Origin of the sequence: Kitasatospora hibisci, assembly GCF_043950205.1 — a bacterium.
Classification (GTDB): Bacteria; Actinomycetota; Actinomycetes; order Streptomycetales; family Streptomycetaceae; genus Kitasatospora; species Kitasatospora hibisci.
Genome location: NZ_CP171642.1, coordinates 396399 through 505997 on the forward strand (window position 1 = coordinate 396399; position 109599 = coordinate 505997).

Genomic DNA, 109599 nt, shown 5'->3' on the forward strand with positions numbered 1-109599 from the left:
CAAGCCGTTCACCTGGACCAAGTCCGCCGACGAGATCTTCGAACGCCTCGCCGGCTACCTGAACCGCCTGCCGAACCCCAAACCCTAGATATGCACCTCTTCCGAGACTCAGGACACTAGCCTCGCGCCGGCCCGTCCGGAGTGGTCCACGGCACGGGCCCCGCCCGCTCGACGTGCACCGGGGGACTACAGGAGGACGAGCAGCTTAGTACCCGGGACGAGCTTCCGGTTGACGGACGTGGACTGGACGAAAACGGTGTACGACGGGTTCTCGCCCGGCTTCACCGTGACCTCCGACTCCGGCAGGCCGAGGAGCTGTCGGGCCGCCGGGCCCGAGAACACCCTGCCCGTCATCCGGCCGGTGGCCGGGTCCTTCTCCGCCACCGCGAGCTGCTTCCTGCCCTGGATCTTCTCGCGCTTGGACAGCTCGTAGAAGGCGCAGCCGGTCTTGTACGTGTGCCCGGCGCTGGTGACGAATTCGCGGATCGGCAGCTGCTGGTCGACCGGGACCAGGATGTACTTGCCGGCGTCCAGGGCGTCGAGGTTGGCCTTGACCTCGGCGGTGTTCAGGTCCTGGCCCATGGTGAAGAGGTTCTTGGTGCCGCGCAGGCCCTGTTCGCGGCCCCGCAGGAAGCTCGTGGCGGCCGTCTTGACGGTGCCGATGGCCTCCTCGACGCCCTTGCTGGAGTCCGCGTCCCAGATCGCGATGTTGCCCGCGGGGAAGCCGTACTCCTGGGCGGTGCGCTTGGCCAGGGAGTTCGGGACCAGGATCGCCGAGGTCCAGTGGTCGGGGAGGTCGTCCATGGCGCTGTGGATGCGGTCCATCCACGAGCGCAGGACGGCGCTTCCCTTCTCGCCGCCCATACGGGTGTGCATCTTGCCGACCTCGGAGCAGCCGGAGGCGTTCTCCTCACCGTCAGTGACGACGACCTGGAGGAAGGAGTGCTCCCCGTAGCCCTCCCAGATGTTCTTCAGGTCGTCGACGGACTTCACCGCAGCCTCGATCAGCGCGGTCGCACCGTTGTCGACCTTGTAGAGGCCCTTGAGGGAGGGCAGATGCTTGACGTCCATGTCCCAGACGAGGTTCTGCACTTCGTGGTCGAACGCGTAGAGACTGATGCGGGTCTCGTGACCGAGCCGGTCGGACTCCTCCTGGAGCCCCTTCACGAACTCGTCGACCACACGGACGAGCTGCGACTCGTGCTGGCGCATCGAGCCGGACCTGTCGACCACGAGCGAGACGTGGTTGACCTTGTGGTTGATCCTGTTCGCAGACATGCTTCCCCCCGAATTCCACGCCTGTTCCGGCGCCATTCTGGCGCCCCCTCCAGCGTTGTTCCCACACTATGACGAGGCACTGACAGGCCCTCTGACCTGGGATTGTTCGGAGGCCGACCACTCGCATTCGGAGGGCGGGGCCACTCTCGGCGGCGGCGGGCCGCACACAGCAGGCGCGGGCCGCGGCCGAGGCCGGCCGAAGCCCGGGGGCCGGGCCGTTCGACACAGACAGTGACGACGACATCGCGACGGGCGAGGGCTGTGGTGCAGGCCACCCCCGGACGGGCATGCCCCCGCCCGTTCACGCACGGCCCGGCGCCGGGACGTCACACGGTGTCGACCATGTGTCCGGCCTCACAGCCCAACCCGTGTGGCGCGGACCACTCCCGAGCCAGGTTCGATCTTGAAGAACGGGACATTTGCCTTCAAAGCAGCACAATTCCTTGATCGATACCTCAGGTAACCACCCCCCGACCAGCCCAAACCTCAGAATCCTTGAAACACCCCACCCACCCCCGTAACTTCGAACCCGTTGCACCGAACACCACCCCCCAGGCGGCCCCCGGCCCCAGGACGACCCGGTGCCCGACCACGCGAGCCACACCCCCCGAAACCACCCCCCCCCAGGGCCTGGTTCCACACGCCCGCACACCCCCTTCCGAAAGGAACCCCCCATGGCCATCCGTAACGAGACCACCACCGCCACCACCACCAAGCGCCGCAACCGCGTCCGCATGGCACTCATGGCCGGGGCCCTCACCGCCCTGCCGGTGGCCGGCCTCGTCACGGCCAACACCGCCTCCGCCGCCCCCGCCTCCGTCTGGGACAAGGTCGCCCAGTGCGAAGCCACCGGCAACTGGGCCATCAACACCGGCAACGGCTTCTACGGCGGCCTCCAGTTCACCTCCAGCACCTGGGCCGCCTTCGGCGGCACCGCCTACGCCCCCCAGGCCCACCAGGCCACCAAGGCCCAGCAGATCGCCATCGGCGAGAAGGTCCTCGCCGCCCAGGGCCCCGGCGCCTGGCCCGTCTGCTCCGTCAAGGCCGGCCTCACCAAGTAACCCCCCCGGCCACACGGCCACCCCGACAACGCCGCTGCACCCCACCCGACCACCACACCGGGCCCGGGAGCAGCGGCGTCGCGGCATTCCCGGACCGGAACTTCGACGCCGACGCGCAGAGGTCAGACGGCGCCGAACTCCGCTGCCCGGACCGCCGAGACGAACGACCGCCAGGCCTCGACCGGGAAGACGAGGGCCGGGCCCGAAGGGTCCTTGGAGTCGCGGACGGGCAGGACGCCGGCGAAGCCGGGCGCCACCTCGATGCAGTCTCCACCCTGCTGGCTGTAGCTGGACTTCACCCACGCGGCGCGCGTCAAGTTGATGTCGGACATGGGGTTCCTTCCCGAACTGCGCGGATCCATTCGAGAGTCGCCATCTCGGCCAGCGCTCCCACCTGGAGCCGATCGTAGTGTCTCTTCCAAGCTGCGAGCCTGTCAGAATCACGCTCAAGATGGCTACGCCCCTCGGACTCCGAGTAGCCCAGCAAGGACTGATCGGTCAGCGTGAGCAAGCGCATCGGCAGCGCGAACGGCCTGTGCTCGGCCATGTCGAACGGCGCCACCTGGAGGATCACGTGGCCGGCCTCGAACAGCCCCTCCAGAGCGATCAACTGATCCTTCATCACGTCGCCGCCGCCGATCGGGCGGCGAAGACAACTCTCGTCCAGGACCGCGTGCACCAGCGGCGGACTGACGCGCCCGAGCAGTTGCTGCCGCACGAGCAGGAAGGTCACGCGCTCCTCGGCCTGCGCGCGGGTGATCGTCCCTCGGCGAACGTCGGCCATGGCCAAGGCCATTGCGTACGCCTCGGTCTGGAAGAGACCGGGCACCACACCGGATTCGAAGATGCGTATCTCCGCGGCCCTCGCCTCGTGGCTCGCGTACTCGGGGAAGCCCTCCAGGAGCGCCGAGTGCTTGTTCTGGAGCCACATCAGCAACAGCGTGCCGCCCGTCTCCAGCGCCTCGTCGGCCCGGCGCGCGAACCGCTCGCTCGGTGGCTCCCGCGATGCAAGTTCGGCGTAGGAGACGTAGGAGGGGTCGAAGCCGACCTTCCGGGCCAGTTGAGCCTGCGTCAGTCCCCTTGCCTCACGTGACCTGCGGAGCTGCACGCCGAACGGCGCCCACGGCCCCGACGTCGGATCAAGTTGCTTGCGGTTGACCACGTCTCACCAACTTGTGGATCATCAATCTCAAATACAGATCTCGGGCCGATTCTGCACCGGCGCGGGTCATCATAAACACAAGCCGTGAAAGGCCCGATGCGCAGAGCTACCGATGGAGCCCCCATGCCCAGCCTCCCCACACCCTCCTACCGGCCCAAGGTGGGCGGGCAGCCCTTCGAGGGCGTCTACATGGCCACCCTCAACGGCCTCGCCTACCTGCGGCCCGAGGCGGGCGGGTGCGAGTGGACCACCGACCCCCTCCAGCTCCGGCGTCTCAACGTCCCCCGCTACCGCACGGTCCAGCGCCCCAGCCGGCCCCGCGTGAACGATCCTTCGGCGTGAACCCGACCCGCAGGCTCCTGACCGCGGTCGTCGCCGTCCCGGCCCTCAGCGCCTTCGCCGCCGCGCTGGTCTGCTGGCCGATCCGCGGCGGACCGCTCGCGCCGCGCCTGCTCATCTTCGGGCTCGTCCTCGCCGCCGGCGTCATCGCCGGCCTCCCCGCCGCCCTCGCCCGGCTCACGGTCGCGGCCGACCGCCGGCACCGCACCACCCGCGCCCCGGCGGGCCCGCAGGTCACCCGATCTTCAGATACGGCTGCAACAGAGTGCTCCACGAGGAATTGAGCTGGTCGTACTCCGCCTCGCAGCCCTGGGCGCGGTCCACCGGCAGGACGCCGTCGGGGTTCTCCGGGACCTGCACCACCGACGCGAAGGTCCCGGGATCGGAACCGAACAGCCAGCAGACCTGGTTGTAGAAGCGCTGGGCGTCCAGGGAGTGCTCGTCGGCGTAGGCTTCGGCCGGAAGCTGGCCCGCCAGCTCGGCCCGGGCCAGCCCGGACAGCGCGTTGACGGTGCTGACCGCGTACGCGGTGTGCTCCTCGTCGCCCGCCGTCAGCAGGAGGACCGAGAGTTGGTCGACCGCGTCCTCCTCCTTGCCCGTGACCGGCAGGTCGTACAGGTCGACCAGGGCGTGGCCGAGTTCGTGGAGGATGACGCCGTTGGCCATGCCGACGACGTCCTCGTCGGCCAGCGCCTCGCGCTGCTCGGCCGTCCCCTCGGTCTGCTGCTCCAGGAACAGCGGCCGGATCTGCTCGACGAGCTCGTAGCAGAAGGTCATGGACCGGTCCTGCTCGCTCCAGAAGGCGTTCGGCTCGCCGCAGCTGGCACCCGTCAGCGGGACGTCCTGGGGAAGGGCGATCCGGGCGGACGCGTAGCGCGCGACGTCCTCCAGCACCTGGTTCCCCCCGAGGAAGTCCTGCACCTGCCGGTCCTCGGCCGTGCGACCGTCCTCGTAGGCGGCCACCAGCTCACCGTCGCCCACCGGCTTCGCAGGCGCGCCGCCGGCGGAGGCCGTCACGGGTGCGAGTAACGCCAGGATCGCCGCAGACAGAACAGCACCGCCCGTGCTCCCACACTCCGCAGCCGCGCCACACCCATCACCTGCTCCCGGGCGACTCTCCCCCCACCACTCAGGATGACCCCGCCCCGGCCTCCCCCGCACCCCGGTGCCGGGGAGGCCGGCTGGCGCGGCAGGCTCAGGGGGCCATGGCCAGGCCTGCGGACGCGGCGCCGCGGCTGAGCACGATCGTGCGGATGTGTTCCAGGGCCCGCGCGTAGTCGGCCCGGCCCGGGTCGCGGCGGACGGCCTCCCGCAGGTCGAGGACCCGGTAGGGCGGGCCGAGGTCGGTCACCTGCGGGACGAACTCGGCCTTGCCCACCGTCCAGCGCTGCCCCGGTCCGGCCGGCGGGACGAAGGTGAACCGGGCGATCGAGCTCCAGTTGCCGCGCGGGTCCTCGGCGCCGTCATAGGTGAACATGTGCCCGGCGAGCTGGTCGCCGAGGCCGTACACCGTCCAGGTGTCACCGATCTTCTCGTACGCCTGCGGGATGTGGGCGTGAGTGCCGAGGATCAGGTCGACGTCCGACCGACCCCCGCCCGAGCCGGCGGCCAACTCCCGGGCAAGGGTGAGCTGTTGGTCGTTCGGAGCGTCCTGCCACTCGGTTCCCCAGTGGACGCTGACCACGACGAGGTCCGCACCGCCCTCCCGGGCGGCGCGCGCGTCGGCGAGGATCCGGTCCCGGTCGATCAGGTTGACCGCCCAGGGTTGCCCCTTCGGCAGCGGGATCCCGTTGGTGCCGTAGGTGTAGGCGAGGTGGGCCACGGTGGCGCCGCCCGCCCGGAGCAGGGCGGGCCTCCCGGCCTCGGTCGCGTCACGGGCGGAGCCGGTGTGGACGAGGCCCACGGCGTCCATGGCGTCGAGGGTGCGCCGGATGCCGGCCGGGCCGTCGTCGAGGGTGTGGTTGGAGGCGGTGTCGCAGCCGGTGTACCCGGTCTCCTTGAGGGCACGGGCGACCTGCGGCGGCGATTTGAAGGACGGGTAGCCGGTGAACGGCCCGCCGTCGGCACCGTAGACGGTCTCCATGTGGCAGATGGCCAGGTCGGCGCCGCTGATCAGCGGCTTGACGCCGGCGAGCATCCTGGTGAAGTCGTAGCCGTCGCCGCCGGCGTCCTCCCGGGCCTGCCGGATGATCTCGGTGTGCGGCAGCACGTCGCCGGTGGCGACCAGGGTGAAGGCCCGCGGCCCGGTCGGGGACGCGGTGGTGGCCGCGGGCATCGCACCGCCGCCGTCCGGTCGCGGTGCCCGGGACGCGCCGGGAGCGCCCCGGGAGTCGGGGGCCTCGGGGCCGCCGCACGCGGCGAGGGTGAGGAGCAGCAGCGCGGCAGCCGCCGTGGCGGCCGGTCGACGGGGCAGACGCATGGTCAGCTCATCTCAGAATCGGAAGGTATGACCAACCCCTCGACTATGCGGCGCCGCGAACCTCCCCGCCCGCCCCCACGCCCACACGTCACCCGGTGGCCCGGTCGAAGCGGTGGCCCGGTCGGCCCGGCGGCTCGGCCGGAGCCGCGGCGGGTCGGCGACGAATATTCGGTGCCGTGCCGGCCCGCGCCGGGGCAGGATCGACCCATGACGGACATGCGAACGTTCCGGGACGCGGTGACCGGCTGGGCGGCGGGCAGCCCCGGCGGGCCCGCGCGCGAGTTGGCCGCGCAGCTCGACGTGCGGACTGCGGTGCTGCTGGAGGGTCCGAGCGACGTCGCGGCCGTCGAGGCCCTGGCCGAGCGCCACGGTCGGGACCTGGCCGCCGAAGGGGTGTGTGTCGTCCCTATGGGCGGCGCGATGAGCGTCGGCCGCTATGCCGACCTCCTCGGCCCGCCGGGGCTGGGTCTGCGCCTCACCGGGCTGTGCGACGAGAACGAACTGGGCTTCTACGACCGCGGTCTCGACAGGGCTCGTGTGCCGAACCGGGCCTTCTTCGTGTGTGTGGCCGACCTGGAGGACGAACTCATCCGCGCGCTGGGCGTGACACGGGTCGAGGAGGTCGTCCGGACCGCGGGCGACCTATCGGCCTGGCAGACCTTCGTCCGCCAACCCGCGCAGCAGGGCCGGCCTCCGCAGCGTCAGCTGCGGCGCTTCCTCGGCACGAAGAAGGGCCGCAAGATCCGATACGGCCGTCTCCTCGTCGAAGCCCTCGACTCCGAGCCCGTCCCGGCGCCCCTCCACGACCTGCTCGCGAGCCTGTGACCGAGGGGCTGACCGAGGGGCCCACCGAGGTCGGCCGGACCGGCCGGCGGATCCCGAGGGTGCTCGCGTCCTCAGGATCCGCCCCGGACCCATCCGTGTGACTCCCCGGGATCCAGAAGAGTCGGCGGCGTCCCCTACGCCTCGGCGACGGCCTCCAGTGGGCTCAGGGCGGCCGCTCGGCGGGACGGGACGGCGGCGGCGAGCGCGCCGATCCCGACGGAGACCGCGCAGACCAGGAGCAGCGTCCCCCACGGCAGGGCCAGTGCGTACTGCTCCACCGCGCCGTTGGCCAGCGCGCCCACCGCCCAGGCCCCGAGGAGGCCGCCGGCCAGGCCCAGCGCGGTGCCGAACGCGGCGACGGTCACCGCCTCCAGGCGGATCATCCGCCGGATGCCGGCGCGGTCCATGCCGATGGCGCGCAGGACACCGATCTCCCGCGTCCGCTCGGCGACCGACATGGCCAGGGTGTTCGCCAGGCCGAGCCCGGCGATCACCGCGCCGACGGCGAGCAGCCCGTACATCAGCGTCAGCAGGTCGCCCATGGTGCCCGCCGCCTCGCGGACCACCGCAGGCCGGTCCTGCACCTTCAGCAGCGGGTTGTTGCCGACGGCGGCGCGGAGCCGGTCCTCGGCGCCCCGGGAGGGGACGCCGGCGTCGGTGCGGACCAGGATGCGCTGGACGGAGCCGGACAGGAAGGCGTGCTGCTGGACTTCGCCGCGGGCGCCGAGCACGTCGCGGGCGGTGGGGTTGTCCCGGTAGACGCCCACCACGGTGTACGTGGCGAACTCCTGGCTGCGGCCCATGCGGGCCTTGATCCGGCCTCCCGTGTTCACGCCGTTCTCCCGGGCGAGGGTTGCGGAGACCGCGATCCGGCCAAACCCGAGCTCCTTGGCGGAGCCGCTGAGGAAGTCGAGCTTCATGACGTCGCCCAGGGCGTCGGGGGCGATGCCGGAGAGGTCCCGGACGCGGCCGCCGACGACGACGGTGGAGTCCGTGACGGCGCTCGCCGTCCGTACGCCGGGAGTGTCGGCGACCCGCTGGACGGCGGCGGGGTCGATCCCCGTCGTGGTGGAGCCGGTGCTGACCACGTAGTCGGCGCCGAGGCCGGCCGCCGCCTGGCGGTCGAGCGCCTGCCCGGTGGAGTTGCCGATGACGGCGAGGCCGGTGACGAGTGCGGTGCTGATCAGCAGGGTGGCGGCGGTGGCCGCGGTGCGACGCGGGTCGCGCAGCGCGTTCTCTCGGGCGAGGTGGCCGGTGACCCCGGAACGGCGGGTCGGCCGCCCGCCCAGCCGGATCGCCGGGACGGCGAGCAGCGGCGCCAGCACCACCAGGGCGACGACGAGGGCGCCGCAGCCGAGCATGGCGGTCCGCAGGTTCTCCTCCGAGGCGTCCTTCGCCCGGGTGAGCGGGATCAGCACGCCGGCCGCGAGGGCGAGGAGGGCCAGACCGGCCGCGGCACGGACGCGCGGCCGGCCCGGGGGCGGCTGCTGGGCCGCGCGCAGCGCCTCGACGGGGGCGATCCGCGCCGCCCGGCGGGAGGGCAGCCAGGCGGCGAGGACGGTGACGCCCACGCCGACGAGGAGCGCCGCCAGGACGGGGCGCGGACCGATCTCCAGCGGGCCGTGCGGCAGCGGCGTCCCCCCGGTGCTCAGCGCGTCCGGCAGCACCGCGGCGATGCCGAGGCCGAGCAGGAGGCCGACCGCCGATGCGGCGAGGCCGACCAGGAAGGCCTCGGCGAGGACGGCGCGGACCACCTGCCCGCGGCCGGCGCCGATCGCCCGTAGCAGCGCGATCTCCCGGGTGCGCCGGGTGACGAGCACGGTGAAGGTGTTGATGATGAGGAAGGAGCCGATGAACAGCGCGACCCCGGCGAAGACCATCGGCGTCTTGGCGTAGCCGCGGGTGAGGGTGCCGACGTAGACGGCCTGCTGGGCGGCCTGGGCGGAACCGGTGGTGGCCTCGGCCCGGTCGGCCGGGAGAGCGGCGGCGACGCGGCGGGCGAGCTCGTACTGGTCGGTGCCGGGCGCGGCGGAGAGGTCGATACCGGTGTAGTGGCCGGGCGTGGCGAACAGCTGCTGGGCGGTGGTCTTCTCGAACAGGACGAGGGTGCCGCCGGCGGTCACGCGGGTGTCGCCGGTGGTGGCGATGCCGACGAGCCGCTTGGTCATGGCCGGGCCGTCGGTGGCCAGCGTGACCGGGTCGCCGATGCGGAGGCGCCCGGCGGCGGCGGTGCCTGCGTCCAGCACGATCTCCTCGCCGCCGACCGGGGCGTGGCCCTGCGTCAGGGGGTGACGGCGGTCCTTGCCGTCCGCCCCGGGGACGTAGGCGGCGGCGAGGTTCGCGCCCGTCCTGACGCGCAGCGGGGTGCCGTCCGCCGCGTTCAGGACGGCCCGGCCGTCGGCGGCCGGCCGGACGGCGGCGACGCCGGGCACGGCCGCGAGCCTCCGCACCAGCGCGTCGTCGAGCACGCTGTCCTGCTGGTCCTCGGGGCCGTCGGCCGGGGGCTCCTTCGCGGTCACGGTCACCGCGATGTCGGCGAAGTTCTTCGACGCGGCGGCGCGGTGGGCCGCGGCGGTCGAGTCGGCGAAGACGAGGGTGCCGGAGACGAACGCGACGCCGAGGCCGATCGCGAGGACGGTCATGAGCAGGCGGGCCTTGTGCGCCAGGACGTTGCGCAGGGCTGTTCTCAGCATGGGCTTCCTTCGGGAGCGCTGGGGGGCGGAAAGGGGGCGGGGCGGGTCGGGGCGGGGCGGGGCAGGTCGGGGCGGTCGCGGCTGGCGGGGCCGCGCGGGTCAACTGGTCCGCGCGCGGGGGGCGAAGGCCCTCATGACGTCGAGGACCCGGTCCGCGGTGGGGCGTGACATCTCGTCGACCAGGCGTCCGTCGGAGAGGAAGAGGACGCGGTCGGCGTAGCCGGCGGCGACCGGGTCGTGGGTGACCACGACCACGGTCCGGCCCAGCTCGCGCACCGAGTCGCGCAGGAAGCCGAGGATCTCGGTCCCGGCGCGGGAGTCGAGGTTTCCGGTGGGCTCGTCGCCGAAGACGATCGCGGGCTGCGCGGCCAGCGCGCGGGCGACCGCGACGCGCTGCTGCTGCCCGCCCGACAGCTGGACGGGCCGGTGGTCCAGGCGCTGGGAGAGGCCGGCCATGGCGACCACGCGGTCCAGCCACTGCCGGTCGGGCCGGCGGCCGGCGATGGACAGCGGCAGGGTGATGTTCTCCAGCGCGGTCAGCGTCGGCACCAGGTTGAACGCCTGGAAGATGAAGCCGATCCGGTCACGGCGCAGCTCGGTCAGCCGGCGGTCGCCCAGCGTCCCGAGGTCGGTGGTGCCGATGCGCACGGTGCCGGAGGTCGGCGTGTCGAGGCCGGCGGCGCAGTGCAGCAGGGTGGACTTGCCGCAGCCGGAGGGACCCATGATCGCGGTGAACTCGCCCTCACGGAAGCCGGTGCTGACCCCGTCCAGCGCGACCACCCGGGTGTCGCCGCTGCCGTAGACCTTGGTCAGGTCGGTGGTGGCGGCCGCGATCCCGGGCGTGGTGTGCGGCGCGTACGCGGCAAAAGGGGCGGTGGTCACGGGGACTCCTCTTCGGGTGCGGGAACGTGCACTTCGAAGGGTGTCCGGGGGACGTATCAGGGGCCTGCGCCGCCGGGTATCGGCGGGCGCGCCGGTCTGTATCGGTCGTGTAGGGGTGTGGGACCGGGGCGCTGCCGGGAGGGCGGGGACGCGAGATCAGTCCGGCAGGCGCAGGGTGGCGACGGCGCCGCCGTCCGGGGCGTTCTCCAGGCGCAGTTCGGCGCCGAGCAGCCGGGCCTGGCCGGTGGCGATGGTCAGGCCGAGGCCGTGTCCCGAGCCGCGCTCGGCGGCGCCCGTGTGGAACCGCCTCGGACCGTGCAGCAGCAGGTCCGCCGGGAAGCCGGGGCCGTGGTCGCGCACCACGACGGTGCGGCCCTCGACGGTGACCTGCACCGGGGTCCGGCCGTGCCGATGGGCGTTGACGACGAGATTGCCGACGATCCGCTCCAGCCGGCGCGGGTCGGTCTCCACGGTCCCGGCGCCCCCTCCCGGCGGAGTGTCGGACTCCGGCGGGGTGTCGGACTCAGGCCGGGCGTCGGGCTCCGGCGGAGTGCCGGAGTCCCGTTGCCGGTCGGCCTCCCGTTCCGGGTCGGTCGCCTGCTCGACGTCGACGGCCCGCGGAGCGACGACGACCTCCGTGGCGAGGCCGGTACGCGCCACCGCCTCGGCGACGACGGCACCGAGCGGCACCCGGGCGCGGACGGGCTGCTCGGCGCCGGCGTCCAGGCGGGAGATCTCCAGCAGGTCCTCGACCAGCCCGCGCAGATCCCGCACCCGGGCGCGGAGCAGGTCCTCCGTCTCGCCGGGCGGCAGCAGGTCGACGGCGGCGAGCAGGCCACCGACGGGCGTGCGCAGCTCGTGGGCCACGTCCGCGGTGAAGCGGCGCTCGGTGCGCAGCCGTCGGCCGAGGCTGTCGGCCATGAGGTCGACGGTGGCGGCGATCTCGGCCACCTCGTCCCGGCCCTTGGTGGGTCCCGTCCGGGCGTCGAGATCACCGGCGGAGATCCGGGCCGCGGTCTCGGACACCCGCCGCAGCCGGCGGGCGAGCAGGCCGGCCCCGTACGCCGCCAGGGGCGCGGCCGCCGCCAGCGCGACGAGCGAGGCGACGGTCATCGTGACGTCGAGCCGGCGCAGCCCGTAGCGGTCCGGGCCCGTGTTGACCCGGACGGCCAGCACCGGGCTGCCGGGGCCACCGGTCCGCTGGGCGGCCCAGACGCTCGGCCCCAGGTTCCCCTCGACGCGCCCGTCGTAGGCGGTGTGGCGGTCGCCGTCGGCCGGATGCCGCAGTTCGGCGGGCAGTTCGTCGGGATCGAGCTCGGCACCGTCCGCCAGCGTCCCGGTCCGCCGGTAGACGTCCATCGCCGAGTAGACGGCGTTGAAGGCCCGTGCCGCGGCCCGGTCCCGGATGTCCTGCGCGGTCCACAGGTGCACCAGCACGCCGACGGCGGTCGCGACCAGGCAGGCCGTGGCCGCGGCCAGCGCGGCGATCTTCCAGCGCAGGGAGGTGTGCACCGGCCGGGCCCGGCGGGCCGAGCCGTCCAAGCGGGCCGAGCGGGCCGGACGCGGCCGACGGAACGGACGCACCGGCCTCAGCGCCGCAGCTTGTAGCCGAAGCCGCGGACCGTCTCGATCCGCTCCCGCCCCAGCTTCCGGCGCAGCCGCTGCACGCACAGGTCGACGACCCTGCTGTCGCCGTCCCAGCCGTACTCCCAGACGTCGCGCAGCAGGGTGTGCCGCTCCAGCACGACGCCCGGGTGTGCGGCGAACTCCAGGAGCAGCTTGAGCTCCGTCGGGGTCAGTGCCACCGGGCGGCCTGCGACGGACACCTCCATGCCGGCGGTGTCCACGGTGAGGTCGCCGAAGACCAGGACCGCCGCCGCCGGCCTGCCGACGGGCGTGTGCTCGCCGGCCTGGGCGGGTGGGTAGGTCGCCCGCCGCAGCAGGGAGCGGATGCGCGCCACGAGCACGTAGGAATCCACGGGCTTGACCACGTAGTCGTCCGCCCCGGCCTCCAGGCCGGCCACGACGTCGAGCCCTTCGCCGCGCGCGGACATCATCAGGATGGGCACCAGGCTGGTCTCCCGGACCCTGCGGCAGAGGCCGATCCCGTCCAGGGCGGGCAGCATCACGTCCAGGATCAGCAGGTCGAAGTCCTCGTCCCGGAACCGTTCGAGCCCTGCCAGGCCGTCCGCCGCGGTCCGCACCTCGTAGCCGTAGCGCTCCAGGGCGACGGCGAAGGACCGGCGCATCAGGTCGTCGTCCTCCACCAGCAGCACGCGGACGGGGCGCGGGGAGGCCCCGGCCGGGGCGGGCGAGGACACGGGCGGGCTCACTCCAGTTCGAACGGGTCCGGACGGGCCGGGCAGGTGGCCGGTCCGGACGGGCCGCCGGTCCCGGCTGCGGGGCAGCGGGACGGCCCGAAGGGAACGATACGGCAGGGACCGGACACGCCACGCCCCCGCCGCGGCCGGCCCGGACCGGCTCCGCGTAACCCTCCTCACCGAAGAAACCCCAGGTCGGGCGGGGTGGCACCGCTCAGCACACCCGCGGTGGCCACGGCATGGCGGCGCTCGGGCGACCGGGCACCGATGGGCGACGAAGCGCTTCCTGATACCCGGCTGATACAAACCCGCGGCGTGCCGCCCGCCACCCCGCCCCGCCACCCCGCCCCGCGCACCGCCCGGCTCAGCGGCCGGTGCCGTAGGCCTCGGCGAAGGCCGCGCGGACGGCGCGACGGCCTGCGGCGCGGAAGGAGCCGTCGCGGGAGTCGACCTCGTGGATCCCGGTCCGGCGCAGCACGGCGGCCACCGCCACCGGGCGTCCGGCCGCCCGTTCGGTCAGTTCCTCGCGCATGCCGGCGACGAGTGCGGCGTGGTACCCGGCCAGTTCCTCCGGCGAGGCGTGGCCCCGCACGACGGCATCGCGCGCGACCTCGAAGACGAAGCCGTCCTCCCACGGCTCGAAGTCCACCGTCACGTCCGCGAAGTCACAAGGACAGCCGCCGGTCTGGCGGGCGTACGGGCCGCGGACGCCCCGGATCGGACGCGGCGGAAAGGCCGTCACACCGGTGCCCGCACCGGCCCTCGCATCGGATTCCATTGCGCCGGCGCTACCCGCCCTCCGCGGTGCACCCCCTCGGCCGTAATCGAACTGACGGATGGTAAGGTCGCGGTCACCACAGGATGTTCACCGACTCTCCAAGGATCTCCTTCATGCGCATCAAGCGGGCCGTCGCCGCCGCGGCCACCGTTCTCGCCCTCGGCCCGATCACCGGCTGCGGTGGCGGTGGCGGTGGCGACGATGCGAAGGCAGCAGCCCAGCCCGTGGCGAGCCCCAGCGCCGAGCGCCTGGAGTCGATGACCGGCCCGGTGATCCTCGACCGGGCACACGGCGAGTTCCTCAAGGCCGCCTCCGTGAAGCTCACCGGGACCGTGGCGGACAAGGCACGCACGACGGCGAGCTTCACGGTGTCCGTGAAGGCCTCGGGTGACTGCACGGGCTCCGTCGAACTCGTCGGCGACGGCCGGGCCGAGCTGCTGCGGGCGTCCGGACAGACGCTGGTGAAGCCGAGCTCCAAGGCGCTCGCCGAGTTCTTCGGCCTGCCGACCGCCGAGTTCCGGGCGGACCGGTGGATCCGCCTCGCGAAGAGCGAGGCCCCGGGTGCCGTCGCCTCGGGCATGTGCGACCTCAAGGCCATCCCGGTGTTCGGCGACGGGGACTGGTCCAAGACGGTCACCTCCGAGGGCACCAAGACGGTGAACGGCCGGAAGGTCGTGTCGGTCTTCACCATGACGCCGGAGGACGGAGGCTACTTCGGCTACGTCGCGACGGACGGGCCGGCACGTCCGGCGCGGATCGAGTCGTTCCACAGCGAAGGCCACGACCTCGGCCTCACGGTGGACTTCTCCGACTACGACGCCCCGGTGACCGCGACGCTCCCGCCCGCCGACCAGATCACCGACCCGGCGGCAGCAGGCTGACGGACCCCCGCCCGGGCGGCCGGCTCCCGGTCGCGTGGCGGAGGACGTCCAGGACCTCGCCGGTGATGGCCGCCTCGTTCGCCTCCAGGTCGGGGCCGGTCAGCCGGTCGGGCTGTTCGGGGAGGCCGGTCAGCACCGGGGTGTGGAGGTGGCCGCCCGGCAGGGTCGGGGCGAGTTCGAGGCGCAGCCGGTTGGAGCGGTAGGCCACCTCGTTGGACAGGTACCCGCCGCCGCCCCCGGCCACCGCGCGCGAGCCCGCGCTCGGCCCGTCCTCGCGGTCCACCGGCCGGTCGCTGCCGGCCGGGATCTCGGTGACGGCCGTGTTCAGCCGGACGGGGAACGGCTGCTGGACGGCGGTCATCTCCACGGCGGGCAGGGTGGTGGCGATGAACTCGGCGCCGGGGCCGAGGCCCGGGGCGGTCACCGGGTGCTCGCGGGTGCCGCCGACGAGGGCGCCGACGTTGTCCGGGTAGGGGTCCGCGGATCGGGCCCGGCCCGCCCACGCCTCCAGTGTGAACAGTCCGGGGTAGCCCTGGCTGATCGTGGTGATCTGGTCCGCCGCGCGGGGCCCGGAGGTCAGCCGCGGGCCGAAGGCGCGCTCGACGATGCCGCGGTCGAAGTCGCCGTAGCGCACCGGCAGGACGACCGCCCGGATCTCCGCCCGGGTGCCGTCGGCCAGGCTGATCCGCTTGCCGTTCAGCTGCAGGACGGCGGAGCCGGAGGGGTTGGCCCGGCGCAGTTCGGCGTCCAGGCCGAACGGGTCGAAGCCGCTGACGAACACCCGGCGCACACCCGGGCTTCCGCTGAATCCGTTGTCCCGCAGGCCGCGCGAGGCGTCCTCGAAGCGCTGCCGGAGCCGGTCGGCGTCGGCGGCGAAGTCCGGCTTCCACTCGCCGAGCCGGACGGTCATGGCGAGCCTGGTCCAGTACAGCGGGCGGTCGTCCTGGGCCGGGAGGTCACCGCCGCGGCGCCGTCCCTGGGCCCGGTCGACCGCGGCCCACCAGAGCGCCTCGCCCCAGGCCTCGACGATCCGCTCGGCCTCCGCTGCGCTCCGGGTCGCGCAGAGTGCGGCCGGGAAGCGCCGGACGAAGTCCCCGAGACCGGCCCGTTCGGTGAAGGCGGCCGTCCGGGCGTCCTGGAGTCGGGTCTGCTCCCCGTCGACGCCGGCCGCGACCGGTGTGCCGACGGTGGCGGAGGGGGCCGCGGCGGAGCACGCGGGCTGCGCCTGGGCCGGGAGGGCGGCCGGGAGCAGCACGGCGGCGAGGGCGGCGGCCAGCGTGGCGGGGCGGGCGAAGGTCATGGAATGTGACGGTACATCGACAAGTAGATCGCCGCCAGAAGGCCGACCCGTGGGCCTGGCAGCGGGTCGCCCCGCCGCCAGGCCCGCGCAGAGGCCGGTCAGCCCGCGGACCTGCGGGTCGCCTTCGCCTCTCGGCTGACGGCCCAGGCGTCCGCGACCGGGCCGACGTGCCCGAGCTTGTCGGGGTTGACCACCGAGCGGACGGCTTGCACCCGCCCGTCGAGGACGTCGAGCGCCAGCGCATTGACGACCCCGCCGTCCCGGTCGCGGACGATCGCCCCCGGCTGGCCGTTGACCTCGCAGGGCTCCAGCGCGACGCCGATCCGGGCCAACCGCGGGAACACGGCGGCCAGCAACCGGGCCACGTTGTCGGCCCCGAAGACGGTCCTGGCCAGCTGCGGGGCCTTGCCGCCACCGTCGCCGACCAGCGAGACGTCGGCGGCGAGCAGGTCACGCAGGCCGACGACGTCGCCCTCCCGGAGCGCGTCGAAGAACCGGGACGCGAGTTCGTCGCGCTCCTTCCGGTCGGCCTCGAAGCGGGGCCGACCTTCGTCCATGTGGCGGCGGGCGCGTACCGCGAGCTGGCGGCAGGCCGCCTCCGAGCGGCCGACTGCCGAGGCGACGTCGGGGAAGCCGAAGTCGAAGACCTCGCGGAGCACGAAGACCGCCCGTTCCAGCGGGCTGAGCCGTTCCAGCAGGAGCAGGGCCGCCATCGACACCGAGTCGGCGAGCTCCGCCGACCGTGCCGGGTCCTCGTACGGGTCGGCGAGCAGCGGCTCGGGGAACCACGGTCCGACGTACGCCTCCCGGCGCACGCGGGCCGAACGCAGCACGTCGATCGAGATCCGGGTCACCACCGCCGACAGGAACGCCCTGACCGACACCGGCCGGGTCGGCGAGGCCTCGAAGCGCAGCCAGGTCTCCTGAACGGCGTCCTCGGCCTCACTCACACTGCCCAGGATCCGGTAGGCGATCGAGAACAACAGCGGCCGCAGCTCCTCGAACTCCTCGGCCTTTCCCACGTCACATCCCCCCTTGATGCCCTCCCGCCCGGCCGAGCGCACGGGCGCGGGCGTCCTCAATGATGCTCGTCCGGACCATCGGCGGGTCACAGCACTTCCCCGCACCCGACGGCCCGACGGCGGGCCCGGAGCCCGCAGCAGGACTCCGGGCCGTGGCGCCGAGACCGGCACCGGCACCGCTCAGTGGAACGTCCCGGGCTGGTAGGAACCCGCCGGCTGCCGGGTGATGACGTTCAGCCGGTTGACCATGTTCATGAACGAGATCAGCATCACCAGCGCGGTGAGCTGCTCCCCGTCGTAGTGCTCGGCGGCACGCGCCCACACCGTGTCGCGCACCCCGCCGGCCGCGTCCGCAACCCTGGTCCCCTCCTCCGCCAGCAGCAACGCGGCCCGCTCCGCCTCGGTGAAGACCGTGGCCTCCCGCCACGCCGCGACCAGGTTCAGCCGCACCGGACTCTCGCCGGCCACGGCGGCCTCCTTGGTGTGCATGTCGATGCAGACGGCGCAGCCGTTGATCTGACTGATGCGCAGTGCCACCAACTCCTGTGTGGCAGCGGGCACCGACGAGTCCTTGAGCGCCTTGCCGACCGTCATGAAGTGCTTGAGGGCCTTGCCGGCGGTCGGGTCGGTGAAGAAGTCCAGGCGGGCGTCCATGGTGCGGCTCCCTTGTCGTCGTTGGCGGCTTGCACCCCTTGAGACGGAACAGCCCGGCCCGCTGTGACATCGGCGCATGTGACGTGCGGCACAGCCCCGCGACCACCCGGCGTCTCACCGGCGTCGCCGTCTCCGCCGCCCGTACCTCGGCGACGCCGCGCGGGTCCTGTCCGGGGCCGCCGGGGCCGGACCCGCCCCCGGCGGCCGCCACCGCGACTCACCCCTGTCGCGACGTCGGGCGTTCGTCCCGGGCCGACGACCGGTCACAGCCGTTGCCGGGAGCCCTGATCAGAGCCCGATGCGGGGAGGCAGGAGGCTGCTCGCACCTGTTCCACCCGATCCGTCCGGTCCGTCCGGTCCGTGCGACCAGAAGGGCGGGGTCGATCCGGCCAGGCTCAGGTAGCCGTTCAGGCTCAGGCCGACCGAGAACCTGTAGCCGTCCGCGGTCTTCGTGCAGCCGGCACGCGGGTGCGCCTGCTCGACCTGGACCGGCCGGCCGGCGGCCTGCCACGCCGCCACCAGGAGGTCGAAGTACCGGTCGGAGTTCTCGGGGGTGGCTCCGATCACCCAGTACCGGATGGTGAAGACCGCCGAGGCGCCCTCGGGCCCGTCCTCGTCGAAGTCCGCCGCGAGCCCCATGGTGACGCCGTCGTGCAGAACGGCCTTCGGGAGGTCGGGGTGCCGGAGCGCCAGCACGGTCCCGGACGGCCAGGTCCGCAGCGTCTCGGTGAGGTGCCGCAGCAGTTGCGCACACGCCGCGGCCCGGCTCACGATCGGTGCCATGGCGTTCTCGCTCCCTCGCGTCGCGGGCGGTCCGGCGACCTCCGGTGGCACCTCCGTGCCCACGCCCCCCGAGTCGCCACGTCCCGGCGGCGCGACAGGGATTCCGGCACGCCCCGGTGCGCCACCGTACGACATGACGGCACGACATGACGCCTGCGCCGCCTGCCACATCACGTGACCGGCGGCGCAGTGTGCCCAGGCTGTCGCTTCAGGCCGCTACCTGGACTAATCGCAGTGCACCGGGCTTCAGCCCGGTGGTGAAGCGATTCTGAACCCTGCTCTGACCCGAATCCGCAGGTAGTGGAAGCGGTTGGTAGCTGATACGACGACAGGTGCACTGCCGGTTTGAGAAGATCAAGGTTCCTACGCCGTGACCAGCTCAAACGTGAAAGTGCACCTGTCGAGTGAAGACGATATCGCGCCGCCGTACCACCTCCCGCACCCCCGGCCGTCGCTGGAGCCGGTTGCGGGCGCGGGTGGGTGTGCCGGACGGGTCGCTGACGGAGAACGGCGGCTTGGTGCTGGTGGCCGAGCTGGACCGGGCGTTGGGTGTCACCGCCGCGCTGGACGCGGGGATCGGGCCGGTCAAAGCACGTGATCGGGGACTTTCGGGCGGGGAGTTCGCGCTGGCCATGGCTGTGGTGCAGCTGACCGGCGAGGACCATCTGGTCGGCTTCGACCGGCTGCGGGCCGATCGGGTCGGTGAGGCTCTGCTGCCCGCGCCCGTTCCGCCGTCCACGACGGCCGCCACGCTGGCCACCCGGTTCGACCAGGCCCGGCGCGAGGGCATCGAGGCGGGGTGTGCGCAGGTCACCGCGAGCGCGTTGTCCGCGCTGCCGGTCGGCGAGCGGGCCCGGGTGCTAGCCGGGCGGGTGACGATCGACATGGACGCCAAGGACGTCGAGGTCTACTCGGTGCGCAAGGAGCAGGTCGTACGCTCCTACAAGGGCGAGATCGCCGGGCGGGTACACGCCGCGCACTGGGCCCAGACCGGCACCGTGCTGGCCGCCGACCTGCTCGACGGCCGCTCCGACGGACGCACCCACGCACCGGGCCAGGTCGACCGGGCGGTGGACGCGGTGCGCGCGGCCGGCGCGACGGGCCCGGTCCTGTTCCAGGGCGACTCGGGCTACTACGCGGGCAGGGTCGCCGAGAAGATCGCCGTCCGCGGATGCCTGTTCCGACTCGGCGTCCCGCGCAGCCAGCCACTGTGGCGGGCGGTGGCCCGCGTGCACGAGGACGACTGGACCGACGCTCTGGACTACCCGGGCGCGCAGGTCGCACTGCTGGACTACGTGCCCACCGGATGGCCCGACGGCACCCGGGTGATCGCGCGCCGGGTGCGTTACGACGCCGCCGTACTGTCCGCCGACCCGCGCTCGCGCCGCTCGCGCACCGTCGGCAAGGACCAGCTCGCCCTCGTGTTGGACGGCATCGCCGACACCGCGTATGCCTACTCGTTCATCGCCACCAACGAGAACCTGGACCTGGACGAGGAGATCGCGGTGGCGGAGTGGGAGTTTCGCCGCCGCACCCGGATCGAGGAGTTGTTCCGCGACACTGCCCACGGCGCCGGCCTGAACCATCTGCCGTCCGGCTCCCACGCGGTCAACAGCATGTGGATGTGGGGCGCGCTGCTGGCCTACAACCTCACCGCGTGGCTGCAGATGCTCAGCCCGCTGGACACGGCCCGGCGCCGCATCGCGACCGTGCGTCGCCTGTTGATCCGCCGGGCCGCCCGCTGCACGATCACCGCCCGTCGCCACGAACTCCACTTCACCGCCACGGCAGGTGAGTTGATCGCCAACACGCTCGCCCGGATCCGCGCTCACCGGCACCTCCCAGCCGTCTGACCGGCCCGCCCGACCGGGCCCGAACCACCCGCACCAGCCCTGGAAAGCCGCCCACCCGACGCGCCAGCCGGGACATCGTCCTGCCCGCACGCGCCGGACCCGCGCCGACGGCCAGCACAGAGATCAACTGGCTGGCCGCCGATCACTACCTGCGGATTCGGGTCTGACCCGAATCCGCAGGTAGTGGCCGACGGCCTGTCAGTTAATCTCTTTGGCTGGTCGTCGGCTGGAGTGTGGGGTGTGTGGGTAGGCCAATGGCCCGGCTGGCGCGTCGGGTGGGCGGCTTTCCAAGGCGGTGGCGGGTGGTTCTGGACCGGTCGGGGCGGTCGGTCAGGCGGACTGGAGGCGGCGGTGGGCTCGGATGCGGGCCAGTGTCTGGCCGATCAGGCTGGCCGCTGCGGCGGTGAACCGGAGCCGACGGCGGCGACCGGTGCTGGTCAACCGGGCGGCGCGGGCGATGAGCAGGCGACGGACGGTGGCGATGCGACGGCGTGCGGTGCCGATGGGTGCGAGCATCTGCAGCCAGGCGGAGAGGTTGTAGGCCAGCAGCGCGCCCCACATCCACATGGCGTTGACGGCGTGGGACGCGGAGGGCAGGTGGTTCAGGCCGGCGCCGTGGGCGGTGTCGCGGAACAGTTCCTCGACCTCGGTGCGGCGACGGAACTCCCACTCCGCGAGCGCGATCTCCTCGTCCAGGTCCAGCACCTCGTTGGTCGTGAAGAACGAGTAGGCGAACGCCTGATCGGCGATGCCGTCCAGCACCAGGGCGAGCTGGTCCCTGCCGACGGTCCGCGAGCGACGCGAGCGCGCGTCGGCCGAGAGGTCGGCCGCGTCGTAGCGGACTCGTCGGGCGATCACCCGGGTGCCTTCCGGCCAGCCGGCCGGTGCGTGGTCCAGCAGGGCGGCCTGCGCGTCGGGATAGTCGAGGGCGTCGATCCAGTCGTCCTCGTGCACGCGGGCGACCGCTCGCCACAGCGCCGTGCTGCGTGGGACGCCGAGCCGGAACAACGCGCCACGGGCCACGATCTTCTCGGCGACCCTGCCCGCGAAGTAGCCGGTGTCCCCCTGGAACAGGACCTGTCCTGTGGCGTTGGCCGCGCGGACGGCGTCCACGGCCCGGTCGATCTGGCCGAGGGCGTGGGTGCGGCCGTCGGAGCGGCCGTCCAGCAGGTCCGCGACCAGTACCACGCCGGCCTGGGCCCAGTGCGCGGCGTGCACCCGTGCGGAGATCTCGCCCTTGTAGGAGCGGACCACCTGTTCCTTGCGGGTGGAGAACACCTCGACGTCCTTCGCGTCCAGGTCGATGGTCACCCGCCCGGACAGGATCCGGGCCCGCTCGGTGACCGGCAGCGCTGCCAGCGCCCGCCCGGTCAGCTTCGCGCACGCGGTCTCCACGCCCTCCCGCTGCGGCTGCCCGAACCGGGCCGCGAGCGTGGCGGCTGTGGTAGCAGCCGGGACCGGTGCGGGCAGCAGCCCTTCGCCGACCGCATCCGCGCGCAGACGGTCGAAGCCGACCAGGTGGTCCTCTCCGGTCAGCTGCACCACCGCGCAGGCCAGCGCGAACTCGCCCCCGGACAGGCCCCGGTCGCGCTCCTTGACCGGGCCGATCCCCGCGTCCAGCGCGGCGGTGACCCCCAGCACCCGGTCCAGCTCGGCAACCAGCAGCAGGCCGCCGTTCTCGGTCAGCGACCCGTCCACCCCGCCCACCTGGGCGTTCAGACGGGTCCAGCGACCACCGGGAGTACGGGAGGCGGTACGGCGACGCGATATCGTCTTCACCAGACAGGTGCACTTTCACGTTCGAGTCGATTAGGCGTAGGAACCTCAATCTTCTCAAACCGAAAGCGCACCTGTCGTCGTATCAGCTACCAGCCTCCGCCACTACCTGCGGATTCGGGTCTGACCTGTGCGGTGGGCACCCTCCCGCACGGTGGACGGTGCCCACCGCAGACCGTCAAGCCGGACGGTTCTGCTGCTCGATGTACTGCCGGACTATCGACAGCGGCGCGCCGCCGACTGATCCGGCGAAGTACGAACCGGACCACAGACGCTGTGCCCGCCAGTAGTGCTTGACCAGCTCGGGGTACTCCTGCCGCAGCCGGCGCGAGCTGACGCCTTTGAGCGAGTTGACCAGCTTGGACAGGGCGACCTTCGGCGGGAAGTTCACCAGCAGGTGGACGTGGTTGTTCTCGCCGTTGAACTCGACCAACTCCACCTCGAAGTCGGCGCACACGTCCCGCATGATCTCTTCGAGCCGGGTCAGATGCCGCTCGGCGAACACCTTGTGACGGTACTTCGTCACGAAAACCAAGTGCGCATGCAGGGCGAAAGCGCAGTGCCGACCAGTGCGGATGTTCTGATACTCAGCCATAAACCAAAATGGTACGGTGCTGACCGTGCAGCTCAGGTACAGCTTCCGCGTGTACCCGAACGGGCCTCAGCGTTCCGCGCTGGCCAGGGCGTTCGGGTGTGCACGGGTGGCCTTCAATGATGCCCTCCGGGCACGTGAGACCGCCCGCGCCGCCGGGCTGCCGTTCATCCCGTCCGGCGAGCTGTCCAAGCAGCTCACGGCCGCGAAGAACACCCCCGAACGGGCATGGCTCGGCGAGGTGTCCGCCGTGGTGCTGCAACAGTCCCTCCGGGACCTGGACACCGCCTACCGGAACTTCTTCGACGGCCTCAAGGGCATGCGCCCGAAGATGGGACCGCCCCGGTTCAAGTCCCGCAAGGACACCCGGCAGGCGATCCGCTTCACCGCGAACGCCCGATGGAAGATCACACCGGGCGGCGACCTATCGCTGCCGAAGATCGGCGACGTGCGGGTGAAGTGGTCCCGCGCCTTGCCGTCCGTGCCATCCTCGGTGACGGTGATCAAGGACAGCGCAGGCCGGTACTTCGCCGGCTTCGTTGTCGAGACGGACCCCGAGATCCTTCCCGAGACCGAACCGGTCACCGGTCTCGATCTCGGCCTCGGACACTTCGCCGTCCTCTCGGACGGGCGGAAGATCGACGCCCCGAAGTTCCTCCGGCGCGCAGAGAAGAAGCTCAAACGCGCACAGCAAGCCCTGTCCCGTAAGGCCAAGGGCAGCAAGAACCGCGAGAAGGCCCGTCACAAGGTCGCTCGCAACCACGCACGGGTGGCCGACGCCCGGCGCGAGTTCCACCACCAGGTCTCCACCGGACTGATTCGCGAGAACCAAGCAATCGCGGTGGAAGACCTGGCGGTCAAGGGACTCGCCCGCACACGGCTCGCCAAGTCCGTGCACGACGCCGGATGGTCGGCGTTCGTCACCATGCTGGAGTACAAGGCCGCGAAGTACGGCCGGAACCTGATCAAGATCGGCCGCTTCGAGCCGACCTCCCAGGTTTGCTCCCACTGCGGCGTCAAGGACGGCCCCAAGCCGCTGAACATCCGCGTCTGGCAGTGCCAGGCGTGCGGCGTCTGGCTGGACCGGGACGTCAACGCCGCCGTCAACATAGCCACGGCCGCCGGACTGGCGGTGTCAGCCTGTCCAGCGCGGGTAAGCCGGGGACCCGTCCCCGCACAGCGCGAAGAAGCAGGAACCCACCGAGACGGTCAGACGACCGTGGTAGGAATCCCCGCCCTTTAGGGCGGGGAGCGGAAGTCAAAGGGCCGCCAGGTACGCGAGGACGTCCGCACGGCCGTCGGCAGCCGTGACCAGGGCGATGTGGTTGTCGGGCCGGACGAGGACGAGGGCGTCGCCCGTGAGGCCGTACTCAGCACGGATCGCACCGTCGGGGTCGTCGAGCGGCACCGGGCGGACGTGGTCGGGCAGGGCGGCGAGCGAGGCCCGGGCGCCCGGGCCGAAGCCGAGCAGCGTGAAGTGGTCCCCGGCGAAGTGCTCGAAGAGGCGGACCGGCCCGCCCTCGGGGCCGGGACAGGGAGAGTCGGGCGCCCGGTCCCCGGCCAGGAGCAGGCCGTCGGCGCCCGCGGTCGCGCCGCGGTCGGCACCGGGGCCGTCGCTGGTGTCCGCGGTGTCCGTGGCGACGGTGGCGACGCCCCCGCCGGCGAGCCGGCTCCACCGGTAGCCGAGGGAGAGGCCGGTGGTGTCGCCCACCCGGCCGGCCTCGACGCCGACGCCGGGGGTACCGACACCCGCGGCGACGGCGGCCAAGCCGGCGGAGGTGACGTCCAGCGTCCAGGCCGCGATCGGCAGCCGCTCCTCCTGATAGGTGTCCAGCAGGGCCGGTCCGGCCTGCCCGCGCACCACGTACCCGAGCTTCCAGGCGAGGTTCCACGCGTCCTGGATACCGGTGTTCATACCGAGCCCGCCGGCCGTGGGGTGCACGTGCGCGCAGTCGCCGGCGAGGAAGACGCGACCCTCGCGGTAGCGCTCGGCCATCCGGACGTTGACCCGCCAGGTGGAGAGCCAGGTGGCGTTGGTGAGCCTGAGGTCCTCGCGGCCGGTGTGCAGGACGGCCAGGCGCTGGAAGCTCTCCAGCGACGGGGCCACCACCCCGCCCTCGGCGTCCGTCTCCGGGCTGGCCTGGAGCTGCCAGCGGCGGGTTCCCGGGAGCGGGCAGAGCATGAAGACACCCTGCGGGCCGAACCACTGGTGCCAGGCGTCCGGTTCGAGCCCCTCGACCTCGACGTCGCCGCAGACCATCATCGGCTCCGGGTCGCCGTCCCCGACGAAGGGGATGCCGAGCAGCTTGCGCACCGTGGAGCGGCCGCCGTCACAGGCGACCAGGTAGTCGGCGGCGATCCGCCCGCCGTCCGCGAGGCGCACCTCCACACCCTCGCCGTCCTGCCGGAAGTCCAGCAGCTCGGTGGCGAGTTCGACCTTCACGCCGTACTCGGCGAGCTGCTCGCGCAGCAGCCGCTCCACCCGGGCCTGCGGCAGCCACACGCTTGCCGCGTACGGGACCGCGGCGGTGGGTCGGGCACCGGCGAAGGGCTCGGTCTCGTTGACGAACTCGCCGGCGAAGTACTTGCGGAACGGCAAGTGGGTGCGGCCCACGGCCGCCAGTCGCTCGCCCAGCCCGAGGTCGGCGAGGATCTCCAGGCTGCGCAGGTTGAGGGTCTTGCCGCGAGAGCCGGTGTGGAACTCGGCCGCCCGCTCGATGATCCGGACCGCGACGCCCTGCCGGGCCAGTGCGCACGCCAGGGTCAGCCCGGTCGGCCCCGCACCCACGATCACCACACCCGTCGCGTCCACCCCGGTCGCCCCCGTCGCCTCGTTCGTCATGTCTCCCCGCCCCTTTCGATGTGTTGTCGGCTGCTGTCGACACGCACCATGAAACAGCAACTCAGTAACAAATACAACCGGGTAACAAATGTTTCCGGGTTAGGATCTGGGCATGACTTCCAGCGAGCCGGACCCGGGTCTGCGGACCCTCAAGAAGCAGCGCACCCGGCAGACCATCGCCGACGTCGCCATCGCCCTCTTCCTCGACCGGGGCTTCGACCAGGTCTCGGTGGCCGAGATCGCCTCCGCCGCCGAGGTCTCCAAGCCCACCCTCTTCCGCTACTTCGCCAGCAAGGAGGAGCTGGTCCTGCACCGCTTCGCCGACCACCTCGGCGAAGCCGGGCGGGTGGTGCGCGAACGCGCGGCCGGACTGACCCCGCTGGACGCCCTGGAGCGCCACCACCGGGAGCGGCTGGCGGCCCGGGACCCCAACACCGGACTCAACGACACTCCCGAGGTGGTCGCGTTCCTCCGGCTGGTCTACGAGACCCCCAGTCTCTCCGCCCACCTGCGCGACTACGTCGACGCCGACACCCGCGCCCTCGCGGAGGCGCTCGACCCGGAGGGCCGGATGGCCGCCCGCCTCCTCGCCGCTCAGTACACGTCCGTCCGCCAGCTGCTCGCCCGCTCCACCTGGACCCGCCTGGCCGCCGGCCAGGACGTCGACGCCGTCGCGCGACTGGCCGCCGACGACACCACCGAGGCGTTCGCCCTGCTGCGCGACGGCGCCGCCACCCGCGGGTTCTGACCCGGGACACCCCGGCCCGCGGACCCGACCGGGCGGTTCGCACTGTGCGGCCGCCGCCCGCCGCCCGGAAGTGCCGCATCTCACCGGCGCCCCTCCCTGGTTCGTTCGCGTCCCGATGTGATGAGATGTGCCCGTCAAGAGGTGTTGGCCGCTGACGGGGGTGTGTGTTGAGAAGTGGACGGCTGCTGGGGACCGGACTGGACGGGGACGCGGTGCAGCTCACCGCGGCCGGGCTGGTCCGGCTGACCGCGGAGGAATGGCTGGGCGGAGCGGCCGGGGCCCCGGCGTGGCTCTCGCACGTCCGGGCGGCCGCGTTCGCGGACGCCTGGCTCGCCTTCGGCGAGACCCCGGCGCCGGGCCTGCGGGTACCGGCGGGGGCGGTCGTGCGGTCGGTCGCCTTCCTGGCGGCGGAGCTGGTCCTCCAGGCCCGCGCTCACGACGATCTGGCGACGCTGGAGTGGCTCGGCCGGGAATCGGCCGAGGCCCGCGACCGGGCGCGCCGGGACGACGTGTCACACCCGGCGGAACCCGCCGCCCTCGCCCTCGTCTGGCACGGCGTGCAGGCGGCCACCGACGACGACGGGGACGCCGCCGCGGACCTCCGGGAGTCCCACGACCGGCGCATCACCGAGCGGGCCGAGGCGTACGTGCGCGAGCGGCACCGCCGCCAGGACACCCTCGCCCTCCTGCTGGCGTGCGCCCGGATCGCCGCCACCGCACTCCAGGAGCTGAGCAGCGGCGACCACGCCGGGGCCGCACGCCACCTGGACGAACACGCGACCCGCCACATGCCGCAGACCGCCCCCGCCCCCCTCTGGGTCCCCGGCCGCCCCGACCAGGCCGCCGCCTGAGCGACCCACCCGGCACGGTCGGCGATGCCGTCCGCGGCGCGTCCGTGGCCGGCCCGCGATCGGCTCTGCGGGGGTGTTGTGGGCTCCTGGATCCCTGTCCGGTCGATCTCGTCCGATCAGCGTGCGACGCGGGATGCCCGGCGTCGTGCGCCCGGCGGGATCGGCCGAACAGGGCCTAGGGTGGAGGTGTGCGGCGTCTCGGGTGGGTGGCCTGCCGTGGCTCGGCGCTCCCCCGGCCTCCGGCCGGGAGGTGCCGCCACGCCGCCGCGTCGGCCGTGCCGTTCCCCCGGGGCGGTGCTGCCGCCGGGTCCGAAGGCCCCCACCGGAGCGAGGTGCGATGCGTCGCCTGCCCGGCGGGCCGGAGCAGAAGCGCCGCGCCCGCCCCGACCCGACGGTGGCGCACCGAGCTGTCCGGGTGACGGCGGCCGCGTGCGCCGGCTTCTACTCCTTCCGCTACGGCTTCCACCAGTCCGTGACGGCCACCTACGCGCTGTTCGGGGCCGTCGCGGTCGGTGCGCTGGCCCGGGTCGAGGGCAGTGCGCGGACCCGGGCGCGCACGCTGCTCGTGACCCTGCCGTTCGCCTGGGTGTTGATCTGCCTGGGCACCGTCCTGGCCGTCCACTCGTGGACGGCGGCGCTCGGCATGGCAGGCGTCGGCTTCGCGGTGTCCTTCGGCTCGGTGGGCGGGCCTCGGCTGGTGGGACTGGCCAACGGGCTCCAGCTCTTCTACATCCTCCCCTGCTTCCCGCCCTTTGCCCCGGACACCCTCCCGCAGCGGCTGGCCGGCGTGACCGTGGGGCTGCTCCTGCTCGCCGCGGCCGAGCTGCTGCTCTGGCCGGAGCCGGCACCGCCGGACTACCGCGACCGGCTGGCCCGCGCCGCCCGGTCGCTGGCCCAGTTGGCCGACCTGGCCGCCGCCGAGTGCGCCGACGGCCGCCGCGCCACCGCCCCGACCGGCTCGCACCCGACCGGGCCGCAGGCGGGGCGTGCCCCGCCCGCGGGCGGGCCGGCCCACGACGACGCGGAGGAGGCGAAGGACGCCGCGGCCCGGCTGGACGAACTGCGGCTCTCCCGGATCCCGGTGATGGAGCGGCCCGCCGGGCCGGGTGCCGTCGACCGCGCCCTCACCCACAGCGGCACCGTTCTGCACGCCATCGCCGCCGACCTCCAGCGGGTCCGCCGCTACAGCTTCCCCGGCGGCCCGTCCGTGCAGGCGGCCGGCCTGGTGGCCGCCACCGCGCAGGCCCTCCGCGCGGCCGCCGCCGGGGTACGGCCGGGCGGCCCGCTGCCGTCCGCCGAGTCGATCGAGGCCCGCATCGCCGCCTTCGAGACCGCGCGCACCTCACCCGCACCCACCGCGCCCGCGGCCGGCGGCACCGCCGACCGCGCCCCGGGCCCCGACCCGCCGACCGGTGACGGTGACCGCGACCACGACCACGACCACGACCACGGACGAACGGCGGTGGCTCGGCTGGTGCTCGGCTCGGCGGCGCTCAACGCCGCCGAGGGCGCCCGGTTCCTCACCCTCACCACCCGCACCGCCCGCCACGCACCCCCGCCACCCGACGACACGCCTCCCGACGAGCGCCCGGGTCCGTTCTGGTACGCCCACGAGCCGGCCCCGATGCTCTGGTGGCGCCGCATCAGCGGAAACCTGACACCCCTCTCCGTCTACTTCCGCAACGCCCTGCGCACCGCCGGGGCCCTCAGCGCGGCCCGGCTGGTGGCCGGCGCCCTCGACCTCAGCCACGGCTTCTGGGTCCTGCTGGCGACGCTCACCCTGATGCGGACCAGTGCCGCCGACACCCGGATGACGCTGCGCCCCGCGCTGGTCGGCACGGCGGGTGGCGCCGCCGTCACCGCCGTGCTGCTGATCGCGGTCGGCGACCACCCCGTCTTCTACGCCGCCGCGCTGCCGCCGATGATGCTCTTCGCGTTCGCCTTCGGCCCGGTGCTCGGACTGGCCTGGGCCCAGGGCGCCTTCACGGTCGTCGTCGCCATGGTCTTCTCCCAGCTGGCCCCGGCCAGCTGGCGGTTGGCGGAGGCGCGCCTGGTCAACGTGGCCACCGGCGCGACGATCGGCATCATCGCCGGGCTCTGCGCCTGGCCCAAGGGCGGCGGCCACGACCTGCGGCGGCGCACCGGAGAACTGCTCGACCGGAGCGCCGACGCCCTCCGCGAGACCGTCGCCGTGCTCACCGGAACGGGCCCGGGGCAGGGCGCGCTCCGCCGGGCGCGGCACTGCGCGCTGCTCACCGAGGCCCTCTACGCGCAGTACCGGAGCGAGCGGCACGACCCGGCCGAGGACGGCCCGGACTGGCAGGCGGCCGTGCGCACCGGCCAGCACACCGTCCGGCGCGCCGAACCGCTGCTGGTCCGCATCCCGCCCGGCGGCGCGGCGACCGGCCCCGACGGGGCGGCCGCGCTGGTGGGCCGCGCGGACCAGGTGGCGGCTGCGTTCCGCCACCAGGGCGCGGCCCTGCGCGAACGCGCCCCCGCCGGCACCGCGGACCACGAGCTGGCCCACGCCCGCACCGCCCTGCGCGAAGCCCGGCTCATCGCCACCCGGACGCCGTCCGACGCCGCGGCGCTGTACGCCGTGGACGTGACCCTGTGGCTCTCCGGGCTGCTCGACGACCTGGAGCGGGTCAACCGCGGGGCGCCCGCCCGGCCGGCCCCGGACGGGCGGGCGCCCTGACCCGCGACTCCGAAGACGCCCGCGGCACCCGGTGCCGGCCCCGGTTCCCTGCCCCGCGCCCGCGGCCTTTCCCGGATTCCGGCTCCGGCCGGCCGCCGCCCGGCTAGCGTTGCTCCGTATGACGCACACCAAGATCGAGATCACCGCCGAAGGCGTCCGCGAGCTGCTCCGCGACCAGCACCCCGACCTGGCCGAGCGCCCGGTGACGTTCGGCGCCCGCGGCTGGGACAGCCAGCTGTGGCGGCTCGGCGACGACCTCGCCGTCCGCCTGCCCTGGGCGACGGATTCCGCGGACGCGCTGCTACGCAAGGAGCACGCCTGGGTGCCCGGCCTCGCTGCGCGGCTGCCCCTGCCGGTGCCCGTCCCGCAACGGCTCGGCGAGCCCTCCGAACGCCTCGCACGGCACTGGATCGTCACCACCTGGGTGCCGGGAGACCCCGCCGACCGCGCCCCCGTCACCCGGGGCGCGGAGGCCGCCGGCGCCCTGGCGGCCTTCCTGACCGCCCTTCACCGGCCCGCCCCCGACGGCGCGCCCGTCGGCCGCGGCCGCGGTGGGCCGCTGGCCGAGCACGCCGAGGGGTTCGCGCGGGCGCTCGCCGAGGCGACGGAGCTCGGGCTCGTCCCCGACCCGGACGCCGCCCGCGCGGTATGGGAGGACGCCGCCGCCGCGCCCGCGTGGGCCGGCCCGGCGCTGTGGCTCCACGGTGACCTCCACCCGGCCAACGTCCTCACCGCGGAGGGCACCATCTGCGGCGTGATCGACTTCGGCGATCTCTGTGCGGGCGATCCGGCCTGCGACCTCGCCGCCCCCTGGATCCTCCTCCCGGACGACGCCGCGGACGACTTCCACCGGGCCTACGGGGCGGCCGCCGACGCCGCGACCCTGCGCCGCGCCCGCGGCTGGGCGCTGCTGCGCGCCCTCAGCGGCCTCCTCATCGGCGAAGCCGGCCGCCGCGGCCGCCCCGGCGGCCAGCCCACCTGGGCCCCGCCGGCCGCCGCCTCCCTGCGCCGCCTCGTCGCGACGGCCCCCCACTGACCGGAAACCGACACGCAGGCCCGAACCGGGCCGGGTGGAGGGGGAAGTCGGCAGGTTCGGCTTGCTGCTCCGCCGGCGCGCGGCGTCGTCCGGTCACTCCTACAGGTGGCGGGCGAGGAAGAGCTCGGAGGCCGTCACCTCGAAGTCGGGGAGCTCGAGGTGGCCTCCGGGGTTGGCGTGCAGGGTCTTCTCCCCGGAGGGGAAGGCGTCGAACAGGGCGAGGGCCTCCTGGCGCGGGACGAGTTCGTCGTCCCACTGCAGCAGGAACTCGACCGGGACGGTCACCCGGCGAGCCGCCTCGGCCAGCGAGTCGTGGCCGGCCAGGCCGAACACGGCCGCGGTGATCCGAGGGTCGGCCGCGGCCAACGGAACGCCGATCACGGTGCCCAGCGACAGCCCCCAGAAACCGACCGGGCCGTCCGGGCCGACGGCGTCGAGCCTGCGCAGCGCGTCGATCACGGCCTGCCACTCGGGCACGGCCTGCTCCGTGAGGGCCGCGGTGTACCGGGCGACCTGCGGGCTGATCGGCCGGCCCGTCGCGAGCAGTTCCCCGATCTCGGTACCGAACCGTTCGTCCTGTGCCGTCCGCGGCCGCTCCCCGTGCCCGGGTGCGTCGATGGCCGCGGCGGCGAAACCGTACCGGGTGGCGCAGCGGCCGGCGCGGGCCACCAGCCCCGGGGCCAGCTTGTGCTGGCCACCACCGTGGCCGAGCAGCACCAGCGGCCGGCGGGCCGGCGCGTCGGAGGGAGCATCGGCAGGTGCGTCGGCGGGCAGCCAGAGGACGCCGGGGACGCCGTCGAGGGTGAAGCGGCGCTCCGTGACGCCGTCCGCGGTCGTCTCCGAGGTGAAGTGCACGGGTGCGATCGCCCTTCGGGTGCGTGCGGCGGTGGCGCCTTCAGGCGGCCCCGGTCGCGCCGGTGTCCGAGCCTCCGGAGGCCGGGCGGGACAGAGGTCCGGGCGTCCCATGATGGCGGCCGCCCTCGGCCGCCGGTACACCGGGGTCCACCCCCGGCCCCGCCCCTCCCCTACGCCGCCCCGCGCTCGGTTCGCATACCGGCCCATGGCAGGATACTTGCGGCAGTCGGCATTCAGGTCACGACAGGGGCCGGTGGGCGGCCGGAAGGCACAGGAGCGGAGGAGAGACCGATGGCCCGCAGGAAGCACCGCGTCGCCGTGCTCGTGCTGGACGGCGCGAAGCCGCTCGACGTGGGCATCCCGGCCCAGGTGTTCTCCACCCGGCCGAGCATGCCCTACGAGGTGCGGGTCTGCGGCGCCGCCCCGGGGCTGGTGACCGGCGGCGACGGGCTGGCGTACCACGTGGCCGACGGGCTCGACGCCCTGGAGCAGGCCGACACCGTCTTCGTCCCGGGCTACCGGGATCCGGCGACGACCGCGCCGCCGGCGGCGGTTGTCGAATCGCTCGTGGCCGCCCACGACCGGGGCGCGCGACTGGCGGCCATCTCCACGGGCGCGTTCGCGCTGGCGGCGACGGGCCTGCTCGACGGCCGGAAGGCGACGACGCACTGGCACTACACCAAGGCGCTCGCCGAGCAGCACCCGCTGGTGTCGGTCGACGAGAACGTTCTCTTCGTCGACGAGGGCGACATGCTCACCTCGGCGGGCGCCGCCTCGGGCATCGACCTCTGTCTGCACCTGGTGCGGCGCGACCACGGGGTCGGGCTCTCCAACCACGTGGCGAGGCGGCTGGTGGCCGCTCCCTACCGCAGCGGCGGGCAGGCGCAGTACGTGCCGCGCAGCGTGCCCGAGCCGCTGGGCGACCTGTTCGCGGACACCCGGGAGTGGGCCCTGGCCCACCTGTCCGAGCCGCTGACCCTCGAAACCCTCGCCCGGATCGCCCGGGTCTCGGCCCGGACGTTCTCCCGGCGGTTCGTCGAGGACACCGGCTACACGCCCATGCAATGGGTGCTGCGGGCCCGTGTCGACCTGGCCCGCGAGCTGCTCGAACGCACCGACCTCGGCGTCGAGCAGATAGCCGACCGGGTCGGACTCGGCACCGGCGCCAACCTGCGGCTGCACTTCCAGCGCATCCTCGGCACCTCGCCCACGGAGTACCGGCACACCTTCGCAGCCCCGGCCGCCTGACCGACGGCTTCGGCCCGGCGCCTGCGGACACCTCCACGTCGACCGGACCGTCGCGCGCCGGCTCCACCCCACCCGCACGCCCCGGCATCCCTGCTGGTCGGGCCACTCGAACCTGCCCCGGCCCGGCGCCGCCCGGGGTGCGCCGGGCGACGCCCCGCGGCCGTGGCGAGATCCTTGCGGTGGTTGGCGAGGATCATGGCGAGATCCTTGCGCACCCTGTCATTCCTGCCCCTGTCCGGAGAACGCCGGGCTACCGATCATGGATGGCGAAACGACCGGTATCCGGAAGGAAGCCTCCATGACCCGCATCGCCATCAACGGATTCGGCCGCATCGGGCGCAACAGCCTGCGCGCCCTGCTCCAGCGCGGCAGCGACCTGGAGGTGGTCGCCATCAACGACCTCTCCGCGCCCGAGTCGCTCGCCCACCTGCTGAAGTACGACAGCGCCCTGGGCCGCCTGAACCGCAGCGTCACGGTCGACGAGGGCGACCTCGTCGTCGACGGCCACCGCATCAAGGTGCTCGCCGAGCGCGACCCCGCCGCCCTGCCGTGGGCCGAGCTCGGTGTCGACATCGTGCTGGAGTCCACCGGCCGCTTCACCTCCGCCGACGCCGCCCGCGCCCACATCCAGGCCGGCGCCCGCCGCGTGCTGGTCAGCGCCCCGTCCGACGGCGCCGACGTGACCCTCGCCTACGGCGTCAACACCGACGCGTACGACCCGGCCGAGCACGTCATCATCTCGAACGCCTCGTGCACCACCAACGCCCTGGCCCCGCTGGCGTCCGTCCTGGACGACCTGGCCGGCATCGAGCACGGCTTCATGACCACCGTGCACGCCTACACCCAGGAGCAGAACCTCCAGGACGGCCCGCACCGCGACATGCGCCGCGCCCGCGCCGCCGGCGTGAACATCGTGCCGACCACCACCGGTGCCGCCAAGGCCATCGGCGTGGTGCTGCCGAACCTGGACGGCAAGCTGTCCGGCGACTCCATCCGCGTCCCCGTCCCGGTGGGCTCGATCGTCGAGCTCAACACCACCGTCTCGCGCGAGGTCACCCTTGAGGAGATCCTCGACGCCTACCGCAGCGCCGCCGACGGCAAGCTCAAGGGCATCCTCGACTACGCCGACGAGCCGCTGGTCTCCGGCGACATCACCGGCGAGCCCGCGTCCTCGATCTTCGACGCCGCCCTGACCCGCGTCGACGGCAAGCACGTCAAGGTCGTCGCCTGGTACGACAACGAGTGGGGCTTCTCCAACCGCGTCATCGACACGCTGGAGCTCCTGGCCCGCGACTGACCCGCCCGGACCTCGGACAGCCGAGGCCCCCGGACGACCGAGGCCCCGAGCACGGAGGCGCAGGAGCCTCGGCCCCGGCAGCGGTGCGAGACAGCACGGACCCGAGTGGGCCCGGACGGATTGTTCCGACATTCCGTCCGGGCCCACCGCCGTTTCCCCGTCCCGACAGCAAGGGCACCTGGCGGCGGGAGCCTGACTCCTCGCCACTGCCGCCCGCCGTGCGGCTCAGGGGCGCGCCCCGAGAACCTGCTCCAGATCGATGCCGTCCGTGTCGTCCAGGCCGCCGGCCACGAAGGCGTCCACCGCCGGTGCGGTGTCGAGGCGGCCCTGCCAGCGGCGGACGACGTCGTGCAGGGGCGTCAGGTCGTAGGTCTGCCGGGAGTCCTCCAGCGCCTTGCCCCAGTCCCGCTCGAACGCCGGCAGCCAGCGGTCCGCGCGGGCCGCGTCCCGGTCGGCACGGATACGCGCGACCAGCCTGGCGGCGGCCGCAGGGTCCGGAGCGGGCAGCGGCGCCGGAACGGGCAGCGGGGCCGGCGGCGGGGCGGGGATGCGGTCGGGCTGGGCGCTCAATCGGGTGCTCCACTTCGTCCTCGGCCACGGTACGGCACTCACCTCCGCCCGGTGGGCGCCGAGAGTTGATTCCCCGTTCGCCGGCCACCGTGAACACCGCCACCGCCACCGCCACTCCGTCACCACCATCACCGCCGCCTCCGCCGCGCGACGGACCTCCGGGAGGCCACCCCGGCCCGGCCGCCGAGTGCCCGCCGAAGCGCCCAAGTGATGACGTCGCGACACGCCAGGCCCTTTCACATCTGCTCGAATCTGGCTATCTTCAAGCACATGCAAGCAGACTGCGCCGGTGCGCGCGAGCCTGTTCGCTGGTGCCGCCGACGGCCGAGCAGCGCGGCAGCCCGTCCCCCGGCGCACGACAACGTTCTCAAGACTGCTCACAGCTCTCTGCAATCCCCACGAGCGGACCAGGCGCCAGGACGCGGGTCCGCAGGACGAAGGCGGTATCAGCAGTGGACAAACGTGTCATCGGAATCCCGGCGGCGTGTGCAGCCGCCGTCCTCGTCCTCACCTCCTGCAGCAGCGGTGGCGACGGCGGCTCGGCGAACGGGAACGTGACCCTCAAGCTGGTGGCCGCCGACTACGGCGACAAGGAGACCAACAGCTCGAAGGCCTACTGGGACGGCGTCGCCACCGCCTTCAGCGCGGCCAACCCCGCCATCCGGATCGACGTCCAGGTGGTGAACTGGAACGACATCGACAAGCAGGTCAAGACGATGATCCAGAGCGGGAACGTCCCCGACGTCCTGCAGACCGGCGGCTACGCCGACAAGGTCGCCGACGACCTCCTCTACAAGGCCGAGGACGTGCTGTCGACGGGCACCCGGGCCAACCTCATCGACACCTTCGCCGACGCCGGCAAGGTCGGCGGCGTCCAGTACGGCATCCCGTTCGTCTCCTCCGCCCGCGCCTTCTTCTACAACAAGGCCGTCCTCCAGCAGGCCGGCATCGCCCAGCCGCCCGCCACCTGGGACGAGGTCCGCAAGGACGCGGAGCTGATCAAGGCGAAGGTGCCCGGCGTCACCCCCTACGCCCTGCCGCTCGGCCCCGAGGAGGCCCAGGGCGAGAGCATGATGTGGGAGCTCGGCAACGGCGGCGGCCACACCGACAGGACCGGCAAGTACAGCATCAACAGCCAGGCGAACGTCGACACCTTCGGCTGGCTGAAGGCCAACCTCGTCGACACCGGCCTGACGTACGCCAACCCCGCGACCACCGACCGCAAGACGGCCTTCGCCGACTTCGCCGCGGGCAAGGCGGCCATGCTCAACGGCCACCCCTCGCTGATCCAGATGGCCAAGGACGGCAAGGTCGACTACGGCGTCGCTCCGATCCCGGGCAAGGCCGGCCCGCTCAAGTCCACCCTCGGCGTGGCGGACTGGACGATGGCCTTCAAGAAGAACGGCCACCGCGAGCAGATCAAGAAGTTCCTCGACTTCGTCTACGCCAAGGACAACACGCTCAGGTTCGACGAGACCTACAACCTCATGCCGGTCACCCAGGACACCCTGCGGGAGATGACCGCCAGCGGCCGGCACAAGGACCTCGAACCGTTCTTCGCCCTGCTGCCGCAGGCCACCTTCTACCCGCTCGGCGACACCACGTGGGACGCCGTCTCCGCCGAGCTCAAGAAGGGCATCGGCAGCGCGGTCGCCGGCGACCCGGCCAAGGTGCTCGGCGACCTGCAGAAGAAGTCCCAGGACGCCGTCGCGAACAAGTAGGCGGTCGCACCCGTTCGGAAGGCACCGCACGTGTCCCTCAAGTCCACCGCTGCGCGGCCCCGCCGGTCCGGTCGGCGCGCGCCCGCCCGCTCCGCCGCCGGCCGCCTCGGCCCGCTGCCCTGGATCGGCCCGGCCGTCCTGCTGATCCTGTTCGTGGTCCTGTGGCCGGTCTACGAGATGGTCCGCACCTCGTTCCTGCGGATCAGCACCAGCGGGTTCGTCCGAGGCTCCGCCGGGCTCGACAAGTACCGCAAGCTGTTCGGCGAGTCCGACCTCGGCCCCGTCCTGCTCCGGACGGCGGCCTGGACGGGCGCCGTCGTCGGCCTGACGATGCTGCTCTCCCTGGCCCTCGCCCAGCTGTTCAACCAGCGCTACCCGGGCCGCCGGGTCACCCGCTGGGCGCTGATCGCGCCCTGGGCGGCATCCGTGCTGATGACCGCGATCGGCTTCAAGTGGATGCTCAACCAGACCGCCGGCGTCCTCAACACCGCGATGACCGACCTCGGTCTGATCGACGGCCCCCAGGACTGGCTCGGCCGGCCCTCGACCGCCTGGCCCTGGATGACGGCGGTCGCCGTCTTCGTCTCCCTCCCCTTCACCACCTACACGCTGCTCGCCGGGCTGCAGACCGTACCCGCGGAGCTGTACGAGGCCGCCCGCGTGGACGGCGCCTCCCCCTGGCAGACCTACCTGAGGATCACCCTGCCCCTGCTGCGCCCGGCCTTCCTGGTCGGCGTGGTGATCAACCTGATCAACGTCTTCAACTCCTTCCCGGTCATCTGGGGCATGACCCAGGGCGGGCCGAGCAGCGACACGGCCACCACGACCGTGTTCATGTACCAGTTGAAGAACACCGACATCGGCGAGTCGGCGGCGATGTCCGTCGTCAACTTCGCTCTGGTCGTGCTGATGGTGCTGGCGTTCCTCAGGGTCAGCCGTTGGAACAGGGAGGAGAGCTGATGGCGGCGACCCCGCCCGCCGCCCCGGCCGCTTCCGCGCCCGCCCCGCGGGAACGGCAGGCCCCGCGCCGGACCCCGCGCCGGAGCCCGCGCCGGTCGGCACGCACGGCCCCGGGCCGGACCGGGCTCCGGATCGGGCCGCGCACCCTGCTCGTCACGGCGGCGGCCTGGCTGCTGGCGGCGGTCTTCGTGCTGCCGTACCTGGAGATGGTCGTCACGGCGCTGCGCCCGGCGAACGAGCTGCGCGACCCCACCTACCTGCCGGAGCACTTCGCGTGGTCCAACTTCGTCGACGTCTGGCGCGAGTCGACGCTCGGCGGCAACCTGAGGGTCACCCTGCTGGTCGCCGGCGGCTCCACCCTGCTCGCGCTGCTGGTCGCACTGCCTGCCGCCTACTACACCGCGCGCGTGCGCTACCGGGGGCGGCGGCTCTTCCTGCTGCTCGTCCTGGTCACCCAGATGTTCCAGCCGACCTCGCTCCTGGTGGGCCTCTACCGCGAGTTCTACCAGCTGCACATGCTCAATTCGGTCTGGACGCTGGTCCTCTGCAACGCCGCGTTCAACCTGGCCTTCACCATCTGGATCCTGACCGCCTACATCGGCTCGATCCCGGTGGCCCTGGAGGAGGCGGCCATGATCGACGGCCTCGGCCGGCTCGGGGCGCTGCGCCGGGTGGTCCTGCCGCTGGCGATGCCGGGCGTGGTGACCGCAGTGATCTTCACCTTCATCGCGGCGTGGAACGAGTTCGTGATGGGACTGACCCTGTCCACCGAGCCGGACAGCCAGCCGCTGACGGTGGGCATCAACGGTTTCGTCGGCAACTACACCGTGCAGTGGAACTACCTGTTCGCCGGATCGGTCGTCGCCATCGTGCCGGTCGTGGTGCTGTTCGCCTTCATCGAGCGGCAGGTGGTCTCCGGCCTGACCGCCGGATCGGTCAAGTAGCGCAGCGCCCGGCGGGCGCCGGCCCTCACCCGCGCTCCCCGGAGCCCGGCCCCGAGGGCCGGCCGTCGCGGTTCAGGCCCGCTGCACCCGGACGCCGACGTCGGTCAGCGCCTTCTCCTGCTCCTCGGACAGCCCGTCGTCCGTCACCACGTCGTGGATGTCGGCCAGCGGGCAGATCGAGGCGAACGTGACCCGGCCGATCTTGGTGCTGTCGGCGAGGACGACCGAGCGCGCGCTGCCGCGCAGGAAGGCGCGGTCCGTCTGCGCCTCCATCTCGTCGTGCGTGGTGCAGCCCTCGTGCGCCGTGAGGCCGTCGACCCCGATGAAGGCGAGGTCGAAGTGGTACTGCGCGAGCATCCGGTCCGCGGCCGGGCCCACCAGCTCGTAGCTCGCCGACCGCGCGAGCCCGCCGATCACCACCAGCCGGACCTCCGGACGGACGATCAGCTCGGCCGCGATGTTGACGGCGTTGGTCACCACGGTGATCCCCCCGCGGTCGGCCAGGACGCGGGCGAGCTCGGTGGCGGTCGTGCCCCCGGTGAGCCCGACGACCGCTCCCTCCTGGACGAGCTCCGCGGCCGCCCGGGCGATCCGCCGCTTCTCCGCCCGCTGCTTCTCGCTGCGGTGGCGCAGCGGGAGTTCGAGGTTGACCGCACCGGTCACGGCCCCACCACGGGTGCGCTGCAGCCGGCCCTGGTCATGCAGTTCCTGGAGGTCCCGGCGGACCGTCGCACCGGAGACCCCGAGCAGCTCGGAGAGCACGTGCACGTTCGCGCTGCCCTCCTCGGCGACATGGGCGAGGATCCTGGCGGCGCGATCAGCTTTGAGCATGACCGGATTGTAGCTCCGAGGGTGGACACCGCTTCCGATCACGGGCCGGCGGCGGACCCGCGCCACGGTGAGAACCCGCCCGACCACGGCGGATCCGCCCCGCACCGGCCCTCGAAGGGCCGCGGCGGGGCGGCGGTGCACCGCACCGGGCAGCCTTGCGGCCACGACCGCCATCGCCATGCACTGCTCAAGTCTGAACAGGCGGGAACGGCCCCGGCGGGTGCACCGGACCTCCGTCCGGTGCACCCGCCGGGCGTGCCGACCGAGCGCGGCTCAGCCGCTCCCGTCGCGGCCCGCTCCCCCGCCCACGGGGGCGGTGCGCACGGGGACGCCGCCCGTGGCCGCCCCGACGGCAGGGCCCTTGGCCGCGGGGGACCCCGTCGCCGTGAGCTCGGCCGCGCTGGTCCACGGCCCGCGGTCGCCGGCCTCGCTCAGTGCCCGCAGCCGCAGGTAGCGCCCGGCCGTGGCCGGGAACGGCACCGTCTTCTCGGTGCCGGTGTCCGCCCAGCTCCCGGTCGCCACCGGGCTGCCCCAGGACGTGGCCGAGTCGGAGACGTAGACCTCGTACCGGCCGATGCGGCCGTTGACGCCGCCGTCCTGCCGGGGCAGGTAACGCAGGCCGTCGACGGCGAACCGGGCACCGAGATCGATCCGGATCTCGTGCGGCAGCGCCGCGGGCGTGCCGCCGGAGTAGGCGGTGTGCCAGAGGCTGCCGCTGCTGCCGTCGAAGGCGTTGGCGGCGGCGCCGTTCTCGGCGGCGGTCTCCTGGCTGTCCGCCGACAGCAGCTTCCAGGCGGACTTGTCCAGCGCCGGCGAGCCGCCGGCCCCGGTCGTCGGCGTGGGCAGGGTCGCACCGGCCAGGGTGACCGTGAACGCTCCGGACTGGCTGCCCGCCTTGACCCGCAGGACGCCGCCGCGGTCGGCCGGGTCGAAGAACCAGCCGGTGGCCGCGGCGTCGTAGTCGGCGAGGGAGTCCTGCCGGGCGAGCCGGGCCGGGCCCAGGTCCACGGCGGTGGGCGCGCCGGCCAGGTGGACGGTCAGCTCGTAGCCGCGCTCGGCGGGCTTGCCGGCGTAGGAGCCGGTGCTCGCCGCCACGTCGACGGTGACGGTACCCGTGCCCGAGGCCGGGGCGTCCACGGTGACCTGCTGCCGCGCCGAGGCGCCGGCCCGGTAGGCGCGGGTGAGGCCGTCGTCCTCGTACAGGCTGAAGGACGAGGTCCCCGACGGGTACAGGTCGTAGGTGAGGGTGGAGACGGGCTTCTCGCCGGTGTGGTTCATCTGCGGCCACATCGGGACGATGGCGCCGCCCTTGACGAACACCGGCGTCGAGTCGAGCGGTGCCGCGTAGCCGTTGAGCGTCGTCGGGCCCTGGTAGACCCGGCCGGTCCAGTAGTCGGTCCACGTCCCGGCCGGCAGGTAGATGCCGTCGCGGGTGGTGCCGCCGGTCGTCACCGGGGCGACCAGGAAGGAGTCGCCAGCCATGAACTCCTGCGCGGTGGCGTTGCCCTGGGCCACCGGGTCGTCCGGGTACTCCAGCACCAGCGCGCGGGTCGAGGGCACACCGGTGGTGCTGGCCACCTGGCTCATCGTGTACAGGTACGGCATCAGGCGCATCTTGGTCTGCAGCGCCTTGCGGTTGGCCGACAGGTAGGGCTCGGCGAACCGCCAGGGCTGCTTGTCGGTGTAGCCGGCGGACGGGTTGGTGGCGCCCCAGCCGGACATGGTCATGAACGCCGGGGTGAACGCCTTCCACTGGAGGTCCCGGGTGTAGGTCTCCGGGCTGCCGCCGAAGATGCCGTCGACGTCACCGGAGGCGTAGTTGAGGCCGGACAGCCCGGCGCCCACCACGGCGGGGACGGTCCAGCCCATGGTAGGCCAGTCGCCGCGGGTGTCGCCGGTCCAGACGACCGCGTTGCGCTGGGTGCCGGCCCAGCCGTCGACGGTCCAGACGAAGCGGCGGGCGTCCGAGTTGTCCTCGATCCCGGCGACGGCCTGGTTGACCCCGTCGAACGCGTCCTTGTAGCCCCCGCCGATCCACGCCACGTCGGTCTTCACCCCGCGGGAGCCGTCGGTGCCGACCTCGGTCTCGATGTCACTCAGCCCGGTCGACGTCCAGAGCCCGGTGTGGAAGCCCAGGGCCGCCAGGTCGGACGCCGTCTGCCGCAGGTCGGTGTAGCCGCAGCCGTAGCCGTCGTTGGGCAGGATCCAGCCGGACGGCATGTCGGCCTTCCGCGCGTCCTGCGCGTAGCCGACCACGTCGGGGGTGGTCTGGTGCCGGGCCCGCGTGTGGTCGCCGGTGTAGTCGGGGTTCGAGGCGTTGAAGCAGTCGGCGTTGCCCAGCTCCAGGCCCCAGATCGGAGCGAGGAACGGCTTGCCGGTCACGTCGGTGTAGGCGCCCAGCACGCCCTTGAGGGAATCGGCGACGAAGTAGTAGGCGTCGAAGCGCTTCTCGTTCTCGGTCGTGGCCACCGGGTCGGTGAACGCGTACGAGCCGGGCGCCCAGGTGTTGCGCAGCACGCCGTAGCCGTTGGAGGACATGTAGAACGGCGCGGGGCTGGCGTTGCTGTTCTGCTTCCACTCGTTGTCCACCGCGATCGGCACGGTCTGGTCCCGCAGGGCCCACGGCCCGAGCCGCAGTCCGGTGCCGTAGTACTGCTCGGCCGCGCCCCGGGTGAGGTACTGCGTCGTCCTCGACGCCGTCCAGGCGGTCGGCTTCGACTCCTGCCAGAGCAGCGTGCCGTCCGGCCGGTAGGCGGCGAAGGTGAGCGGCCGCTTGTACGCCCTCAGGGTGACCGCGCCGGTGGCGATCTCGTAGTAGGAGCCCCGGTCGGTGACGGTGACGGTGGGGGTGCCGAAGTCGGTGTTCACGGTGATGTCGCTGCCGGCCGGGTCGGTGAACCGGCCGTCGGGGGCGAGTTGGATGCGGAAGATGTCGGCCCGGATGAACACCACCCGCACCGCGGTGCCCGAGGACGTGGAGACGGTGGAGATCGTCCCGGCCTGGCGGAAGGCCGTGATGTTCCCGGCCGTGCTCCCCGCCGCGGCGCCGGCCGGGGCCAGTCCGACCAGGACGGTGGCGAGCACGACCGTCACCAGGCCGACCCGCAGCGCCCGTTGCCCGGGAGGGTTGGTGCCGGTGCGGGTGCGGGTGCCGGTGCGGGTGCGGGTGCCGGTGCGGGTGCGGGTGCGGGTGCCGGTGCGGTCGCGGGTGCGGAGGTGGCCGAGGGCTCGGGAGAGCCGGCTTCGGATGGTGCCGCTCGGTTGGGGCATGGCGGTCCCTCTCGGAACGGAGACAGATGCGCGGCGGAGCGAGCGTGCACCCGGATTGCATCAGCCACTGCTCACTTCAGTCAACAATGCGAGCCGATTCTTCAATTTTGAGCAGTCATCACGCAGTATCGCGCGGCCAGGGGTGGCCTCCGGTGCTCCGGCGGCCCTCCGGCAGGGCTCCGGCGGCGTGCTGGTTAGGGTCAGGGCATGTCCGCCACTCCTGGGCCCGCGCCCGCCCTGCGCCCCGCCACCCGCGCCGAACTGCCGGCGGTACTCGCCCTGCTCGCCGACGAGGAGACGGTGGTCGACCCGGCGACGATCGCCGTCACGGAGGCGTACGAGCAGGCCTTCGCCGCGATCGAGGCGGATCCGCGCAACGAGATGCTGGTCCTGGTCGAGGGCGCCGACGACCGGGGCCATGGCGGCACCGTGGTCGGCTGCCTCCAGGCGACGTACATCCCGGGACTGGGCAAGGGCGGCGCCGAGCGGGCCCTGATCGAGGCGGTCCGGATCCGCGCGGACCGCCGCGGCAGCGGACTCGGCCGCACCCTGATGCGGGCGGCGACCACCCGCGCACGCGCACGCGGCTGCGCACTCGTCCAGCTGACCAGCAACAAGCAGCGGGAGGACGCGCACCGCTTCTACACCGCGCTGGGATTCACCGGCAGCCACGAGGGCTTCAAGCTCGCGCTGTAGGACCGGCGCGGGCGTTCCCCCGGTCCAGGTGACCCCGCGCTCCTCGTCCGGGGACCGGAGTCCACGGGTCACCGGGAGCCCGCACCCGGATCCGGAGCGTCCGGGCGAGCTGCGTCCGGGCGAAGTACGGGTGCCGGGCGCGCCTCGGCTCCCTCTGCGGGGGCCGCGGCGCGCCGGCGGGGCCGTGGCGACCCAGGGTGAGCAGGGTGCCGTCGCCATCCGCGGGTGAACGCGACCGTCGACGTCCGGCACTCCGGTGGCCCGGGTCCGCCGACCCGGCTCACCGGCCGGGCCCGACGACGGGCTCAGCCCTCCGTGCTGGTGAGGACCTTCTCCAGGGCGGCCAGCGCCCACTCCAGCTCGTCGCGGGTGATGGTCAGCGGCGGGGCCAGCCGGATGGTCGAGCCGTGGGTGTCCTTGACCAGCACGCCCTCGCGCAGCAGCCGCTCGCTGACGGCGCGTCCGGTGCCGACGGCCGGGTCGACGTCCACGCCCGCCCACAGGCCCCGGACACGGTGGGCCGTCACGCCCTTGCCCGCCAGCGCGGCGAGCCCGGATTCCAGGACCTCGCCCAGGTCCGCGGCACGGCGCTGGTACTCGCCGGTCTCCAGCAGCGCGACCACGGCCGAACCGACCGCCGCGGCCAGCGGATTGCCGCCGAAGGTCGACCCGTGCTCGCCGGGCCGCAGCACACCGAGCACGTCACGGCGGCCGACCACCGCCGAGACCGGGACGATGCCGCCGCCGAGCGCCTTGCCGAGGAGCACCAGGTCCGGCAGGACGGACTCGTGCTCGACCGCGAGGGTCCGGCCGGTGCGCCCGAGCCCGGACTGGATCTCGTCCGCGACGAACAGGCACCCGGCCCGCCGGGTGAGCTCGCGGACGCCGGCCAGGTAGCCGTCGTCGGGGATCAGGACCCCGGCCTCGCCCTGGATCGGCTCGATCAGGACGGCCGCCGTGGTCTCGTCCAGCGCCGCCTCCAGCGCCGCCAGGTCGTTGTACGGGACGCTGCGGAAGCCGGGCGTGAACGGGCCGAACCCGTCGCGGGCGACCGGGTCGTCGGAGAAGCTCACGATCGTGGTGGTCCGGCCGTGGAAGTTGCCGCCGGCCACGACGATCGTCGCCCGCCCCTCCGGCACCCCCTTCACCTCGTAGGCCCACTTGCGGGCGACCTTGATCGCGCTCTCCACCGCCTCGGCGCCCGTGTTCATCGGCAGCACCATGTCCAGACCGGTCAGCCCGGCCAGTCCCTCGGCGAAGGCGGCGAGCCGGTCGTTGTGGAACGCGCGCGAGGTCAGCGTGAGCCGGTCGAGCTGGCGGTGCGCGGCCTCGACGAGCGCCGGGTGACGGTGGCCGAAGTTCAGTGCCGAGTAGCCGGCCAGCATGTCCAGGTAGCGGCGGCCCTCGACGTCCTCGACCCACACGCCCTCCGCCCGGGCCACGACCACCGGCAGCGGGTGGTAGTTGTGCGCGAGGACGGGCTCCTCGGCCCGGATCAGCTCCGCGGACGAGCGGACCGGCCGGTCCGCAGTAGTCGGACCGGCGGGGTCGGTGGGGCGGGCGGCTGCGGTCATGTCCGGTCTCCTGGGTGCGGGCGGCGGATCGGTGCGGACGGGTGGCCCGGGCGGTCCGCCGGCACGCGGGCGGTCCCCGCGTGCGGCTTCGGGGGTGTCCTCAACGCTAGGGAGCCGTCCCGCTCCCCGACAAGCGGCATCGCCGCCGCGCCACCGCAGCTCTGCTGCGTGTTCCGTCTCCTCAGCGCAGCAGTGCTGCGCCGCCACCCCGCGCCGCGCGGTCGGTGCCGGGCGCGGCGGCGTGCTCGCCGCCTGGGGCGAGCAGGTCGGAGAGGACCAGGCTGCTGACCGTCCGGCGGACGAACGGCTCGGCACGGATCCGCTCCAACACCTCCTCGAAGTGCTGCACGCTGGCCGCCCGTACGTGCAGCAGGGCGTCCGCCCCGCCCGTGACGGTCATCGCCGCGACGATCTCGGGGTGGTTGCGCACCACCTCGGCCAGCCGCCTCGGCGGCGCCGCACCGTCGCAGTACACCTCGACGTACGCCTCGGTGCCCCAGCCCAGGGCAGACGGCCGCACCGTCGCCGTGAATCCGGTGATCACGCCGTCCGCGCGCATCCGGTCGACCCGGCGCTTCACGGCCGTGCCGGAGAGACCGACGGCCGCCCCGATCTCGTTGAAGCTCGCCCGGGCGTTCTCCACCAGCGCCGCCACGATCCGGCGGTCCAGTTCGTCGAACTGCGGGGTGGTGGCGTGCGTCGTGGCCTTGGTGCTCATGGTCGGTGGTCCTTCACAGCGCTGCGGTAAGCCGTCGGGCGGGCCGGGCGGCGGGGGCACGAACCGGCCGCCCGCGGCTCTGCGCGCCCCATGGGCGCAGCATAACCACAGGTCAGCCCGGTCGGGGCGGGGCCGAGCGCAGGACCGGGCCGGGCGCCGCGGTGTCACCACGAACGCCCACCGAACACCGCGCCGGGAGTCGTCGACCAGGTCGCGACCGCCGCCGGCGCGCGGGGTCGGCGTTCCGCCCGGGTACCCGGAGTGCCGCCGTGCGACCGGTCGCCTCCCGCGGCGATGCGGTGATCATCTGACGGACGGTCGTCTACATTGATCGGCCGGACGGGGCCCACGGGCGCCCGTCCCCCGCCCTGGCCGACCGGCCTCGGTCCCGACCGACGAGGAGTCACATGTCTTCGCCCGCCATTTCCCGACGCCGTCTGATGTTCGCCGGGGCGGGTGTCGCCGCCGCCGCGGCCGCGCCCCTCGCGGCGGCCGGCGCCACGCAGGCCGCCGCCGATCCGGTGAACCCTGCGAACATCCCGGACGGCGCCCCGCTGATCGGGGTCGACCACGGCTCCACCCGGTGGGCCGGGTCGATCGTCAACCGCGACACCTCGACCACGCTGCAGGGCATCGCGTTCGACTCGGTCAACGGTCACCTCTACACCCTGCAGATAGCCGGGGCCAGCCAGGTCGCCTACCTCCAGTCCGGCAGCCAGGTCGCCGTCACCGCCACGATCGGCGCCGACCGGCACGCCGCCTCCGGCGACCTCTGCCTCACCAAGCACGACCTGAGCGGCGCCGTCCTGGGCCACATGTACCTGCTCGGCTTCGGGCACGGAGTGTCGCTCGGCATCGAGCCCGCGACCGCCACCACCCCCGCCTACGTCTGGACCGAGGCCAATGCGGCCACCAGCGGCTACGGCCGGGAGATCGTCCGGTTCCCGTTCGCCGACCAGACCCTGCTCTGGACCAGCCACCCCGACGTCCGGCGCCTGGCCTCCCCGGATGCCGCCGCCACCGCGATGACCCCGTACGTCGACGCGGCCAACGGCATCCTCCTGCTCCGCTACGCCCTCGCCGGCGAGCACTGGTTCGCCGCGTACGACCTGCCGGCCGCGCGCACGGCCGCGGCCGACGGCACCGCCCTGCCGGCCCCGCTGGCCCGTATCCAGCAGCCGTTCCTGCCGAAGGCCGACGCCAACGGCGCCCCGACGCAGACCGCCGCGACCTTCCAGGGCTTCGCCTCGCACGGCCGGTACGTCTACATGCTCGACGGCGACCCGCGCACCGGCGACCCGTCGAAGCCGCTCGCGGGCCTGGACAAGTGGACCGTCCACACCACCTCGATGGACCTCAACGGCGTGCAGAACGACCCCGCCACCGGTTACATCCGGCGCACCCACTCGGAGGCGGACGCGGGCGCCAACCCCCGTGAGCCCGAGGGCATGGCCGTCTACACCGGCCCCGAGGGGCTGCGCCTGTGCTTCGGCATCACCAACAACTCCGTCTCCGGCACCCGTCAGTTCGACCTCTACTACAAGGTCTGACCACGCGTCCGGCCGGCAGACGCCCGGGGGACGACGGTACTCCGGGCGTCTGCCGCCAACCGGCCGTCACCGGTCCGACCCTCGCCGTCCCGGGCTGCGGACCGTCAGGCCCGCACCGCCTCCGCCGCCTCGACGATCACCTCGGCCACCCGCGCCGGCTGCTCCACCAGGAGCAGGTGCCCGGCATCCGGCACCGTCACCATGGTGATCCCGGGGCTCGCCTCCAGCCCGCGGCGCTCCTCGTCCGTCAGCCCGATCTCGTCGCGGTCCCCGCGCACGACCCAGGCGGGCTGCCCGGAGTCGCGGAGCCGGGCGACCAGTGACGGGTGGCGGTCCAGGTACTCGTAGTAACACCGCACCGACGGGCGGCAGAACCCGGGATCGTTGTTGCTCATGTCCTCCGCGAGCGTACGCGCCCGGCCCTCCGCGACCCCGCCCTTGATCATTTCCTTCCGCATCATCGGCGGCAAGGTCTTGATCACCGCGGCCCAGGACAGCGGTCCCAGCCCCGGCACCCGGCCCAGGTGGTCCAGGACGCCGAGGAACGCGGCCTCGTCCTTCCTCGAGAACGTCGGCGACAGGAGCACCACGGGCCCGGCGAAGTCGCCTGCGGCTGCCATCTCGATCGCGACGTTCGCGCCCATGCTGTGGCCCACGACCAGGTCGCAGGCCTCGTCCGCCGCGCACTCCCCCATCAGTCGGGCGTAGTTCTCCATCGCGAGGTCGTCCGGCGGCACGGTGCGCCCGAACCCCGGCAGCGTCACCGCCACGGTGGCCAGCCCGGCCTCGGCCAGCACCGGCTCCGCCATCACGTCCGCGTAGAACTCGGCACTGCACATCCCGCCCGGCAGCAGCAGTGCCCGGTGCCGCGGATGCTCGGGGCCCGTACGGCGCACGTCCAGCGATTCCTTCATAGGCCCAGGCTGGACCCGCCACCGCCGACCCGCCACCGCCGGGCGTCACGGCCGACGGCTCGCCCGGCGGGGCGGCAGGGCCCGCCGCGGGGCCGCGACCCGTCTCGGCGGGGACGCGTCCACGCACAGCGAGCTCCCAAGCCCGTTCCGACGCGCTCCGCGGAACGGCCCCGGTTGCACCTTCCTGCCAACCTCCCGGCGATCTCCGTTCGAACGCGATCTTCGCAGCTATGCTCCGTAGCCGTCCGAGCATGATCCAAATCGTCGAAGGGGCAAGGAACGTGACGTTCCGTTCCACCACTGCCGCGCTGGCCACGGCCGGCCTGCTCTCCCTCCTGGGGACCACCACCGCCGTCGCCGCCCCGGCCGAGGCGCCGGCCGGCCAGGGCCGGGACTGCGGTGCCATCCGCCTCACCGGCTCGCTGCCGGCGCCGGCCCCGGGCCAGGCCGTCCAGCAGCAGGTCACGATCGGCGCCGACTGCACACCGCAGTTCGGCCCGGTCACCCACAAGCCCGCCTCGGCCGCGGCGGCGAAGACCGTGACCGCGAGCGAGGGCGCGGCCGCGACCGGCACCACCCGGCAGCTGCGCAGCCGGAACGAGATGTTCGACTGCTGCAACATCCGGATGACCGGGCTGTACACCACCTCCACCTGGACCACCGACGGCGGCCGGATCACCACCGCGGCCACCGAGGCGACCCAGGGCAACAACCGCGAGCCCTGGAACGCCGGCTGGTCGGTGAAGTCCGCGGCCAAGACGGACGACTGCACCACCGACTGCGCGGTCGTCCACACCAAGGCCGACGCCGAGTTCAGCTACCAGGGGATCTTCGACGTCACCGGCAACTGGTACTTCAACACGCACCACTCCTCGGTGCAGCTGAACGGCGACTCGACCGCGTCGTGCACCTTCGACGTCGAGCTGCGCCACACCTTCGTCGGCTGGAACTGGCAGCGCGGCTGCGAGTGATCCCGGGCCTCACGGCGTGCGGGCGGTGACGGAGCTCGCGTCACCGCCCGCAGGAGTTCGGCGATCCCGGCAAGGACCGCGGGAGGAACGCTTGCCGAGGAGCGCAGGACCACGGCCGCGGCGGGCCGCCCCGCCGAGCACGGTTCGACTGGTCGCGGCTCGCGGCCCTGCCGGGCGCACAGGGCATGCCGGTACGACCATGAAGAGGTGGACGCGGACCCGCACGACCTGCCCGGCCTCCTGGACATCGCACCGACCCCCCGGACGGCGGTGGCCTGGCTGCCGCCGTCCGGGCTGTGGGAGGCCGTCCAGGAGATCCGGCGGCAGCACGATCCGCAGATCCGCCGCTGGCCGCCCCACGTCAACGTGCTGTTCGGGTTCGTCCCGGAGTCGGACTTCGGCCCGGCCGTCCCGGTGGTGGCCGCCGTGGCGGCCGCGCACTGCCCGTTCACCGCCCGGCTGCGGGGCGTGCACAGCTTCCGCCACCGCCGCGACTCCACCGTCTGGCTCGACCCGGCAGCCGACGGCCCCGGTCCCTGGGCAACGTTGCACGGCTCGCTGGTGGAGCGCTTCCCCCGCTGCCGCGGCCGGGCCGAGGGCTTCACGCCGCACCTCTCGCTGGGGCGCACGCGCGATCCGCGCGGCCTCGCGGCAGAGGCGGCTGCGCGGCTGGGCAGCACCACGGCGCCGGTCGCCGAGCTCGTCGTCCTCTCCCGCCGGGGCGACGGCCCGATGGAGGTCAGGTTCGCGGTCGGCCTGGGAACGGGCGCGGTACGGCGACCGGGTGACCCCGGCGCCGGCGCGAGCCGCTGAGCCCCCACCCGCGGCAGGGCCCGCCCCACCGGCTACCCGTCTGCGCGCTGTCGGGGGAAGGGCCGGAGGTCGGGCTCGACCCAGGCGGCCCTGGCCTCGGCGCTCTCCAGCGTCGCGGTCCGGTAGAAGCGGTCCGGCAGCGTCTTGTCGAGCAGCTCGGGGTGCCGGTCGACGAAGGCGTCGAAGTCGGCGCCGCCGTCGAGACCACCCTCCGCCCGGCTTGCGTGGCGGCCCACCAGCTCGACCCAGGCCCGGGTCATGGTGGCGTGGTACTTCTCCGGGGCACCCGCGGCCAGGGCCGCGCCCCGGATGCCCTCGCCGACCAGTTCCACCGCGGCGGCGGTGCCGTGGCTCCGGACGGCCAGCCAGGCCAGGTGGACGTGTTGGCGGTGCCCGAACCGCTCGGCCGCAGCCATCGCCTCGGCCATCAACCCCGCGAACCGCTCGGACCGCGTCGCCGTCTCCACCGCACCGCGGCGGTCCCCGCTCATGCGCCCTCCTCGATCAGCGCGTCCAGCACGGCGTAGTAGCCGGCGACCGCACCCGCGGGCAGGCCGGCCAGGGCACGGCTCTCGACATCGGCCAGCGTCCGGCGGATCAGGGCCGCGGCCGCGTGCCCGGAGTCGGTGAGCTCGACGAGCACCGACCGGCGGTCACCGGCGCGCACACCGCGGGTGATGTGACCACGCCGTTCCAGCCGGTCCAGGACGCTGGTCAGCGTGGTCGGACGGGTGCCGACCGCGGCACCCAGCTGGGACACGGTCCGGCCCCGGCCGTCGGCGAGGTTGGCCAGCGCGTTGATCTCGGAGGCGGTCAAGTCGAGGTCGACGAGCTCGGCGGCGATCAGCTGCAGCGTGGCGTGCGTCGCGCGCTGCAGGGTGAGCAGCGCCGACCGCTCAGGTGGCACGGATTCGGACTTCACGATTTCGGATACTACGAAATCGTTCTACCGAGGGCAAGACGAGTGGCACCCGGCCGGACGCGCAGACGCCTCGACGCTCGAACGACGGCCACCCCTGGAGCCGCCCGGATCACCGGCCCTCCGCCGACAACCGATCGGGGCCGGTCTAGGCTGGGCCGGGTCCGAACCATCTCGACGGGGCGGGCCGGGCCGGCCGCGGGGTGGGAGATTCCGGGGGCCGGGCCTGCCGCAGGAGCACACGGGGGAAGAGCATTGTTCGAGGATCGGGAAGACAGCGAGCTCACCGAACTCACCGCGCACACCGAGTACATCGGGTACGACGGCGACGAGGAGGAGGGCGCCCCGCGCCGGTCGGCCTCGCGCAGGGTCTGGCAGCTGGCACTGGGCGGAGTCGTCGCCGGGCTGGTCACGGTCGGCGGGTACGGTGCTTACAACCTGGTCGACGCCGTCTCGGGCGGCTCCCGGGGCGACGGCGACCACCCGGAGTCCACCGCCGTTGCGGCCATGGCCCAGCAGCCGCCGACCGCCGAGGAGGCCGATGCGGTGGCCCGACGGTTCCTGGCGGCATGGGGCCGGGGCGATGTCACGGCCGCGGCCACCCTGACCGACCGTCAGGAGACGGCACGCTCGGCGCTGGCGGCGTTCCGCGAGGCGCTGAGGCCCCGTTCGTTCACCGCGACCGGGACGGGCCCGGCGCCCTCCGGCACGCCGAGCGAGCCGACCGTCGGCTTCCGGGTGAAGGCCGAGTTCGAGGGCGCGGCCGCCGCCTGGGAGTACGACGGTGCACTGAGCGTGGTCCGGGCCGCGGACGGCCGGGCGGTCGTCCGGTGGGCGCCGAACGTGATCCACCCGCACCTCGACACGGGCGAGACGATCGGCGTCCGACTGCTGCCCACTGCCGCGGCGAAGCCGACCGACCGCAACGGCAGGCCGCTCGACGCCTTCCCCTCGCTCAAGTCCCTGCTGCCCCAGATCGCTCCGCCCGCCGGTACGGACTCCGTCGACGGGCAGGCCGTGGTGATCACCGACGGCACCGCGAAGGCGCCGGAGCAGCTGTTCGTCCTCACCCCGTCGAGCGCACCGGAGGTCAGGCTCACCCTGGACGCCGGCCTCCAGCAGGTCGCGGAGGCGGCGGTGAGGCAGCAGTCGGCGGGCGGGAAGCCGGCCTCGCTGGTCGCCGTCCAGCCGAGCACCGGCCACATCCTCGCGATGGCGTTCTCCCCCACGGGCGGGTTCAACCGAGCCGCCGCGGGCGGACAGCCGCCGGGCTCCACGATGAAGGTGATCACCTCGGCCGCCCTCCTGCAGGCCGGGGTCCGCCCGGACACCGTCGTACCGTGCAAGGACACGACCAACTCCCCGCGCCCCTGGCACAACGACGAACGCGGGGACTTCCCCGACTACACCCTCACGGACGACTTCACGCACTCCTGCAACACCGGCTTCATCGACAAGGGCCTGGAGAAGCTGCAACTCGGAACGGTGTCATCGGTGGCCCGCGAGCAGTTCGGCCTCGGCCTGGAGTGGCACATCGGCATCGAGAGCCGGGACGCCACCGTCCCGGTGCCGAAGACCAGGGACGAGGCGGCGGCCGAGTTCATCGGCCAGGGCACCGTCCAGGTGAACTCGCTGGCGATGGCCTCGGTCGCCGCCACCGTGCAGAGCGGAACGTTCCGCCAGCCCGTCCTGATACCCGGCGCGAAGCGGGTGACGGCACCCGGGAGGCTGCCGGCGGGCGTCGCCCGCGACCTGCGGACGATGATGTCCAGGACCGCGACCCAGGGCACCGCACGCGCCCCGATGTCCGGGCTGACCGGCCAGATCGGCGCCAAGACCGGCACCGTCGAGACGGGCAACGGCAAGGGCACCAACAGCTGGTTCATCGCCTACCGCGGCGACCTCGCGGTCGCGGCCGAGGTCGAGGGCGGCGGCCACGGCAACAGCGCCGCCGGGGTGGCGGCCGCCCAGGTCCTCAAGGCCGGCGGAAAGGGCTGACGAACGACCGACGCGGGCGGGGGCCCGGCGCGAGCGTGCCGCGCCCCCGTCCGGCGGAGTGACGCTCAGGACGTCCGGCTCAGGACCATCATGCGCTCGGGGTTGGGCAGCGGCGTGAAGCCCGCCTTCGCGTAGACCCCGTGGGCGTCCTGCGTGGCGAGCAGGATGCGCCTGAGCCGGTACGGGGCCAAGTGGTCACGGACCGCGCCGGCCAGCCAGGTGCCCAGACCCCTGCCGCGGTGCGCGGTGGCCACGTAGACGTCGCAGAGCCACGCGAAGGTGGCCAGGTCGCTGACGATCCGCGCGTAGGCGACCTGGGCGCCCGCGGCGTCGAAGACACCGAAGTTGAGCGAGGCGCGCACCCCTTGCTCCACCGTCTCCCGGCTGACACCCAGCGCCCAGTACGCGTCGGTGGACAGCCAGTGGTGCACCAGGCCGACATCGATCCGGCTCGCGTCCGTGGACAGCTCGTAGCCGTCTTCCCTGATTGCGGTCATGAACGGACAGCATAGAGACGCCACTTGGAGATTCCAAGAACAAACTTGGAAGAACCAAGCAGGCCTCGGCGCCGCCGCTACCGGTCCACCGGCCGACGCACGACCGGCACATGACCGGTCCGTGACCGATTCGGCCGCGCGCGACCTCCCCTACCGTCGGAGACGACAGCGAACGAGCCCCCCGACGAAGGAACACCCCATGGCCGCCTACGCGATCGCCAACGTCCACGCCGTCGACTTCGGGCCCGACATCGTCGAGTACCTCCAGCGGATCGACGCCACCCTGGAGCCCTTCGGCGGCCGGTTCCTCGTCCACGGAGGCGGGGTCGAGGCGGTCGAGGGCAGCTGGGGGAAGGACCTCATCATCATCGAGTTCCCCGACCACGACCGGATGCGCGCCTGGTACAACTCCCCCGAGTACCAGGAGATCCTGCCCCTGCGCACCCGCCACATGACCGCCGACGTCGCCTTCGCCCACGGCACACCCGCCGGCTACCGGGGCGCCGACGCCCTGAAGCACTGACGTGCCGGGGCGACGGAGCCCCCGCCCGGCACCTCGGTGGCGTCGGACGGGGGCGGGGGCGGGGGCGGTCACCGTCCGCCCCCAACCGCCACCGGGTGCCCCTCGGGAGACGGTGTTCCTACCGGGACGGGGCGCAGACGAGCCGGTGGGCGGAGTGCCAGAGCGCGGCCTCCTCCTCGGACTCGGTGTGCTGGCCGGTCGCCTCGCAGTCCGGGCAGGTGGTGGTGCCGGTCTCGGGGTCGAACGCGAACGGGTGGCGCGAGGTCACTGGCGGTCCCTTCGGGCGGGATGGGGAAAGATCGTCCGGAGTCGCAGACGTGCGCGTAGCCAGGCGAACGATGCGGGATCCGACTGCGGAACGCCCACGCCGACCGCACTGCCGTCCTGTCAGGCCTGCGACTCCGAACGATCTTTCCCCACCCACGCCATCGAAACGCCTGCCACCGTCGACCGATACCGGCAGATGCGCGCGGAACACGGACGCCGCCCCTCCGGAGCACCGTCCGGCGCGCCGGCCCCCACCGCAGCGATCGATGAACGCCCCCGAAGCGGCTCGGCGCACCTCGATGCGGAGACCCGCGACCAGCCGGGCGACGGTCTCGCACGCGGGGCGGGGAGCACGTCCCGCCGAGCGTCGCCGACCCCGAACCCGCGAGGTCACGGCCTACGACCGGCCGGCCTGCCGCCCTCCGCGAGCGCCGTCTCCGCAGCATCGAGGATCCCGCCGAAGACGAGGGCGATGACGGGCTTGGCGAGGCGCGTGACGGCCGCGCCGAACGGGACACGCGCCTGGAAGGCGGTCGTCCAGACGACTTCGGTGCCGCCCGCGACCTCGGTGAAGGTCATCCGGCCGAGCTCGTGCCGGGCCGGCGGAAAGCAGCGCTCGACGGTGTAGTCGAAGTCGTACGGCGGGTTGTAGGCGGTGACCCGCTCGCGGAACCACCCGATCGCCCAGGTGTGCAGCCGCACCGCGCCCACCCCGTACGGCGCGCCCGCACCCTGCCGGGCCAGTCGCGCCCTGAGGACGAGCGGGGAACGGGTGTAGTTGCCGGTCGCGGCGCACCAGTCGAACACGTCCGCGATCGGCGCTGCGATGACCCGTCGTACGGTCAAGGTCTCCATCGTCGCTGCCCCTTCTCCTGGCCGGCCCTGCCGCAGGCCCGTCGGCCCCGCGGACCAGGTGGACGACGCAGCATCCGCGAACGTGACGTCGCCACCCTGGTGACGTGCCGCACACCCGCGCCCGAGGCCTCCTATCCGCCCGGGGCAGCCCTGCCCGCCCCTGTCCGGCCGACCGATCGGCGCGCAAGGTGATCCTCGGCGGGCTGCGCCGCACGGGGCAGCCGACCATCGCGATCACCACCACCCTCCCCGGCCGCACCGCCCGCCCGCCACCGGCGCCCGACGCGGGCCCGGGCACTCACTGCCCGGCGGCCTCACGGGCGATCCGGTCGAACTGGGCGCCCATCGCCTCGGAGAGCGCCTGGGCCGCCGACAGCGGGCGGACCATGACGGTGAAGTCGTCGATCAGCCCTTCCTCGTCGAAGTGCAGGAAGTCGCAGCCCTGGATCCTCCTGCCCGCGACGGTCGCGGTGAAGACGAAGGCGTGGTCACGGCCGTCCGGGCCCGCGATCTCGCGGACGTAGGTGAAGTCCTCGAAGACGCGCAGCACGCCGCGCAGGATCGCCGCCGTGATGGCCTTGCCCGGGTAGGGCCTGAACGCCACGGGGCTGGTGAACACCACCTCGTCGGCGAGCATGGCCTCGACGGCCTTCTCGTCGCGGTCCTCGACGGCCTGGCGGAACGGGTGCATCGAAGCACTCCTCGCTACTCAACGATACGACTAGGTGTGCCTGCGAGTATGAGCTCGACGCGGCCGACCTGTCCAGACCTACCCAGACGTGTCCAGACCGCCCGGCCCGCCCGGCCCGGCACCCGCGCACGCGGCGCCCGATCCGCAATCCGCGATCAGTCGCTTCGTTGACCAATGACGCGTGCTACGTTGACGCCATGGCTCTGCGGAACGCGTTGATGGCAGCCCTCCTGGACGGCGAGGCCTCGGGGTACGACCTCGCCAAGGGCTTCGACGCTTCGGTGGCCAACTTCTGGATGGCCACCCCCCAACAGCTCTACCGCGAGCTGGAGCGCATGGAGGCCGACGGGCTGATCGCGGCCCGCGTGGTCGAGCAGGAGCGGCGCCCCAACAAGCGCCTCTTCTCCCTCACCGGAGCCGGCCTCGCCGCGGTCCACGCGTACACCGCCGAGCTCCCGAGCCGGCCCAGCACCATCCGCGACGAACTCATGGTCAAGGTGCAGAGCGTCGACGCCGGCGACGCCGCGGCCGTGCGGGCCGCCGTCGCCGAGCGGATGGAGTGGGCCCGCGCCAAGCTCGCGCGCTACGAACGCCTCCGGACCAGACTGCTCGACGGCCGCACCGAGGAGCAGCACCTCGCCGAGGCCGAGCGCATCGGCCCGTACCTCACCCTTCAGCGCGGCATGGCCTTCGAACAGGAGAACATCCGCTGGGGCGAGACCGCCCTCCGCGCCCTCGACCAACGGTCGGCCGTCCGCCACTGACCCGCCCGCGCCGGCCCGCAGCACCGTCGGTCGAGGTCCTGCACGGCCGACGCCCGGAGGCCGACCCGGATGCTCCGCCGCACCCGGGCTACGGACCGGGGACGTCGCTGACGGCCCGGCAGCGGGCGAGAAGGCCGCCGAGCTGACGGCGGCTGGCCACCGGGTGTCGGCCAGCGCAATCGGCAACCTGCGGCACAGGACGTGCCGGGGGACGCCCTCGTGCAGGGTCTGACGGTGCCGGTGGGATCGTTCGACGGTGGGTCAAGTGGCCGAGGTGATAGCTCGGATGACAGCCGAGATTCCTGGCGCCGGCCGGCCTGGAAGCCGTGCCAGGAGGATCCGGCGGACCTCGGGGGGTGCTCCGTCTACGTGCAGCAGGCTTACGCCGCGCGGCAGCAGCGGCGTCATGCGGGACGGGACGGTTGTCACGCCGAAGCCACCGGCGACCAGCTGGAGTTTCGTCAGCCAGTCGCTGGTGGTGTGGACGATCCGGGGCCGCCCGGGCAGTCCGGGCCAGACTCCGAGCAGAGGTTCCGAACTCGTTGACGGGGCGGCGATCCAGGGGGCGTCGACGAGCTCGTCCACGAGGACGGCGGTGCGGCCGGCGAACCTGCCGGTGGTCGGCGCGGCCACAAGCAGTTCGGTGTCCTCGACCGTTTCGACGTGCAGCCGGGGGGACTCACCGTCCGACGGCCGGTGCGGCGGGCGGGACGTCAGCACGGCGGCGTCGATCGAGCCCGCCCGCAGGGCCCGGATCAGGCCGGGTGTGGTGCCCTCCCGCGTCGTGACTGAGATGTGCGGGCTGGTGGCCGCGAGCCGGTTGAGTACTGGGGGGAGGAGCACCGCGCCCGCACTGGGGAACATCCCCAGTCGCACCGGTTCCGCTTGTGAGGATGGGCCGGTGAGCTCCTGTTCGGCCGCCGCGACGGATTCGAGGATCGTGCGGGCGTGCCGCAGCAGGGTCAGTCCTGCGGGAGTGAGCTGTACCCCGTCGGAGCGGCGCTCGAACAGGACGGCGCCCGCGCTCCGTTCGAGGGCCGCCGCTTGACGTGAGACCGCCGACTGGGTGTAGCCGAGCCGAGGGGCCGCCGCGGTGAAGCTCCCTGACTCGGCGACCTGCCGCAGAACCCGCAGAGCCGTACTGGAGAAGTCCATGCGCACTACGCATACCACACATGCAACATCTTCGCTTGGCGCATGACCTCCGGGCTCCTAGCCTCGCCTCAGGACGGACAATCAAGGAGGCTGGCAGATGCGAGCAGCAGTTCTGACGACGTTCGGTGCCCCGCTCACATTGCAGGAGATACCCGATCCCGTGGCGGGTGGCGGTGAGGTGGTGGTCGAGGTCCTGGCAACCTCCGTACCGCCGTACGCCGAGGAGGTGTTCAGCGGGCGCCGGAAGTACCCGCTCGAACCCCCGGTGGTCCCGGGTCCCGGCGGCGTCGGACGGGTCGTCAGCGTCGGCCCGGACGCCACTCGGCTTCGCGTCGGTGACCTGGTATGGGTCGACCCGACGGTCCGTTCCCGCGACGACGCGCTGACTCCGGACATCACGCTGCAGGGCTGGAGCTCGCGCGGCGAGGGTGGTGCAAGGCTCGCCCGGCACCTGCACGACGGATCGTTCGCGGAGCTCATGAGGGTGCCCACGGAGAACGTCCACCCGCTGCCGGCGGAAGCCTCGGACGACCCGGCGCGCTGGTCCTCGGTCGGCGTGTACCTCATCCCCTACGGGGGGCTGCTGGCCGGTGGACTGGAAGCCGGCGAGACGCTGCTCGTCAGCGGGGCCACCGGCAACCTCGGCAGCGCCGCGGTCGCCACGGCCCTGGCCATGGGGGCGGGCCGGGTGGTCACGCCGGGCCGCAACCGCGCCGTGCTCGGCCTCCTCGCCGACCGGTTCGGCCCGCGCGTACGCCCGGTCGAGCTGATCGGAGACGAAGCCACCGACCGCGCGGCCATGTCCGCGGCGGCCGAGGGCCCGATCGACATGGTGATTGACCTGCTCCCGCCCAGTGCACCCAGCCCGGTGGTGCGTACGGCGGCCATGACCGTCCGCGAGTACGGCCGCGTCGTCCTCATGGGCGGTGTCGGCATGCTCGGCGGCGACGACCTGGCCCTCCCTTACCCGTGGATCATGCGTAACTCGGTCACCGTGCGCGGGCAGTGGATGTACCCCCGCTCGGCGAACACCGGCATGATCAGACTCATCGCCTCACGTGCACTCGATATCGGTCAGGAACGGGTCCGGACCTTCCCCCTCGACGCCGTCAACGACGCCATCGGGTACGCCGCCGCGCACGGCGGACCGTTCGACCGCACCGTGCTCACGCCGCCTGTCTGCTGACGGCCGCATCCCCCGGGGTTCTTGCCCAGGCGCACCGGCCGCCCGTAGCGGCGGCCCCAGTCTTCCTCGACCAGGCCGGCCAGCGCATGGCCCGCTTTGCGGGCGAGTTCCTGCAGGGCCGCGCATCACCTCGGTGACCAGCTGGAGAGATGGATCAGGTCGACGGTCTGCAGACCGTCGCCGCCCGCGACTTCGCCGTGCTGCGACAGGTCAGTACCGGCTCCTGGCACGGTGCGCGGTGTCAGCGACAAGGGATCGGTACCGAGATGCGCGCCGCTGTGCCGCATCCGGCCTTCGCTGGCCCGAACCCGCTGGAGACGAGGTCGGGAGCCTTCGAGGACGACGCCTCCTCGTTGGACGTGCTTCATAGCCCGACCTCGGGTGCGGATCACCGCGGCAACCGCCGGTGACCCGCACCCGCGAGGACCCCCATGCATGGCCGCGCAGTCTTCAACTTGCTGCGAGAACGGGTCCTCTTCGCCCCGTGACCAGCCCGTGCCGGTCTCGCCTGGCCGAAGGGAAGGACGTGGACCGCCCGGACAAGGCCGTGGTCCACTTCGCCCATGAGCTTGTTGGTTGATGTGTTCTCCGCCGACGAGAGCGGCGAGTCCCGCTTCCTCGACGTTCCCGAGGGATCGTCGGATCTTGCCGGCTTCGAGAGCCGGCGCACCACGGTCTGGGGATCGGACACCGTCTCCTCGCCCGGCGCTCGGCTCTTCCCACAACTGGCCAGCGCCACACCGTTTGTCGCCCCAGAGGACGTTCCGGAGTTCATCCAGGAAGTCCTCCTGCTTCAGAACAACACCGCGTTCAGAGATCGAACCGTCCAGCAGGCACGACAGCGGCCGCACCAGTGTTGAAGCGCTCTCAGCGGTGGGTGGGCGTCGTCGAGTCACGTCCGCGGGGACCCGGCCATGGGTGCCGGCAGCTCGCGGGGAGGCACGGCGCGGCTGCTCCGGGTGGTGCCGTGGTGGGGCGGCCGTGGCGTGGACATCCATCCATGAGTAAGTGATCGACATATGGCGAATCTGCACCTATGATCACCCGTATGGATCGTCAACTTCAAGAGCCCACCAGGCTGGTGCTCACCGCCCTGGCCGACGCCCCGAGGCACGGCTACGCGATCATCCAGGAGGTCCTGGCCATCTCGGCCGGACGAACCCGGCTCAGCACCGGGACGCTGTACACCGCGCTGGACCGGCTGCTCCAGCAGGGTCTGATCGAGGTGGAGAGCGAAGAGGTGGTCGGCGGACGGATGCGCCGGACCTTCCAGCTCTCCGGGAAGGGGCAGGAGGTACTGGTCGAGGAGGCCGGCCGGCTGCGGCAGACCGTCACCGAGACGGAGCGACGCCTCGCGGTACGACTGCGGGCGAACGGGGCCGTCGCATGAACGCGTCCACCGGCCCGCAGGCAGGGCGCCTGCTGATGGGCCTCTACCCCGCCGCCTACCGGGCGGCCCACGGTGCGGACATCGAGGCCGTGTTCGCCGAGACCACCGAAGGGCTGACCCGGCGCCAAGTGCTGCGGGAGCGCGGGGACCTCGCCAGGCACGCGCTGCGGCTGCGGCTGCGGATCGGCCCCACCAACCCGGCGGGCCGGGTCCTGGCAGGCGCGGCACCCGTGGTGGTGGCGGCCGGCGCCGGCTACGCCCTCCACCTGTTGCTGCCGGTCCTCTCCGAACTGGTCGAGCACTTCCGCAACCCGCACCCGGTCCACGGGCTCCGACCGGCCCTGGCGGCGGCCGTGTCGGCACTCCCCACCCTGCCGTGGCTGCTCGCCCTGGTGCTCGCCGTACAGAGCCGGTGGCGGGCGGCGCGCATCTGCGGTGTGCTCGGGACCCTGGCCGATGCCGCCACTCTCCTGCTGCTCGGGTCGACGCCGCTGCTCCTCCTCGGCGAGGCGCTGGGAATGGCACTCGGCGCTCTGGTGCTCGTCCTCGCGCCGACCGCGCTGGTGGACGTCGGCCGGCGCGGGAAATGGGAGGTGACCGGACTGGCCCTCGGGATCGCACTCCCGCTGATAGCGGCGGACCGCATCGCGGCGTTGTCACCCGATGGCAACGCCTACCTGCGCTACCTCTGCCTGCCACCGGCCTGGGCATGCACGGTGACCGCGGTGGCAGTGCTCCTGCGGCTCTCCACCCACCGGCCGGACCTGCTCCGTTCCGCGGGGACGGCCCTCGGCGCCGCCCCCCGACTGCTGTTCATCCTGTTCCTGACACTGGACCAGACCACGAGCCCGCGCTTCGCCCTCCAGCTCGCAGCCCTCCTCCTCGCCCCGTTCGCCATCACCCTCACACTCGCCCTCACGATCCACCTGATCCGCCGCGCCCGACGGACAGTCGGCCCAGCCTGACCCACCACGCGCGAACCCGACCACGGCCGCGGCCGGGCCCGCACAACACGCCCAAGGCACGCGCACCCCCGCGGTGACCGGACCGGCCGGCACGGTCGGCGAGTCGCTGGCACCCAAGTGACCGGGGTACCCGACTGCCGGGGCACGGCAGCCGGCTTCGCCGCCGGACTGATCCCCGGCCTCGACGCCGTCGTCTTCGCTATGAGCACCGACTGGTCATCCGGCCCGGTCGAGGGCTGCACAACGACCTGCGCATCCCCCGGACCCGGCGCGAGCCGGACGCCGCCCCACCTGGCACCCTGCTGGCCACCGCTGCACGCCGTTCGCGGCCGCCAGGAAGGACCGGTGCACGCTGCGGTCCGCACGGGCCGGCCGCGTGACCTCAGCGAGGGGCCGACTGGCCAGTACCGCACGATCGGCCAACTGCACTTCAGCGCCCGCAGCTGTGGCGGAGCCGCACGGCGCTCTCCCCCTCAGGAACCGCCCGGCCGCCCCGGGGCCGCTCCTGCTCCCGGAGCCGCCGCCAGGGCCGCGGCCACGGCGGCCTCCGGGCTGTCGGCCTCGATCGGGCCGGGCGGCACCACCGGCGCCGGGCCGCCGGCTACCCGCCAGCCGCCGAGCGCGACCACGGGCCGGCCGGCGCGGAGGGCGAGGGCGACCTCGCTGAGGGTCCCCCAGCTGCCGCCCACCGCGATGACGGCGTCCGCGGCGGCGACCACGAGGCCGTTGCGCAGCTGCCCCATCCCGGTGGGGAGCGCGATGGAGAGGTACCGGTTGGCGGCCGCGCGGTCCCGCCCCGGGAGCAGGCCGACCGAGACGCCGCCGCCCGCGCGGGCGCCCCGGGCCGCGGCGGCCATCACGCCGCCCAGTCCGCCGCAGACGACGACGGCTCCGCGTTCGGCGAGCAGCCGGCCGACCGCCTCGGCGGCCGCGTCCTCCTCCGGCCCGGCGTCACCCGGTCCGACGACGGCGACGTAGGGCACGGAGGAGGACGTGGAAGCGGTCACACCGAAAGCGTACGGCCGGGGGCTCAGGACAGGCAGCCGACGTGCGCGAGGGCCCGCTTGAGAAGCACGCCCTGGCCGCCGGGCATCTCCTGCTGCACCAGCGGCGAGGAGGCCTCCTGAGGGCTGAACCAGACCAGGTCGAGTGCGTCCTGGCGCGGTCGGCAGTCGCCCGCCACCGGGATGATGTAGGCGAGCGAGACCGCATGTTGACGGGGGTCGTGGAACTCGGTGATGCCCAGGGTCGGGAAGTACTCGGCGACGGTGAACGGCTGCAACGAGGCCGGGATCCGGGGCAGCGCCACCGGACCGAGGTCCTTCTCCAGGTGCCGCAGCAGCGCGTCGCGGATCCGCTCGTGGTGCAGCACCCGACCGGAGACCAGCGTCCGGCTGACCGTCCCGTCCGGCCCGATCCGCAGCAGGAGCCCGATCTGGGTGACCTCGCCCGCGTCGTCGACCCGCACCGGCACGGCCTCGACGTACAGGATCGGCATCCGGGCCCGCGTGGTCTGCAGCTCCTCGGGAGCGAGCCAGCCCGGCGTGGTTTCCGTCGTGTCAGACATGGGGTGATCGTACGTTCCCCGGCCGCCCCCGTACTGACGCCCCGCCAGCATACGCCGCCTGCGGCACCGGGAGCGGACTCCGCCCCGGCGCGCCGCAGCCCGTCCGATCGCCGATCGCACGACCGGCCGGTCACCCGCGGCGTTCGGTCGCCCCCTGTACACGAGCCCACACTCTGTGCTGACATGTACGCGTCAACTCCGGGACTCGGCTCGGACCGGCAACACCGCGCCCGCCCCGGTTCCGTGGACCATAGAAGGGGAAGCCCATGCTGCTCCGCGCACTGGCCGCGACGGGGGTCGTCGCCGCATCGCTCACCGCCTCACCGGCCTCCGCCGGCACGCTCCCGACGCCACCCGACAAGATCGTCATCGATGTCGCGACGGTCAACGGCTCCGGCTGTCCGGCGGGAACGGCCGCCGTGGCCGTCTCCGCGGACAACACCGCCTTCACCGTCACGTACAGCAGCTACCTCGCCCAGGTGGGGGTCGGCTCGAAGCCGACCGACTTCCGCAAGAACTGCCAGCTCAGCCTGGTCGTCCACGTGCCGCAGGGCTTCACGTACGCCATCGCCTCCGCCGACTACCGGGGCTTCGCCCACCTGGAGAAGGGCGCCAGCGGCACCCAACGGGCCAACTACTACTTCCAGGGCCAGGCCCAGACCGCCTACCAGAACCACCGGTTCAACGGCCCGGCCGACGACAACTGGCAGGCGACCGACGTCGTCGACGTCGCCGCCCTGGTCTACGCCCCCTGCGGCGAACAGCGCAACTTCAACATCAACACCGAACTGCGGGTCGGCGCCGGCACTTCGGACACCAGCCGCACCACCAGCTTCATGACGATGGACTCGACGGACGGGGACATCAACACGGTCTACCACATGGCCTGGAAGCACTGCCCCTGATTCCACCTCCCCCGGCACAGCGCCGCAGTGCCCCGGCTGCGGCGCTGCGCCATGTCCGTCCCCGGCCGCCGGGTCCGCGCCCCCGGATCCACGGCTCGCCGCCCCGCGCTGCGAGCAGCGCAGCCGATCCCGATCAACCCACCGGCAGGGCCGGCTCCCTGACCGACCGACAGGCAAATCCGTCCACGCTGTTGACAGATATTCCAACAGTGGTGATCCTCATCACATCGAGTACGCGGGACATGACAGTCGGCCCGGCCGGGTGACCGTGTGCCTCTCGGGTGCCCTGGACGGGCCGGCTGCGCGCGACCGCGTCGTCCGCTCGTCACAGACCTGAGTGGTGACCATGACGCAGCTCCCCCACACGCACCCACAACCGCAACGACAACCCCGCACCCGCCCCCACCGCCGGAGCCGGTTCAGGATCGCCATGGTCCTGTCCGCGCTCCTCACCCTGTTCGCCGTGGTGCTCGCCGCTCCGGCGCCGGCCGCCTCGGGCGAGACCGGCTGGTGGGTCCCGACCGCACGCCCCGCGCCCGACTCGCAGATCAACGTCACGGGTGAGCCCTTCAAGGGCACCGACGCGCAGGGGCACGTGCGCGGCTTCGTCGACGCGCACACCCACCTGATGTCCAACGAGGCGTTCGGCGGCCGCCTCATCTGCGGCAAGACCTTCTCCCCGCAGGGCATCGCCGACGCGCTCAAGGACTGCCCCGAGCACTACCCCGACGGATCGCTCGCCATCTTCGACCTCATCACCAAGGGCGGCGACGGCAAGCACGACCCCAACGGCTGGCCGACCTTCGTCGACTGGCCCGCCCACGACTCGATGACCCACCAGCAGAGCTACTACGCCTGGGTCGAGCGGGCGTGGCGCGGCGGCCAGCGGGTCCTCGTCAACGACCTGGTCACCAACGGTGTGATCTGCTCGGTCTACTTCTTCAAGGACCGCAGCTGCGACGAGATGACCTCCATCCGCCTGCAGGCCCAGAAGACGTACGAGCTGCAGGCCTACGTCGACGCGATGTACGGCGGCCCGGGCAAGGGCTGGTTCCGGATCGTCACGGACAGCGGCCAGGCCCGCGATGTCATCCAGCAGGGCAAGCTCGCGGTCGTCCTGGGCGTGGAGACCTCCGAGCCGTTCGGCTGCAAGCAGATCCTGGACATCGCGCAGTGCAGCCGCGCCGACATCGACCGCGGCCTGGACGAGCTCTACGGACTCGGCGTGCGCAGCATGTTCCTCTGCCACAAGTTCGACAACGCGCTGTGCGGGGTCCGCTTCGACGAGGGCACGCTCGGCACGGCGATCAACGCCGGCCAGTTCCTGTCGACCGGCACCTTCTGGAAGACGGAGACGTGTGCGGGGCCGCAGCACGACAACCCGATCGGTCTGGCCCCGGCCCCGGCGGCCGAGGCGCTGCTGCCCCAGGGCGTGACGGTCCCGTCGTACGCCGCTGACGCCCAGTGCAACACCCGCGGGCTCACCGAGCTGGGCGAGTACGCGGTCCGCGGCATGATGAAACGCAAGATGATGCTCGAAGTGGACCACATGAGCGTCAAGGCGGCCGGCCGCGCCTTCGACATCCTGGAGTCCGAGTCGTACCCCGGCGTGATCTCCTCGCACAGCTGGATGGACCTCGACTGGACCGAGCGGGTCTACAAGATGGGCGGCTTCGTGGCCCAGTACATGCACGGCGCCGAGGGGTTCAGCTCGGAGGCGAAGCGCACCGACGCGCTGCGCGACAAGTACCACGTGGGCTACGGCTACGGCACCGACATGAACGGCGTCGGCGGCTGGCCCGGTCCGCGCGGCACGGACACCCCCAACCCGGTGCGGTACCCGTTCCGCAGCGCCGACGGCGGCTCGGTCATCGACCGCCAGACCACCGGCGAGCGGACCTGGGACATCAACACCGACGGCGCCGCGCACTACGGCCTCGTCCCGGACTGGATCGAGGACATCCGCCAGGTCGGCGGACAGGACGTGGTGGACGACCTCTTCCGGGGCGCCGAGTCCTACCTCACCACCTGGGGGGCCTCGGAGCACCACCGCGCCGCGGTGAACCTCGCCGCCGGTGAGCCCACGGCGGCGAGCTCGACGGAGTGGTGGAACCCGTTCGTCAGCTACGCGTCCGGCCGCTCGGTGGACGGGGACACGGGCACCCGCTGGGCCAGCGAGTGGAGCGACGACCAGTGGCTGCGGATCGACCTCGGCTCCACGCAGCTGGTCGGGCGCGTCACCCTGGACTGGGAGCGCGCCTACGGCCGGGCGTACCGGATCGAGGTCTCGACCGACGGCAGCACCTGGCAGTCCGTCTGGTCCACCACCACCGGTGACGGCGGCCTCGACACCGCACGCTTCGCCGGCGTCCCCGCCCGCTACCTGCGCATCCAGGGGCAGCAGCGGGGCACCCAGTGGGGCTACTCCCTCCACGAGGTCGGCGTCTACAGCATCTGACGCCCACCCCTCTGCCCCGCAGGCCCCCGTCCGGCGCACTGCGCCGCCGGGGGCCTGTCACCGTCCTGGCCGGCCCCCGCCGGCCGGCGGTCAGCAGATCCGGGGCAGCTGCTCCCCGAGCGGGAGGTCGACCACGCGGGTGCCGCCGAGCGGCGTCCGGGCGACGACCATGCCGGGGTGCTCGGTGACGCACTCGCCGATCACCGCGGCCCGTGCACCCAGCGGATGGGCCCGCATGGCGGCGAGCACGGCCTCCGCGTGCTCGCGCGGCACGAAGGCGACCAGCTTGCCCTCGTTGGCGACGTACATCGGGTCGAGACCGAGGACGGCGCAGGCGTTGGCCACCGGCGGGGGTACGGGGATCGCCCGCTCGCCCACCCTGACGCCGACGCCGGCGGCCGCCGCGATCTCGTTGAGCGCCGCGGCCAGGCCTCCCCGGGTGGGGTCCCGCAGGACGTGCAGGTCGGGGGTGACGGCCAGCATCGCGTCGACCAGGCCCCCGAGAGCGGCGCAGTCGCTCTCGATCTCCACCCCGAACTCCAGGCCCTCGCGGACGCTCATGATCGCGACCCCGTGCAGGCCGATCTCCCCGCTGACGATCACCACGTCGCCCGGGACGGCGCGCTGCGGCCTGATGTCCACCCCGGCCGGGACGAGGCCGATGCCGGCGGTGTTGACGTAGACGCCGTCACCGTGGCCGGCCTCGACCACCTTGGTGTCCCCGGTGGCGACCTCCACACCGGCCGCCCGGGCGGCCGCGCCGAGAGCCCGGGCGACCCGGTCCACGACGGCGGTCTCCACGCCCTCCTCCAGGATGAACCCGCAGGACAGGTAGGCGGCGCGGGCGCCGCTCATGGCGAGGTCGTTGACGGTGCCGTTGACCGCGAGGTCGCCGATGCTGCCGCCGGGGAAGAAGAGCGGCCGGACGACGTAGGAGTCGGTCGAGAAGGCCAGCCGTGCGCCGCCGAGCTCCAGGACGGCGGAGTCGCCGAGCGCGGCGAGCACCGGCCCGCCGAAGGCCGGCGCGAAGACGTTCTCCACCAGCTCGGCCGACATCGCCCCGCCCCCGCCGTGCCCCATCACCACCCGCGGGTGGTCCCGCAGGGGGACCGGGCAGCTCCACCCGGAGAACTCCGGGGTCCCGGACGGCGCTTCGGACGGCGCTTCGGACGGCGCCACCGTCGGCGCAGCGGGCGACGCCACGCCCCGCGCGGCGGACGACGCGGCGGTCAGGGTCTCGGTCTCAGCCAACGGGGCTCGCCTCCCGGGGAACACCCGGCGTGCTCAGCCGCCGGTAGAGGTAGTACGCGGCGCAGGCCCCCTCGCTGGACACCATGGTGGCGCCGAGCGGGGTCCGCGGGGTGCAGGTGGTACCGAACGCCTCGCACTGGTCCGGCTTCAGCAGGCCCTGCAGGACTTCGCCGGCCCGGCACTGCTCGGGCTCGCGGGTTCTGATCCCGGCCACGTCGAAGCGGTGCTCGGCATCGAAATCCCGGTATCGCGACGAGAGTTGCCAGCCGCTCCGCGGGATGACGCCGATGCCGCGCCAGGACCGGTCGGTCACCTCGAAGACGTCCTCCAGCACGGCCAGGGCCGCCGGGTTGCCCTCGGGGCGGACGGCCCGCGCGTAGGCGTTCTCGACGGTGTGCTCACCGCGCTCCAACTGCCGTACGGTGCGCCGGATCCCCTCCAGGATGTCCAGCGGCTCGAAGCCGGTGACCACGATCGGCACCCGGTGACGTTCGGCCAGTGCGGGGTACTCGGCGGTGCCCATCACGCTGCACACGTGCCCGGCGGCGAGGAAGCCCTGGACCCGGCAGTCCGGCGAGTTCATGATCGCCTCGATGGCCGGGGGCACCCGGACGTGCGAGACGAGCATGCTGAAGTTGCGGACGCCCTGCTTCTTCGCCTGGACGACGGCCATCGCGTTGGGCGGGGCGGTGGTCTCGAAGCCGATGCCGAAGAACACGACCTCGCGGTCCGGGTTCTCACGGGCGATCCGGAGGGCGTCGAGCGGCGAGTACACCACCCGGACGTCGCCGCCCTCACCGCGGACCCGGAAGAGGTCGCGGTCGGTGCCGGGCACCCGCAGCATGTCGCCGAACGAGCAGAAGACCACCCCCGGCCGGGCCGCGATCGCCAACGCGCGGTCGATCACCTCCAGCGGGGTGACGCAGACCGGGCAGCCCGGTCCGTGAATCAACTCGACTTCCTTCGGCAGCAGTTGGTCGATCCCGTGCCGAATGATGGTGTGGGTCTGCCCACCGCACACCTCCATCAGCGCCCACGGCCGGGTGACCGTCACCCTGATGTCGGCGAGCAGCCCGCCGGCCAACTCCGGGTTCTGGAAGTCCTCCAGGTACTTCACCGCAGCTCCTCCCTCATCGGTCCGCCGGCCGCCGCCTCCCACGGGTCACCGAACTCCTCTTGCAGCAAGCCGAGTTCGGCGAAGAGGTCGAGCGTCCGGAGCGCCGAGTCCTCGTCCAGGCGCTGCAGCGCGAAGCCGACGTGCACGATCGCGTACTCACCCACCTGCAGGTCGGGCAGGTACTCGAGGCAGACGTCCTTGACGACTCCGCCGAAGTCCACCACCGCCATCCGGGCCCCGTCGCGCTCCATGATCTCCATCACCCTTCCGGGCACCGCCAGGCACATGCGGCTCTCTCCTCTCAGGTGGCGGCCGAGCCGACGGCGGCCCTGGCGGCCACCATCAGCTGGCCGAGCGCCAGTCCTCCGTCGTTGGGCGGCACCCGGCGGTGCCGCAGCACGGTGAAACCGTCCGCCGCCAGGCCGCGCGAACAGGCCGAGGACAGCAGCGCGTTGGCGAAGACGCCGCCGGTCAGCGCGACCGTCCCGGTGCCGTGCCGCTCCCGGGCGGTCCGGCAGACCGAGCGGACCAGATCGGCCACCGCGCCGTGGAAGCGTGCCGCCACCAGGCCGGCAGGGGCGCCGGCGGCGAGGTCGGCCAGCGCGCCGGCGAACACCGGCGCCGGGTCGGCGGCCAGCGCCCCGTCCACCGGCCGCAGGCCGAACGCGTAGGCCTCGGCGGGGCCGTGCGCCAGCGCCGCGGCCTCCAGCTCGATCGCCGCCTGCGCCTCGTACCCGGCCCGCTGGCAGACGCCGGCCAGGGACGACACCGCGTCGAAGAGCCGCCCCATGCTGGACGTCGGGACGCAGTTCAGAGATCGCTCCAACTGCTTCTCCAGTACGCCTAGTTCACCCGCGGGGCAGGCCCGCACCGGCGCCAGATCGGCGGCCCACGGGAGGCCTGCGGCGCGCAGGTGGGCGAGCGCCATCCGGTAGGGGCGGACCACGGCCGCGTCTCCGCCCGGCAGGGGGACGTAGGCGAGGTGGGCGAGGCGGCGGTAGCCGTCGTAGTCGGCCAGCAGGACCTCGCCGCCCCAGACGGCGCCGTCGTCACCGTAGCCGGTGCCGTCGAAGGCGACACCGATGACCGGGTGGCCGCCGTCGAGGCCGTGCTCGGCCATCACCGAGGCGATGTGCGCGTGGTGGTGCTGCACCGCCCGGACCTCCCGCCGCCCGGCGGCCGCCCGGGCGTGCCGGACGGACCGGTACCCGGGGTGCCGGTCCGCGGCCAGCATCTCGGGCCGGACGCCGGTCACCGCTCCGAGGTGCGCAACCGCCCGGTCGAAGGCGTCGAGGGTGGCGAGGTCGTCCATGTCCCCGATGTGGCCGGACAGCCATGCATAGCCGTCCTGCGCGAGCGCGAACGTGTTCTTGAGATCGCCGCCGACGGCCAGCACCGGCCGGACCGGCACCGGGAGCGGCAGGGGCAGCGGTGCGTACCCGCGGGAGCGGCGCACCGGCAGCTGCTCGCCGTCCACCACCCGCACCACCGAGTCCTCGCAGGGCACGTGGATGGGCCGGTCGTGCGTCAGCCAGGCGTCGACCAGCGGCGCGAGCCGGGCGAACGCGTCCCGGTCGTCGGTGACGATCGGCTCGCCGGACAGGTTGGCGCTGGTCATCACCAGCAGGCCGGGGCCGGGCGGGGCGAGCAGCAGGTGGTGCAGCGGCGTGTACGGCAGCATCACCCCGAGGTCGGGGCTGCCCGGCGCCACCCCTTCAAGCCCGGCGTCCGAGGACGCCGCCGGCGGACCGGGCTGGGCCGTCGGCGGGCCGGCGCAGCGGCGCAGCAGGACGATCGGCCGCGCGGGACCGGTCAGCAGCTCCGCCTCCGCCGGCCCCGGGCGGACCAGTCCGGCGAGCTCGCCGAGGTCGCGGGCCATCAGGGCGAAGGGCTTGGCCCCGCGCCGCTTGCGCCGGCGGAGCCGGGCGACGGTCCCGCCGTTGCGCGCGTCGCAGGCCAGGTGGTAGCCGCCGAGTCCCTTGACGGCCAGGACCGCCCCGGCCTGCAGCAGGCGCCGGGCCTCGGCGAGCGCCTCCTCGCCGTCCAGCGTGGGCAGTCCCGGCACCACGAGCGCCAGTCCGGGGCCGCACGCGTGGCAGGCGACCGGCTGGGCGTGGAAGCGCCGGTCGGCGGGGTCGCGGTACTCCCGGGCGCAGTCCCGGCACATCGGGAACTGCGCCATGGTGGTGTTGGCGCGGTCGTACGGCAGGCCGGTGACGATGGTGTGGCGCGGCCCGCAGTTCGTGCAGCTGATGAACGGGTGGCGGTAGCGGCGGTCGGCCGGGTCGGCCAGTTCGGCCAGGCAGTCCGCACAGGTGGCGGTGTCCGGCGGGATCAGTGTCAGCTGCGGTCCGTCGCTCCGGGACGGGGCGATGGCGAAGCCCACCGCCCCCGTGGGGGCGAGCGGCTCGTGTTCCACCGAGGCGACCTGCGCCAGCGGGGGCGCGTCGCCGGCGACCCGGCGGCAGAACGCGGCCACCGCCTCCGGCCGCCCCTCCACCTCGGCCAGCACCCCCCGGCCGGTGTTGGTGACGCTGCCGGCCAGGCCGAGTTCGGTGGCGAGGGTGAAGACGAACGGCCGGAAGCCGACGCCCTGGACGAGTCCGCGGACGGCGACCCTGCGCCGCTCCACGACGGCCGGCGACTGACCGGCCGTCACGACGGTTCCGCCACCCGGGCGTGCGGGTGCACGTGCCCCTCCGCGGGACCGTGGGCGTGCACGTGATCGTCCCCGTGGGCGTGATCGCCCCGGTGCGCATGCCCGTCACCGCCACCGTCCCCGTGAGGGTGTCCGTGTGCGTGCCCGTGCGACGCCGCGGCCGTGCCCGCCATGACCGGGCGGTGCACCGCGGCGCCGTCCAGCACCGCGAGGGCCCGCTCCAGCAGGACCCCCGCCCCCTGGCCGGTCCGGGCCGAGGTGAACAGCACCTCCACCCCCGGATTGACCCGCGCGACGCTCGCCAGGAACGCGGCCTCGTCGAACTCCACCGCCTCCGCGAGATCCGCCTTGGTCACCAGCACCAGGTTGGCCAGCCCGAACGCGGTCGGGTACTTGAGCGGCTTGTCCTCCCCCTCGGTGGTGGAGGCGAGCACCACCCGCAGCGACTCCCCGAGGTCGTACGAGGCCGGGCAGACCAGGTTGCCGACGTTCTCCACGAACAGCAGCCGGGTCTCCGGAGGCAGCCAGCCCGCGAGGTGCGCGCGGAGCATCGCGGTCTCCAGGTGGCAGAGCCCGTCGGTGAGCACCTGCTTGACCGGGGCACCGGACCGGGCCAGCCGCACCGCGTCGTTCTCCGTCGCGAGGTCCGCGGTGAGGGCCGCGACCGGCACACCGCGCCGGCGGGCCAGCCCCAGCTCGGCCTCCAGCAGCGCCGTCTTCCCGCTGCCCGGGCTGGAGAGCAGGTTTACCGCGACGGTTCCGCGGGCCGCGAGTTCGGCGCGCAGCTCCCGCGCGCCGTCGTCGTTGCGGGCCAGGACCGCCTGCCGGAGTTCCACTGTGCGACACATCGTTCTCAGCCTTTCCGATCGGCCCGGACGCCGGTGGGGTCCTCCGCCCACTCGACGCCGAGGATCTGCAGCTCCCGGCCGGCCAGCAGTTCGACGTCGCCGCCGTCGCAGTGCGGACAGCCCAGGTCGGGCGGCATGCCCACCGCCCACTCGGCGCCGCACGGGGAGCACCTGGCGCGGGCCGGAACCGCCTCGGTCTCCAGTACCGCGCCCTCCACCAGCGTGCCGGCGCAGGCGAGTTCGAAGCAGAAGTCCAGGGCCGAGGGCACCACACCGGCGAGTTCGCCCACTTCCAGGCGGACCTTGGCCACGCCGCCCGCTCCGTGCTCGCGGGCAGCCGCGTCCACCTGCTCGACCACCGCCGTCGCGATCGACATCTCGTGCACCGGCCCTGCTCCCGCCGTTGGAGGCAACAGGGTTCATTACAGGGCGCGGTGGCGGGCATCGGCCGGGAGCCGCGCCGCCACCGCGCCCGGAGTACGCCGTTCGCCGCAATGCGGCGGTCGGCCCGTCCCGGGTCGGGCCTCACATGCGCATGATCCGCAGATAGCGTTTCAGGTCGGGCAGGCTCTGCCAGACCAGGGCCGCGGCCGCAACCACCACGGCCGCGCCGAACAGGTTCTTCAGCATGGTGACGCCTCTCTCTTCGCGTGGGTGTCCGCCCCGACCACCCGCAGGATCACGCCGACCGCCTCCTCGACGGCGGCGGCCACCGGGGCACTCAGCCCGATGCCCTCCTCCACTGACGCCGGCTCGCACCCCACCACGAGGACCCGCGCGGGCGGGGTGCCGCCCGTTCCGGCGGCCAGCGTGGCGAGGAGTGCGAGCACCGCGTCCGGGCCCATGCGGTGCCCGTCCAGCACGGGCGCCGGAGTCGGGCCCGAACCCTCGCCGCCGGGTCTCTCGACCGGCCCGGCGTCCGGCTCGATCAGGTAGACCGTGCCGGGCTCGCCGCCGCGCGCAGTGGCGTCGACGAGCACCAGCATCCGGTAGCCGTCGAGGAGCTGGTAGGCCAGGTGGACGCCGCGCACCCCGACGTCGAGGACCTCGACGTCGCCCGGCATCGGCCGGCCGGCCAGCCGCCGCACCGCCTCCACGCCGAACCCGTCGTCGCCCAGGAAGATGTTGCCCACCCCGGCCACCAGCACCCGGCCCTCTCCGGCCGGTGCCCGCGCCGTCCGCTCGGCCCTCTCCGTCCGCTCCGTCACGGCTCCTCCAGCGGGGTGACCTCGTCCGGCTGGAAGTAGCGGAACCTCCCCTGGGCCCGCCACAGGTCGGCGCCGGGGTCGTCCTCCACCGTGACGGCGAGGTGCACCGAGCCGTCGACGTCGTGCAGCACGGCCTCGACGACGGCGGTTCGTCCGTGCAGGAAGAGGTCCTGGGCGTCGGTGCGGCGCTGCCCGGGCCGGAGCAGTACCCGGCTGCCGGCGCCGACCTCACGGCCGTCGACCACCACCCGGTCCCGGTCGGGGTCGGCCTCGGCGTCGGCGGCCGGGTCCCACCAGGGCTGCTCGGGGGCGTTCCCGGTGATCTCACGCAGGCCCCGGACGGCGCCGTGCAGCCGCTCCAGCACGTCCGGGGGCATCGAGTCGGCGAGGTCGATCACGGCGCCCGCCCGCACGTCCGTGCCCCGGGCCTCGCGCTTCTCGCGGTCGGTCAGGGCGGCGGTCCGCAGCGCGAGGATCTCGTCGATCTCGGTCGCGTCGTAGAGCGCACCGGGGCTCTCGGGGGCGACGTGCGGGTGGTCCTCCAGGATGATCGGCGAGGAGAGCACGACCTGGCCACGGCCGGGCGGCCCGGCCAGGACGGGCCAGGTGTGCTCGTTGCGGCACTCTCCGGCGGCCGATCTGGCCCACTCGGGCGGGTCCGTCACCGACAGGAAGGAGCCGCGGTCGAGTCCGAGCAACAGGTGCGCCGAGACCAGCGCGCGCGGCAGTGCCGCGTCCCGCCGGGCCTCGGTCGGCGGCGTCCAGGCCGCGGTGTTCTCCACCACGACGGCCAGCCTCCGCACCGCGTACGGGCCCGGCACCTCCTGCGCCGAGAGCCGCAGCAGACCGTCGACGCGCTCGCGTCGGCGCAGGACCCGGCCGACCGGGGCGCCGTCCCCGCGGAGCGACTCCATCTCCTCGCAGGCCGGCAGGTCGAACCGGCGGACGATCCCGTCGCCGGTCAGCTCCTCCACCGGCACGAGGAGTTCGATCCGTTCCTCGACCCCCTCGTCCCAGGGGACGAGGACCCGGTCGGCGAGCTCCAGCTCGTCGACCGATTCGAACCCGCCGGTGGCGGTGGCGCGTTGGACGGTGCGGCGCTGGGCCCGCAGGAACCGCAGCTCGACGGCGAGCCGGTCGCCGGGGCGCGGCTCCATCAGGCACTCGGTGCGCTGGTGGGAGTGTTCGCCGCTGTCCTCGCCGTAGCCGGGCGGGACCAGGACGCCGAACTGCCAGCGCAGCCGGTTCTTGGCCGCCGACGCGCGGTAGGGGTAGAGCACGTAGCCCTCGAAGAGGACGGCGTCGGCGATCTGCCGGGCCTGGGCGAACCGCCGGTCGACCTCCTCCGGGAAGACTCTGCCCGGAGCGCCGGCACCCGGAGTGCCGATACACGCAGCCCCCGTTCCCGCGGCACCCCCGCCCGGGAGACCCGTGTCCGCGGCGGTCATCGGACGGCCCCCGCGGTCTCGGCGGCGCCCAGCAGGTCGCGGACGGTGGCCTCCCAGGACGGCAGGGCCCGGCGGGACCGGTAGGCGAGCAGTTCCGCCATCAGGTCGCCCGGCAGCCGAAGCCACCCGCAGCCCGGGAAGTGCAGGTCGATCGCCTCCCGCCAGACCTGCACGGGCATCCGCACCGTGGCCTCGCGGTCCCAGGGCACCGGGGCGACCTGGAACCCGCCGGGGCCGGTGAACGCCGTTCCGGAGAACAGCAGCAGCAACGGCACGTCGCCGCCGTCCAGCGCCGCGAGGTAGCGGGCGCAGGAGACGTCCATGTCGTAGGTGCACGGGACGACGAGGTCCGCCTCGGCCTCGCCGGTGAAACCCGGGATCATCAGGGGGACCTGGGCGAACTGGACCGGGTTCAGGGTGCTGCCCCAGCGCGAGCGCTCGCCGAACAGGTCGACCAGCCGCTCGCCCTCGGCCTCGCCGTAGGAGCGCCGGGCGGGTTCGATCCGCAGCTGGCAGCGGAGCGCCAGGGCGTGGACCGGCGTCCCGGCGGGGGCGGTGATGCGCAGCCGGAAGAGCAGGGTCGGCCCGGCGGCGTGGGGGTCGGCCCGCACGCCGGTGCAGGAGAAGGAGAGGGCGGTCACGAGCCCGCCTCCGTCCGCAGCGGCCGGACCCGGCCGGCGACCCGGGTGAAGAAGGCGTCGAGCTCGGCCCGGGCCTCCTGGCCGCCGTCGAAGCCCTTCCAGCACCGCCGGAGCCGGCCGACCAGTTCGTAGCAGGCGTCGATCGGGACGAGGAAGCACCGGATCCCGTCAGCCGCCGTCCGGCGCAGCAGCAGCGCCTCGACGTCGGGGCGGAGTTCGGCGGCGAGCCGTCCGCCGCCGAGCGCGGTCTGCCAGGCCGCCTCGTCCGGCTCGCTCTCGGTCGCCCCGCCGGGGCCCGGGTAGAGCAGGACCAGCCGGTCGTGCCGGGAGTTGCGGAAGACGAAGGCGGTGCCGACCGGGACGCCGAGCGCCGTCCATTCCCGGTCGCCGATCCGGTGGTCCGGATCGGCCAGATAGCGGTCGGGCACGGTGCGGTAGCGGCCGCCGGCCGCGCCGGGCTGCTGGAAGAGCAGCGAGCACGCCGTGCAGACGCAGGTGAGGGCCTGTTCCTCGGTGTCCACCAGGTGGCGGTGGTCGACGGGGACGGCGCTGCCGCAGAACGCGCAGCGCTCCGGCTGCGGGGGTGCCGGCTCGCGCAGCCGGCGCAGCAGGGCGGTTCCGGGGCGGGTGAGTTGACGGGTGCTCATCGCACCTCCGCCGGGGCCGCGGGGCGGGTTCCGATCTGCAGCAGCTGCGGGCCGTGCTCCAGCTCCACCGCCGTCACCTCGGGGGCGTGGCAGGCGAGGGCGGCCTCGATGTCCTGCTCGGTGCAGCCGCAGCCGCTCCGGGACCGGCGCACCCGCAGGCTGCCGGTCGCGGTGTCGAAGCCGAGCACCTCGACGGGTTCGGGCAGCTGGGCTAGCGCGCGGGAGATCCGCGCGGGGGTGTCCTCGGGGTGGAGGTCGTGCAGCACCAGCAGCCCGGACACCGCCGGGTCGTCCAGCAGCCGGGTCAGGGTCGCGGGGGGCAGCGCGCCGACGAGCCGGGCGAGGCCGTCGTCGTAGAAGGCCATCAGCTCGCGGACGAGCTGTTCGCCCGCCGCCTGCGCGCCGTCGCCGGCGAGCTCGTCGAGGGCCTCCTGGATGCGCAGTCCGGTCTGCTCCGCCGTCATGCGGTGAGCCCGCTCAGGCCCGTGGGCACGTGCATCTTCTGCACGGTCCGGCCGCCGCCGACGTACATGTGGACGCCGCAGGGCAGGCAGGGGTCGAAGCTGCGGACGGCGCGCATGATGTCGATGCCCTTGAAGGTGTCCGGCGGGTTCTCCTCGAAGATCGGCGTGTTCTGCACCGCGTCCTCGTAGGGGCCGGGCGTGCCGTAGCTGTCGCGGACGCTGGCGTTCCACGGGGTCGGCGGGTAGGGGTGGTAGTTGGCGATCTTGCCGTCCCGGATCACCATGTGGTGCGACAGGACGCCGCGGACGGCCTCGGTGAAACCGCAGCCGATGGACTCGTCCGGGACCTCGAAGCGCTCCCAGGTCTGGCTGCGGCCGGCCCGGACCTCGTCGAGCGCCTTCTCGGCGAAGTGCAGGGCCGCGGCGGCCGCGTAGGCCTGGAAGTAGGTGCGGGCGCGGTTGCGCTCGATGGCGTTGCTCCACTGCGGGATCTTCCACTCGAAGGTGACCTCGGGCTTGGTCATCGAGCGGGGCAGGTTGATCTGGACGCTGTGGCCGGTGGCCTTGATGTAGCCGATGTCGACGAGGCCGGAGAGCGCGGTGGACCAGAGGCGGGCGATCGGGCCGCCGCCGGTGTCGAGGGCGAGGTGGTCGGTGCCGTCGAACCAGCGCGGGGACATCACCCAGCTGTACTTGTCGTCGAAGTCGCGCTTCTGCGGGGCGGGGATGGTGTGCTGGTTCCACGGGTGCCGCGGGTCGACCGGGTTTCCCAGCGGGTCGTGGGTGACGAAGAGTTCCTTGCCCTGCCAGTCCTCGTAGTAGGAGCTGCCGAGCAGGATGCGGATGCCGAGGTTGATCCTCGTGAGGTCGTTGGTGACCAGCTTGCCGTCCACGACGACGCCCGGGGTGACGAACATCTTCCGTCCCCAGTCCGTCATGTTGCGGTAGGTGAAGTCGCAGTGGTCCGGGTCGTTGAGGCTGCCCCAGCAGCCGAGCAGGACGCGGCGCCGGCCGACCTCCTCGTAGCCGGGCAGCGCCTGGTAGAAGAAGTCGAAGAGGTCGTCGTGGAGCGGGACGACCTTCTTCATGAACTCGACGTAGCGCATCAGCCGGGTCAGGTAGTCGGTGAAGAGCTGGACCGTCGCCACCGTGCCGACGCCGCCCGGGTAGAGCGTGGAGGGGTGCACGTGGCGGCCCTCCATCAGGCAGAACATCTCCCGGGTGTAGCGGCTGACCTGGAGGGCCTCGCGGTAGAACCCGCCCTCGATCGGGTTGAGCGAGCGCATGATGTCGGCGATGGTCTTGTAGCCGTGGTCCCCGGCGTGCGGGGCCTCGGTGCGCTCCGCCAGCTCCAGGACGCCGGGGTTGGTCTCGCGGACCATCTTCTCGCAGTAGTCGACCCCGACCAGGTTCTCCTGGAAGATGTTGTGGTCGAACATGTACTCGGCGGCCTCGCCGAGGTTGATGATCCACTCACCGAGGTGCGGGGGCTTCACCCCGTACGCCATGTTCTGGGTGTAGACCGAACAGGTGGCGTGGTTGTCCCCGCAGATGCCGCAGATGCGACTGGTGATGAAGTGCGCGTCGCGCGGGTCCTTGCCCCGCATGAAGACGCTGTAGCCGCGGAAGACCGAGGAGGTGCTGTAGCACTCCGCGACCCTCTTCTGCTTGAAGTCGATCTTCGTGTGGATGCCCAGGCTGCCCACGATCCGGGTGATCGGGTCCCAGGACATCTCCACCAGGCCGCTGCCGTCGCCGGTCGCGTTGGTCGTCGGTGCCATCGTGTCTGTCGTGCCCTTCTGGAAGCGGGAGGGTCGGCGGCGCACGGGCCGCGGACGGGGTGGACGGCGGAGCGGCGGCGGACCCTTGAGGGGGTCAGCGGCTGAGCGGGCCGCACGCACTCGGTGCGGCGGCCCGCCGGGTCACCACGGGGGTCGGTAGCCGGTCGTCAGCTTGCGCCCGGTGTGGCGCCACTTCGGTTCCTTGTCGACGGTGTCCGTGGTGATCGAACGCAACCTCCGGATCACCGCGCCGTACGCCGAGGAGGCGCCGGAGGAGAGCCGGGAGCCGGGCGGCGGGTCCATGAACGGCATGAACTTGTCGGGGAAGCCGGGCATGGTGCAGGCGATGCAGATGCCGCCGACGTTGGGGCAGCCGCCGATGCCGTTGGTCCAGCCGCGCTTGGCGACGTTGCACTTGACGACCGGGCCCCAGCAGCCGAGCCGCACCAGGCACTCCGGTGTGCCGTAGTCGGTGGCGAACTGCCCCTGCTCGTAGTAGCCGCCGCGGTCGCAGCCCTCGTGCACGGTGGCGCCGAACAGCCAGGTCGGGCGGAGCTTGTCGTCCAGCGGGATCATCGGCGCCGAGCCGGCCAGCTGGTAGAGCAGGTAGGTGAGCGTCTCGGCGAAGTTGTCCGGCTGGATGGGACAGCCGGGTACGCAGACGATGGGCAGGCCGGCCTTGGACTTCCAGCCCCACCCGAGGTAGTCGGGGACACCCATGGCTCCGGTCGGGTTGCCGGCCATGGCGTGGATGCCGCCGTAGGTGGCACAGGTGCCGATCGCGACGACCGCGGTGGCCTTGGGTGCGAGCCGGTCGAGCCACTCGCTGGTGGTGATCGGCTGGCCGGTCTCCGGGTCGTCGCCGAAGCCGCACCAGTAGCCCTCCTTCTTGATGCTCTCGTTCGGGATGGAGCCCTCGACGACCAGGACGAACGGCTCGATCTCGCCGCGGTCGGCTTTGAAGAACCACTCCACGAAGTTGTCCGCGCCCTGCACCGGGCCGCACTCGAAGTCGATCAGCGGCCAGTGGACGGCCACCTTCGGCAGGCCGGGCAGCGCGCCGGTGACGATCTCCTCGATGCTCGGCTGCATGGCGGCGGTCAGGGAGACCGAGTCGCCGTCGCAGCTCAGGCCCGCGTTGATCCAGAGAATGTGCACCACGTCGGTGTCGGTGGCGCTCGTTTCCGCAGCACCCATGAGGATGCCTCCTCAGAACTGGAGCCGGACGAAATGGCTCGAAACCAGTCATAGCAGCGGTTGCTCGCGTCCGCCGGTCCACGGAGCCGGGCGAGCACCCCGAAGGGACGCAAGCCCCGGCGTCCGTTCGGGCTACGGCGCCGCCGGAGCGGGCCACCCGGCTGCCGTGCCGGCGTGCGCGGGTGAGGGCTGCTTGCGGACGAAGGCGGCGCGCAGCGCGTGGTAGGGCGAATCGGGTGCGAAGAACTGGCGGTGCATCACGGCCAGCTCCTCGTACCGGTGGTCGGCCAGCGGCTTCGCGGATTCGTCGGCCTCCCGGGCCGCCTTCTTGGCGGCGATCCGGCCCTGCACGGCCGGCGAGGCGGCGAGCAGTCCGGCCAGTCGGCGGGCCTCGCCGCCGAACTCCTGCGGGGTGGACGGCAGAACCCGGTCGACGAGCCCGCTGCGCTCGGCGGCCGCGGCACTCACCGGGAGCGCCTGCGCGGTGAGGCGGCGGGCCTCGGCATCGCCGACCCGGCGCGGCAGGGTGTACGTCCAGTACTCCGAACCGTGCAGGCCCATCAGGCGGTAGTGCGGGTTGAGCACCACGCCCTGCCGGCACCAGACCTCGTCGGCCGCCAGCGCCAGCATCACCCCGCCCGCGGCGGCGTTCCCGCCGAGGGCCGCGACCACGAGGCGGTCGGTGGTGGTGAGGATCCGCTCGACCAGGTCGTCGATGGCGTTGATGTTCGCCCAGGACTCGGCCCCGGGGTCGGCCGCGGCCTCGATCACGTTCAGGTGGATGCCGTTGGAGAAGAAGTCGCGGCCGCCGCCCAGGACCAGCACCGAGGTCGGGCGGGTCAGCGCGAAGCGGTAGGCGTCCAGCAGGCGGCGGCAGTGCGCGGTGCTCATCGCGCCGCCGGGGAAGGAGAACCGGAGCAGGCCGACCGGGCCGTCCTCCCGGTACCGGATGTCCGACCAGACCGGGTCGTCCGGCGCCGGCATCAGCGGTGCGGCGGCCTCGGGCAGGCTCGGCAGCGCGTCGCCCAGCGCGGTGACGGCCGGCAGTTTGATGCCGGCCGCGCGGCCCGGTCGGCGGCGCCGCCGCAGTTCGGGGATCCACACCGCGCCGTCGGCCGTCGCCCGGCAGATCGCGCCGGCCCGGGTCGCCAGCAGCTCGCCGGGCCGGCCGTGGAACCGGCGCTCGGGGTGGCCGCCGTGCAGGAACCACTCGTCCCCGAGCAGTTCGTCGAGCACGCCGGGCCGGGAGTCCGCCGCGCGGAGCTTGCGCACCGCGGCATCGGTGGTGTCCCGGGCCCAGTCGATCCTCCGCACCTCCTGCCGCAGGTACGGCCGGGTGTGGTCGGGCACCCGCCAGTCGGGCCCGCTCTGCGGGCGCGGGACGTACGTGCCGGAGTCGAAGCGCTCCACGGCCAGGAGCACGGCCGCCAGCGCGGCGTCCGACACCTCGTTGCGGTAGAGGTCGCCCTTGCCGGCCGGCGGCAGCGGACAGGCCGCCTCGGCCCAGACGTCTCCGGCATCCATGACCTCGTCGGCCTGGAGCACCGTCACGCCCCAGTCGGCCGCTCCCTCGTGGATCGCCCAGTCGAGGGACGACGGCCCCCGGTCCCCCGGCGGCCCGGGGTGCACGATCAGGCACGCCACGGCCGACCAGACGTCGCGCGGGAGCGCCGTGCGCAGCATCGGCGCGACCACCAGCTCCGGGGCCGACCGCCGTACGGCGGCCCGGAGCCCGTCGTCGTCCCGGGCGAGATGGACGTCCACGGTGTGCCGCCGGTCCCGCAGCTCGGCGTGGACCCGCTGGGTGAGGCTGTTGTACGCGCTGGCGACGACCAGGATCCGCATGTCCGACTCCGGCTGTGAGGCAGCTGGGAACCCGGCGATCATCCGCCCCGGGCCGCCTCCGCCCGGCCTCACCGCGCCGTCCCTTCACTCGCCTGGCGGGTACCGGCCGGCCGGGGGTTCGGTCCGACGGAGCGTCGGGGCGGGCACCCGGCGGGGCGCCGCGCCGGGGACCGGCCCGTCGCCCCACCGGGTGCGCGGGCGTGCGCGGGCAGCAGGCGCGGGGCCGGGAACCGGTCCGCCCCGGCCGGCCGCCGTCCCACCGGGCGCGGTCCGGTGGCCGACCGGCGTGCGGGGAGGTTGCATGGGGTGACCGAGTCCCAGAGATCGGGAGGCTGCCGTGTACGAGATGTGGGCCGAGCAGGACCCCGCGGTCACCCCACCGACCGTGGTGTGGCACGTGGTGGCGAAGGACGACGCCTCGACGTCCCTCTGCGGGCGTTTCCTCGAACCCGCCCAGCGGGTGGTTCCGGCCGTGGACGGTTCGCAGTCGGCGCCGCCCGACCGGTACTGCGATCCCTGCCTGGTGACCGTCCGGGAGGCCATGACGGCGGCCGCCCGGTAGCGCCGTAGTCGGCTCGCATGAGGTGCGGGCACAGGTCGATCCCGGCGCAGAGCCCGGCGGCGGTCAGGAGGCGGGAGAACTGACGCACCGCCACATCACGTCACTGCCGCTGCGGGGAGGCCGGTTCACGGCCTCCCCGCAGCCGCGTACCGCTCACGCCGTCGACGCGCGGGCCTCGATGACGGCCGTCAGCTCGGCCACCAGCCGGGTGGCGAGCGGAACCGCGACTGCGTGCCGCGCCGCGGAGCGCAGGAGTGCCCCGCCGACGGCGTCGAGCTCCAGCGGTCGGCCGGCCTCGGCGTCGCGCTGCATCGAGGACTTGGCGTCGGCCGGGAACGCGTCGTACAGCGCCAGGGTCCGCTCGGGATCCACGGGCGCACCGCACGCCCGGCTGACGGAGGCGGCCTCCTCGACCAGCGCCGTCAACTCGGCCCGGCGGTCGGTCCGGACGCGGCCGATGGTGAGCCCGTACCGGGTGGTGAGGAGCGCGAAGGGCGCGAGGAAGGCCAGCTTGGCCCAGAGTGCCGACGACTCGTCCGCGATCACCCGGGTTCGCACGCCGGCGGCCCGGAGCAGCCCGGCCGGCCCGGCGAGCAGCTCGGACGGCCCGGCCAGGTCGATCTCGGTGAACGGGCTGCCGTGCTCGACGACGCCGGCCGCGACCCGCGTCGACTCGACGCGGACCACGCCCGCGGCGACCCGCTGCGGGCCGAACCGGCGGCGCAGCTCGGGCACGTGCTCGATGCCGTTGAGCAGCGGGACGACCAGGCCGCCGGCGACCAGGCCGGACGGCACCCGGTCCAGGGCGGCCGCCAGGTCGGTCTGCTTGACCGTCACCAGGCAGAGGTCTACCGGTTCGCGGAGCTCGGTGTCGGCCTCCACCCGGGCGGTGAACTCGCCGAACTGCGCGCTGTGTACGCGGATACCGTCCCGGCGCAGGGTGTGTGCCGTCGTCTCGCCGGCGATGCAGACGACCCGGTGGCCGGCGCGGGAGAGCAGGGCGGCGAGCAGGCCGCCGACGCCGCCGGGGCCGAGCACCGCCACCGTCCGGCGACGGCCGGGGTCGGCAGGGGCGCCGGGCGTGCCCTCGTCATCGGGGAGGTCCCGGGCATGGGCGAGGCCGAGGGCACCGGGGAGGCCGAGAGCGACCGTGGTGGCTGCGACCGGGCCGGACGGGTCGGCCAGGACGGTCCGGCAGGCCGTCCAGGCGCCGGGGCTCAGCAACGGCCGCAACCGGGTGAACAGGGCGAGGAGGTCGGGCCCCGCGGCCGCGCGGAACGCCGGGTCGATCCGTGCGAGGTCGAGTTCGTTCGCGGCGGACAGCTCGGCGAAGTCGCGCCGCTGCGCGGCGTCCGGGGTGAACGTGCGGCCGGTGAAACGGTCACGGAAGGCGGCGTCCGGGTCGGCCAGGGTCGGATAGGAGGCACTCCGGTCGCAACTGGCGTACAGGTAGACGAGGTTCTCGGCCTCGGCCCCGATCACCGCGGCCAGTTCGGACCGGCGTTCGACGGGCAGCAGGGCGGGCGTGAAGCCGTCGGTTCCGTAGCAGGCGTGGCACAACCCCGCGAGACGCAGGTCGGGACGGGCTCCCCATGCGGTGAGCTGGCGGTGGACGCGATCCAGGTGGGCCCGCAGGTTCCCGCCGGGGTGGTCGACGGCCGCCGCACCGAGGTCGTCCAGCAGTGCGGTGGCGCGGGCTGTGCGCTCGTCGTGGTCGGCGGCTTCGGGCCTGCCGTCGGCGACTGGTGAGGTGGACAAGTGGGTTTTCCTCTCGGCGTGTTGCGGGTCGGCACCCGCCTGCCTCCGCCTCGCGTCCGGATCGCGCGGAGGTCCGGCGGGTTGCCGCCCTTGGCCATGCAGCGATGATCGATCCGGAGCCAATCCCAAGTCAATCCACCGGTTTACTGGGGAACACCCAAGCGTTACCTTGGGTTCCTGTGACTCTTGACGACCTCCGCGTCTTCGCCGCGGTCTGCCAGGCCGGCTCCCTGAGCGCCGTCGCCCGCGACCTCTCCTGCACGCAGTCCGCCGTCAGCCAGCATGTGAAGCGGCTGGAGAGGGAGTTGGGCGTCAGCCTGATCGAGCGCCACCCGCGCGGGGTCGTTCCGACCCCGGCCGGGCGCCTGCTGCGGACGGCGGTCTCCGACGGCCTCGGCGGGATCGACCAGGCGATCCGCCGGATCGGCGAACTCGCCCGCGGGGCAGGGGGATCCGTCCGGATCACCACCGGGTCCACCAGCATCCGGCACTTCATGTCCGCGGCCGTCGTCGACTTCCGCAGGAGCTTCCCGCAGGTCAGCCTGGAGTTCCAGACCGAGACCTCGAACCGCAGCTGCTTCGACGCACTCGCCGCCGGCCGGGTGGACCTGGCCTGGATCACCCTCGGCTCCCAGGTCCGCGGCATCGAGCAGCGCGCGGTGGTCGAACTACCGTGGGTGCTCGCCGTCGCCGACGGCGATCCGCTCGCCGCCCGGGACGCCATCGAGCCCGCCGACCTCCAGGACGCCCGCCTGATCGGACTGCCCCAGAACTCGGCCTCCCGCTCCCAACTCGACTCCTGGCTGGCGGAGTACGGGATCCGGCCGGTCTTCGACACCAGCGTCGCGGACTGGGACACCGCCATCCTGCTGGCACAGCTGGGCCTCGGCCACGCCGTCGTACCCGCGCTGCCCGACTGGCAGGCGCCGGGCCGCCGGGGGCTGCGGCTGGTCCCGGTGCCGGCGCTCCCCGTCCTCACCGCCGGCTGGGCGGTGCGCCACTGGGACACGCTCGCCCCGCCGGCACGCACCTTCGCCGACACCGTCGCCCGCCACTGCGCCCGGGGGCCCGCCGGCACCTGAGCCGCGGCGGGGTGGCGGCAGCCGGGTGGGCCTGGTCGGCAGCGGTCACGGCCCGCCCGGACGGGCGGGCCCCTCCACGTCGCCCGCTCCGGTCAGAGTTGCGGCGTGCGGTGGAGCGAGATGAGCAGCCGCCAGACCTGGTGGGCGACCAGCTCCGGGTCGGCCTCGATGCGGCCGTGCAGCCAGTCCGCGAATACACCCGTGAAGGCGCCGGCCACCGCCGACGCGACCAGGTCCGGCGCCGGGGCTCCCGCGAGCGCCCGCTCGGTACGGCTGCGCTCGCGCAGCTCCCGGCGGAGCACCAGGCCGAGCGGGCCGCCGCCGCCCGGGGCGAGCAGGGCCCGGTAGAGAGCGGTGTGCGGCACCAACCCGGTGAAGAACCCGGTGAGCGCGGCCGGCGGCGCGGCCGGGTCCGGGATGCCCCGCCAGGCGTGCAGCGCGTCCACCGCCTCGCGGACGACGTCGGCGCACGCGTCCACCGCCAGCGCCTCCAGGTCGGGGTAGTGGACGTAGAAGGTGGCCCGGCCCACGCCCGCCCGGCGGACCAGCGCGGCGACGCTGACCTCCGCCAGCGGGCGCTCGGCGCACTCCTCCAGCAGCGCCCGACGCAGAGCGGCCCGGGTGCGCTCGGCCCGGGGGTCCTGGGCGGCGTTCATCGGGCCAGCAGGACGGCACCGAGGGCGACGGCCCCCGGCAGGGCCTGGGCGATCAGGATGCGACGGTTGGCGGTGGCCGCGCCGTAGAGGCCCGCCACGACCACGCAGGAGAGGAAGAAGACCTGCGCCCGGAACCCGGTCGGCTCCGCGGCGATCAGGCCCCAGAGCAGTCCGGCGGCCAGGAAGCCGTTGTAGAGGCCCTGATTGGCGGCCAGCGGCGCGGTGGCGCGGGCGAGTGCGGCGTCGAAGCCGGAGAGCTTGCGCCCGGGTGCGCGCTCCCAGAGGAACATCTCCAGCACCAGGAAGTACGCGTGCAGGGCGGCCACCAGACCGACCAGGACATCCGCGGTGATGCGCATCATCGCCTCCGATTTCATGGACAGGTGTCCATCTTAGCTGGACACCTGTCCATGAAGTCCACCCGATCGGGGCTCCGAACCGGCGAAGGCCCTCGGCGCCGAGGGCCTTCGCATGCCCGGTCCGCCACGCGTCCGGGCGGGTCGACGACCCCGCCGGGCCGTGCTCGACTTCGTCACCGCCGAGAGGACCCGCCGCCATGAGCGCCTGACCGGCCCGCCGGGGGGGCGGGCCGGTCAGGGAGCCGGGCCGGAGGGGGAGCGGCCCGATCGGGGAGGCCGGCCCCGCCGACCTGCCGGGAGCCGGCAGGGTACGGCGGTTCGGCCGGCCGGCGGGGTGCGGGGCGTGCGGCCGGCGGGTGTCAGGCCTTCGACTGCCAGTAGCGGAACTCCTCGACCGGCTCGCCGTCGAGGGTCCACGGCCAGGCGGTGACCGTGTCGCCGATCAGGGCGAAGGTGTCGGCGCTCTCGCGCACGCGGCCGGCCTGGGCCAGGGCGTAGGCGAGCAGGTTGAGGTCGGCCAGGGCCGCCGCGTGGCGGAGGTGACCCGGGCGGGGCCAGTCCCGCAGCGCGCCGTCCAGCACCCGGACGGCCCGGTGGTTCGCCCACTGGCGGCGGACCAGCAGCGCCTCCACGCCGCCCTGGGCGGTGGTCCGGGAGTGCTCGTCGACCAGCGCGGCCAGCTCGACGCCGACGGCCGGCGCGTCGGACGGCACCGAGGCCCGGACCGTCTCCACGAAGTCCATCTGACTGCTGCGCGAGCCGCACTCCTCCGGCGACAGGTAGCGCAGCATCTGCAGATGTGCCTCCCGGTTCCAGGGGTCGCGCGAGGTGATCTCGCCCCAGACCGCGAAGAGGTCGCGCGAGTCGGCGCGCATCACGCGCAGGATCCCGAGCAGCACCACCCAGGGGGCGGGGTCGTCGGGAACGGCCTCGGCCGCGCGGTAGCAGAGTTCGCCGGCGGCACGGGCGTCCTCCATCTTCCCGGCATGCCGGCCGCGGACCATCTCGACCCACGCCTCGAACACGAGCGCGTCGGCGCTCTGGGGTCGGCGTATCCGCCAGGACCGCCCGAGCCCGGACCGGGAGGCGGCCTCGGCGAGCACGGCGAAGCGGTGGGTGCGGCGGTCCCAGTCCGCACCGGGTTCCTGGAGAATCCGCTCGACCTGGTCGATCTGAATGGCATCCTGCCCCGGCATACCGGAGGAATTCAGCATTCGCCGCACACGACCGAGCTTGACGTCGTCGAGTTCCGGGCGCAGGCGCGGGCCGGAAGCCCTAAGTCTTCCAAAGATCGACACGCGCCGCAGCCTAGGGCCCAGTGCCGAATTTCGGATACCCCCCCGGCAGGAATCGTTATTCCGCCGTTTCCGGTGACCTCGCAGGCCCACAGAGTGACCGGGAACGGCGGGCCACCGGCGCAAACGCCACGGGCGACGGAGCCGCGAGCACCATCGGCCGCCGTCCCCGTCCGGCCCGAATCCCAGGAGCCGCGACGGTTGCAGTTCACACCAATGGGGTAATCGGTTGCACTTCACACCAAATTGACCGCACCGCGATATCGGAGCCCCGCACCACGAAACAGTGCACCGAACGCGCCCGCATTCTGCCGGCGCCGGCGCCGCGAGAGACCTGACCGAATATCAGCACGGAACTCGCCGCAGGACGATCGCCGGGCATCCGCTACGTCAGGGGCCGCTTCCCGGTCAGGGCGATCACCTCCGCCCCGGCTGCACTCGCCGTGGCCGGCGGCGACGGCGTGGTCGCCGCTACGCGGGGAGTGGGCGATCAGGCAGTGCGCCTCGACCTCGCGGCGGCTGCTCGGTCGGCCGGGACCACGCCTGCGGCGGTCTCGGCACGGCCACGATCACGGTCGGGCCGGCCCCGAGCCGGGCGGGTTCCTCCGGAGCGGGGCCCGCCCGCCCTCCCGCTTCATGCCGATCCCGACGTCTCACCGGCGACGGTGCTCAACGACGCTGAGCCCACCGGGTCTTCACCGGCCGCGTGCTCCGCAGCGGAGCGGGCGGCCGCTCGCCGGACGTCGACCGTCGCGTTCGTGAGAGGCTTGTCGGCCATGGGCGAGATCACCGCGGGAGGGGCCGCGCCGGACGTGCCGCTGCTCGTGGTGGACGCCGCCAACGTCGTGGGCTCGGTCCCCGACGGCTGGTGGCGGGACCGGCGGGGGGCCACGGAGCGGCTGCGCGACGCGCTGGCCCCGATCGCCGGCGACGGGCTGACGGACCGCCGGCCGGGGGCGCCGGAGTGGTCGCGTACCGGCCCCCTGGACGTCGTCCTCGTCGTCGAGGGGGCGGCCCGCGGGGTGGCGCCGGTGCCGGGGGTCCGGGTGGTCGCCGCGTCCGGCAGCGGCGACGACCGGATCGTCGAGCTGGTGCGGGCGGCGCTGGCCGCCGACCCGCACCGCGGCTGCCTCGTCGTCACCGCCGACCGGGAGCTCCGCGGCCGGGTCGCCGCCCTCGGTGCGGAGGTGACCGGTCCGCGCGCCGTCCGGCCGGGCGCGTGACCGCTCGGGCCCCGTCGATCAGCTGCCGAAGTAGCCGAGCGCACCCAGCGCGCAGACCCCACCGGCGCCCATGAAGACCGGCGTGAGCACCTTGAGCTCCACCCAGCTGCCGGCCCGGAAGCGCATGCCCTTCGGCGGGCCGACCGGGTACCAGCGCTTGCGCCCGATCGGGATCGGCCAGAGCACCGGGCAGCCGGAGACGGTCAGCGCGTCGCCCAGACAGTGCACCAGGGCGCCGAGTGCGACCGGCAGGCCGATCCACAGGTACTCCTGCCCCGGCTGGTCGAACAGCCACTGCGAGCCGTTGCCCGGCCGGTCGAGCACGTCGGCGATCACCCAGGCGCTGGTCGCCCCGAGCAGCCAGACCAGCACGTCGCTGGAGACCCGGGCGTGGCGCCAGAGCAGCCCCTCGATGGCGAGCACCATGTGGACGAAGAGCACCGCCAGCACGCCCCACCGTCCGCCGTACACCGCGGCCGCGGCCGCACCGGCGCCACAGAGCACCGCCCACACCCAGGTGTGGGTCAGCGTCCGATGCCCACCCGAACGGCGCGGGTCGCCCTTCATCCGGGTCGCCTTGTACGTCGCGTACGAGAGCTTGTCGATCACCTCGCACAGCGTGCGCGAGACCGGCCCGAAGGCCCGGGATATCGTCGCCGCCTTGTGGTCGAGGTCCGGCGCCAGCGCCGCGCCCGCGCAGATCAACGCGCCGGCCAGGAGCACCGGCCACGGCATCGGTTCGCCGAGCCCTGCCGCCACCGTGCCGGCGCCCAGCCACGCCGCCGCTCCCGACAGCGAATGAGCCGGTCCCATCATGATTCAGACTCCCGTCCTCGTTACCCATGCCCCCTGCGAGGACCTGACGGAGCCGCAGCATATCGGCACATGATCGGCCCACCGACCGCGCTCCCCCTCGGCCGCGATCTCCGCCCTGCGGGCCCCGACCGGCGGCCCCGACCGGCGGGGCCCCGAGCGCCGTCCGTGCGACGGCCGAGGGCCAAGGGGCCGTCCCGGCGTGCGGCCGGGGCCCGGCGGGCGGAGCATGTAGCCGTCGAGCGGGAGTACGGAGTACACAGTGAGCACGGAGATCCCCACCCCGGCCACCGGCGACCTGGTCGTGCTGAGCAAGGTCAACAAGCACTTCGGCGAGCTCCACGTCCTCCAGGACATCGACCTGACCATCGCGCGCGGCGAGGTCGTCGTGGTGATCGGCCCCTCCGGCGGGGGCAAGTCCACGCTGTGCCGCGCCATCAACCGCCTGGAGACCATCGACTCCGGCGAGATCTCCATCGACGGCCGGCCGCTGCCCGCCGAGGGCCGCGAGCTGGCCGCGCTCCGGGCCGACGTGGGGATGGTCTTCCAGTCCTTCAACCTGTTCGCGCACAAGACCGTGCTGCAGAACGTGACGCTCGGCCAGATCAAGGTCCGTGGGAAGAACCGCAAGGCCGCCGACGAGCGGGCCCGCCGGCTGCTCGACCAGGTGGGCGTCGCCACCCAGGCGGACAAGTACCCCGCACAGCTCTCCGGCGGCCAGCAGCAGCGGGTCGCGATCGCCCGGGCCCTGGCCATGGACCCGAAGATCATGCTCTTCGACGAGCCGACCTCCGCCCTCGACCCCGAGATGATCAACGAAGTGCTGGAGGTCATGCGCCGGCTCGCCCGGGACGGCATGACCATGGTGGTGGTCACCCACGAGATGGGATTCGCCCGTTCGGCGGCCAATCGCGTGGTGTTCATGGCGGAGGGCCGGATCGTGGAGGAGACGACACCCGATCGGTTCTTCAGCAATCCGCGCAGCGAGCGCGCGAAGGACTTCCTCTCGAAGATCCTCCACCACTGACCGGGCCGCCTCACGAGCACCAGGGACTACCAAGGGATGACCAGATGAAGCTTCGCAAGGCCATCGCGGCGACCGCCGCCGCGCTCGCACTCACCCTGGCCGCGGCCGGCTGCAGCTCCGACGGCGGCGGCAGCACCAGCAGCGGTACGGGCAGCGGCGCGGCGACCGGCGCCGGCTCGGGCCCGAGCGGCGGCAAGATCACCGTCGGCATCAAGTTCGACCAGCCGGGGATCGGTCTGAAGACGCCGGACGGTACCTACACGGGCTTCGACGTCGACGTGGCGACGTACATCGCCAAGCAGCTCGGGTACCGGCCCGAGGACATCGTCTGGAAGGAGGCCAAGAGCGCCGACCGCGAGACGCTGCTCCAGCGCGGCGACGTCGACTTCATCGCCGCCTCGTACTCGATCACGCCCGCGCGCGAGGAGAAGGTCGACTTCGCCGGCCCCTACCTGCTCGCGCACCAGGACGTCCTGATCCGGGCGGACGACACGTCCATCCAGAAGCCCGAGGACCTCAACGACAAGAAGCTCTGCTCGGTCACCGGCTCCACCTCGGCGCAGAACGTCAAGACGCGGATCGCGCCCAACGCGCAGTTGCAGGAGTACGGCGGCTACTCGGAGTGCCTGACCGGTCTGGAGAACAAGGTCATCGACGCGCTGACCACCGACGACTCGATCCTCGCCGGGTACGCCGCGCAGCCCGAGTTCAAGGGCAAGTTCAAGCTCGGCGGCTTCAAGATGAGCAACGAGAACTACGGGATCGGCGTGCAGGAGGGCAGCGAGCTCAAGGCGAAGATCAACACCGCGCTGGAGCAGATGGTCCAGGACGGTTCCTGGGACGCGGCCGTCGAGAAGAACTTCGGGCCGGCCAACTACCAGAACGAGCCCGCCCCGAAGATCGGCGTCATCGTCACCTGAGGCGACCGCCCTCGGGGGCGTGCCCCACCGGCACCCGGCGCGACGCCCCCGACGACGGCGCGTCGGTCGGCGGCGCGTCGCACCCTCCACCGACGCCGGAGCGTCCTCCATGCGGAAGGCCGGGAGACCGTGTTCGACTTTCTTGAGGGCTACGACCTGCTGGGCGCCTTCTGGGTGACGGTGCAGCTGACCTTCTACGCGGCCGTCGGCTCCCTGGTCTGGGGCACCCTGCTCGCCGCCATGCGCGTCAGCCCGGTGCCCCTGATGCGGGGCTTCGGCACCGTCTACGTCAACGTGGTCCGGAACATCCCGCTCACCGTGATCATCGTCTTCACCTCGCTGGGCCTGTTCCAGACGCTCGGCGTCACGCTCGGCGCCGACAGCTTCAAGACGATCGACTTCCGGCTGGCCGTGCTCGGCCTGACCGCCTACACCTCGGCGTTCGTCTGCGAGGCGCTGCGGGCCGGCATCAACACCGTGCCGGTCGGGCAGACCGAGGCCGCCCGGGCCGTCGGCCTGCGGTTCACCCAGGTGCTGACCCTCATCGTGCTCCCGCAGGCCTTCCGCTCGGTGGTCGGTCCGCTGGCGAACGTGCTGATCGCCCTCACCAAGAACACCACCGTGGCGGCCGCGATCGGCGTCGCCGAGGCCGCGGCGCTGATGCGGGTGATGATCGAGAACGAGGCCCAGCTCATCCTGATCTCCGCCATCTTCGCCTTCGGGTTCATCTGCCTGACCCTCCCGACCGGGCTCTTCCTCGGCTGGGTGGGCAAGAAGGTCGCGGTGCGCCGGTGACATCCTCCCCCTCCGGGCTCTACGACGTTCCGGGGCCGCGGGCCAGACGGCAGAACGTGCTGTTCACGGCGGTGTTCCTGGTCGCCCTCGCCGCGCTGCTCTGGTGGGTGGTGGGGAGCCTCGCCGACAAGGGTCAGCTCGCCTGGGCGAAGTGGCAGCCCTTCTTCACGGACCCCCGGGTCTGGGAGACCTACCTCCTGCCGGCGCTGAAGAACACGCTCATCGCCGCCGCACTGGCCATGGTGATCGCGCTGCCGCTCGGCGCACTGTTCGGCATCGCCCGGCTCTCCGACCACCGGTCGGTGCGCTGGACGGCCGGCACCGTCGTGGAGTTCTTCCGCGCCATCCCGGTCCTGATCCTGATGCTCTTCGCGAACGCGGCCTACGCCGAGTTCACCGACGTCGGCCCCGACATCCGGCCGCTGTACGCCGTGGTCACCGGCCTCGTCCTCTACAACGCCTCCGTGCTGGCCGAGATCGTCCGGGCCGGGATCCTCGCCCTGCCCCGGGGCCAGACCGACGCGGCCAAGGCGATCGGCATGCGCAGGAACCAGGTCATGCGCTACGTGCTGCTGCCGCAGTCGGTCACCGCGATGCTGCCGGCGATCGTCAGCCAGCTGGTGGTCATCGTGAAGGACACCGCGCTCGGCGGCGCGCTGCTCGGCTTCTCCGAACTGCTGGCGTCGGTGCGTCCGATGAGCGCCAACTACGGGGCGAACACGATCGCCTGCTTCACCGTGGTGGCGGTGCTGTTCGTGCTGCTGAACATCGCGCTGACCTCCTTCGCCGGCTGGCTGGAGGGCCGGCTGCGGCGCGGCAAACGGTCCACCGGCGCGGTGGTCACCGCCGACGCGGTCGAGGAGCTGGCGACCCCGGGCGAGCACCTGGGCCACGAGGACCTCGACGACGGCCGGCCTCCTCCCGAACGGTGACGCCCGGCCGCGGCGGGCGGCCGGAGAGCGGAGACCCCGGCACCGCCTGGTGAGGAGGCGGCGCGGCGGGCGGGACAATGGGCCGGTGACCAGCACCCAGCCGCGCGGCCTGCACGCCCTGATCCCCACCAGCCACACCGGGGCCACCCCGGGTGAGCGGGCCGCATCGCAGTTGCTCCACCTGCGGCAGGCGTCGGTACCGGTACCGGTGCTGGCGGCGGCAGCCGAGCTGATCGCCCCTCACCTGGAGGACGCCGACCCGGTCACCCGCCAGGCAGCGGTGGCCGTCCACGCCCGGCTGCTCGCCGCCGTGGAGGAGGCCGCCAGGGGCACGTGAGCCACCCGCTGCCGGGGCGGTCGGGTCGGTGGCGGGCGGCGCACGGATTCGGAAGGCGGCGTCAGACCGTCGAGGCCGACCCCTCCGTGGCCCGCACGGCGCGGGTCACGGGGTGGATCAGACGCTCGGCGAGGTGGCCGAACACCAGACCGAAGGAGACCCAGAGGGTGGCCTGGATCGCCAGGGCCGCCACCCGGAACTCCCACAGCACGGTGGCCGGGAAGTCCTCCGGGGTCTCGCTGACGGACGGAAGGAGTGCGTACGCCACGCCGACCGCGAGCACGAACGCGGCGCCGGCCGCCACCGTGGCGTTCCAGTCGCCCAGCACGGGTGCCAGCCGCCGGCCGAGAATGACGGCTGCGACCGCCAGCAGCACGCTGAGCGCGATCATCAGGAAGAACAGCGCGGTCCGGGAGTCGAGCGTTTCCGGATCGCTGCTGGCCGGGGGGTTGGCCGGGTACTTCAGGAACGGCACCAGGCCCACCGCGGTGAAGGCCGCACCGGACAGCAGCAGCGCGGTGGCCCGCGGGCCGAACCGGCCGATGCGCCCGAGCGCGAAGGCGAACACGAGTGCGGCGATGCCGCCGAGCGCGACGCTGGTGACCACGATGCCGGTGGCCAGCCCGGCGGTGGACTGGAGCGTCCGGCTGACCAGTTCCTCCTCCATGCCGTGACCGGCCGCGTGACCGTCCTCGTAGGCGATGGCGGAGTCGATGGGGCCCTCACCGAGCAGGTAGGCGACGGCCAGGGTGGGCAGGCCTGCCAGCAGGCCGGCGAGCATGCCGCGGCCGAGCAGGGATCCGACGGAGATGTTCACGATGTGCGACTCCCTGCGCGATCAGTGGCAGGGGAAGCCGAGCAGGTGCCGGCCGTCGTGCACCCACTCGTGCACGTCCTCGCCGGCGATGACCGAGAAGGCACCCTGCTCGGCGCCGACGAAGTAGAGGAGCACGAGCGCCAGGATGCCGACGAAGAGCGCCCACGGGGCGATCGCCTTCAGCGAGATGGGAGTGATGGCCGGCGTGACGGCGGCGGGGGCGATGGGGTGAGCCATGACCAGACCTCCTTGGGGAACTACGCGTCCCGTTCGATGGAGCAGGAGACGACAGCGGCGGGTCTGACTCACCGACACCCGATTCCCTGACAGGGCATCGGACACCGGTCTCACAGTGGCGCGACCGTGCCGGAGTTGCACCGGGCTTCCGTCACACCGTCGTCATAACGGCCAGACGGTAGCGTGTACCGCCGGTCCCGGCCAAGGGCCCGGGAGAAACCGTGATGTCGGCGTGCTCCATCCGCAACGCACCCCGCGAGGGCTACGCATACGGACCGCCCCGGCCGCCGGGCGGGATCGGGAACCAGGGAGGACAGCGGGAATGACGGTACGGGTGATGCTTGTCTCACCGGCCCTGACCGACGACGGCCGACTGGCGCGGTTCGGCGGGGACGCGCCCCTGGACAGCGCCGCCGTGCGCCGTGTACGGGCAGCGGCCGCCGCCGTCCCGACCGCCACCCGTGTCCTCGCCGGGCCATCCGTGCGCTGCACGGGGACCGCGGCCGCCCTGGGCCTGAACGCCGCGGTCACCCCCGAACTCGCCGACTGCGACTGGGGGCGCTGGGAGGGCCACCGCCTTCCCGAGCTCGTCGCCGCCGAACCCGGGGCGATCGCGGCCTGGCTGTCCGATCCGGACGCAGCCCCCCACGGCGGTGAGTCCGTCGCGGCCCTCGGCTCGCGGATCCGAGGCTGGCTGGACGAGCTGGGCGAGCCGGGTGAGCCGGCGGCCGCTGGACCGGTGCTGGCCGTGGTGGAGGCGGCGGTGGTCCGGGCCGCCGTGGTCCACGGCCTGGGTCTGCCCGCCCAGGCGTTCTGGCGGATCGACGTCGCACCGCTGACGCTCACCGAGCTCACCGGGCGCGCCGGGCGCTGGAACCTGCGCTGCGGGCGAACCCTCTGACCCGGCGCGGGCACACCCGCACCCACCCGTTCACCGCGCAGGTGATCACCACGGTCGGCACCGGGCCGGCGACAGGTGCACCCGGTCCGCTCGCCCACGACCCGGCCGGCGCGCACGCCGGCTCGGTGCTCGGCACCGTCCCGGCCGTCGAGACGGCGGCCGACGTCGGCAGAGCGCCGGTCGTCGGTGCCGCGGAAGTCGCAGCGAAACGCGCCGGGCCGACGGCCGGCGGGTCGGCTCACGCGGTCGGGGACGGAGGGCGTTCGAAGAAGGTCTCCAGGGCGACGGTGGCCTGGGTGCCGCTCACGCCGTCGATGGCGTAGAGGCGGCGGAGGACGTCCTGGAGCCGTTCGGTGGTGGCCGTGCGGACCTTGACCAGGACCGATGCGCTGCCGGCGATGACGTGTGCCTCCTCGATCTCGGGGATCGCCGCGAAGGCCTCCGCCGAGTCACCCATCCACGCGGAGGACTCGACCATGACGAAGGCGAGCACACCGAGCCCGAGGCGCCTCGGGTCCACCTCGACGGTCGCGCGGCGGACGACGCCGTGCTCGCGGAGCTTGCGCACCCGCTCGTGGGCAGCGGCGGTGGAGAGGCCGACGGCCTTGCCGAGGGCCGCATAGGCCTGACCGGCGTCGTTCTGAAGCAGCGCCAGCAGGGCGCGGTCGGTGTGGTCCAGGTTCTCGGTCGCCATGGTGGCACCATACCTTGTCCTGTCATACTCCATTACAACGGAATGCCATCTGGCAATCAGCGATGGGATGTGGATGATGTCTGGCGTGATCGAGTTCGGGCTGTACGAGATTCTGGACGACCGCTTCCGCCCCTGCGCGAACGGGGACACCCGGCTGGAGCGGCTGCACGGGGACTGTCGCTGGGCCGAGGGGCCGCTCTACCTGCCCGCCTGGCGCCAGCTCCTCTGGAGCGACATCCCCAACGACCGGATGCTGCGCTGGGACGAGGTCACCGGCACGACCGCGCTCTTCCGCTCCCCGGCCGGACACAGCAACGGCAACACCCTCGACCACCGGGGGCGCCTGATCACCTGCGAGCAGGGCGGCCGCCGCGTCACCCGCACCGAGCACGACGGCACGATCACCGTCCTCGCCGACCGATACCGGGGCAAGCGGCTCAACTCGCCCAACGACGCGGTCGTCCGCTCCGACGGCACGATCTGGTTCTCCGATCCCGACTTCGGCATCACCAGCGACTACGAGGGGCACCGCGCGGACAGCGAGATCGGCGCCTGCCACGTCTACCGGATCGATCCGGTCGGCGGCGAGGTCCACCTCGCCGCCGACGGCTTCGCCGGGCCCAACGGGCTGGTCCTCTCCCCCGACGAGCAGCGGCTGTTCGTGTCGGACACCCGGGCCGGGCACATCCGCGGCTTCGACGTCCGCGAGGACGGCACCCTCGCCGACGGCCAGGTCTTCGCCAAGGCCGCAGACGTCCCCGGCACCCGTGCCCGCACCCCCGCCGACGCCGCTGCCGGTACCGCCCGCTTCGACAACATCCGCTTCGACGACGACGGGCGGCTCTGGGCGGCGGCCATGGGCGACGGCGTCCACTGCTACGCACCGGACGGCACCCTGATCGGCCGCCTGCTGGCCCCCGAGCACGTCTCGAACATCGCGTTCGGCGGTCCGAAGAACAACCGGCTCTTCATCACCGCCACGACGTCCCTGTACTCGCTGGTGCTGTCCGTGACGGGCGCCCCCCGCGTCCACCGGCACCGCTGACGGCGATCGGCCGCCGCCCCGGAGCCCGGCGCCGGCAGTCCACCGGTGGCGATCCAGGGCATGACGCGACGGCACGCCGGGGCGGTGTCAGAACTCACGGGCCCCGGGGGTCCCGGGGCCCGGCGGGACCCGCGGGGGCTCCGCTCGTCGTCAGGGCAACAGGACGGCCTTGCCCCGGTTGCGGCGGGCCCCAAGGTCGACGTGGGCCCGGGCGGCCTCCGCCAGCGGATAGGTACGCCAGACCGGCACCGCGAGCCGCCCGGCGGCCGCCGACCGCACCAGCTCCGGCAACGCGTCCTCACCGTGCTCGCCGGTGGCGGCGCTGAAGCGGACGCGGTGCTGCGCGGCGGACATGTCGGCGATGGTGATGACCCTTCCCGGATCGCCGACGAGGGCGACGGAGCCGGGGAGCACTCCGGCGCCCGAGGCGTCGAGGACGAAGTCCACCCCACCGGGGACGGCCGCCTCGACCCGCTCCCCCCAGCCGTCGCCGTAGCGGACCGCGGCGGCCCCGAGCGCGGCGACGCGCTCCAGGTCGCGCTCGGAGGCAGTGCCGACGACGGAGACGCCGCGGGCGACGGCCAGCTGGACCGCTACGACGCCGACGCTGCCGGCGGCACCGTGGACGAGCAGCGTCCGGCCGGCCTGGACGCCCAGCTGCCCGAGGACGCGGAACGCCGTCCGGCCGACCGTGACCAGCGAGGCGGCGAGCTCCCAGGACAGTGCGTCGGGTTTGGCCACCGGCCGCTCGACCAGGGCGTACTCGGCGTAGCCGCCGCCCACGGTGGAGCCCAGGACCTCGTCGCCCACGGCCGCGTCGGCTCCCTCGCCGACGGCGTCGACGACGCCGGCCGCGTCGAGGCCCGGGATCACCGGGAAGCCGGCCGGGCCCCGGCCGGCCATCAGGCCGGACCGGATCTTCAGGTCGAGCGGGTTCACAGACGCGGCGCGCACCCGGATCCGGACCTGGCCCGGTCCCGGCTCCGGCGGGGTGACTTCCGACAACCGCAGCACGTCGGGGGTGCCGTACTCGGAGAAGGTGATCGCTTTGGACATCGGGACTCCTGGTGGGAACGGGCGGGAAGGGGTTGGGGGGAGGAAGGGGCGCGCGTCCCGACCCGCTGCGCGGCCGCCGTGGCGGGCTCTCCGCTCGGGGGTTGCGGGCGCGCCGGTCGACGCTGCGGTGGTCGGTCGGCACCGGGATCGGCGCAGCCTCGGGCGACGCGCCCCTCCGGGGAGCAGGGCCTCGCGGCTCAGGAGGCCAGGGTGGGGTAGTCGGTGTAGCCGTGGTGGTCGCCGCCGTAGAAGGTGGCCTGGTCCGGGGTGTTGAACGGGCCGCCGGCGGCCAGCCGGGCCGGCAGATCCGGGTTGGCCAGGAACAGCGCGCCGAAAGTGATCATGTCCGCGATGCCGTCCTCGACCAGCCGCAGCGCGTCGGGGCCGGTGACGTCCGGATGGGTGAACGGGTTGAGGAGGAACGTGCCCGGCCAGGCCTTGCGCAGGCGCGCGGTCAGGTCGCGGTCCGGGCCCTCCAGCAGGTGCAGGTAGGCCAGGTCGAGACCGCCGATCCGCTCCAGCAGCGCCTCGTAGTCCTCCCCCGGGTTCTCCTCGGCGATGTCGTTGTAGGGGTTCCCGGGCGAGATCCGCAGGCCCACCCGGTGACCGCCGATCTCCTCGGCCACCGCGGTGGTGACCTCGACCGCGAGGCGGACCCGGCCCTCGGTGTCGCCACCCCAGGCGTCGGTGCGCCGATTGGCGTTCGGGGCGAGGAACTGATGGATCAGGTAGCCGTTGGCGCCGTGGATCTCCACGCCGTCGAACCCGGCCTCGACGGCGTTGCGCGCCGCGGCGGCGTAGTCGGCGATCGTCCGAAGGATCTCCGCCTCGTCCAGTTCCTTCGGGGTCACGAAGGCCTTCGGGCCCTCATGGGTGAAGACCTGCCCCTTTGCGGCCACCGGCGACGGCCCGACCGGCAGCAGACCGTCGGGCAGCAGGCTGGGGTGGCCGATCCGGCCGGTGTGCATCAGCTGCGCGAAGATCACGCCGCCCTCGCGGTGCACGGCGTCGGTCACCTTCCGCCAGGCCGCCACCTGTCCGGCCGTGTGCAGCCCGGGGGTGTCGGGGTAGCCCTGGCCGACCGGCGAGGGCTGGATGCCCTCGGTGACGATCAGGCCTGCTCCGGCGCGCTGCGCGTAGTAGGTGGCCATCAGGTCGGTGGGCTCCGCGCCGGGGCCGTACGCACGGCTCCGGGTCATCGGCGCCATCGCGATGCGGCTGGTCAGGCGGCGGCCGCCCAGGACGATCGGATCGAATGCGGTGGTCATGGTCGTTCCCTCGTTTCGGAGTGGCGCTCCGGGCCCGCGGGCGGGGCCATCAGAGCCATTGACTGTCCGAACAAGTAAATCCCGGGAACCCATTCCGCGACACAATGTGACCTGCACCACATGCCCCTGCCAGCGTATGTGTGCACTGGCACCCGAAACATCCACCTGCCCTGCGGCGCAGTGAGTAGGATTGGATGAGCAGACAGGAAGTGAGAGCGAGGACCACATGGCACCGACCACACCGGAGACCGGGACGGACCCCGCGCAGACCGGGCAGGGGGGGGCCAGCGTCCCGGTGCCCGCGGCGGCCGGCGGCGGGCCGATCAGCCACGCGATCTTCCGCGTCGCCCGCCTGCACCGCATGTTCGCCGGGCAACTGCTGCGCCGCATCGGCCTTCACCCCGGCCAGGAGCTCGTCATGATGCACCTGTGGGAGCTCGGCCCCCAGCGCCAGACCGACCTGGTGCGGCTGCTGGACTCGGACGCCGCCACCATGACCCGTACCGTGCAGCGTCTGGAGCAGGCCGGCTTCGTCCGCCGCCGCCCCTGCCCCACCGACAGGCGCGCCTCGCTCGTCGAACCCACCGCGGCCAGCCTCGCCCTGCGCCGTGAGGTCGAGCAGAGCTGGGGCCGACTGGAGGAGCTCGTGACGGCGGACATGTCGGCCGGCGAGCGCGCCGCGGCCCTGGACAGCCTGGAGCTCCTGGAGCAGAACCTCGTCCGCGCCGCCGCCGACCCGGCCGCCTGCGCGGACGCGGAGGGCTAGCGTCGGCCGGGCGCGGTCATCCGGCGGGCGCGGCCGGCTGCGGGCCTTCGGGGAGCCGGGCCAGCCGCATCGTGCCGACGTAGGAGACCACGACGGCCACGATCACCAGCGGCATCACGGTCAGGCCGTCCGTGCCGAGCAGCAGGGTGGCCAGCATCACGGAGGTCATCGGCAGTTTCAGCATCGCCACCGCCATCGCGCCGATGCCCACGGCGAATCCGGCGGTGGTGCCCAGGCCGGGCAGGTGGGAGAGGGCGAGCCCGCCGGCGGCACCCACGAAGATGGCGGGGAAGACCGGGCCGCCGCGGAAGGCGCTCATCGAGGCGCAGTAGGCCAGTGACTTGCACACCACGAGGACGACGAGGGTGGCCGCCGTGTACCCCGCGCTGTCCGCCAGCAGCGGGCCGAGTGCGTCCTGGCCGGAGAAGAGCACCCCGGTGATCGGCCGGTCGGTGATCTCTGCGTACAGCAGGGCGATCACACCGACGGCAAGGCCCATCAGGACGGTGAGCGACAGCCGGTGGCGGTCGACCAGCTTCCGCAGGGCGAGCGCGGAACGGCGGATCGCCTCGCCGAGCAGCGCGGCGACGACGCCCACGACGACCGCCCAGAGGAACTCGCCGAGGGTCGGCCGGCCGGCCGCCGGGGGCTGGCTCAGCACCAGGGAGTAGGTGCCGAGGCCGGTCCAGCTGCCGAGGCCGGTGAAGATCAGCGATCCGACGCCCGCGGAGAGCAGGCCGGGCACCAGCACCACTCCCATCATCGGCCCGCCCAGCCCGGAGGCCTCCATCAGCAGGAAGGCGCCGACCAGCGGGGAGCCGAGCAGCTCGCTGATGGCCGCGAAGCTGCCGGCCGCGCCGATCACGCCGACGGCGCTGGGCGGGGCGTCGCGTTTCACCACCTTGACGACGCCGACCGCGAGCCCGCCGCCGAGCGCGATCAGCGGGGCCTCCGGACCGAGGACGACGCCGAGGCTGAGCGAGGCGATCGCGGCGAGCGCCACCCCGGGCACCGCGGCGACCGAGGGCGTGCCGCCGGTCTTGAGCCCTTCGGCCGGTTCGTGGCCGCCGCCCCCGGGCAGGTACCGGATCGTCAGGGCGACCAGCACGCCGGCCACCACGAGCAACGGGATCGCCCACCAGTCGGGGGTGCCGTGGAAGCCGAGGCCCTTCGGCAGGTCGTCGTAGACCAGCGACTGGAGCTCGGAGACCAGCGCGAGGAACCCGAACGCGCCGGCCGAGATCGGGACGCCGAGAAGTGCCGAGATCACCAGGATCGACACGTAGCCGCGGGAGCGGACGACCGCCCACGGGTTCTGCGGCGCTGCGGCGGCGCCGGTGGGCTCGGCGGGCGGTCCGGCCGGCATACGTATCGTCTCCTCGGCATCCGGCCCGACCGGAACACGCGGTTGCCCGGGCCTGGGTCTGGCGGTGACAGTGGTCGGCGGCGGCAGTGGTCGGCGGTGGCAAGGTCGGCGGTGGCAAGGTCGGCGGCGCCACCGCCCGGCGGCCGCTGCACATCCGTCCCTGGCATCATCGCGGGCGCGGGCGCCTCCCCCTGCTGCGGCACGCCCGTACCCCGCGAACCGCGACCCGTGTACCGCGGCCGACCGCACCGGTGGGGCCGGTCCGCCCCACCGGTGGCCCGCTCACCCCTCCTCGTGCTCGCCCGGGGAGGCTTCCCCGCCGGTCCTGCGTTGCCGGCCACGGCGTACCGCACCCACCACGACCTTGAGGGCCAGGCCGAAGACGACCAGGTCGGCGAGCATCTGCCCGGTCACCACCAGCCGCGCCCCCTGGGACTTGGCCGTGATGTCGCCGAACCCCACCGTGGAGAACACGGTGACGGTGAAGTAGAGCGCGTCGGTGTGGGACAGGTGCCGTTCGAAGTTGGCGGGCGACTCCCCGGCCATGGTGACGTAGGTGCCCGCGAACAGCAGCAGGAAGAACGGGATGCTGGTGGCCAGCGCCTCGACGGCCCGCAGCCCCGGGTACCGGGAGCGCAGGATCGAGCGGACCTGGAGGGCGACCAGGGCGACGAATGCCGCCAGCCCGGTGAGCAGCATGGTGAGCGCGGCCGGGGTCGAGGAGTTGTCGAGGGGCAGCGCGTAGTACAGGGTTCCCAGGGCGGCGACCGAGCCCACCACGCGCAGAACGGTCCAGACGAGCCGGCCGACCGAGGGCCGCCGGGCCGCGGGCCGGTCCCGGGGTCCGGCGTCCGTGTCGGCGGTCATGACGTCCGCCGAAGCCTGTTCGCTGCGGCCCGGACGGACATGCCGCGGTCCTGCCACGTCATGCCCGTGGCCGCACCCAGGATGATCACCACCCCGATCGCGATGAAGAACGACATGAGGGCGAACACCGCGCCGATCGGCCCGTACTCCCGGTTGGAGTTGACGACCATCCGGGAGAGGGCGACGTTGAAGAACGCCACCATGCCGATCCAGAACGTGCCGGTGGCGACGGCGCACGGGAGCAGGGTGCGCCAGCCGATCCGGCCGGCCAGCAGGAACCACATCGTGAACCAGAAGAACCCGGTGAACACGAGGACGTTGAGGAACCACCAGAGGATCGGCACGATCGTGTGGATCTCGTAGCCCAGGGTGCTGCCCACGGCGAGCCAGGCCACGCACAGGACGAGCCAGACCAGCGCCCGCAGCCGGTCCCGGCGCCCGCGCGACGGCAGTTGGAACACCTGCTGGTAAGGCTGCTGGAGTGAACCGGCCACGACGACGCCGGCCAGGACGAAGAAGACCCACGAGAGGCCGCTGATCGCCGCCGAGGTGGCCGCCGAGGAGGCGAACAGATGACCGAGGTCGGCGGCCGCCTCATGACTCAGGCCCAGCCGGAGTGTCAGCGTCGGCACCGCCGAGCGCCCGCCCAGGGCCGAGGCGACGAGCATGAACGGGACCGCGAACATCAGCAACGTGGCGGCCAGCAGCAGGGCCTGGTTGACGAAGTCCACCGCGTTCAGCCGACGCCACAGGCATTCGGCCCAGGACCCCGTGTACTTCCCCCGCCCCCACGCGGCCGCGCGCCGGGCGCGCCGGGCGCTCACCCGGTCGGAGACCGCCCTGCCCGGCCACGCCCTCCCCGCCGGGCGCTCGCCCGGTGGCTGGTCTGGGGCGTTGTGGGTCGTCCGCATGGCGCGTCCTCCCGGCGGTGATCACCTGGATCGCGGTCGGCTGGAGCCCTGTTCGCGGCAACGACTCGGGCGGAGGCGGCACGCACGTTCGGGGCTGCGGTCCTTCATCAACCATCGCAGTGCACCGCAGAATCGAACAAGACGAGGGGCCCGCTGCCGGGACGGTCCCGCTCCGGACGGTCCCGCTCCGGGCCGTCTCCACCGAGGCGGCGGCGACGGCGACGCCTCGCCGCGGCGAAGGTCCCGCTGCTAGGCTGCACATGTCCGATTTATAGATGTTTGTCCAACTGTTCCGTCGACCTCACGGGAGCAGGCATGGCCGCCGAAACCGGGCCGATCAGTCTCCAAGCCCGCCAGTCGCTCGAACAGGAGCTCGTCGAGCTCCGCACCGAGCGGGCCAAGGTCGCCGCAACCCTGAAGGTCACCGACGCGGTGGGCGACCGGGCCGACCAGGCGGACGGACTGCAGCGCGCCGACCTGCTCGTCCGACTGGACGACCGGATCACCGAGATCACCGACCGGTTCCGCGTGGCGGACGCGGCCGGCCCGCCGCGCACCGACGCGGTCGGCATGGGCAGCACCGCCACCCTGCGCTTCGCCGACGGCACCCTGGAGACCGTCCAGATCGGCGAGGTGGCCGATCGGCTGGACGAGACGCTGGTGACCGCCGACAGCCCGCTCGGGCGTGCACTGCTCGGCCACCGCGCCGGCGAGACCGTCGGCTACGAAGCGCCCGAGGGCCGGGCGACCGCCGAGATCGTGTCCATCGGCGGCAACGCGTAGGCCGGGCCCCGGCACGACCGTGCCCCGGACGCCGCCCGGACGCGCCGCGCTACCCGGTGGCCGCCCCGGCGAGGACCGTGGCGACCACCCTGTGGACGGCGGCCGGCTCCGGCGGGGGGCCGGTGCGGTCGGCGAAGAGCAGGTGGGCCGCGCCGATCAGGGTGGGTGCCAGCACGTCGACGTCCGCGTCGGGGGCGAGCCGGCCGAGGGACCGCTCGGCCAGGAGGTAGGCGGCGATCGCGTCCGCGGCGTCGGTCAGGACGGGGACGCCGGTCGGCCGCGCCTCGCGCAGCCGGGCGCGCAGCCCGTCGCGGGAAGTGACCAGGCCGACGACGGCGACCGCGACCGCGCCGAAGAGCTCGGTCAGTGCGTCGGCGAGGTGGTCGGCGACGGCACCGGCGCCGGCCCGGGCACGGAGGGCTTCGGCCCGCGCCTCGATCCGGGCGACGCGGTCGAGGACGAGCTCGGCGAGGAAGGCGTCGAAGTCGGCGAAGTGCCGGTGCAGGACGCCCTTCGCACAGCCGGCCTCCGCGGTGACGGCCCGACTGGTGAGCGCACTGGGGCCGTCGTGGAGCAGGACGCGCTCCGCCGCCTCGAACAGCTGCTCCCGCACGTCGCGGATGGCCACTCCTGTGGGCACCGTGCACCGCCTCCGTGTCGCGTTCCTCGCCCGTCACCGGCCGCTCCCTCTGCCACCCGCCCGCCGCTCGGGCCCGCCGACCCGGCGCGCACCGTTGACGAGTGGGCGTGCGCCCACTCATAGTGGGCACATGCCCACTTTACCGTTCCCGCCGGATGAATCCCATCGGCACCGCCTGGCGGCGGAGTCGTTCGGCAGTGACGCCGAACGCTACGACCGGGCCCGGCCCCGCTACCCCGACGCGCTGGTGGAGGCGGTCGTCGTCTCCTCCCCGGGGCCCGAGGTCCTGGACGTCGGCATCGGCACCGGCATCTCGGCCCGGCCGTTCCGCGCGGCCGGCGGCACGGTCCTCGGAGTCGACCCCGACCCCCGGATGGCCGCGTACGCCCGCCGCGACGGCTTCGACGTCGAGGTCGCGGCCTTCGAGGCCTGGGACCCTGCGGGCCGGACCTTCGACGCGGTGGTGGCCGGTCAGACCTGGCACTGGATCGACCCGGTCGCCGGGGCCGGGAAGGCCGCCGCGGTGCTGCGCCCCGGCGGGCGGCTGGCCGTGTTCTGGAACGCCTTCCGCCCCTCCCCGGGGGTGGCCGAGGCCCTCGCCGCCGCCCACCGCCGTGTCCTGCCCGAATCGCCGCTCAACCCCTGGACCGCGCCCGCGCTGGACGGGTACGCGGCGCTGTACAAGCAGGCCGCCGACGGCATCCGGCGGTCCGGCGCCTTCGACCAGCCCGAGCAGTGGTCCTTCGACTGGGAACGGCCGTACACCCGGGACGAGTGGCTGGACCAGCTGCGCACCGGCGGCGACGCCGCCCGGATCCCGCCGGCCCGGATGGCGGAGCTGCTGGAAGGCACGGGGGACGCCGTCGACGCCCTCGGCGGGCGCTTCACCATGCGGTTCACGGCCGTGGTGGTGACGGCGGTCCGCGGTGGCGCCGGCTGAGCCGGCCACCCGGCCGGCCTGCGCCGAGGGCTCAGGAAGCGAGGTCCCGCCGCTCCAACAGCCGGAAGGCGGCGGCCAGTCCGGCCACACCCACCGCGGCGAGGACGGCGAGCGACGTCCACGGGACGGTGCCGTGGGCCAGGGCGTCGCCGGGGGTGTAGTAGTGGAACGGGCTGAGGTAGCGCAGGGGCGCGGCGGGGGACCAGGCCAGGGCCACGAAGTTGAGCGCGAAACCGACCGCGCCGAAGGCGACCGTCGCACCGATGACGTGGGCCCGGCGCCGGCTCACCGCCGAGACGGCGAGCACCGGACCGGCCAGGCAGAATGCGAAGGCACAGCCCAGCAGTCCGGCGGCGAACACCCCGCCGACCGGGACGGCGTCCCGCAGGTCCGGCGAGAGCGCCACGCCGACGGCGATGGTGACGGTGGCGGCGGCGTTGAGCAGGACGGAGGCGGCGAGCAGCGCGGCCGTCCGCTCGGCCAGCAGCCGGCGGCGGGAGACCGGCCGGGTCATCAACAGCTCGATCGTGCCGGACTCGGCGTCGGCGGCGACCGCCGCCGCGCCCAGCGCGCCGATCGCGGTGAGCTGGAGGGCGATCCAGAACGGGTGGGTCAGACCCGCGCCGAGCAGGCCGGGGTAGCTGGCGATCGAGACGTCCCCGTTGGAACCGCTGAACGCCCTGAAGGCGCTCGGCGGGGTGCGGCCGGCCCCGAACAGGTCGGTGGGCGGCACGGTGCTGGTGATCACGACGATCAGCGCCTCGAAGACGACCATGCCGATCAGCAGTGCCAGCAGCATCCGGCGGCGGCGGTGCAGGGCGAGCCAGACCAGCGGCAACCGGCGGTTGACGGTTCCCCGGCTCATGACGGGTCCTCCTCGGCGGGGTCGGACGGGGCGGCGGCCCGCTCCGGTGCATCGCCCGTGGCCCCGTCCGGTGCCCGGTAGAGGTCGAGGAAGGCCTCGTCCAGGCCCGCCTCCTCGACCGTGAGGTCGGCGACGGGCTGCTCGGCGAGCAGCCCCCGCACCGCCGCCACCACCTCGTCCGGGGGCACCAGCAGCTCCACCCGTGGACCGTCCCACCGCGGCGACCAGCGCTCGGCCGCTCCCAGCGGCCGGGCGCCCCGCCCGTCCCCGAGGACGAGCCGGATCCGCCGGGCGCGGGCCCGGCGCAGCCCGGCCACCGACTCGACGGTCACCAGCCGGCCCGCACGGACGATCGCCACCCGGCCGCAGGCCCGCTGCACCTCGGGCAGCACGTGGCTGGAGAGCAGGACGGTGCGGCCCGCGGCCGTCTCCTCGGCGAGGAGTTCGAAGAAGGTCTCCTGGACCAGCGGGTCCAGCCCCTCCGTCGGCTCGTCCAGCACCGTGAGCGCCGGTCGGTGCTGGAGGGCCTGGACGATGCCGAGCTTCTGCTTCATCCCCCGCGAGTACTCCCCGACCGCGCGGTCCAGGTCGTGCCCGGAGAGGCTCAGACGGGCGCAGAGTTCGGCCTGCCGCGGGACGGCGGCGCCCTGGAGGGCGGCGAGCAGGTCGAGCGTCTGCCGCCCGGTGAGCTCCGGGTAGAGGCGCAGCTCGCCGGGCAGGTAGCCGATCGAGGTCGCCAGCCGGCGGTGGTCGGCCACCGGGTCCAGCCCCAGCACGCGCACCGCCCCGTCGCTCGGCCGCAGGAGGCCGACCAGGCAGCGGAGCGTGGTGGTCTTGCCCGCGCCGTTCGGGCCGAGCAGACCGAACACCTCGCCGGCGCCGACCTCGACGTCCAGGCCCTCGATGCCGACGGTCCGACCGTACCGCTTGGTGAGTGACCGGAGCTCGATCACGGGTGTCCCACTGCCGGACAACGCCCCACCTCCCATGTTGACCGCGGGCCTCCCGTGGGGACCGCGGCTTGATGGTGCCCCCGGCCGGGCGCCGCGAACCGCCGCCCGCCCTGGCGCGCCGGACGCCGGCTGCGCGGGGGCGGCGGGCCGGGCGGTGAGGCCGTCCGGGGCGGTACCCAGGATTAGGGGTGGGAGATGGGTGGCGGTACGCATTGATCCCCTGCCGGCCGGGCCGGTTTGCTGGAGTCCCACCCCCGCGAAGCCGCCGACCACCAACCCACCGGAGGCCGACATGACCCGCCGCGAGCGTTTCCGGCTCTACGCCCAGGATCACTTCACCGCCCTCGACGACCCCGGGCTGGTCCACCCGGCCCGCCGCAACAGCGGCGTGCGGCGGACGCGCCTCGCGCGGCTGGCCCGACTCTCACGGCTGGCCGAGCGCGCGACGTACCACCAGCGCTGACCGACCGCGTCCGCGTCGCCGAGGTGCCGGCAGGCGTCCCCCTCAGGCGTCCGGGCCGGTGCGGGCCGCAGTGGTGTCGCCGCCGTCGGCGGCCGCCAGCGCCTCGCGCAGCTCGGAGCGGCCCACACCGAGCTTGCGCAGCACGCTCGCCACGTGGTGCTCGACCGTGCGGGGCGAGAGGAACAGCGCCCGGGCGATGTCCTGGTTGGCCGCGCCCTGGGCGGCCAGGGCGGCGACCTGGCGCTCCCGCGGGGAGAGCCTCTCGCCGTAGCCGCGCCGCCCCGGGGAGGCCGCCCGGCCGAGGCCCAGGTCGCGGCGCAGGCGCTGGCAGCGGGCCGCGTCCGAGGCCGCGCCGAGGGCCAGGTAGGACTGCTCGGCGGCGGCGATCCGTCCCCCCGCCGCGGTGCGGTCGCGCTCCGCCAGGGCCGTGCCGGCCCGCTCCTCGGCCCGGGCCGCCTCGTAGGGCCGGCCGATCTCCCGCCACAGGTCGCGGGAGCGGGTGAACTCCTCGGCCGCGCCGGTCCTCCCGGCCCGGCCCCGCTGAGCCCCGTCGCGGTCTCCGGCCCCGTCGCCGTCGCCGTCCACCAGGATCAGGCCGCGCGCGAAGGCGAGAGCCGCGACCGCGGCCGGGGCGTCACGGCCCTCCAGGCCGACCTCGGCCTGCCCGACCAGCTCGGCGGCCGCCGGGCGGCCGTCCTCGGCGAGGAACACCTCGACCGCGACCGGAAGCAGCTCCGCCGCGCGCGGCCAGGCCCCGGCACGGCGCAGCGCCGAGAGCGCCGGGGCGAGCGTCGCCGCCGCCTGCTCGCTGTCCCCCTCGGCGAGCTGCAGCGCGGCCGGGCCGGCCGCGGCCCGCATCGCCGCGGTGACCTGGGACTCCCGCTCGCCGTACGGCCTCGCCTCGGCGAACCGCTGCCGCGCCACCGCGAACCGGCCCCGGGCGACCGCCAGCCGGCCCAGCAGCAGAGCCTGCTCGGCACTGGCCATCGCGAGGTCGGGGAACTCGGCACGCAGCGCGGCGACCCGTTCCTCCAGGCCCTCCCAGCGCCCGGCCAGTCCGTCCAGCCGGGCCAGGGCGATCCGGCTGTAGCACTCCAGGTACGGGATGGCCGCCCGGCGGGCCAGCCGCCGGCTCTCCTCCAGCAGACCGGCGGCCCGGCGGTCGTGGCCCAGTTCGACGGCGATCTCGCCGACGTTGAACAGCGCCCGGGTGGTCTGGCGGACGATCTCGGCGTGCGCCGAGCGGCGCGGCAGCTCGTCCAGCAGCGCCCACACCGCCGGGTCGCCCTCCCGGGCCAGGAAGGTCAGCCGGGTCGCGCGCAGCGCTGCCGCCACCTCCTCGTCAGGGCCCGCGGCCAGCGTCCGCTCGGCCCGCTCCAGCCACTCCCGGGCGCGCTCGCTCGCGCCCTCCCGCTCGTTCATGGCGAGAGCGACCATCGCCCGCGCCGCGCGTGCCGGACGCTCCTCCAGGTCGTCCAGCGACTCCTCGATCCCGGCGAAGCCGGCCCGGTCACCGCCGTGGATGGCGGTCAGGATGCCCAGGGTGAGCCGGATCTCGCCGCGGTCGGCGACCGGCAGCCGCGGGTCGGCGATGATCGCGGTCAGCGTCGCGGCGCTCGCCGCGGAGTCCACGCCGTTGGCGGCGATCCGGGCCAGCGCGAGCGCGGCGCGGCCGCGGCGGCTGGGGTCCAGATCGGGCTCGTCGAGCAGCCGGTGCAGCAGCACGCCGGCGCTGCCGCTGTCCCCGAGCGCGACCGCCTGGTCGGCGGCGGCCTCGGCCACCTCCTGCCAGGCCGCCCGGTCGCCGAGCGCCAGGGTGTGGTGGGCGATCTGCACCAGCGGCCGCGGCTCGCCCGCACCCAGCGCCTCGACGGCTCGCCGGTGCAGGGCGGTGCGGTGCGGCCCGGGCAGCCTGCGGTACGCCACCTGCTGCGCGAGGACGTGCCGGAAGCCGTAGCGGGCCATCGGGTTCTCGTGGAGCACGGCCGCCCGCAGGGCCTCGGTGAGCCCGTCGGCGGTGGCCTGCCGGTCGAGCCCGGTGACGGCGGCGAGCAACTCCTCCCCGGCCGGCACGCCGAGCACGGCCGCGGCGGCGACGACCGTCGAGGCGTCGGCGGACAGGCCTGCGAGGCGTTCGGTGACCGCGTCGCGCAGGCCTCGCGGGACCTCCGAGTGCTCCAGGTCGGCGGCGAGGTCGGCGGCGTCGGTCAGGCCGCTGCCGCCGCGCTGCTCGCAGAGGGTGATCAGGTCCTCCTCGGCGACCAGCGGCAGGCCCTCGCTGCGGTCGAAGAGCACC

The 109599-nt window shown here is 73.6% G+C and carries 110 protein-coding genes and 1 pseudogene (2 of these 111 running past the window's edge); 45 read left to right on the top strand and 66 right to left on the bottom strand.

Going from position 1 to position 109599, the window contains the following annotated elements; genetic code table 11:
- Positions 1-88, top strand: the 3' end of a protein-coding gene (locus ACF9IK_RS01895) for an IS630 family transposase (RefSeq protein WP_395292467.1). Its footprint begins 1004 nt before the window's first position; only the last 88 of its 1092 coding nucleotides appear in the window; its start codon lies beyond the left edge, outside the window; the stop codon is at positions 86-88.
- 98 nt (positions 89-186) lie between these two features.
- On the opposite strand, the gene ACF9IK_RS01900 is transcribed toward ACF9IK_RS01895, so the two are convergent.
- Complete coding sequence (locus ACF9IK_RS01900; RefSeq protein ID WP_395292468.1) at positions 187-1278, bottom strand: VWA domain-containing protein; 1092 nt, start codon at positions 1276-1278, stop codon at positions 187-189.
- A gap of 674 nt (positions 1279-1952) precedes the next feature.
- Between ACF9IK_RS01900 and ACF9IK_RS01905 the strand changes: the two genes are divergently transcribed.
- Positions 1953-2339: a transglycosylase family protein gene (locus tag ACF9IK_RS01905; protein WP_395292469.1), complete on the top strand. Its 387-nt coding sequence runs from the start codon at positions 1953-1955 to the stop codon at positions 2337-2339.
- Positions 2340-2461: 122 nt separating this feature from the next.
- On the opposite strand, the gene ACF9IK_RS01910 is transcribed toward ACF9IK_RS01905, so the two are convergent.
- Complete coding sequence (locus ACF9IK_RS01910; protein ID WP_395292470.1) at positions 2462-2671, bottom strand: DUF397 domain-containing protein; 210 nt, start codon at positions 2669-2671, stop codon at positions 2462-2464.
- A complete protein-coding gene (locus tag ACF9IK_RS01915; RefSeq protein ID WP_395292471.1) occupies positions 2653-3501 on the bottom strand; it encodes a helix-turn-helix domain-containing protein in 849 nt (282 codons plus the stop codon). The genes ACF9IK_RS01910 and ACF9IK_RS01915 overlap by 19 nt, the downstream gene beginning before the upstream one ends.
- Positions 3502-3624: 123 nt before the next feature.
- On the opposite strand from ACF9IK_RS01915, the gene ACF9IK_RS01920 reads away from it, so the two are divergent.
- Together ACF9IK_RS01920 and ACF9IK_RS01925 are read left to right on the top strand one after the other, a co-directional pair.
- Entirely contained in the window at positions 3625-3843 is a 219-nt protein-coding gene (locus ACF9IK_RS01920; protein ID WP_395292472.1) for a hypothetical protein, read from the top strand.
- Positions 3840-4124 carry a hypothetical protein gene (locus ACF9IK_RS01925; RefSeq protein WP_395292473.1) on the top strand — a complete coding sequence of 95 codons (285 nt, stop codon included), beginning with the start codon at positions 3840-3842 and terminating at the stop codon, positions 4122-4124. Before ACF9IK_RS01920 ends, ACF9IK_RS01925 begins: the two co-directional genes overlap by 4 nt.
- On the opposite strand, the gene ACF9IK_RS01930 is transcribed toward ACF9IK_RS01925, so the two are convergent.
- Together ACF9IK_RS01930 and ACF9IK_RS01935 are read right to left on the bottom strand one after the other, a co-directional pair.
- Positions 4075-4857 carry a DUF4344 domain-containing metallopeptidase gene (locus tag ACF9IK_RS01930; RefSeq protein ID WP_395292474.1) on the bottom strand — a complete coding sequence of 261 codons (783 nt, stop codon included), beginning with the start codon at positions 4855-4857 and terminating at the stop codon, positions 4075-4077. The genes ACF9IK_RS01925 and ACF9IK_RS01930 overlap by 50 nt on opposite strands.
- A 178-nt stretch (positions 4858-5035) precedes the next feature.
- Complete coding sequence (locus ACF9IK_RS01935) at positions 5036-6259, bottom strand: CapA family protein (RefSeq protein WP_395292475.1); 1224 nt, start codon at positions 6257-6259, stop codon at positions 5036-5038.
- Positions 6260-6466: 207 nt separating this feature from the next.
- On the opposite strand from ACF9IK_RS01935, the gene ACF9IK_RS01940 reads away from it, so the two are divergent.
- Positions 6467-7084, top strand: a complete 618-nt coding sequence (locus tag ACF9IK_RS01940; protein WP_395292476.1) for a TOPRIM nucleotidyl transferase/hydrolase domain-containing protein — start codon at positions 6467-6469, stop codon at positions 7082-7084.
- 134 nt (positions 7085-7218) lie between these two features.
- On the opposite strand, the gene ACF9IK_RS01945 is transcribed toward ACF9IK_RS01940, so the two are convergent.
- The 5 genes from ACF9IK_RS01945 to ACF9IK_RS01965 all read right to left on the bottom strand — a co-directional run bounded on the left by ACF9IK_RS01945 (position 7219) and on the right by ACF9IK_RS01965 (position 13758).
- Positions 7219-9777, bottom strand: a complete 2559-nt coding sequence (locus tag ACF9IK_RS01945; protein ID WP_395292477.1) for an ABC transporter permease — start codon at positions 9775-9777, stop codon at positions 7219-7221.
- A gap of 99 nt (positions 9778-9876) precedes the next feature.
- Positions 9877-10659 carry an ABC transporter ATP-binding protein gene (locus ACF9IK_RS01950; protein WP_395292478.1) on the bottom strand — a complete coding sequence of 261 codons (783 nt, stop codon included), beginning with the start codon at positions 10657-10659 and terminating at the stop codon, positions 9877-9879.
- 156 nt (positions 10660-10815) lie between these two features.
- A complete protein-coding gene (locus ACF9IK_RS01955; RefSeq protein ID WP_395292479.1) occupies positions 10816-12201 on the bottom strand; it encodes a sensor histidine kinase in 1386 nt (461 codons plus the stop codon).
- Positions 12202-12248: 47 nt separating this feature from the next.
- Entirely contained in the window at positions 12249-12908 is a 660-nt protein-coding gene (gene cseB / locus ACF9IK_RS01960) for a two-component system response regulator CseB (RefSeq protein WP_395298442.1), read from the bottom strand.
- 436 nt (positions 12909-13344) lie between these two features.
- The gene (locus ACF9IK_RS01965; RefSeq protein ID WP_395292480.1) at positions 13345-13758 is read right to left on the bottom strand and encodes a hypothetical protein; all 414 of its coding nucleotides are present in this window, start codon (positions 13756-13758) and stop codon (positions 13345-13347) included.
- A 113-nt stretch (positions 13759-13871) separates the two neighbouring features.
- Here ACF9IK_RS01965 and ACF9IK_RS01970 point away from each other — a divergent pair, with 113 nt between their 5' ends.
- Positions 13872-14639 carry a hypothetical protein gene (locus tag ACF9IK_RS01970; protein ID WP_395292481.1) on the top strand — a complete coding sequence of 256 codons (768 nt, stop codon included), beginning with the start codon at positions 13872-13874 and terminating at the stop codon, positions 14637-14639.
- On the opposite strand, the gene ACF9IK_RS01975 is transcribed toward ACF9IK_RS01970, so the two are convergent.
- The 4 genes from ACF9IK_RS01975 to ACF9IK_RS01990 form a co-directional block, all read right to left on the bottom strand.
- Complete coding sequence (locus ACF9IK_RS01975; RefSeq protein WP_395292482.1) at positions 14614-15939, bottom strand: pyroglutamyl peptidase; 1326 nt, start codon at positions 15937-15939, stop codon at positions 14614-14616. The two genes, ACF9IK_RS01970 and ACF9IK_RS01975, sit on opposite strands and share 26 nt — an antisense overlap.
- Positions 15940-16037: 98 nt before the next feature.
- Complete coding sequence (locus ACF9IK_RS01980; RefSeq protein WP_395292483.1) at positions 16038-16961, bottom strand: RNA polymerase sigma-70 factor; 924 nt, start codon at positions 16959-16961, stop codon at positions 16038-16040.
- Between the two features lie 180 nt (positions 16962-17141).
- Positions 17142-17615, bottom strand: a complete 474-nt coding sequence (locus tag ACF9IK_RS01985; RefSeq protein WP_395292484.1) for a carboxymuconolactone decarboxylase family protein — start codon at positions 17613-17615, stop codon at positions 17142-17144.
- 288 nt (positions 17616-17903) lie between these two features.
- Positions 17904-18398, bottom strand: coding sequence for a hypothetical protein (locus tag ACF9IK_RS01990; protein ID WP_395292485.1), 495 nt, complete (start codon positions 18396-18398; stop codon positions 17904-17906).
- Positions 18399-18802: 404 nt separating this feature from the next.
- Here ACF9IK_RS01990 and ACF9IK_RS01995 point away from each other — a divergent pair, with 404 nt between their 5' ends.
- Entirely contained in the window at positions 18803-20251 is a 1449-nt protein-coding gene (locus tag ACF9IK_RS01995) for an IS1380 family transposase (protein WP_395292443.1), read from the top strand.
- A gap of 330 nt (positions 20252-20581) precedes the next feature.
- Here the strand turns inward: ACF9IK_RS01995 and ACF9IK_RS02000 are convergent, their stop codons facing one another.
- Both ACF9IK_RS02000 and tnpA read right to left on the bottom strand, forming a co-directional pair.
- On the bottom strand, positions 20582-22030 hold the full coding sequence (locus tag ACF9IK_RS02000) for an IS1380 family transposase (protein WP_395292486.1): 1449 nt from the start codon (positions 22028-22030) through the stop codon (positions 20582-20584).
- A gap of 175 nt (positions 22031-22205) precedes the next feature.
- The gene (gene tnpA / locus ACF9IK_RS02005; protein WP_395292292.1) at positions 22206-22622 is read right to left on the bottom strand and encodes an IS200/IS605 family transposase; all 417 of its coding nucleotides are present in this window, start codon (positions 22620-22622) and stop codon (positions 22206-22208) included.
- A gap of 25 nt (positions 22623-22647) precedes the next feature.
- Between tnpA and ACF9IK_RS02010 the strand changes: the two genes are divergently transcribed.
- Complete coding sequence (locus tag ACF9IK_RS02010) at positions 22648-23862, top strand: RNA-guided endonuclease InsQ/TnpB family protein (protein ID WP_395298443.1); 1215 nt, start codon at positions 22648-22650, stop codon at positions 23860-23862.
- A gap of 15 nt (positions 23863-23877) precedes the next feature.
- Here the strand turns inward: ACF9IK_RS02010 and ACF9IK_RS02015 are convergent, their stop codons facing one another.
- Positions 23878-25461: an FAD-dependent monooxygenase gene (locus ACF9IK_RS02015; RefSeq protein ID WP_395292487.1), complete on the bottom strand. Its 1584-nt coding sequence runs from the start codon at positions 25459-25461 to the stop codon at positions 23878-23880.
- Positions 25462-25573: 112 nt separating this feature from the next.
- Here ACF9IK_RS02015 and ACF9IK_RS02020 point away from each other — a divergent pair, with 112 nt between their 5' ends.
- From ACF9IK_RS02020 to ACF9IK_RS02035, 4 genes are all read left to right on the top strand, one after another.
- Complete coding sequence (locus tag ACF9IK_RS02020) at positions 25574-26209, top strand: TetR/AcrR family transcriptional regulator (protein WP_395292488.1); 636 nt, start codon at positions 25574-25576, stop codon at positions 26207-26209.
- Between the two features lie 167 nt (positions 26210-26376).
- Positions 26377-27060: a hypothetical protein gene (locus tag ACF9IK_RS02025; protein WP_395292489.1), complete on the top strand. Its 684-nt coding sequence runs from the start codon at positions 26377-26379 to the stop codon at positions 27058-27060.
- Positions 27061-27397: 337 nt separating this feature from the next.
- Entirely contained in the window at positions 27398-29758 is a 2361-nt protein-coding gene (locus ACF9IK_RS02030) for an FUSC family protein (RefSeq protein ID WP_395292490.1), read from the top strand.
- Between the two features lie 118 nt (positions 29759-29876).
- Complete coding sequence (locus ACF9IK_RS02035) at positions 29877-30794, top strand: phosphotransferase (RefSeq protein WP_395292491.1); 918 nt, start codon at positions 29877-29879, stop codon at positions 30792-30794.
- Positions 30795-30893: 99 nt separating this feature from the next.
- On the opposite strand, the gene ACF9IK_RS02040 is transcribed toward ACF9IK_RS02035, so the two are convergent.
- Positions 30894-31649, bottom strand: a complete 756-nt coding sequence (locus ACF9IK_RS02040) for an alpha/beta hydrolase (protein ID WP_395292492.1) — start codon at positions 31647-31649, stop codon at positions 30894-30896.
- Positions 31650-31940: 291 nt separating this feature from the next.
- On the opposite strand from ACF9IK_RS02040, the gene ACF9IK_RS02045 reads away from it, so the two are divergent.
- Together ACF9IK_RS02045 and gap are read left to right on the top strand one after the other, a co-directional pair.
- On the top strand, positions 31941-32897 hold the full coding sequence (locus ACF9IK_RS02045; RefSeq protein WP_395292493.1) for a GlxA family transcriptional regulator: 957 nt from the start codon (positions 31941-31943) through the stop codon (positions 32895-32897).
- A 298-nt stretch (positions 32898-33195) separates the two neighbouring features.
- Complete coding sequence (gene gap / locus ACF9IK_RS02050) at positions 33196-34194, top strand: type I glyceraldehyde-3-phosphate dehydrogenase (RefSeq protein WP_395292494.1); 999 nt, start codon at positions 33196-33198, stop codon at positions 34192-34194.
- A gap of 225 nt (positions 34195-34419) precedes the next feature.
- Here gap and ACF9IK_RS02055 read toward each other — a convergent pair whose 3' ends face one another.
- Complete coding sequence (locus ACF9IK_RS02055; protein ID WP_395292495.1) at positions 34420-34764, bottom strand: DUF6247 family protein; 345 nt, start codon at positions 34762-34764, stop codon at positions 34420-34422.
- A gap of 452 nt (positions 34765-35216) precedes the next feature.
- On the opposite strand from ACF9IK_RS02055, the gene ACF9IK_RS02060 reads away from it, so the two are divergent.
- Genes ACF9IK_RS02060 through ACF9IK_RS02070 form a run of 3 tightly spaced genes read left to right on the top strand, consistent with a single transcriptional unit; the run spans position 35217 to position 38389 of the window.
- Positions 35217-36485 (top strand): extracellular solute-binding protein, encoded by a 1269-nt coding sequence (locus ACF9IK_RS02060; RefSeq protein ID WP_395292496.1) that lies wholly within the window; start codon positions 35217-35219, stop codon positions 36483-36485.
- Between the two features lie 30 nt (positions 36486-36515).
- The gene (locus ACF9IK_RS02065; protein WP_395292497.1) at positions 36516-37445 is read left to right on the top strand and encodes a carbohydrate ABC transporter permease; all 930 of its coding nucleotides are present in this window, start codon (positions 36516-36518) and stop codon (positions 37443-37445) included.
- A complete protein-coding gene (locus ACF9IK_RS02070) occupies positions 37445-38389 on the top strand; it encodes a carbohydrate ABC transporter permease (RefSeq protein ID WP_395292498.1) in 945 nt (314 codons plus the stop codon). The genes ACF9IK_RS02065 and ACF9IK_RS02070 overlap by 1 nt, the downstream gene beginning before the upstream one ends.
- Positions 38390-38461: 72 nt before the next feature.
- Here the strand turns inward: ACF9IK_RS02070 and ACF9IK_RS02075 are convergent, their stop codons facing one another.
- Positions 38462-39220, bottom strand: coding sequence for a DeoR/GlpR family DNA-binding transcription regulator (locus ACF9IK_RS02075; protein WP_395292499.1), 759 nt, complete (start codon positions 39218-39220; stop codon positions 38462-38464).
- A 273-nt stretch (positions 39221-39493) separates the two neighbouring features.
- A complete protein-coding gene (locus tag ACF9IK_RS02080) occupies positions 39494-42490 on the bottom strand; it encodes a TIM-barrel domain-containing protein (protein ID WP_395292500.1) in 2997 nt (998 codons plus the stop codon).
- 207 nt (positions 42491-42697) lie between these two features.
- Here ACF9IK_RS02080 and ACF9IK_RS02085 point away from each other — a divergent pair, with 207 nt between their 5' ends.
- Positions 42698-43186: a GNAT family N-acetyltransferase gene (locus tag ACF9IK_RS02085; RefSeq protein ID WP_395292501.1), complete on the top strand. Its 489-nt coding sequence runs from the start codon at positions 42698-42700 to the stop codon at positions 43184-43186.
- Positions 43187-43491: 305 nt separating this feature from the next.
- On the opposite strand, the gene rocD is transcribed toward ACF9IK_RS02085, so the two are convergent.
- A complete protein-coding gene (rocD, locus tag ACF9IK_RS02090) occupies positions 43492-44760 on the bottom strand; it encodes an ornithine--oxo-acid transaminase (protein ID WP_395292502.1) in 1269 nt (422 codons plus the stop codon).
- Between the two features lie 181 nt (positions 44761-44941).
- Positions 44942-45478 carry an Lrp/AsnC family transcriptional regulator gene (locus tag ACF9IK_RS02095; RefSeq protein WP_395292503.1) on the bottom strand — a complete coding sequence of 179 codons (537 nt, stop codon included), beginning with the start codon at positions 45476-45478 and terminating at the stop codon, positions 44942-44944.
- Between the two features lie 407 nt (positions 45479-45885).
- On the opposite strand from ACF9IK_RS02095, the gene ACF9IK_RS02100 reads away from it, so the two are divergent.
- Positions 45886-47028 (top strand): hypothetical protein, encoded by a 1143-nt coding sequence (locus tag ACF9IK_RS02100; RefSeq protein WP_395292504.1) that lies wholly within the window; start codon positions 45886-45888, stop codon positions 47026-47028.
- A 104-nt stretch (positions 47029-47132) separates the two neighbouring features.
- On the opposite strand, the gene ACF9IK_RS02105 is transcribed toward ACF9IK_RS02100, so the two are convergent.
- Positions 47133-47942, bottom strand: coding sequence for an alpha/beta fold hydrolase (locus ACF9IK_RS02105; RefSeq protein WP_395292505.1), 810 nt, complete (start codon positions 47940-47942; stop codon positions 47133-47135).
- Positions 47943-48223: 281 nt separating this feature from the next.
- Between ACF9IK_RS02105 and ACF9IK_RS02110 the strand changes: the two genes are divergently transcribed.
- On the top strand, positions 48224-48913 hold the full coding sequence (locus ACF9IK_RS02110) for a hypothetical protein (RefSeq protein ID WP_395292506.1): 690 nt from the start codon (positions 48224-48226) through the stop codon (positions 48911-48913).
- Positions 48914-49120: 207 nt separating this feature from the next.
- On the top strand, positions 49121-49726 hold the full coding sequence (locus tag ACF9IK_RS02115; RefSeq protein ID WP_395292507.1) for a 2'-5' RNA ligase family protein: 606 nt from the start codon (positions 49121-49123) through the stop codon (positions 49724-49726).
- Between the two features lie 32 nt (positions 49727-49758).
- Here the strand turns inward: ACF9IK_RS02115 and ACF9IK_RS02120 are convergent, their stop codons facing one another.
- Positions 49759-50217 (bottom strand): hypothetical protein, encoded by a 459-nt coding sequence (locus ACF9IK_RS02120; protein WP_395292508.1) that lies wholly within the window; start codon positions 50215-50217, stop codon positions 49759-49761.
- Entirely contained in the window at positions 50214-50648 is a 435-nt protein-coding gene (locus ACF9IK_RS02125; protein ID WP_395292509.1) for a MarR family winged helix-turn-helix transcriptional regulator, read from the bottom strand. Before ACF9IK_RS02125 ends, ACF9IK_RS02120 begins: the two co-directional genes overlap by 4 nt.
- A gap of 252 nt (positions 50649-50900) precedes the next feature.
- Here ACF9IK_RS02125 and ACF9IK_RS02130 point away from each other — a divergent pair, with 252 nt between their 5' ends.
- Positions 50901-52643 (top strand): penicillin-binding transpeptidase domain-containing protein, encoded by a 1743-nt coding sequence (locus ACF9IK_RS02130; RefSeq protein ID WP_395292510.1) that lies wholly within the window; start codon positions 50901-50903, stop codon positions 52641-52643.
- A gap of 65 nt (positions 52644-52708) precedes the next feature.
- Here ACF9IK_RS02130 and ACF9IK_RS02135 read toward each other — a convergent pair whose 3' ends face one another.
- The gene (locus tag ACF9IK_RS02135; protein ID WP_395292511.1) at positions 52709-53140 is read right to left on the bottom strand and encodes a GNAT family N-acetyltransferase; all 432 of its coding nucleotides are present in this window, start codon (positions 53138-53140) and stop codon (positions 52709-52711) included.
- Between the two features lie 199 nt (positions 53141-53339).
- Here ACF9IK_RS02135 and ACF9IK_RS02140 point away from each other — a divergent pair, with 199 nt between their 5' ends.
- Positions 53340-53663 carry a DUF1330 domain-containing protein gene (locus ACF9IK_RS02140; protein ID WP_395292512.1) on the top strand — a complete coding sequence of 108 codons (324 nt, stop codon included), beginning with the start codon at positions 53340-53342 and terminating at the stop codon, positions 53661-53663.
- 118 nt (positions 53664-53781) lie between these two features.
- Here ACF9IK_RS02140 and ACF9IK_RS02145 read toward each other — a convergent pair whose 3' ends face one another.
- The 3 genes from ACF9IK_RS02145 to ACF9IK_RS02155 form a co-directional block, all read right to left on the bottom strand.
- Complete coding sequence (locus ACF9IK_RS02145; protein WP_395292513.1) at positions 53782-53931, bottom strand: hypothetical protein; 150 nt, start codon at positions 53929-53931, stop codon at positions 53782-53784.
- Between the two features lie 389 nt (positions 53932-54320).
- The gene (locus ACF9IK_RS02150) at positions 54321-54785 is read right to left on the bottom strand and encodes an SRPBCC family protein (RefSeq protein ID WP_395292514.1); all 465 of its coding nucleotides are present in this window, start codon (positions 54783-54785) and stop codon (positions 54321-54323) included.
- 298 nt (positions 54786-55083) lie between these two features.
- Positions 55084-55476, bottom strand: a complete 393-nt coding sequence (locus ACF9IK_RS02155; protein ID WP_395292515.1) for a nuclear transport factor 2 family protein — start codon at positions 55474-55476, stop codon at positions 55084-55086.
- A gap of 197 nt (positions 55477-55673) precedes the next feature.
- On the opposite strand from ACF9IK_RS02155, the gene ACF9IK_RS02160 reads away from it, so the two are divergent.
- Positions 55674-56240: a PadR family transcriptional regulator gene (locus ACF9IK_RS02160; protein ID WP_395292516.1), complete on the top strand. Its 567-nt coding sequence runs from the start codon at positions 55674-55676 to the stop codon at positions 56238-56240.
- 261 nt (positions 56241-56501) lie between these two features.
- Here ACF9IK_RS02160 and ACF9IK_RS02165 read toward each other — a convergent pair whose 3' ends face one another.
- Positions 56502-57395 carry a LysR family transcriptional regulator gene (locus ACF9IK_RS02165; RefSeq protein ID WP_395292517.1) on the bottom strand — a complete coding sequence of 298 codons (894 nt, stop codon included), beginning with the start codon at positions 57393-57395 and terminating at the stop codon, positions 56502-56504.
- Between the two features lie 97 nt (positions 57396-57492).
- Here ACF9IK_RS02165 and ACF9IK_RS02170 point away from each other — a divergent pair, with 97 nt between their 5' ends.
- The 5 genes from ACF9IK_RS02170 (at position 57493) to ACF9IK_RS02190 (ending at position 60936) form a co-directional block, all read left to right on the top strand.
- The gene (locus ACF9IK_RS02170) at positions 57493-58581 is read left to right on the top strand and encodes an alcohol dehydrogenase catalytic domain-containing protein (protein WP_395292518.1); all 1089 of its coding nucleotides are present in this window, start codon (positions 57493-57495) and stop codon (positions 58579-58581) included.
- A gap of 149 nt (positions 58582-58730) precedes the next feature.
- Positions 58731-58991, top strand: coding sequence for a hypothetical protein (locus ACF9IK_RS02175; RefSeq protein WP_395292519.1), 261 nt, complete (start codon positions 58731-58733; stop codon positions 58989-58991).
- A gap of 153 nt (positions 58992-59144) precedes the next feature.
- Complete coding sequence (locus ACF9IK_RS02180; protein ID WP_395292520.1) at positions 59145-59441, top strand: hypothetical protein; 297 nt, start codon at positions 59145-59147, stop codon at positions 59439-59441.
- Between the two features lie 188 nt (positions 59442-59629).
- A complete protein-coding gene (locus ACF9IK_RS02185) occupies positions 59630-59971 on the top strand; it encodes a PadR family transcriptional regulator (RefSeq protein WP_395292521.1) in 342 nt (113 codons plus the stop codon).
- Complete coding sequence (locus ACF9IK_RS02190) at positions 59968-60936, top strand: hypothetical protein (protein WP_395292522.1); 969 nt, start codon at positions 59968-59970, stop codon at positions 60934-60936. Before ACF9IK_RS02185 ends, ACF9IK_RS02190 begins: the two co-directional genes overlap by 4 nt.
- A 473-nt stretch (positions 60937-61409) precedes the next feature.
- On the opposite strand, the gene ACF9IK_RS02195 is transcribed toward ACF9IK_RS02190, so the two are convergent.
- The gene (locus ACF9IK_RS02195; RefSeq protein ID WP_395292523.1) at positions 61410-61943 is read right to left on the bottom strand and encodes a TIGR00725 family protein; all 534 of its coding nucleotides are present in this window, start codon (positions 61941-61943) and stop codon (positions 61410-61412) included.
- 23 nt (positions 61944-61966) lie between these two features.
- Positions 61967-62503, bottom strand: a complete 537-nt coding sequence (locus ACF9IK_RS02200) for an NUDIX hydrolase family protein (RefSeq protein ID WP_395292524.1) — start codon at positions 62501-62503, stop codon at positions 61967-61969.
- A 266-nt stretch (positions 62504-62769) separates the two neighbouring features.
- Here ACF9IK_RS02200 and ACF9IK_RS02205 point away from each other — a divergent pair, with 266 nt between their 5' ends.
- Together ACF9IK_RS02205 and ACF9IK_RS02210 are read left to right on the top strand one after the other, a co-directional pair.
- Positions 62770-63408, top strand: a complete 639-nt coding sequence (locus ACF9IK_RS02205; RefSeq protein WP_395292525.1) for a DUF4360 domain-containing protein — start codon at positions 62770-62772, stop codon at positions 63406-63408.
- Positions 63409-63838: 430 nt separating this feature from the next.
- A complete protein-coding gene (locus tag ACF9IK_RS02210) occupies positions 63839-65866 on the top strand; it encodes a discoidin domain-containing protein (protein WP_395292526.1) in 2028 nt (675 codons plus the stop codon).
- A gap of 90 nt (positions 65867-65956) precedes the next feature.
- Here the strand turns inward: ACF9IK_RS02210 and hypE are convergent, their stop codons facing one another.
- The 15 genes from hypE to ACF9IK_RS02285 form a co-directional block, all read right to left on the bottom strand.
- Positions 65957-67045 (bottom strand): hydrogenase expression/formation protein HypE, encoded by a 1089-nt coding sequence (gene hypE / locus ACF9IK_RS02215; RefSeq protein WP_395298444.1) that lies wholly within the window; start codon positions 67043-67045, stop codon positions 65957-65959.
- A gap of 64 nt (positions 67046-67109) precedes the next feature.
- Positions 67110-68234: a hydrogenase formation protein HypD gene (hypD, locus tag ACF9IK_RS02220; RefSeq protein ID WP_395292527.1), complete on the bottom strand. Its 1125-nt coding sequence runs from the start codon at positions 68232-68234 to the stop codon at positions 67110-67112.
- A complete protein-coding gene (locus ACF9IK_RS02225) occupies positions 68231-68521 on the bottom strand; it encodes a HypC/HybG/HupF family hydrogenase formation chaperone (protein ID WP_395292528.1) in 291 nt (96 codons plus the stop codon). Before ACF9IK_RS02225 ends, hypD begins: the two co-directional genes overlap by 4 nt.
- A 14-nt stretch (positions 68522-68535) precedes the next feature.
- On the bottom strand, positions 68536-70893 hold the full coding sequence (gene hypF, locus ACF9IK_RS02230; RefSeq protein WP_395292529.1) for a carbamoyltransferase HypF: 2358 nt from the start codon (positions 70891-70893) through the stop codon (positions 68536-68538).
- Positions 70890-71741 (bottom strand): hydrogenase nickel incorporation protein HypB, encoded by an 852-nt coding sequence (hypB, locus tag ACF9IK_RS02235; protein ID WP_395292530.1) that lies wholly within the window; start codon positions 71739-71741, stop codon positions 70890-70892. The genes hypF and hypB overlap by 4 nt, the downstream gene beginning before the upstream one ends.
- Before the next feature lie 5 nt (positions 71742-71746).
- Entirely contained in the window at positions 71747-72127 is a 381-nt protein-coding gene (gene hypA, locus ACF9IK_RS02240) for a hydrogenase maturation nickel metallochaperone HypA (RefSeq protein WP_395292531.1), read from the bottom strand.
- 139 nt (positions 72128-72266) lie between these two features.
- Entirely contained in the window at positions 72267-72371 is a 105-nt protein-coding gene (locus tag ACF9IK_RS02245) for a DUF6893 family small protein (protein ID WP_395292532.1), read from the bottom strand.
- A complete protein-coding gene (locus ACF9IK_RS02250) occupies positions 72365-72949 on the bottom strand; it encodes a hydrogenase maturation protease (protein ID WP_395292533.1) in 585 nt (194 codons plus the stop codon). Before ACF9IK_RS02250 ends, ACF9IK_RS02245 begins: the two co-directional genes overlap by 7 nt.
- Positions 72946-74397, bottom strand: coding sequence for a hypothetical protein (locus ACF9IK_RS02255; protein WP_395292534.1), 1452 nt, complete (start codon positions 74395-74397; stop codon positions 72946-72948). The genes ACF9IK_RS02250 and ACF9IK_RS02255 overlap by 4 nt, the downstream gene beginning before the upstream one ends.
- Positions 74394-75038 carry a DUF6084 family protein gene (locus ACF9IK_RS02260; protein WP_395292535.1) on the bottom strand — a complete coding sequence of 215 codons (645 nt, stop codon included), beginning with the start codon at positions 75036-75038 and terminating at the stop codon, positions 74394-74396. The genes ACF9IK_RS02255 and ACF9IK_RS02260 overlap by 4 nt, the downstream gene beginning before the upstream one ends.
- The gene (locus tag ACF9IK_RS02265) at positions 75035-75685 is read right to left on the bottom strand and encodes a DUF5947 family protein (RefSeq protein ID WP_395292536.1); all 651 of its coding nucleotides are present in this window, start codon (positions 75683-75685) and stop codon (positions 75035-75037) included. Before ACF9IK_RS02265 ends, ACF9IK_RS02260 begins: the two co-directional genes overlap by 4 nt.
- Entirely contained in the window at positions 75682-76149 is a 468-nt protein-coding gene (locus ACF9IK_RS02270; protein ID WP_395292537.1) for a thioredoxin, read from the bottom strand. The genes ACF9IK_RS02265 and ACF9IK_RS02270 overlap by 4 nt, the downstream gene beginning before the upstream one ends.
- The gene (locus ACF9IK_RS02275; protein ID WP_395292538.1) at positions 76146-77930 is read right to left on the bottom strand and encodes a nickel-dependent hydrogenase large subunit; all 1785 of its coding nucleotides are present in this window, start codon (positions 77928-77930) and stop codon (positions 76146-76148) included. The genes ACF9IK_RS02270 and ACF9IK_RS02275 overlap by 4 nt, the downstream gene beginning before the upstream one ends.
- A gap of 141 nt (positions 77931-78071) precedes the next feature.
- The gene (locus ACF9IK_RS02280; protein WP_395292539.1) at positions 78072-79127 is read right to left on the bottom strand and encodes a hydrogenase expression protein HypE; all 1056 of its coding nucleotides are present in this window, start codon (positions 79125-79127) and stop codon (positions 78072-78074) included.
- Positions 79128-79259: 132 nt separating this feature from the next.
- Positions 79260-80972: an enoyl-CoA hydratase-related protein gene (locus tag ACF9IK_RS02285; RefSeq protein ID WP_395292540.1), complete on the bottom strand. Its 1713-nt coding sequence runs from the start codon at positions 80970-80972 to the stop codon at positions 79260-79262.
- Between the two features lie 337 nt (positions 80973-81309).
- On the opposite strand from ACF9IK_RS02285, the gene ACF9IK_RS02290 reads away from it, so the two are divergent.
- Positions 81310-81534: a hypothetical protein gene (locus ACF9IK_RS02290; protein ID WP_395292541.1), complete on the top strand. Its 225-nt coding sequence runs from the start codon at positions 81310-81312 to the stop codon at positions 81532-81534.
- A gap of 153 nt (positions 81535-81687) precedes the next feature.
- Here ACF9IK_RS02290 and ACF9IK_RS02295 read toward each other — a convergent pair whose 3' ends face one another.
- Positions 81688-82578, bottom strand: coding sequence for a ketopantoate reductase family protein (locus ACF9IK_RS02295; protein WP_395298445.1), 891 nt, complete (start codon positions 82576-82578; stop codon positions 81688-81690).
- Between the two features lie 444 nt (positions 82579-83022).
- Positions 83023-83421, bottom strand: a pseudogene (locus ACF9IK_RS02300) (DUF6817 domain-containing protein); the annotation flags it as partial.
- Positions 83422-83471: 50 nt separating this feature from the next.
- On the opposite strand from ACF9IK_RS02300, the gene ACF9IK_RS02305 reads away from it, so the two are divergent.
- Entirely contained in the window at positions 83472-84374 is a 903-nt protein-coding gene (locus tag ACF9IK_RS02305) for a LysR family transcriptional regulator (RefSeq protein WP_395292542.1), read from the top strand.
- A gap of 92 nt (positions 84375-84466) precedes the next feature.
- On the opposite strand, the gene ACF9IK_RS02310 is transcribed toward ACF9IK_RS02305, so the two are convergent.
- From ACF9IK_RS02310 to ACF9IK_RS02320, 3 genes are all read right to left on the bottom strand, one after another.
- Positions 84467-85030, bottom strand: coding sequence for a TetR/AcrR family transcriptional regulator (locus ACF9IK_RS02310; protein ID WP_395292543.1), 564 nt, complete (start codon positions 85028-85030; stop codon positions 84467-84469).
- Positions 85027-85389, bottom strand: a complete 363-nt coding sequence (locus tag ACF9IK_RS02315) for a DUF1304 domain-containing protein (RefSeq protein WP_395298446.1) — start codon at positions 85387-85389, stop codon at positions 85027-85029. The genes ACF9IK_RS02310 and ACF9IK_RS02315 overlap by 4 nt, the downstream gene beginning before the upstream one ends.
- Positions 85390-85748: 359 nt before the next feature.
- Positions 85749-86585: a hypothetical protein gene (locus ACF9IK_RS02320; RefSeq protein WP_395292544.1), complete on the bottom strand. Its 837-nt coding sequence runs from the start codon at positions 86583-86585 to the stop codon at positions 85749-85751.
- 875 nt (positions 86586-87460) lie between these two features.
- Here ACF9IK_RS02320 and ACF9IK_RS02325 point away from each other — a divergent pair.
- On the top strand, positions 87461-87907 hold the full coding sequence (locus ACF9IK_RS02325; RefSeq protein WP_395292545.1) for an NTP pyrophosphohydrolase: 447 nt from the start codon (positions 87461-87463) through the stop codon (positions 87905-87907).
- An 18-nt stretch (positions 87908-87925) separates the two neighbouring features.
- Here the strand turns inward: ACF9IK_RS02325 and ACF9IK_RS02330 are convergent, their stop codons facing one another.
- On the bottom strand, positions 87926-88723 hold the full coding sequence (locus tag ACF9IK_RS02330; RefSeq protein ID WP_395292546.1) for a metal-dependent hydrolase: 798 nt from the start codon (positions 88721-88723) through the stop codon (positions 87926-87928).
- Between the two features lie 271 nt (positions 88724-88994).
- Here ACF9IK_RS02330 and ACF9IK_RS02335 point away from each other — a divergent pair, with 271 nt between their 5' ends.
- The 5 genes from ACF9IK_RS02335 to ACF9IK_RS02355 all read left to right on the top strand — a co-directional run bounded on the left by ACF9IK_RS02335 (position 88995) and on the right by ACF9IK_RS02355 (position 92731).
- Positions 88995-89747 (top strand): amino acid ABC transporter ATP-binding protein, encoded by a 753-nt coding sequence (locus ACF9IK_RS02335; RefSeq protein WP_395298447.1) that lies wholly within the window; start codon positions 88995-88997, stop codon positions 89745-89747.
- A 44-nt stretch (positions 89748-89791) separates the two neighbouring features.
- On the top strand, positions 89792-90667 hold the full coding sequence (locus ACF9IK_RS02340) for a glutamate ABC transporter substrate-binding protein (protein ID WP_395292547.1): 876 nt from the start codon (positions 89792-89794) through the stop codon (positions 90665-90667).
- A gap of 129 nt (positions 90668-90796) precedes the next feature.
- Positions 90797-91462: an amino acid ABC transporter permease gene (locus tag ACF9IK_RS02345; RefSeq protein ID WP_395292548.1), complete on the top strand. Its 666-nt coding sequence runs from the start codon at positions 90797-90799 to the stop codon at positions 91460-91462.
- Positions 91459-92394 carry an amino acid ABC transporter permease gene (locus ACF9IK_RS02350; protein WP_395292549.1) on the top strand — a complete coding sequence of 312 codons (936 nt, stop codon included), beginning with the start codon at positions 91459-91461 and terminating at the stop codon, positions 92392-92394. Before ACF9IK_RS02345 ends, ACF9IK_RS02350 begins: the two co-directional genes overlap by 4 nt.
- An 85-nt stretch (positions 92395-92479) precedes the next feature.
- Complete coding sequence (locus tag ACF9IK_RS02355) at positions 92480-92731, top strand: hypothetical protein (RefSeq protein ID WP_395292550.1); 252 nt, start codon at positions 92480-92482, stop codon at positions 92729-92731.
- A 61-nt stretch (positions 92732-92792) separates the two neighbouring features.
- Here the strand turns inward: ACF9IK_RS02355 and ACF9IK_RS02360 are convergent, their stop codons facing one another.
- Together ACF9IK_RS02360 and ACF9IK_RS02365 are read right to left on the bottom strand one after the other, a co-directional pair.
- Positions 92793-93551 carry a CbtA family protein gene (locus tag ACF9IK_RS02360; protein ID WP_395298448.1) on the bottom strand — a complete coding sequence of 253 codons (759 nt, stop codon included), beginning with the start codon at positions 93549-93551 and terminating at the stop codon, positions 92793-92795.
- A gap of 18 nt (positions 93552-93569) precedes the next feature.
- Positions 93570-93785 (bottom strand): CbtB domain-containing protein, encoded by a 216-nt coding sequence (locus ACF9IK_RS02365; RefSeq protein WP_313767531.1) that lies wholly within the window; start codon positions 93783-93785, stop codon positions 93570-93572.
- 322 nt (positions 93786-94107) lie between these two features.
- Here ACF9IK_RS02365 and ACF9IK_RS02370 point away from each other — a divergent pair, with 322 nt between their 5' ends.
- Positions 94108-94686, top strand: a complete 579-nt coding sequence (locus ACF9IK_RS02370; RefSeq protein WP_395292551.1) for a histidine phosphatase family protein — start codon at positions 94108-94110, stop codon at positions 94684-94686.
- A 238-nt stretch (positions 94687-94924) separates the two neighbouring features.
- Here the strand turns inward: ACF9IK_RS02370 and ACF9IK_RS02375 are convergent, their stop codons facing one another.
- Positions 94925-95365 (bottom strand): Lrp/AsnC family transcriptional regulator, encoded by a 441-nt coding sequence (locus tag ACF9IK_RS02375; protein ID WP_395298449.1) that lies wholly within the window; start codon positions 95363-95365, stop codon positions 94925-94927.
- Positions 95366-95456: 91 nt separating this feature from the next.
- Between ACF9IK_RS02375 and ACF9IK_RS02380 the strand changes: the two genes are divergently transcribed.
- On the top strand, positions 95457-96425 hold the full coding sequence (locus ACF9IK_RS02380) for an SMP-30/gluconolactonase/LRE family protein (protein ID WP_395298450.1): 969 nt from the start codon (positions 95457-95459) through the stop codon (positions 96423-96425).
- Between the two features lie 150 nt (positions 96426-96575).
- On the opposite strand, the gene ACF9IK_RS02385 is transcribed toward ACF9IK_RS02380, so the two are convergent.
- Entirely contained in the window at positions 96576-97481 is a 906-nt protein-coding gene (locus tag ACF9IK_RS02385) for an NADP-dependent oxidoreductase (protein WP_395292552.1), read from the bottom strand.
- Positions 97482-97678: 197 nt separating this feature from the next.
- Entirely contained in the window at positions 97679-98749 is a 1071-nt protein-coding gene (locus ACF9IK_RS02390) for an alkene reductase (protein WP_395292553.1), read from the bottom strand.
- 226 nt (positions 98750-98975) lie between these two features.
- Here ACF9IK_RS02390 and ACF9IK_RS02395 point away from each other — a divergent pair, with 226 nt between their 5' ends.
- Positions 98976-99515: a MarR family winged helix-turn-helix transcriptional regulator gene (locus ACF9IK_RS02395; protein WP_395292554.1), complete on the top strand. Its 540-nt coding sequence runs from the start codon at positions 98976-98978 to the stop codon at positions 99513-99515.
- A 16-nt stretch (positions 99516-99531) separates the two neighbouring features.
- Here the strand turns inward: ACF9IK_RS02395 and ACF9IK_RS02400 are convergent, their stop codons facing one another.
- From ACF9IK_RS02400 to ACF9IK_RS02410, 3 genes are all read right to left on the bottom strand, one after another.
- Positions 99532-100881: a chloride channel protein gene (locus ACF9IK_RS02400; RefSeq protein ID WP_395292555.1), complete on the bottom strand. Its 1350-nt coding sequence runs from the start codon at positions 100879-100881 to the stop codon at positions 99532-99534.
- A gap of 282 nt (positions 100882-101163) precedes the next feature.
- Entirely contained in the window at positions 101164-101748 is a 585-nt protein-coding gene (locus ACF9IK_RS02405) for a potassium channel family protein (protein ID WP_395292556.1), read from the bottom strand.
- Positions 101745-102479: a hypothetical protein gene (locus ACF9IK_RS02410; protein WP_395292557.1), complete on the bottom strand. Its 735-nt coding sequence runs from the start codon at positions 102477-102479 to the stop codon at positions 101745-101747. The genes ACF9IK_RS02405 and ACF9IK_RS02410 overlap by 4 nt, the downstream gene beginning before the upstream one ends.
- A 495-nt stretch (positions 102480-102974) precedes the next feature.
- On the opposite strand from ACF9IK_RS02410, the gene ACF9IK_RS02415 reads away from it, so the two are divergent.
- Complete coding sequence (locus tag ACF9IK_RS02415) at positions 102975-103442, top strand: GreA/GreB family elongation factor (protein WP_395292558.1); 468 nt, start codon at positions 102975-102977, stop codon at positions 103440-103442.
- Between the two features lie 49 nt (positions 103443-103491).
- Here ACF9IK_RS02415 and ACF9IK_RS02420 read toward each other — a convergent pair whose 3' ends face one another.
- Complete coding sequence (locus tag ACF9IK_RS02420) at positions 103492-104082, bottom strand: TetR/AcrR family transcriptional regulator (protein WP_395292559.1); 591 nt, start codon at positions 104080-104082, stop codon at positions 103492-103494.
- A 130-nt stretch (positions 104083-104212) separates the two neighbouring features.
- Here ACF9IK_RS02420 and ACF9IK_RS02425 point away from each other — a divergent pair, with 130 nt between their 5' ends.
- Positions 104213-105022: a class I SAM-dependent methyltransferase gene (locus ACF9IK_RS02425; RefSeq protein ID WP_395292560.1), complete on the top strand. Its 810-nt coding sequence runs from the start codon at positions 104213-104215 to the stop codon at positions 105020-105022.
- Between the two features lie 31 nt (positions 105023-105053).
- Here the strand turns inward: ACF9IK_RS02425 and ACF9IK_RS02430 are convergent, their stop codons facing one another.
- Complete coding sequence (locus ACF9IK_RS02430) at positions 105054-105887, bottom strand: ABC transporter permease subunit (RefSeq protein WP_395292561.1); 834 nt, start codon at positions 105885-105887, stop codon at positions 105054-105056.
- Positions 105884-106840 carry an ABC transporter ATP-binding protein gene (locus ACF9IK_RS02435; RefSeq protein ID WP_395292562.1) on the bottom strand — a complete coding sequence of 319 codons (957 nt, stop codon included), beginning with the start codon at positions 106838-106840 and terminating at the stop codon, positions 105884-105886. The genes ACF9IK_RS02430 and ACF9IK_RS02435 overlap by 4 nt, the downstream gene beginning before the upstream one ends.
- Before the next feature lie 292 nt (positions 106841-107132).
- On the opposite strand from ACF9IK_RS02435, the gene ACF9IK_RS02440 reads away from it, so the two are divergent.
- The gene (locus ACF9IK_RS02440; RefSeq protein ID WP_395292563.1) at positions 107133-107303 is read left to right on the top strand and encodes a hypothetical protein; all 171 of its coding nucleotides are present in this window, start codon (positions 107133-107135) and stop codon (positions 107301-107303) included.
- Between the two features lie 42 nt (positions 107304-107345).
- Here ACF9IK_RS02440 and ACF9IK_RS02445 read toward each other — a convergent pair whose 3' ends face one another.
- Positions 107346-109599 carry the 3' portion of an ATP-binding protein gene (locus ACF9IK_RS02445; RefSeq protein WP_395292564.1) on the bottom strand. The gene runs 713 nt beyond the window's last position, so the window shows 2254 of its 2967 coding nt (coding positions 714-2967); its start codon lies beyond the right edge, outside the window; the stop codon is at positions 107346-107348.

What these genes read in the sequence shown, in the direction of transcription:
- ACF9IK_RS01900 (WP_395292468.1), bottom strand. Translation starts at nt 1,278, where the DNA reads ATGTCTGCGAACAGGATCAACCACAAGGTCAACCACGTCTCGCTCGTG.
- ACF9IK_RS01905 (WP_395292469.1), top strand. Translation starts at nt 1,953, where the DNA reads ATGGCCATCCGTAACGAGACCACCACCGCCACCACCACCAAGCGCCGC.
- ACF9IK_RS01910 (WP_395292470.1), bottom strand. Translation starts at nt 2,671, where the DNA reads ATGTCCGACATCAACTTGACGCGCGCCGCGTGGGTGAAGTCCAGCTAC.
- ACF9IK_RS01920 (WP_395292472.1), top strand. Translation starts at nt 3,625, where the DNA reads ATGCCCAGCCTCCCCACACCCTCCTACCGGCCCAAGGTGGGCGGGCAG.
- ACF9IK_RS01935 (WP_395292475.1), bottom strand. Translation starts at nt 6,259, where the DNA reads ATGCGTCTGCCCCGTCGACCGGCCGCCACGGCGGCTGCCGCGCTGCTG.
- ACF9IK_RS01940 (WP_395292476.1), top strand. Translation starts at nt 6,467, where the DNA reads ATGACGGACATGCGAACGTTCCGGGACGCGGTGACCGGCTGGGCGGCG.
- ACF9IK_RS01945 (WP_395292477.1), bottom strand. Translation starts at nt 9,777, where the DNA reads ATGCTGAGAACAGCCCTGCGCAACGTCCTGGCGCACAAGGCCCGCCTG.
- cseB (WP_395298442.1), bottom strand. Translation starts at nt 12,908, where the DNA reads ATGCGCCGGTCCTTCGCCGTCGCCCTGGAGCGCTACGGCTACGAGGTG.
- ACF9IK_RS01965 (WP_395292480.1), bottom strand. Translation starts at nt 13,758, where the DNA reads ATGGAATCCGATGCGAGGGCCGGTGCGGGCACCGGTGTGACGGCCTTT.
- ACF9IK_RS01970 (WP_395292481.1), top strand. Translation starts at nt 13,872, where the DNA reads ATGCGCATCAAGCGGGCCGTCGCCGCCGCGGCCACCGTTCTCGCCCTC.
- ACF9IK_RS01975 (WP_395292482.1), bottom strand. Translation starts at nt 15,939, where the DNA reads ATGACCTTCGCCCGCCCCGCCACGCTGGCCGCCGCCCTCGCCGCCGTG.
- ACF9IK_RS01985 (WP_395292484.1), bottom strand. Translation starts at nt 17,615, where the DNA reads ATGGACGCCCGCCTGGACTTCTTCACCGACCCGACCGCCGGCAAGGCC.
- ACF9IK_RS01990 (WP_395292485.1), bottom strand. Translation starts at nt 18,398, where the DNA reads ATGGCACCGATCGTGAGCCGGGCCGCGGCGTGTGCGCAACTGCTGCGG.
- tnpA (WP_395292292.1), bottom strand. Translation starts at nt 22,622, where the DNA reads ATGGCTGAGTATCAGAACATCCGCACTGGTCGGCACTGCGCTTTCGCC.
- ACF9IK_RS02015 (WP_395292487.1), bottom strand. Translation starts at nt 25,461, where the DNA reads ATGACGAACGAGGCGACGGGGGCGACCGGGGTGGACGCGACGGGTGTG.
- ACF9IK_RS02020 (WP_395292488.1), top strand. Translation starts at nt 25,574, where the DNA reads ATGACTTCCAGCGAGCCGGACCCGGGTCTGCGGACCCTCAAGAAGCAG.
- ACF9IK_RS02030 (WP_395292490.1), top strand. Translation starts at nt 27,398, where the DNA reads ATGCGTCGCCTGCCCGGCGGGCCGGAGCAGAAGCGCCGCGCCCGCCCC.
- ACF9IK_RS02035 (WP_395292491.1), top strand. Translation starts at nt 29,877, where the DNA reads ATGACGCACACCAAGATCGAGATCACCGCCGAAGGCGTCCGCGAGCTG.
- ACF9IK_RS02045 (WP_395292493.1), top strand. Translation starts at nt 31,941, where the DNA reads ATGGCCCGCAGGAAGCACCGCGTCGCCGTGCTCGTGCTGGACGGCGCG.
- gap (WP_395292494.1), top strand. Translation starts at nt 33,196, where the DNA reads ATGACCCGCATCGCCATCAACGGATTCGGCCGCATCGGGCGCAACAGC.
- ACF9IK_RS02070 (WP_395292498.1), top strand. Translation starts at nt 37,445, where the DNA reads ATGGCGGCGACCCCGCCCGCCGCCCCGGCCGCTTCCGCGCCCGCCCCG.
- ACF9IK_RS02075 (WP_395292499.1), bottom strand. Translation starts at nt 39,220, where the DNA reads ATGCTCAAAGCTGATCGCGCCGCCAGGATCCTCGCCCATGTCGCCGAG.
- ACF9IK_RS02080 (WP_395292500.1), bottom strand. Translation starts at nt 42,490, where the DNA reads ATGCCCCAACCGAGCGGCACCATCCGAAGCCGGCTCTCCCGAGCCCTC.
- ACF9IK_RS02085 (WP_395292501.1), top strand. Translation starts at nt 42,698, where the DNA reads ATGTCCGCCACTCCTGGGCCCGCGCCCGCCCTGCGCCCCGCCACCCGC.
- rocD (WP_395292502.1), bottom strand. Translation starts at nt 44,760, where the DNA reads ATGACCGCAGCCGCCCGCCCCACCGACCCCGCCGGTCCGACTACTGCG.
- ACF9IK_RS02095 (WP_395292503.1), bottom strand. Translation starts at nt 45,478, where the DNA reads ATGAGCACCAAGGCCACGACGCACGCCACCACCCCGCAGTTCGACGAA.
- ACF9IK_RS02100 (WP_395292504.1), top strand. Translation starts at nt 45,886, where the DNA reads ATGTCTTCGCCCGCCATTTCCCGACGCCGTCTGATGTTCGCCGGGGCG.
- ACF9IK_RS02105 (WP_395292505.1), bottom strand. Translation starts at nt 47,942, where the DNA reads ATGAAGGAATCGCTGGACGTGCGCCGTACGGGCCCCGAGCATCCGCGG.
- ACF9IK_RS02120 (WP_395292508.1), bottom strand. Translation starts at nt 50,217, where the DNA reads ATGAGCGGGGACCGCCGCGGTGCGGTGGAGACGGCGACGCGGTCCGAG.
- ACF9IK_RS02135 (WP_395292511.1), bottom strand. Translation starts at nt 53,140, where the DNA reads ATGACCGCAATCAGGGAAGACGGCTACGAGCTGTCCACGGACGCGAGC.
- ACF9IK_RS02140 (WP_395292512.1), top strand. Translation starts at nt 53,340, where the DNA reads ATGGCCGCCTACGCGATCGCCAACGTCCACGCCGTCGACTTCGGGCCC.
- ACF9IK_RS02150 (WP_395292514.1), bottom strand. Translation starts at nt 54,785, where the DNA reads ATGGAGACCTTGACCGTACGACGGGTCATCGCAGCGCCGATCGCGGAC.
- ACF9IK_RS02155 (WP_395292515.1), bottom strand. Translation starts at nt 55,476, where the DNA reads ATGCACCCGTTCCGCCAGGCCGTCGAGGACCGCGACGAGAAGGCCGTC.
- ACF9IK_RS02160 (WP_395292516.1), top strand. Translation starts at nt 55,674, where the DNA reads ATGGCTCTGCGGAACGCGTTGATGGCAGCCCTCCTGGACGGCGAGGCC.
- ACF9IK_RS02165 (WP_395292517.1), bottom strand. Translation starts at nt 57,395, where the DNA reads ATGGACTTCTCCAGTACGGCTCTGCGGGTTCTGCGGCAGGTCGCCGAG.
- ACF9IK_RS02170 (WP_395292518.1), top strand. Translation starts at nt 57,493, where the DNA reads ATGCGAGCAGCAGTTCTGACGACGTTCGGTGCCCCGCTCACATTGCAG.
- ACF9IK_RS02175 (WP_395292519.1), top strand. Translation starts at nt 58,731, where the DNA reads ATGGATCAGGTCGACGGTCTGCAGACCGTCGCCGCCCGCGACTTCGCC.
- ACF9IK_RS02180 (WP_395292520.1), top strand. Translation starts at nt 59,145, where the DNA reads ATGAGCTTGTTGGTTGATGTGTTCTCCGCCGACGAGAGCGGCGAGTCC.
- ACF9IK_RS02185 (WP_395292521.1), top strand. Translation starts at nt 59,630, where the DNA reads ATGGATCGTCAACTTCAAGAGCCCACCAGGCTGGTGCTCACCGCCCTG.
- ACF9IK_RS02190 (WP_395292522.1), top strand. Translation starts at nt 59,968, where the DNA reads ATGAACGCGTCCACCGGCCCGCAGGCAGGGCGCCTGCTGATGGGCCTC.
- ACF9IK_RS02200 (WP_395292524.1), bottom strand. Translation starts at nt 62,503, where the DNA reads ATGTCTGACACGACGGAAACCACGCCGGGCTGGCTCGCTCCCGAGGAG.
- ACF9IK_RS02205 (WP_395292525.1), top strand. Translation starts at nt 62,770, where the DNA reads ATGCTGCTCCGCGCACTGGCCGCGACGGGGGTCGTCGCCGCATCGCTC.
- ACF9IK_RS02210 (WP_395292526.1), top strand. Translation starts at nt 63,839, where the DNA reads ATGGTCCTGTCCGCGCTCCTCACCCTGTTCGCCGTGGTGCTCGCCGCT.
- ACF9IK_RS02225 (WP_395292528.1), bottom strand. Translation starts at nt 68,521, where the DNA reads ATGTGCCTGGCGGTGCCCGGAAGGGTGATGGAGATCATGGAGCGCGAC.
- hypB (WP_395292530.1), bottom strand. Translation starts at nt 71,741, where the DNA reads ATGTGTCGCACAGTGGAACTCCGGCAGGCGGTCCTGGCCCGCAACGAC.
- ACF9IK_RS02245 (WP_395292532.1), bottom strand. Translation starts at nt 72,371, where the DNA reads ATGCTGAAGAACCTGTTCGGCGCGGCCGTGGTGGTTGCGGCCGCGGCC.
- ACF9IK_RS02255 (WP_395292534.1), bottom strand. Translation starts at nt 74,397, where the DNA reads ATGACCGCCGCGGACACGGGTCTCCCGGGCGGGGGTGCCGCGGGAACG.
- ACF9IK_RS02265 (WP_395292536.1), bottom strand. Translation starts at nt 75,685, where the DNA reads ATGAGCACCCGTCAACTCACCCGCCCCGGAACCGCCCTGCTGCGCCGG.
- ACF9IK_RS02270 (WP_395292537.1), bottom strand. Translation starts at nt 76,149, where the DNA reads ATGACGGCGGAGCAGACCGGACTGCGCATCCAGGAGGCCCTCGACGAG.
- ACF9IK_RS02275 (WP_395292538.1), bottom strand. Translation starts at nt 77,930, where the DNA reads ATGGCACCGACGACCAACGCGACCGGCGACGGCAGCGGCCTGGTGGAG.
- ACF9IK_RS02280 (WP_395292539.1), bottom strand. Translation starts at nt 79,127, where the DNA reads ATGGGTGCTGCGGAAACGAGCGCCACCGACACCGACGTGGTGCACATT.
- ACF9IK_RS02285 (WP_395292540.1), bottom strand. Translation starts at nt 80,972, where the DNA reads ATGCGGATCCTGGTCGTCGCCAGCGCGTACAACAGCCTCACCCAGCGG.
- ACF9IK_RS02310 (WP_395292543.1), bottom strand. Translation starts at nt 85,030, where the DNA reads ATGAACGCCGCCCAGGACCCCCGGGCCGAGCGCACCCGGGCCGCTCTG.
- ACF9IK_RS02315 (WP_395298446.1), bottom strand. Translation starts at nt 85,389, where the DNA reads ATGCGCATCACCGCGGATGTCCTGGTCGGTCTGGTGGCCGCCCTGCAC.
- ACF9IK_RS02320 (WP_395292544.1), bottom strand. Translation starts at nt 86,585, where the DNA reads ATGCCGGGGCAGGATGCCATTCAGATCGACCAGGTCGAGCGGATTCTC.
- ACF9IK_RS02325 (WP_395292545.1), top strand. Translation starts at nt 87,461, where the DNA reads ATGGGCGAGATCACCGCGGGAGGGGCCGCGCCGGACGTGCCGCTGCTC.
- ACF9IK_RS02330 (WP_395292546.1), bottom strand. Translation starts at nt 88,723, where the DNA reads ATGATGGGACCGGCTCATTCGCTGTCGGGAGCGGCGGCGTGGCTGGGC.
- ACF9IK_RS02340 (WP_395292547.1), top strand. Translation starts at nt 89,792, where the DNA reads ATGAAGCTTCGCAAGGCCATCGCGGCGACCGCCGCCGCGCTCGCACTC.
- ACF9IK_RS02365 (WP_313767531.1), bottom strand. Translation starts at nt 93,785, where the DNA reads ATGGCTCACCCCATCGCCCCCGCCGCCGTCACGCCGGCCATCACTCCC.
- ACF9IK_RS02370 (WP_395292551.1), top strand. Translation starts at nt 94,108, where the DNA reads ATGACGGTACGGGTGATGCTTGTCTCACCGGCCCTGACCGACGACGGC.
- ACF9IK_RS02380 (WP_395298450.1), top strand. Translation starts at nt 95,457, where the DNA reads ATGTCTGGCGTGATCGAGTTCGGGCTGTACGAGATTCTGGACGACCGC.
- ACF9IK_RS02385 (WP_395292552.1), bottom strand. Translation starts at nt 97,481, where the DNA reads ATGTCCAAAGCGATCACCTTCTCCGAGTACGGCACCCCCGACGTGCTG.
- ACF9IK_RS02390 (WP_395292553.1), bottom strand. Translation starts at nt 98,749, where the DNA reads ATGACCACCGCATTCGATCCGATCGTCCTGGGCGGCCGCCGCCTGACC.
- ACF9IK_RS02395 (WP_395292554.1), top strand. Translation starts at nt 98,976, where the DNA reads ATGGCACCGACCACACCGGAGACCGGGACGGACCCCGCGCAGACCGGG.
- ACF9IK_RS02400 (WP_395292555.1), bottom strand. Translation starts at nt 100,881, where the DNA reads ATGCCGGCCGGACCGCCCGCCGAGCCCACCGGCGCCGCCGCAGCGCCG.
- ACF9IK_RS02405 (WP_395292556.1), bottom strand. Translation starts at nt 101,748, where the DNA reads ATGACCGCCGACACGGACGCCGGACCCCGGGACCGGCCCGCGGCCCGG.
- ACF9IK_RS02415 (WP_395292558.1), top strand. Translation starts at nt 102,975, where the DNA reads ATGGCCGCCGAAACCGGGCCGATCAGTCTCCAAGCCCGCCAGTCGCTC.
- ACF9IK_RS02425 (WP_395292560.1), top strand. Translation starts at nt 104,213, where the DNA reads ATGCCCACTTTACCGTTCCCGCCGGATGAATCCCATCGGCACCGCCTG.
- ACF9IK_RS02430 (WP_395292561.1), bottom strand. Translation starts at nt 105,887, where the DNA reads ATGAGCCGGGGAACCGTCAACCGCCGGTTGCCGCTGGTCTGGCTCGCC.
- ACF9IK_RS02440 (WP_395292563.1), top strand. Translation starts at nt 107,133, where the DNA reads ATGACCCGCCGCGAGCGTTTCCGGCTCTACGCCCAGGATCACTTCACC.